This is a genomic window from Mycobacterium paraffinicum, from assembly GCF_001907675.1.
Lineage (GTDB): Bacteria > Actinomycetota > Actinomycetes > Mycobacteriales > Mycobacteriaceae > Mycobacterium > Mycobacterium paraffinicum_A.
This window is the reverse complement of the sequence record NZ_MPNT01000012.1, coordinates 1-115343: the sequence shown is the minus strand read 5'-3', so window position 1 is coordinate 115343 and position 115343 is coordinate 1. Positions and strand designations below refer to the sequence as shown.

Annotated in this window: 110 protein-coding genes and 1 pseudogene (1 of these 111 running past the window's edge); 62 read left to right on the top strand and 49 right to left on the bottom strand. The window is 64.8% G+C overall.

The genetic code is table 11. From position 1 onward, the window contains the following. On the bottom strand, window positions 1-700 hold the 5' portion of the coding sequence (locus BRW65_RS15030) for a TetR/AcrR family transcriptional regulator (RefSeq protein WP_084187827.1). 599 nt of this gene lie to the left of the window's left edge; the window shows 700 of its 1299 coding nt (coding positions 1-700); the start codon lies at window positions 698-700; its stop codon lies beyond the left edge, outside the window. A 29-nt stretch (window positions 701-729) separates the two neighbouring features. Beyond that, window positions 730-1044 (bottom strand): acyl-CoA synthetase, encoded by a 315-nt coding sequence (locus tag BRW65_RS15025; RefSeq protein WP_073875830.1) that lies wholly within the window; start codon window positions 1042-1044, stop codon window positions 730-732. A gap of 121 nt (window positions 1045-1165) precedes the next feature. On the opposite strand from BRW65_RS15025, the gene BRW65_RS15020 reads away from it, so the two are divergent. Further along, window positions 1166-2365: an amidohydrolase family protein gene (locus tag BRW65_RS15020; protein WP_073875827.1), complete on the top strand. Its 1200-nt coding sequence runs from the start codon at window positions 1166-1168 to the stop codon at window positions 2363-2365. On the opposite strand, the gene BRW65_RS15015 is transcribed toward BRW65_RS15020, so the two are convergent. Continuing rightward, on the bottom strand, window positions 2362-3516 hold the full coding sequence (locus tag BRW65_RS15015) for an acyl-CoA dehydrogenase family protein (protein WP_073875825.1): 1155 nt from the start codon (window positions 3514-3516) through the stop codon (window positions 2362-2364). The two genes, BRW65_RS15020 and BRW65_RS15015, sit on opposite strands and share 4 nt — an antisense overlap. 222 nt (window positions 3517-3738) lie before the next feature. Here BRW65_RS15015 and BRW65_RS15010 point away from each other — a divergent pair, with 222 nt between their 5' ends. The 3 genes from BRW65_RS15010 (at window position 3739) to BRW65_RS15000 (ending at window position 7509) form a co-directional block, all read left to right on the top strand. Further along, on the top strand, window positions 3739-3933 hold the full coding sequence (locus BRW65_RS15010) for a ferredoxin (RefSeq protein ID WP_073875823.1): 195 nt from the start codon (window positions 3739-3741) through the stop codon (window positions 3931-3933). A gap of 76 nt (window positions 3934-4009) precedes the next feature. Then, on the top strand, window positions 4010-6289 hold the full coding sequence (locus tag BRW65_RS15005) for an acyl-CoA dehydrogenase family protein (RefSeq protein ID WP_073875821.1): 2280 nt from the start codon (window positions 4010-4012) through the stop codon (window positions 6287-6289). A gap of 29 nt (window positions 6290-6318) precedes the next feature. After that, window positions 6319-7509: an acyl-CoA dehydrogenase family protein gene (locus tag BRW65_RS15000; RefSeq protein WP_073875819.1), complete on the top strand. Its 1191-nt coding sequence runs from the start codon at window positions 6319-6321 to the stop codon at window positions 7507-7509. Between the two features lie 3 nt (window positions 7510-7512). Here BRW65_RS15000 and BRW65_RS14995 read toward each other — a convergent pair whose 3' ends face one another. Further along, entirely contained in the window at window positions 7513-8520 is a 1008-nt protein-coding gene (locus BRW65_RS14995) for an acyl-CoA dehydrogenase (RefSeq protein ID WP_073875817.1), read from the bottom strand. Between the two features lie 92 nt (window positions 8521-8612). Between BRW65_RS14995 and BRW65_RS14990 the strand changes: the two genes are divergently transcribed. From BRW65_RS14990 to BRW65_RS14960, 7 genes are read left to right on the top strand one after another with little or no spacing between them, the layout of a single operon-like run. Continuing rightward, window positions 8613-10130 carry a class I adenylate-forming enzyme family protein gene (locus BRW65_RS14990; RefSeq protein WP_036473758.1) on the top strand — a complete coding sequence of 506 codons (1518 nt, stop codon included), beginning with the start codon at window positions 8613-8615 and terminating at the stop codon, window positions 10128-10130. A gap of 40 nt (window positions 10131-10170) precedes the next feature. After that, window positions 10171-10980, top strand: a complete 810-nt coding sequence (locus tag BRW65_RS14985; RefSeq protein WP_073875816.1) for an enoyl-CoA hydratase-related protein — start codon at window positions 10171-10173, stop codon at window positions 10978-10980. Window positions 10981-10994: 14 nt separating this feature from the next. Next, window positions 10995-11846, top strand: a complete 852-nt coding sequence (locus tag BRW65_RS14980; protein ID WP_073875928.1) for a mycofactocin-coupled SDR family oxidoreductase — start codon at window positions 10995-10997, stop codon at window positions 11844-11846. Between the two features lie 8 nt (window positions 11847-11854). Continuing rightward, a complete protein-coding gene (locus BRW65_RS14975) occupies window positions 11855-13180 on the top strand; it encodes an FAS1-like dehydratase domain-containing protein (protein WP_073875814.1) in 1326 nt (441 codons plus the stop codon). 9 nt (window positions 13181-13189) lie between these two features. Then, window positions 13190-14332: an acyl-CoA dehydrogenase family protein gene (locus tag BRW65_RS14970; RefSeq protein ID WP_036473762.1), complete on the top strand. Its 1143-nt coding sequence runs from the start codon at window positions 13190-13192 to the stop codon at window positions 14330-14332. Between the two features lie 10 nt (window positions 14333-14342). Continuing rightward, entirely contained in the window at window positions 14343-15098 is a 756-nt protein-coding gene (locus tag BRW65_RS14965) for an enoyl-CoA hydratase (protein ID WP_073875812.1), read from the top strand. Between the two features lie 46 nt (window positions 15099-15144). Then, the gene (locus BRW65_RS14960; RefSeq protein WP_023860665.1) at window positions 15145-15942 is read left to right on the top strand and encodes an alpha/beta fold hydrolase; all 798 of its coding nucleotides are present in this window, start codon (window positions 15145-15147) and stop codon (window positions 15940-15942) included. 27 nt (window positions 15943-15969) lie between these two features. On the opposite strand, the gene BRW65_RS14955 is transcribed toward BRW65_RS14960, so the two are convergent. Genes BRW65_RS14955 through BRW65_RS14945 form a run of 3 tightly spaced genes read right to left on the bottom strand, consistent with a single transcriptional unit; the run spans window position 15970 to window position 19074 of the window. Continuing rightward, window positions 15970-16599, bottom strand: a complete 630-nt coding sequence (locus BRW65_RS14955) for a TetR/AcrR family transcriptional regulator (protein WP_244168096.1) — start codon at window positions 16597-16599, stop codon at window positions 15970-15972. A gap of 52 nt (window positions 16600-16651) precedes the next feature. Beyond that, window positions 16652-17881 (bottom strand): CaiB/BaiF CoA transferase family protein, encoded by a 1230-nt coding sequence (locus BRW65_RS14950; protein WP_023860667.1) that lies wholly within the window; start codon window positions 17879-17881, stop codon window positions 16652-16654. Continuing rightward, window positions 17881-19074: a cytochrome P450 gene (locus tag BRW65_RS14945; protein ID WP_073875808.1), complete on the bottom strand. Its 1194-nt coding sequence runs from the start codon at window positions 19072-19074 to the stop codon at window positions 17881-17883. The genes BRW65_RS14950 and BRW65_RS14945 overlap by 1 nt, the downstream gene beginning before the upstream one ends. 450 nt (window positions 19075-19524) lie before the next feature. Between BRW65_RS14945 and BRW65_RS14940 the strand changes: the two genes are divergently transcribed. Further along, window positions 19525-19902, top strand: a complete 378-nt coding sequence (locus BRW65_RS14940; protein WP_073875806.1) for a hypothetical protein — start codon at window positions 19525-19527, stop codon at window positions 19900-19902. A gap of 254 nt (window positions 19903-20156) precedes the next feature. Here BRW65_RS14940 and BRW65_RS14935 read toward each other — a convergent pair whose 3' ends face one another. Continuing rightward, on the bottom strand, window positions 20157-20930 hold the full coding sequence (locus BRW65_RS14935) for an SDR family NAD(P)-dependent oxidoreductase (protein WP_330981754.1): 774 nt from the start codon (window positions 20928-20930) through the stop codon (window positions 20157-20159). A 174-nt stretch (window positions 20931-21104) separates the two neighbouring features. On the opposite strand from BRW65_RS14935, the gene BRW65_RS14930 reads away from it, so the two are divergent. Next, the gene (locus BRW65_RS14930; protein ID WP_073875804.1) at window positions 21105-21962 is read left to right on the top strand and encodes a hypothetical protein; all 858 of its coding nucleotides are present in this window, start codon (window positions 21105-21107) and stop codon (window positions 21960-21962) included. 25 nt (window positions 21963-21987) lie between these two features. On the opposite strand, the gene BRW65_RS14925 is transcribed toward BRW65_RS14930, so the two are convergent. The 5 genes from BRW65_RS14925 to BRW65_RS14905 form a co-directional block, all read right to left on the bottom strand. Next, the gene (locus BRW65_RS14925) at window positions 21988-23058 is read right to left on the bottom strand and encodes an alpha/beta fold hydrolase (protein ID WP_073875802.1); all 1071 of its coding nucleotides are present in this window, start codon (window positions 23056-23058) and stop codon (window positions 21988-21990) included. Between the two features lie 442 nt (window positions 23059-23500). Further along, on the bottom strand, window positions 23501-25057 hold the full coding sequence (locus tag BRW65_RS14920) for a wax ester/triacylglycerol synthase family O-acyltransferase (RefSeq protein WP_073875800.1): 1557 nt from the start codon (window positions 25055-25057) through the stop codon (window positions 23501-23503). A gap of 5 nt (window positions 25058-25062) precedes the next feature. Beyond that, on the bottom strand, window positions 25063-26295 hold the full coding sequence (locus BRW65_RS14915; protein WP_073875798.1) for an NAD-dependent epimerase/dehydratase family protein: 1233 nt from the start codon (window positions 26293-26295) through the stop codon (window positions 25063-25065). Continuing rightward, window positions 26292-27863, bottom strand: coding sequence for an acetyl-CoA acetyltransferase (locus BRW65_RS14910; protein ID WP_073875796.1), 1572 nt, complete (start codon window positions 27861-27863; stop codon window positions 26292-26294). The genes BRW65_RS14915 and BRW65_RS14910 overlap by 4 nt, the downstream gene beginning before the upstream one ends. Further along, window positions 27860-30304, bottom strand: a complete 2445-nt coding sequence (locus BRW65_RS14905; RefSeq protein ID WP_073875794.1) for a CaiB/BaiF CoA transferase family protein — start codon at window positions 30302-30304, stop codon at window positions 27860-27862. The genes BRW65_RS14910 and BRW65_RS14905 overlap by 4 nt, the downstream gene beginning before the upstream one ends. Window positions 30305-30454: 150 nt before the next feature. Between BRW65_RS14905 and BRW65_RS14900 the strand changes: the two genes are divergently transcribed. The 5 genes from BRW65_RS14900 to BRW65_RS14880 all read left to right on the top strand — a co-directional run bounded on the left by BRW65_RS14900 (window position 30455) and on the right by BRW65_RS14880 (window position 38013). Next, the gene (locus BRW65_RS14900; RefSeq protein ID WP_139273113.1) at window positions 30455-31276 is read left to right on the top strand and encodes an SDR family NAD(P)-dependent oxidoreductase; all 822 of its coding nucleotides are present in this window, start codon (window positions 30455-30457) and stop codon (window positions 31274-31276) included. 10 nt (window positions 31277-31286) lie between these two features. Next, window positions 31287-32849 carry a coniferyl aldehyde dehydrogenase gene (locus BRW65_RS14895; protein WP_073875790.1) on the top strand — a complete coding sequence of 521 codons (1563 nt, stop codon included), beginning with the start codon at window positions 31287-31289 and terminating at the stop codon, window positions 32847-32849. A gap of 145 nt (window positions 32850-32994) precedes the next feature. After that, complete coding sequence (locus BRW65_RS14890) at window positions 32995-34887, top strand: hypothetical protein (protein WP_073875788.1); 1893 nt, start codon at window positions 32995-32997, stop codon at window positions 34885-34887. A 322-nt stretch (window positions 34888-35209) separates the two neighbouring features. Further along, entirely contained in the window at window positions 35210-36652 is a 1443-nt protein-coding gene (locus tag BRW65_RS14885) for an AMP-binding protein (protein WP_244168095.1), read from the top strand. A 131-nt stretch (window positions 36653-36783) separates the two neighbouring features. After that, window positions 36784-38013 carry a CaiB/BaiF CoA transferase family protein gene (locus tag BRW65_RS14880; RefSeq protein WP_073875785.1) on the top strand — a complete coding sequence of 410 codons (1230 nt, stop codon included), beginning with the start codon at window positions 36784-36786 and terminating at the stop codon, window positions 38011-38013. Window positions 38014-38019: 6 nt separating this feature from the next. Here the strand turns inward: BRW65_RS14880 and BRW65_RS14875 are convergent, their stop codons facing one another. The 13 genes from BRW65_RS14875 to BRW65_RS14815 form a co-directional block, all read right to left on the bottom strand. Continuing rightward, window positions 38020-38733, bottom strand: coding sequence for a thioesterase family protein (locus BRW65_RS14875; protein WP_244168094.1), 714 nt, complete (start codon window positions 38731-38733; stop codon window positions 38020-38022). A gap of 142 nt (window positions 38734-38875) precedes the next feature. After that, window positions 38876-39628: an alpha/beta fold hydrolase gene (locus tag BRW65_RS14870; protein WP_073875780.1), complete on the bottom strand. Its 753-nt coding sequence runs from the start codon at window positions 39626-39628 to the stop codon at window positions 38876-38878. After that, on the bottom strand, window positions 39625-40521 hold the full coding sequence (locus BRW65_RS14865; protein ID WP_199778575.1) for an LLM class F420-dependent oxidoreductase: 897 nt from the start codon (window positions 40519-40521) through the stop codon (window positions 39625-39627). The genes BRW65_RS14870 and BRW65_RS14865 overlap by 4 nt, the downstream gene beginning before the upstream one ends. Window positions 40522-40565: 44 nt before the next feature. Beyond that, window positions 40566-41729 (bottom strand): acyl-CoA dehydrogenase family protein, encoded by a 1164-nt coding sequence (locus tag BRW65_RS14860; protein ID WP_044486525.1) that lies wholly within the window; start codon window positions 41727-41729, stop codon window positions 40566-40568. Continuing rightward, the gene (locus BRW65_RS14855; RefSeq protein ID WP_044486524.1) at window positions 41729-42319 is read right to left on the bottom strand and encodes a flavin reductase family protein; all 591 of its coding nucleotides are present in this window, start codon (window positions 42317-42319) and stop codon (window positions 41729-41731) included. Before BRW65_RS14855 ends, BRW65_RS14860 begins: the two co-directional genes overlap by 1 nt. Window positions 42320-42346: 27 nt before the next feature. Further along, window positions 42347-43837, bottom strand: a complete 1491-nt coding sequence (locus BRW65_RS14850) for an aldehyde dehydrogenase (protein WP_073875778.1) — start codon at window positions 43835-43837, stop codon at window positions 42347-42349. A gap of 10 nt (window positions 43838-43847) precedes the next feature. Beyond that, a complete protein-coding gene (locus BRW65_RS14845) occupies window positions 43848-44630 on the bottom strand; it encodes an enoyl-CoA hydratase/isomerase family protein (protein WP_073875776.1) in 783 nt (260 codons plus the stop codon). Beyond that, window positions 44627-46234: a class I adenylate-forming enzyme family protein gene (locus BRW65_RS14840; protein WP_199778574.1), complete on the bottom strand. Its 1608-nt coding sequence runs from the start codon at window positions 46232-46234 to the stop codon at window positions 44627-44629. Before BRW65_RS14840 ends, BRW65_RS14845 begins: the two co-directional genes overlap by 4 nt. 16 nt (window positions 46235-46250) lie before the next feature. Continuing rightward, entirely contained in the window at window positions 46251-46766 is a 516-nt protein-coding gene (locus tag BRW65_RS14835) for an aromatic-ring-hydroxylating dioxygenase subunit beta (RefSeq protein WP_044486517.1), read from the bottom strand. A 2-nt stretch (window positions 46767-46768) separates the two neighbouring features. After that, window positions 46769-48058, bottom strand: a complete 1290-nt coding sequence (locus BRW65_RS14830; protein ID WP_199778476.1) for an aromatic ring-hydroxylating oxygenase subunit alpha — start codon at window positions 48056-48058, stop codon at window positions 46769-46771. Then, window positions 48055-48495, bottom strand: a complete 441-nt coding sequence (locus BRW65_RS14825; RefSeq protein WP_073875774.1) for a Zn-ribbon domain-containing OB-fold protein — start codon at window positions 48493-48495, stop codon at window positions 48055-48057. Before BRW65_RS14825 ends, BRW65_RS14830 begins: the two co-directional genes overlap by 4 nt. Next, window positions 48492-49610, bottom strand: a complete 1119-nt coding sequence (locus BRW65_RS14820) for a thiolase family protein (protein ID WP_044488599.1) — start codon at window positions 49608-49610, stop codon at window positions 48492-48494. Before BRW65_RS14820 ends, BRW65_RS14825 begins: the two co-directional genes overlap by 4 nt. Window positions 49611-49642: 32 nt before the next feature. Next, on the bottom strand, window positions 49643-49888 hold the full coding sequence (locus BRW65_RS14815) for a hypothetical protein (protein ID WP_044486513.1): 246 nt from the start codon (window positions 49886-49888) through the stop codon (window positions 49643-49645). A gap of 197 nt (window positions 49889-50085) precedes the next feature. Between BRW65_RS14815 and BRW65_RS14810 the strand changes: the two genes are divergently transcribed. From BRW65_RS14810 to BRW65_RS14780, 7 genes are read left to right on the top strand one after another with little or no spacing between them, the layout of a single operon-like run. Next, entirely contained in the window at window positions 50086-51009 is a 924-nt protein-coding gene (locus BRW65_RS14810) for an alpha/beta fold hydrolase (protein WP_073875772.1), read from the top strand. After that, a complete protein-coding gene (hpaH, locus tag BRW65_RS14805) occupies window positions 51006-51827 on the top strand; it encodes a 2-oxo-hept-4-ene-1,7-dioate hydratase (protein WP_044486510.1) in 822 nt (273 codons plus the stop codon). The genes BRW65_RS14810 and hpaH overlap by 4 nt, the downstream gene beginning before the upstream one ends. Then, entirely contained in the window at window positions 51824-52588 is a 765-nt protein-coding gene (locus BRW65_RS14800) for an aldolase/citrate lyase family protein (RefSeq protein WP_279627681.1), read from the top strand. Before hpaH ends, BRW65_RS14800 begins: the two co-directional genes overlap by 4 nt. Window positions 52589-52633: 45 nt before the next feature. Further along, complete coding sequence (locus BRW65_RS14795) at window positions 52634-53806, top strand: acyl-CoA dehydrogenase family protein (protein ID WP_073875770.1); 1173 nt, start codon at window positions 52634-52636, stop codon at window positions 53804-53806. A gap of 19 nt (window positions 53807-53825) precedes the next feature. Beyond that, entirely contained in the window at window positions 53826-54848 is a 1023-nt protein-coding gene (locus BRW65_RS14790; RefSeq protein WP_073875924.1) for an acyl-CoA dehydrogenase family protein, read from the top strand. Continuing rightward, window positions 54845-55996, top strand: coding sequence for an acetyl-CoA acetyltransferase (locus BRW65_RS14785; RefSeq protein WP_073875768.1), 1152 nt, complete (start codon window positions 54845-54847; stop codon window positions 55994-55996). Before BRW65_RS14790 ends, BRW65_RS14785 begins: the two co-directional genes overlap by 4 nt. Further along, the gene (locus BRW65_RS14780; protein ID WP_208611810.1) at window positions 55997-57511 is read left to right on the top strand and encodes a class I adenylate-forming enzyme family protein; all 1515 of its coding nucleotides are present in this window, start codon (window positions 55997-55999) and stop codon (window positions 57509-57511) included. A gap of 1 nt (window position 57512) precedes the next feature. Here BRW65_RS14780 and BRW65_RS14775 read toward each other — a convergent pair whose 3' ends face one another. Further along, complete coding sequence (locus BRW65_RS14775; RefSeq protein ID WP_208611811.1) at window positions 57513-58049, bottom strand: hotdog domain-containing protein; 537 nt, start codon at window positions 58047-58049, stop codon at window positions 57513-57515. A gap of 212 nt (window positions 58050-58261) precedes the next feature. Between BRW65_RS14775 and BRW65_RS14770 the strand changes: the two genes are divergently transcribed. Further along, window positions 58262-60703 (top strand): CaiB/BaiF CoA-transferase family protein, encoded by a 2442-nt coding sequence (locus tag BRW65_RS14770; RefSeq protein ID WP_073875766.1) that lies wholly within the window; start codon window positions 58262-58264, stop codon window positions 60701-60703. A 4-nt stretch (window positions 60704-60707) separates the two neighbouring features. On the opposite strand, the gene BRW65_RS14765 is transcribed toward BRW65_RS14770, so the two are convergent. Next, window positions 60708-61382, bottom strand: coding sequence for a TetR/AcrR family transcriptional regulator (locus tag BRW65_RS14765; RefSeq protein ID WP_044486504.1), 675 nt, complete (start codon window positions 61380-61382; stop codon window positions 60708-60710). Between the two features lie 139 nt (window positions 61383-61521). Between BRW65_RS14765 and BRW65_RS14760 the strand changes: the two genes are divergently transcribed. From BRW65_RS14760 to BRW65_RS14720, 9 genes are all read left to right on the top strand, one after another. Beyond that, window positions 61522-62658: an amidohydrolase family protein gene (locus BRW65_RS14760; RefSeq protein WP_044486501.1), complete on the top strand. Its 1137-nt coding sequence runs from the start codon at window positions 61522-61524 to the stop codon at window positions 62656-62658. Window positions 62659-62662: 4 nt separating this feature from the next. After that, on the top strand, window positions 62663-63862 hold the full coding sequence (locus tag BRW65_RS14755) for a thiolase C-terminal domain-containing protein (protein ID WP_044486500.1): 1200 nt from the start codon (window positions 62663-62665) through the stop codon (window positions 63860-63862). A 55-nt stretch (window positions 63863-63917) separates the two neighbouring features. After that, complete coding sequence (locus tag BRW65_RS14750) at window positions 63918-64367, top strand: Zn-ribbon domain-containing OB-fold protein (protein ID WP_044486498.1); 450 nt, start codon at window positions 63918-63920, stop codon at window positions 64365-64367. 4 nt (window positions 64368-64371) lie between these two features. Next, on the top strand, window positions 64372-64581 hold the full coding sequence (locus BRW65_RS14745; RefSeq protein WP_044486496.1) for a hypothetical protein: 210 nt from the start codon (window positions 64372-64374) through the stop codon (window positions 64579-64581). A gap of 19 nt (window positions 64582-64600) precedes the next feature. Beyond that, complete coding sequence (locus BRW65_RS14740) at window positions 64601-65416, top strand: mycofactocin-coupled SDR family oxidoreductase (RefSeq protein WP_044486495.1); 816 nt, start codon at window positions 64601-64603, stop codon at window positions 65414-65416. Between the two features lie 208 nt (window positions 65417-65624). Further along, window positions 65625-66797, top strand: coding sequence for a cytochrome P450 (locus BRW65_RS14735; RefSeq protein WP_044488592.1), 1173 nt, complete (start codon window positions 65625-65627; stop codon window positions 66795-66797). 65 nt (window positions 66798-66862) lie between these two features. Beyond that, window positions 66863-67846, top strand: coding sequence for an alpha/beta hydrolase (locus BRW65_RS14730; protein WP_073875764.1), 984 nt, complete (start codon window positions 66863-66865; stop codon window positions 67844-67846). A 7-nt stretch (window positions 67847-67853) separates the two neighbouring features. Beyond that, on the top strand, window positions 67854-68684 hold the full coding sequence (locus BRW65_RS14725; protein ID WP_073875762.1) for an NAD(P)-dependent oxidoreductase: 831 nt from the start codon (window positions 67854-67856) through the stop codon (window positions 68682-68684). Further along, entirely contained in the window at window positions 68684-69505 is an 822-nt protein-coding gene (locus BRW65_RS14720) for a mycofactocin-coupled SDR family oxidoreductase (RefSeq protein ID WP_044486490.1), read from the top strand. The genes BRW65_RS14725 and BRW65_RS14720 overlap by 1 nt, the downstream gene beginning before the upstream one ends. Before the next feature lie 4 nt (window positions 69506-69509). Here BRW65_RS14720 and BRW65_RS14715 read toward each other — a convergent pair whose 3' ends face one another. Beyond that, a complete protein-coding gene (locus tag BRW65_RS14715; protein ID WP_073875760.1) occupies window positions 69510-69857 on the bottom strand; it encodes a nuclear transport factor 2 family protein in 348 nt (115 codons plus the stop codon). Continuing rightward, window positions 69854-70414 (bottom strand): TetR/AcrR family transcriptional regulator, encoded by a 561-nt coding sequence (locus tag BRW65_RS14710; RefSeq protein WP_234009919.1) that lies wholly within the window; start codon window positions 70412-70414, stop codon window positions 69854-69856. The genes BRW65_RS14715 and BRW65_RS14710 overlap by 4 nt, the downstream gene beginning before the upstream one ends. A gap of 115 nt (window positions 70415-70529) precedes the next feature. Between BRW65_RS14710 and BRW65_RS14705 the strand changes: the two genes are divergently transcribed. Continuing rightward, window positions 70530-71762 (top strand): FAD-dependent oxidoreductase, encoded by a 1233-nt coding sequence (locus BRW65_RS14705; RefSeq protein ID WP_073875758.1) that lies wholly within the window; start codon window positions 70530-70532, stop codon window positions 71760-71762. A gap of 8 nt (window positions 71763-71770) precedes the next feature. Here BRW65_RS14705 and BRW65_RS14700 read toward each other — a convergent pair whose 3' ends face one another. After that, window positions 71771-72856: a phosphotransferase family protein gene (locus BRW65_RS14700; RefSeq protein WP_073875757.1), complete on the bottom strand. Its 1086-nt coding sequence runs from the start codon at window positions 72854-72856 to the stop codon at window positions 71771-71773. Window positions 72857-72900: 44 nt separating this feature from the next. Here BRW65_RS14700 and BRW65_RS14695 point away from each other — a divergent pair, with 44 nt between their 5' ends. From BRW65_RS14695 to BRW65_RS32670, 6 genes are all read left to right on the top strand, one after another. Then, window positions 72901-73932: a TIGR03857 family LLM class F420-dependent oxidoreductase gene (locus BRW65_RS14695; protein ID WP_073875756.1), complete on the top strand. Its 1032-nt coding sequence runs from the start codon at window positions 72901-72903 to the stop codon at window positions 73930-73932. Window positions 73933-73989: 57 nt separating this feature from the next. Continuing rightward, window positions 73990-74709 (top strand): hypothetical protein, encoded by a 720-nt coding sequence (locus BRW65_RS14690; protein ID WP_084187826.1) that lies wholly within the window; start codon window positions 73990-73992, stop codon window positions 74707-74709. After that, window positions 74706-75296, top strand: a complete 591-nt coding sequence (locus BRW65_RS14685) for a cytochrome c oxidase subunit 3 (RefSeq protein ID WP_073875755.1) — start codon at window positions 74706-74708, stop codon at window positions 75294-75296. Before BRW65_RS14690 ends, BRW65_RS14685 begins: the two co-directional genes overlap by 4 nt. After that, window positions 75296-75574, top strand: coding sequence for a cytochrome C oxidase subunit IV family protein (locus BRW65_RS14680; RefSeq protein WP_073875753.1), 279 nt, complete (start codon window positions 75296-75298; stop codon window positions 75572-75574). Before BRW65_RS14685 ends, BRW65_RS14680 begins: the two co-directional genes overlap by 1 nt. A 68-nt stretch (window positions 75575-75642) precedes the next feature. Then, window positions 75643-76590, top strand: coding sequence for an AMP-binding protein (locus BRW65_RS14675; protein WP_279627679.1), 948 nt, complete (start codon window positions 75643-75645; stop codon window positions 76588-76590). Beyond that, complete coding sequence (locus tag BRW65_RS32670) at window positions 76472-77173, top strand: class I adenylate-forming enzyme family protein (protein WP_279627678.1); 702 nt, start codon at window positions 76472-76474, stop codon at window positions 77171-77173. Before BRW65_RS14675 ends, BRW65_RS32670 begins: the two co-directional genes overlap by 119 nt. Window positions 77174-77194: 21 nt before the next feature. Here the strand turns inward: BRW65_RS32670 and BRW65_RS14670 are convergent, their stop codons facing one another. The 5 genes from BRW65_RS14670 to BRW65_RS14650 are packed head-to-tail and all read right to left on the bottom strand — an operon-like array spanning window position 77195 to window position 81195. Beyond that, window positions 77195-77776, bottom strand: coding sequence for a nuclear transport factor 2 family protein (locus BRW65_RS14670; RefSeq protein ID WP_073875751.1), 582 nt, complete (start codon window positions 77774-77776; stop codon window positions 77195-77197). Next, window positions 77773-78696: an SDR family NAD(P)-dependent oxidoreductase gene (locus tag BRW65_RS14665; protein WP_073875749.1), complete on the bottom strand. Its 924-nt coding sequence runs from the start codon at window positions 78694-78696 to the stop codon at window positions 77773-77775. The genes BRW65_RS14670 and BRW65_RS14665 overlap by 4 nt, the downstream gene beginning before the upstream one ends. Beyond that, window positions 78693-79127, bottom strand: coding sequence for a Zn-ribbon domain-containing OB-fold protein (locus BRW65_RS14660; RefSeq protein ID WP_044486472.1), 435 nt, complete (start codon window positions 79125-79127; stop codon window positions 78693-78695). The genes BRW65_RS14665 and BRW65_RS14660 overlap by 4 nt, the downstream gene beginning before the upstream one ends. Further along, a complete protein-coding gene (locus BRW65_RS14655) occupies window positions 79121-79924 on the bottom strand; it encodes an enoyl-CoA hydratase/isomerase family protein (RefSeq protein WP_073875747.1) in 804 nt (267 codons plus the stop codon). Before BRW65_RS14655 ends, BRW65_RS14660 begins: the two co-directional genes overlap by 7 nt. Further along, window positions 79921-81195, bottom strand: a complete 1275-nt coding sequence (locus BRW65_RS14650) for a cytochrome P450 (protein WP_044486470.1) — start codon at window positions 81193-81195, stop codon at window positions 79921-79923. Before BRW65_RS14650 ends, BRW65_RS14655 begins: the two co-directional genes overlap by 4 nt. 144 nt (window positions 81196-81339) lie before the next feature. On the opposite strand from BRW65_RS14650, the gene BRW65_RS14645 reads away from it, so the two are divergent. Both BRW65_RS14645 and BRW65_RS14640 read left to right on the top strand, forming a co-directional pair. Next, the gene (locus BRW65_RS14645; protein WP_044486468.1) at window positions 81340-82422 is read left to right on the top strand and encodes a Gfo/Idh/MocA family protein; all 1083 of its coding nucleotides are present in this window, start codon (window positions 81340-81342) and stop codon (window positions 82420-82422) included. After that, window positions 82370-82963: a hypothetical protein gene (locus BRW65_RS14640; protein WP_234009918.1), complete on the top strand. Its 594-nt coding sequence runs from the start codon at window positions 82370-82372 to the stop codon at window positions 82961-82963. Before BRW65_RS14645 ends, BRW65_RS14640 begins: the two co-directional genes overlap by 53 nt. Window positions 82964-82993: 30 nt before the next feature. Here BRW65_RS14640 and BRW65_RS14635 read toward each other — a convergent pair whose 3' ends face one another. The 3 genes from BRW65_RS14635 to BRW65_RS14625 are packed head-to-tail and all read right to left on the bottom strand — an operon-like array spanning window position 82994 to window position 86433. Further along, on the bottom strand, window positions 82994-83797 hold the full coding sequence (locus BRW65_RS14635) for an SDR family oxidoreductase (RefSeq protein WP_073875916.1): 804 nt from the start codon (window positions 83795-83797) through the stop codon (window positions 82994-82996). Between the two features lie 28 nt (window positions 83798-83825). Then, the gene (locus BRW65_RS14630; protein WP_073875745.1) at window positions 83826-84974 is read right to left on the bottom strand and encodes a Zn-dependent alcohol dehydrogenase; all 1149 of its coding nucleotides are present in this window, start codon (window positions 84972-84974) and stop codon (window positions 83826-83828) included. 16 nt (window positions 84975-84990) lie between these two features. Continuing rightward, window positions 84991-86433, bottom strand: a complete 1443-nt coding sequence (locus BRW65_RS14625; RefSeq protein WP_044486463.1) for an aldehyde dehydrogenase — start codon at window positions 86431-86433, stop codon at window positions 84991-84993. 105 nt (window positions 86434-86538) lie between these two features. On the opposite strand from BRW65_RS14625, the gene BRW65_RS14620 reads away from it, so the two are divergent. Genes BRW65_RS14620 through BRW65_RS14610 form a run of 3 tightly spaced genes read left to right on the top strand, consistent with a single transcriptional unit; the run spans window position 86539 to window position 88784 of the window. Continuing rightward, window positions 86539-86976 (top strand): FAS1-like dehydratase domain-containing protein, encoded by a 438-nt coding sequence (locus BRW65_RS14620; RefSeq protein ID WP_199778473.1) that lies wholly within the window; start codon window positions 86539-86541, stop codon window positions 86974-86976. Beyond that, the gene (locus BRW65_RS14615) at window positions 86973-87431 is read left to right on the top strand and encodes a MaoC/PaaZ C-terminal domain-containing protein (protein ID WP_044486462.1); all 459 of its coding nucleotides are present in this window, start codon (window positions 86973-86975) and stop codon (window positions 87429-87431) included. Before BRW65_RS14620 ends, BRW65_RS14615 begins: the two co-directional genes overlap by 4 nt. A 12-nt stretch (window positions 87432-87443) precedes the next feature. Further along, complete coding sequence (locus BRW65_RS14610; RefSeq protein WP_073875744.1) at window positions 87444-88784, top strand: TetR/AcrR family transcriptional regulator; 1341 nt, start codon at window positions 87444-87446, stop codon at window positions 88782-88784. 10 nt (window positions 88785-88794) lie between these two features. Here BRW65_RS14610 and BRW65_RS14605 read toward each other — a convergent pair whose 3' ends face one another. The 4 genes from BRW65_RS14605 to BRW65_RS14595 form a co-directional block, all read right to left on the bottom strand. Next, complete coding sequence (locus tag BRW65_RS14605; RefSeq protein ID WP_044486460.1) at window positions 88795-89985, bottom strand: CaiB/BaiF CoA transferase family protein; 1191 nt, start codon at window positions 89983-89985, stop codon at window positions 88795-88797. A 108-nt stretch (window positions 89986-90093) separates the two neighbouring features. Continuing rightward, entirely contained in the window at window positions 90094-90978 is an 885-nt protein-coding gene (locus BRW65_RS14600; RefSeq protein WP_084187825.1) for a 3-carboxyethylcatechol 2,3-dioxygenase, read from the bottom strand. Between the two features lie 56 nt (window positions 90979-91034). After that, window positions 91035-91187 carry a DUF7156 family protein gene (locus tag BRW65_RS31735; protein ID WP_432206427.1) on the bottom strand — a complete coding sequence of 51 codons (153 nt, stop codon included), beginning with the start codon at window positions 91185-91187 and terminating at the stop codon, window positions 91035-91037. Between the two features lie 31 nt (window positions 91188-91218). After that, window positions 91219-92133 (bottom strand): spirocyclase AveC family protein, encoded by a 915-nt coding sequence (locus BRW65_RS14595; RefSeq protein ID WP_158672663.1) that lies wholly within the window; start codon window positions 92131-92133, stop codon window positions 91219-91221. Between the two features lie 101 nt (window positions 92134-92234). Here BRW65_RS14595 and BRW65_RS14590 point away from each other — a divergent pair, with 101 nt between their 5' ends. Next, on the top strand, window positions 92235-93416 hold the full coding sequence (locus tag BRW65_RS14590) for a phosphotransferase (protein WP_073875742.1): 1182 nt from the start codon (window positions 92235-92237) through the stop codon (window positions 93414-93416). Window positions 93417-93559: 143 nt separating this feature from the next. Further along, a pseudogene (locus tag BRW65_RS14585) lies at window positions 93560-94402 on the top strand (spirocyclase AveC family protein); the annotation flags it as partial. A gap of 145 nt (window positions 94403-94547) precedes the next feature. Here BRW65_RS14585 and BRW65_RS14580 read toward each other — a convergent pair. Beyond that, a complete protein-coding gene (locus tag BRW65_RS14580; RefSeq protein WP_036473862.1) occupies window positions 94548-95138 on the bottom strand; it encodes a TetR family transcriptional regulator in 591 nt (196 codons plus the stop codon). 166 nt (window positions 95139-95304) lie between these two features. Here BRW65_RS14580 and BRW65_RS14575 point away from each other — a divergent pair, with 166 nt between their 5' ends. Beyond that, the gene (locus BRW65_RS14575) at window positions 95305-96498 is read left to right on the top strand and encodes a cytochrome P450 (protein WP_073875740.1); all 1194 of its coding nucleotides are present in this window, start codon (window positions 95305-95307) and stop codon (window positions 96496-96498) included. Window positions 96499-96521: 23 nt separating this feature from the next. Here the strand turns inward: BRW65_RS14575 and BRW65_RS14570 are convergent, their stop codons facing one another. Continuing rightward, the gene (locus tag BRW65_RS14570) at window positions 96522-97442 is read right to left on the bottom strand and encodes a TIGR03619 family F420-dependent LLM class oxidoreductase (RefSeq protein ID WP_044488584.1); all 921 of its coding nucleotides are present in this window, start codon (window positions 97440-97442) and stop codon (window positions 96522-96524) included. 221 nt (window positions 97443-97663) lie between these two features. Here BRW65_RS14570 and BRW65_RS14565 point away from each other — a divergent pair, with 221 nt between their 5' ends. Genes BRW65_RS14565 through BRW65_RS14530 form a run of 8 tightly spaced genes read left to right on the top strand, consistent with a single transcriptional unit; the run spans window position 97664 to window position 106073 of the window. Beyond that, window positions 97664-99286 (top strand): PEP-utilizing enzyme, encoded by a 1623-nt coding sequence (locus BRW65_RS14565; RefSeq protein ID WP_073875738.1) that lies wholly within the window; start codon window positions 97664-97666, stop codon window positions 99284-99286. Beyond that, window positions 99283-100287: a 6-phosphofructokinase gene (locus tag BRW65_RS14560; protein WP_073875736.1), complete on the top strand. Its 1005-nt coding sequence runs from the start codon at window positions 99283-99285 to the stop codon at window positions 100285-100287. Before BRW65_RS14565 ends, BRW65_RS14560 begins: the two co-directional genes overlap by 4 nt. Window positions 100288-100346: 59 nt before the next feature. Continuing rightward, a complete protein-coding gene (locus BRW65_RS14555) occupies window positions 100347-100712 on the top strand; it encodes a DUF4286 family protein (protein WP_044488583.1) in 366 nt (121 codons plus the stop codon). Continuing rightward, window positions 100712-101320, top strand: coding sequence for a nitroreductase family protein (locus BRW65_RS14550; RefSeq protein WP_073875734.1), 609 nt, complete (start codon window positions 100712-100714; stop codon window positions 101318-101320). The genes BRW65_RS14555 and BRW65_RS14550 overlap by 1 nt, the downstream gene beginning before the upstream one ends. A gap of 19 nt (window positions 101321-101339) precedes the next feature. Then, window positions 101340-103490, top strand: coding sequence for an acyl-CoA dehydrogenase (locus tag BRW65_RS14545; RefSeq protein ID WP_073875732.1), 2151 nt, complete (start codon window positions 101340-101342; stop codon window positions 103488-103490). Window positions 103491-103503: 13 nt separating this feature from the next. Further along, window positions 103504-104640 (top strand): thiolase C-terminal domain-containing protein, encoded by a 1137-nt coding sequence (locus BRW65_RS14540; protein ID WP_073875730.1) that lies wholly within the window; start codon window positions 103504-103506, stop codon window positions 104638-104640. Beyond that, window positions 104637-105047: a Zn-ribbon domain-containing OB-fold protein gene (locus tag BRW65_RS14535; RefSeq protein ID WP_073875728.1), complete on the top strand. Its 411-nt coding sequence runs from the start codon at window positions 104637-104639 to the stop codon at window positions 105045-105047. The genes BRW65_RS14540 and BRW65_RS14535 overlap by 4 nt, the downstream gene beginning before the upstream one ends. Window positions 105048-105056: 9 nt before the next feature. Further along, window positions 105057-106073 (top strand): PEP/pyruvate-binding domain-containing protein, encoded by a 1017-nt coding sequence (locus BRW65_RS14530; RefSeq protein ID WP_084187824.1) that lies wholly within the window; start codon window positions 105057-105059, stop codon window positions 106071-106073. Window positions 106074-106167: 94 nt separating this feature from the next. Here the strand turns inward: BRW65_RS14530 and BRW65_RS14525 are convergent, their stop codons facing one another. From BRW65_RS14525 to BRW65_RS14510, 4 genes are all read right to left on the bottom strand, one after another. After that, on the bottom strand, window positions 106168-107286 hold the full coding sequence (locus BRW65_RS14525; RefSeq protein ID WP_073875726.1) for a phosphotransferase: 1119 nt from the start codon (window positions 107284-107286) through the stop codon (window positions 106168-106170). Between the two features lie 66 nt (window positions 107287-107352). After that, window positions 107353-107796, bottom strand: a complete 444-nt coding sequence (locus tag BRW65_RS14520) for a Zn-ribbon domain-containing OB-fold protein (protein ID WP_073875724.1) — start codon at window positions 107794-107796, stop codon at window positions 107353-107355. Next, window positions 107793-108935 carry an acyl-CoA dehydrogenase family protein gene (locus BRW65_RS14515; RefSeq protein WP_044486445.1) on the bottom strand — a complete coding sequence of 381 codons (1143 nt, stop codon included), beginning with the start codon at window positions 108933-108935 and terminating at the stop codon, window positions 107793-107795. Before BRW65_RS14515 ends, BRW65_RS14520 begins: the two co-directional genes overlap by 4 nt. After that, window positions 108932-109753: an SDR family NAD(P)-dependent oxidoreductase gene (locus BRW65_RS14510; RefSeq protein WP_073875722.1), complete on the bottom strand. Its 822-nt coding sequence runs from the start codon at window positions 109751-109753 to the stop codon at window positions 108932-108934. Before BRW65_RS14510 ends, BRW65_RS14515 begins: the two co-directional genes overlap by 4 nt. 127 nt (window positions 109754-109880) lie before the next feature. Here BRW65_RS14510 and BRW65_RS14505 point away from each other — a divergent pair, with 127 nt between their 5' ends. From BRW65_RS14505 to BRW65_RS14490, 4 genes are all read left to right on the top strand, one after another. Beyond that, window positions 109881-111326, top strand: coding sequence for a class I adenylate-forming enzyme family protein (locus tag BRW65_RS14505; RefSeq protein WP_073875720.1), 1446 nt, complete (start codon window positions 109881-109883; stop codon window positions 111324-111326). 191 nt (window positions 111327-111517) lie between these two features. Then, window positions 111518-112015, top strand: a complete 498-nt coding sequence (locus BRW65_RS14500; RefSeq protein ID WP_244168091.1) for a DUF732 domain-containing protein — start codon at window positions 111518-111520, stop codon at window positions 112013-112015. A 486-nt stretch (window positions 112016-112501) separates the two neighbouring features. After that, window positions 112502-113185 carry a TetR/AcrR family transcriptional regulator gene (locus BRW65_RS14495; protein WP_073875718.1) on the top strand — a complete coding sequence of 228 codons (684 nt, stop codon included), beginning with the start codon at window positions 112502-112504 and terminating at the stop codon, window positions 113183-113185. Window positions 113186-113588: 403 nt separating this feature from the next. Then, complete coding sequence (locus BRW65_RS14490; RefSeq protein ID WP_084187823.1) at window positions 113589-114806, top strand: dsDNA nuclease domain-containing protein; 1218 nt, start codon at window positions 113589-113591, stop codon at window positions 114804-114806. Window positions 114807-115343: the final 537 nt, after the last annotated feature.

Sequence of the window (115343 nt, the reverse complement as noted above, 5' to 3'; positions counted from 1 at the left end):
GGGGCGTGGTTCGTGCGCATCCGTCTCTTGCCGGTGCTAGCACCTGCAACGTGTCGGCTGGGGTCTCGGGGAACAGCATCAGCTGCAATGCACCGGTCAACGACCACGTCACGGTCGCGCGAGCGGGCAAAGGGAACATGTTTCGGTACCTGTAGAGGTGAACCATGTGGGGGATCCGCCCGAGTGCTGCGGCCGCGTCGTCGGCTTCCAGATCCCGCAGGCGTGTCCGCCGCAGCCGATCGGTGACGGTCTGATGGAACTGGGCGGCGGCCGAACTGGCGTCGACGACGGCCAACCCGGTGGCCGTGCCGATGCCCGGAAACTCGGCGAACACCGCAGCGTGGGCGTCGTAGATATCCGCCCATTCGACGAGCCAGCGGTGCAGCGCGTTAATCCCGTCGGCCGTCGGGCCGAGTCCACCGAGGTGTTCGCCGTGTGCCAGCACATCACGCCCGGCCAGCGCGCTCAGTTCACCGAAGATCTCCTCCTTGCCGGCGAAGTATTGATAAACGGTGGCGCGGGAGGCGCGGGCCGCCTTGGCGATGGCGTCAAGCGAGGTGGCATGAAATCCATTGGCCAGGAAGACCTTCGCGGCGCACCCGAGTATCCGGTCGCGGGTGTGCAGACCACGGCGCCCCACGCCGGCATTGGTGGCGGGGGCGTAGCCGGGGCGCCGTAGCTTGTCGGGAGTGCGGGCCATGGGAGAAGTATTCCGCGCCGGCGCGGTCGTCATGGTGCCGACGGCGCTCCGGGCAGGTTGCGCTTGGCTTTGCCGGGATAGCCGAAGAACTTCTCGAAGTTGGCGTCGTTGATGGGCTGCACGCTGTTGCGAGCAGCAGCAGACCGCAGCGCATCCAGGCGGGCCTGAGCCTTCTCGAGTGCTTCGACCGGGCCGGATTGTTGTAGGTCCTGGACGTTTCGCGCCGCCGCGGCGATCTCGATGCGCAGCCGTTCGCCCGCTTCGCCGAAGGTCAACAGGTCGTGGTCGTCTTCATCGACCTTGTCCCGGCCTGCGTCTTCGGCGGGTCGGTCCGTGGTTTCCATGTCGGGCCTCTCAACTGCTGGACGAATGTGGCGTGTGTCATATAGTCTGTGAGACGAACCGTCAGAAAACAAGACGATATGTCAGAAAAATATGGCCGATCGTCAGATGCGAAGGAGCATCATGCCGCTTCAGGATGACCACCAGATCGTGTCCGTTGATGACCACTTGGTCGAGCACCCACGCGTGTGGCAGGACCGGTTGCCGCAGAAATACCTCGACCAGGGCCCGCGCATCGTCGAGGACAACGGCATGCATCTGTGGCACTACGACGGGCAGGTCTTCCCGACCATCGGCCTGAACGCTGTGGCCGGTAAACCGCCCGAGGAGTGGGGCATGGACCCCGTCCGCTACGAGGACATGATTCCGGGCTGCTATGACCCGGTCGCCCGGGTCGCCGACATGGATCTCGACGGTGTGCAGTCAGCGTTGTGCTTCCCGTCGTTCCCCGGATTCGGCGGCGGCACGTTCCAGCGCGCGGACGACAAAGAGCTAGCCCTGCTGTGCGTCAAGGCGTGGAACGACTTCTACATCGACGAGTGGTGTGCGACCGCACCTGATCGCTACATCCCGCTTGCGATTCTGCCGACCTGGGACATCGATGCCTGCATCGCGGAGGCCGAGCGGGTGGCCGCCAAGGGCGCCAGGACCATTTCGTTCCCCGATAGTCCTGTGCCCCTTGGTCTCCCGTCGTTCCACTCAGACCACTGGGACGGACTGTGGCGGGTCTGCTCCGAGGCCAAGATGCCGGTCTCGCTGCACTTCGGCTCCGGCTCCTACGTGCCGGGCTTCTCGTTCTCGTCGGTCAAGCCGATCGCAGGTCAGATCACCGTGCCGGACGCCCCCTTTGCCGTGGCGACGGCGCTGTTCTCGACCAACCTGATGTGGAGCACCGTCGATCTGCTGTTCTCTGGCAAGCTCCAACAATTCCCCGAGCTGCAGATCTCGCTGGCCGAAGGCGGCATCGGTTGGGTGCCCTACATCCTGGAGCGCACCGACTATGTGTGGGAGCGGCACCGCTACTACCAGAAGATCGACTTCGACACCCGTCCGTCGGAGTTGTTCCGCAAGCACTTCTGGGGCTGCTTCATCGACGACGAGCACGGCCTGAAGAACCGGCACAGCATCGGCATCGACCGCATCATGCTCGAGATCGACTTCCCGCACAGCGACTCCAACTGGCCGAACTCGCGCAAGCGGGCCGCCGAGGTGCTCGCGGAGGTGCCCGACGACGAGTGCAAGCTGATCGTCGAGGAGAACGCCCGCCGGATGCTCAACTTCCCGCGGGTGAAAGCGGACGATCGGCAACTCGCCGGCGTCTAAAGTTTGCCTCGCGAGACCAGCTGTGCGGCAATGACATTGCGCTGGATCTCATTGGTGCCTTCGCCGACGATCATCAAAGGTGCGTCGCGGAAGTAGCGCTCGACGTCGTATTCGGTGGAATAGCCGTAGCCACCGTGGATTCGGACGGCGTTGAGCGCGATTTCCATGGCAGCCTCCGACGCGAAGAGCTTGGCCATCCCGGCCTCCATGTCGCAGCGTTCGCCGCTGTCGTAGCGTTCGGCGGCGTAGCGGGTGAGTTGGCGGGCGGCGGTCAGTTTGGTGGCCATGTCGGCCAGGTGGTTTCCGACTGATTGGTGCTTCCAGATCGGTTGGCCAAAGCTCTCCCGCTCCTGTGCGTATTTCAGCGCGTCCTCGAGTGCTGCGCTTGCCACCCCCAGTGCCCGCGAGGCCACCTGAATACGGCCTGTTTCAAGGCCTTTCATCATCTGGGCGAATCCTTTGCCCGGCTCGTCGCCGAGGACTGCCGAGGCCGGTACCCGGCAATCGTCGAACGACAGCTCGCAACTCTCCACGCCCTTGTAGCCCATCTTGGGCAGGTCGCGTGAGACGGTCAGACCCTGACCGTGTTCGACCAGGACTATCGAGATGCCCCTATGGCGTGGCTCGGCTTGTGGATCGGTCTTGCACAACAGTGCGATGAGGCCGGACCTACGCGCGTTACTGATCCAGGTCTTCGCGCCGTTGATCACCAGCTCGTTGCCCTCGGCTCGTGCGGTGGTCGTCATCGCCTGCAGGTCGGAGCCGCCACCGGGTTCGGTGAGCGCCATCGTGGCACGCATCTCCCCGCTCGCCATGCGTGGCAGGTATTTCTGTTTCTGCTGCTCGGTGCCGTACAACGAGATCAGCTTCGCGACCACGGTGTGTCCGCCCATCGCGCCGGCCAGGCTCATCCAGCCGCGGGCCAGTTCCTCGGTCACTTGCACATAGCAGGGCATCGACACCGGCGAACCGCCGTATTCCTCTGGCACCGCAAGCCCGAAAATCCCGATGCGTTTCATCTGCTCGATCCACGCTTCCGGGTACTCGTTGGCGTGCTCGACTGCGCGGACCGTGGGCTTGACGTCTCGGTCGACGAAGGCCCGCACGGTTTCGACCAGCATGGTCTCTTCATCGCTGAGCGCGACTGTCATTGCAGCTCCTATCGAACATAGATGTCAGAACTAAGTGGAACATAGTCGGGTTGATCGCCACAAATATGCGCTGAATCTGCGATGTAACTCAGGAATATGTATCGACACAAGTGTCAGAATAAGTGTGGCCTAGAGGTGTGTCGAAATAGCTAAAGCTTTAGTCTTATGCTGAAAACTTGGATGAGACCGTCCGGCTGGGAACGGTCGAGCGAAGGAGGTCGTATGAAGATTCGGCTCGAGCAGTCGAAGTGCGTGGGCCACGCCCAGTGCTACGCCGTCGACCCGGATTTGTTCCCGATCGACGACTCCGGCTACTCCATCCTGGGGGAGCGTGAGGTGCGACCGGAAGACGAGCAGCTGACCCGCGACGGGGTAGCGGCATGCCCCGAGCTTGCCCTCATTCTCGAAGACGGCTGACGGGCGCGCTTGCCAAGCGGCTGCATTAACCGGCACACTGCAGACATAGTTAACCAAGTTGACTTTGTGGAGTGCCATGCATACAGCTGATTGGCGGCCGCGTCTCGAGTTGCTTCTCGCCGAGTTTCGTCGTCGTCGGGCGGACGCCGCGCAGTCAGGTACCAAGCCTGACCGCATCGAGGTGGCCCGGGCCTGGCACGCCGAACTCGTCGATCACGGGCTGGCCGCCCCGGGGTGGCCCCGCGAGGTCGGTGGGCTGGACCTGCCGCTGGCCGATCAGCTGGATTACTACCGGATGACCACGGAAGCGGGTGCACCGCCGCATCCGTGTCCGCTGTCATTCATCCTGGCCCCGACGCTGATCGCGCACGGCACGCAGCAGCAAAAGGATCGATTCCTGACGCCGTTGCTTCGCGCGGATGAGTTCTGGTGCCAAGGGTTTTCCGAGCCCGGAGCCGGCAGTGACCTGTCGTCACTGTCCACCCGCGCGGTCCGCGACGGCGATGTGTATCGGGTGACTGGCCAGAAGGTCTGGACCACGATGGCCGACCGCGCCGACTGGATGTTCGCCCTGGTGCGGACGGGTTCGGGCGACAAGCCCTCCGACGGCATCACCTATCTGCTGATCCCGATGAACAGCCCGGGGATTACGGTGCGTCCGCTGCGCGACATCAGCGGCGCCGCGCACTTCGCCGAGGTCTTCTTCGACGACGTGGCGGTGCCGGTCGAGAACGTCGTCGGCGAGGAGGGTGCCGGCTGGTCGATCATGCGAACGTCGCTGGGCCACGAGCGGGCGACTGCGTTTCTGGCCGACGAGTTCAAGTACCGCCGCACGGTCGACCGGGTGATCGATCTCGTTGTCTCCCAAGGGCTCGACACCAACCCAATGGTTCGCCAGGACGTCGCGCGGCTGGAATCTGGGGTTCGCACCATCGCCGCCAACAGCGCCCGCGCATTGGCCGCGGTGCTGCGCGGCGAGGATCCGGGCGGTGTGGCTTCGGTGAACCGGTTGGTGAAATCGGAGTTCGAGCAGCATATGCACGCGCTCGCCCTGCGCGCAGCGGGTCCTTATGCAGCGCTGGGCAGCCGGGCATCCGACGCCGTCGATAACGGGCGCTGGACGTTCGGCTACCTGATGAGCCGGGCGACCACGATCGGCGCGGGTACCGCCGAGATTCAGCGCAATACCATCGCCGAGGGTGTGCTCGGGCTGCCGTCGCACCGAGGCGAGGGCAGCCGCGCAGCCGCCATTGCGCCTGGCGCACCACTGGCCACGCCCGAGGAGGATGAACGCGAGCTTCGCGAGGTGTTGGCGGCCGCACTGCAGGCCACGGTGGACGAAGCGGCATTGCTCGACCGCAAGCGTCCCATCGATACAGCAGAGCCCGAAGTGTGGTCGGCGCTCACCGAATTCGGTCTACCAGGTCTCTCAGTCGAGGAATCCCTTGGCGGAGCGGGCGCCCGACCACGTCTGCTGTACGCCGCCATCGAGGAGGCCGCGAGGGCGTTGGCACCTGCGCCGCTCGTTCCGACGGTCATCGCACTCGGCGTCGCGTTGCATTGTGGCGCAAAGGCTTTGGTGCAGCGAATCACCGCCGGCGCGGCGGCGGCATTCGCCGTGCCCGTCGACGACAGTGGCTGGGTGACCAGCGGTCCCGTTTTACCCGAGTGGGATGGGTCGGGTCTTTCCGGTGTGATCCCGATCGTGGCAGGGGCGCCGAACGTCGAGGTTCTGGTGGTGCTGGCTCGCGTCGCCGACGGCGTCGGTGAGCTTCTCGTGGCGGTCGACGCCACGGCAGAAGGCGTCGACGTGACGGCTCAGCAACCGCTCGATATGACCGCGACCATCGGCTCGGTGACCTTCACCGCGGCCGCGGGTGAGGTGGTCGCCGACGGAAACGACGTGGCTCGAGTGCTGAGCACGGCTCGCCGTCAGGCGGTGTTAGCCGTGGCGGCGGATTCCATTGGTGTTGCTTCGCGCGCGCTAGCGATGGCCGTTCAGTGGGCAGGCGAACGGCAACAGTTCGGCCGCGCCATCGGCAGCTTTCAGGCGGTGTCGCACCGATGCGCGGACATGTTGGTCGCCCTCGAAGGCGCCCGCAGCCAAGTGCTCGCGGCCGCCGAAGTTGACCTCGAGAAGTCGGGGTACATCGCGGATTTGGCCGCCGCGGCCGCGCTCGACGCCGGGGTGATGGCCACCGAGGGTGCGTTGCAGATCCACGGCGGCATCGGGTTCACCTGGGAGCATCCCAGTCATCTGCTGCTACGCCGCGCCAAGGCTAACGCCGTGTTGGTCGGCCGTGCCGACGCGCTGCGAGACCACGCCGCCGGCGAACTGCTGGCGCTGAGCCGCTAATACGTCACATCGAACAGGAAGACGGCAACGTGGAATACGGAATGGGTGCCGAAATGGAGGCCTTCCGCGCCGAAGTACGGGCGTTCATTGCCGAGCATGCACCGCCCATCCCACCACGAGCGGGCGTGCGGAGCGCCGAGAATAAAGCCGAACTCAAGGCACTTCAAGACTGGACGGCGCGCCTGTTCCAAGCCGGTTACGTCGGCGCGGACTGGCCGGTCGAGTTCGGTGGTCGCGACGATCGCTCCGCTGAACACGCCATCGTGGTGAGCGAGGAATTGGCCCGGGCCGCGGTGCCGGGCGTGCCGAGCGGCAACGCGCTGGCATCGCATGCGCTGATCCACTACGGCACCGATGAGCAGCGGCGCAGGCACTTGCCCGAGATTCGCGCGGGTCGACAGCTGTGGTGTCAGTTGTTCAGCGAACCGGGCGCGGGAAGCGACCTGGCGTCGTTGCGCACCCGGGCGGTGCTCGACGGTGATACCTACACCGTCAACGGGCAGAAGGTGTGGACCACCGACGGGCACTGGGCCGATTACGGATATCTGTTGGCGCGCACCGATTCCGACGCCCCCAAGCACAAAGGCATCAGTGCGTTCATCCTCGACATGTCGAGCCCCGGCGTCACGGTTCGGCCATTGCGCGAGTTGACCGGCACTTCTGACTTCAACGAAGTCTTCTTCGATTCCGTCGAGGTACCTGCCGAGGCGATGATCGGAGAACCAGGACAGGGCTGGGCCATCGCGAACGCCACGTTGGGGCACGAACGCACCAGCGTCGGCGCCGCGGTCGTCAAATTGAGGTTGGCGATCGACAGACTTGTCACACTCGCCTCGCAGGTCAACCTCGACGGTCGTCCAGCGATCGATAGCGATCGGGTACGTGATCGCATCGGCGAGTTCAGCGCTGAGGTGGAGGCGCTGTCGGCGCTGACGTACGCCAACCTCACGCGGTGGCTGCGTGGCACCGAACGCATGCACGACGGCGCGATGGCCAAGTTGATGTTCAGCGAGCTGAATCTCGAGATGGCCAGCTTCGCAGTCGAACTCGGCGGTGAGGCAGGCATGTTGGTGGAGGGCGACCCGGGCGCGCTCGACGGCGGCCGTTGGCAGGACGAGTGGCTGTACGCCCGGGCTTACACGATCGCAGGCGGCAGTTCGGAGATCATGCGCAACCTGATCGCCGAGCGGGGCTTGGCACTGCCGCGGGATCGGCGCTGAATGTCAGGCGCCGAGCAGTGCCGCGCGGTGTTCTGCGACGCTCCCGTTGAAGGCCTCGTCGACCTTGATCCGGCGCAGGAAAAGATGCAGATCGTGTTCCCAGGTGAATCCGATGCCGCCATGCACTTGCAGCGCCGTTCCGGCCACCTTCGCGGCAGCGGACTTGGTGTATGCCGCCGCCGCGGACGCGGCCCGGGACCGCGCAGCGACGGGTGCGGTGTCCAGCGCGAGAGCCCCGGCCCACAACGTGGCCCGGCCGGCCTCCACCGCGACGGCCATGTCGGCGCAGTGATGCTTGACGGCCTGGAACGAGCCGATCGGCGCGCCGAACTGTTCCCGCTGGCCGGCGTAAGACACCGTCATATCGAGCAGCCGGGCTGCCGCGCCCAACGCGTCGAACGCCCGGTGCACCGCCAGAGCGTCGCGCAACAAGGCCAGCGTGCCGGGTGGCAGCGGCTTCCATTCCGCGATCGTCGCGTCGAGGTCCAGCCGCGCCCACGAACGGCTCAGGTCGAGGGTCGACATCACCGACAACGTCGGGGCACTGAGGACCGTCACGTATTCGCCATCGCCCACCTGCCCTGCCACCGCGATGGAGTCCATGTCGGCGGCCATCGGCACCGGACGGGTGACGCCTGTCAGCCGCAGCGCATCGCCATCGAGAGCGGCGTCAGGACCGAGCGCCACTCCTGTCAGCTCGCAGTCTTCGGTGGGGCAGTCGACGCAGTCGAGCAGCCACGCCGCAATGTTCAGATCCGCGACCGGCAGCGAGCTCCCCGCGTATCCATGCTGCTCCGTCACGACGGCGAGATCTACATGCGTGCCACCTATTTCGCGAGTGAGCAGCTCCAGAAGACCCGATTCTGCCGCGTGCGCGACGACCGCGGAATCTACCGTGACCGCAGCCGAGTCCAGCGTTTCGCGGACCCTGGCGATGGGGTCGTGCTTGGTAAGCCAGGCGCGCTCCGCCGCGGCGAGTTGGTCCTGTTCGTCGGTCAAGCCGAAGTCCATCGATGGCCCTTCTACTAAGTTGACCTAGTAAACCATGTCCTCTAGGTTCAGATGACGGGCTTTCGCCGCGAGGGCCGATTTGGAAAGTGACGATGACGAGCATCGACAACGCGCTGGGACGGCTTTGGGACGCCAACGACCACGACCGCATGCTGGAGTGCGACGGACGCTGGACGTCGTGGGGTTCCGTTAGGTCGCTCACCGAGCGGATCGACCAGGAACTGACTGCCGCGGGGTGTCAAGCCGGCGGGCGGGTAGCCGTCGTGCTCTCCAATCGGATGGAGTCCGTCGCGGCGCTCATCGCGATCTTCCGCGGGAGACGCACGCTGGTGACCATCAGTCCGCTGCAGCCGCCGGACCGGCTGAGTGACGATCTTGCGGCGTCCGGCGTCGCGTATGTCCTTGCGCCGGCCGCATTATGGTCCGAAGACGTCTTCAGCCGTGCCGTCACCGATCTGGGGGCGACCGGTTGGCGTCTCGACGACGGCGAACTGGCTCTCCAGGTAAAGGGCACGACGCAGGCCGTCAGCGGCGACGCGGCGATCGCAATCGAGATGCTGACCTCGGGCACGACGGGCGCTCCCAAGCGCATCCCCCTGACCCGTGCGCAACTGGAGGCCTCGATCGCGTCGGCGCTGCAGCACAACGACCGCGCCGATGCCAAGCCCAAACCTCCGCTGTCGGGCACCGTGGGCCTAGTGACGTTGCCCATCGTGCACATCGGCGGGCTGTGGTCGTTGTTGCAGTCGCTGGTCGCGGCACGCCCGATCGCGATGCTCGATCGATTCACGGTGCCGGGCTGGCACGCCGTGGTGAAGCAGTATCGGCCCGCGGTGGCAGGACTGCCCCCGGCGGCCATGCGATCGGTGCTCGACTCCGACATCCCCCGCCAAGATTTGGCGAGCATCCGCGCCATCAATGCGGGGACAGCCGCCGTCGACCCGGCATTGGTTGATGCGTTTTTCGAGCGGTACGGCATCCCGATCCTCGTCGTCTACGGCGCGACGGAGTTCTCCGGCGCGGTGGCCGGGTGGACCGTCAAGGACTTCCACGCGCGATGGGCCGACAAAAAAGGCAGCGTCGGGCGTGCCTTTCCCGGCGTGCGGTTGCGAGTCGTAGACGAGGACGGCGCCGTCCTTGGCGCCAACGAGGGCGGCAGGCTGCAGGTCGCCACGCCGCAGGCCGGTCAAGCCGGTGACTGGGTCACCACCAGTGACCTGGCGCATCTCGACGAAGACGGTTTCCTCTACATCGACGGTCGCGCGGACGACGTGATCGTGCGGGGCGGTTTCAAGGTGTCACCCGAGACCGTGGTCCGGGCGCTGCGTGCGCACCCGGCCGTCGCAGATGCCGCCATCGCGCCCGTGCCCGATCAGCGGTTGGGCCAGATTCCGGTTGCCGCAGTCGAATTGCGTCCCGGGGCGGCCATCGAAGGCGAGGAGCTGCGCGAGCACTGCCGGGCGACGCTGACGCCCTATGAGGTGCCCGCTCGCGTCTTCGTAGTCGACGAGTTGCCGCGCGGAGCGGCGCTCAAGGTCGACCGGCGCAGGCTGCTCACGATGTTCGACGAGCTCGGCGCGAGCACTGTCCAACCAGCCGGTGCAGGCTAAAACGCCTATCAGGCAACCATCGACTTGGAGAGGAACCGTAGTGACCGAAACTGCGACCGACGTGGCGAGCTTGGCGGCCAGCGTGGAGCTGCGTGGCAACGTCTCGTTGATCACCATCAATCGGCCTGACGCGCGCAACGCCGTTAACGGGGCGGTGAGCACGGCCGTGGGTGACGCGCTCGAGGAGGCGCAGCGCGATCCCGAGGTGCGGGCGGTCGTCATCACCGGTGCCGGCGAGAAGTCATTCTGTGCCGGAGCCGATCTCAAGGCCGTCTCGCGCGGCGAGAATCTCTACCACGCGGAGCACCCTGAATGGGGCTTCGCCGGCTACGTGCATCACTTCATCGACAAACCCACAATCGCCGCAGTGAACGGCACCGCGCTCGGCGGCGGCTCAGAGCTCGCCCTGGCCAGCGATCTGGTGATCGCCTGCCAGAGCGCAACTTTCGGGCTGCCCGAGGTGAAACGCGGCCTGATCGCCGGGGCGGGCGGCGTGTTCCGGATCGTCGAACAGCTGCCACGCAAGGTCGCGTTGGAGCTGGTGTTGACAGGTGAGCCCATGTCCGCGGCCGACGCGCTGCGGTGGGGCCTGATCAATGAGGTCGTGCCGGACGGTACCGTCGTGGAAGCCGCCCTGGCACTCGCCGCGCGGATCACCTGCAACGCGCCGTTGTCGGTACAAACCAGCAAACGAGTCGCCTACGGTGCAGACAACGGGATCATCGGCGCGGAGGAACCCAAGTGGGAGCGCACGACTCGCGAATTCACCGAGTTGTTGAAATCCGAAGACGCCAAGGAGGGCCCACGGGCCTTCGCTGAAAAGCGTCTCCCTGAATGGAAGGCACGTTGAGCATGGCGGAGAGCGTGGGACGCGTAGCAGGAAAAGTCGTTCTGATCACCGGGGGCGCCCGCGGCCAGGGCCGCAGCCACGCCGTCAAGCTGGCAGAGGAGGGCGCGGACGCCATCCTCTTCGACATCTGTCACGACATCGACACCAACGAGTACCCGCTGGCGACATCGCGCGATCTCGAGGAAGCCGGTCTGGAGGTGGAGAAGACCGGTCGCAAGGCGTACACCGCCGAAGTCGACGTCCGCGACCGGGCGGCCGTGAGCCGCGAACTAGCCAACGCGGTGGCCGAATTCGGCAAACTCGACGTAGTCATCGCCAACGCGGGCATCTGTCCGCTGGGTGCTCATCTGCCGGTTCAGGCCTTCGCCGATGCCTTCGACGTGGACTTCGTCGGCGTCGTCAACACGGTCCACGCCGCGCTCCCGTATCTGAAGTCGGGAGCGTCGATCATCACCACCGGATCGGTCGCCGGCCTCATCGCGGCCGCACAGCCCCCCGGGGCGGGCGGCCCGCAGGGCCCCGGCGGCGCAGGCTACAGCTACGCCAAGCAGCTGGTGGATTCCTACACTCTGCAGCTCGCCGCGCAACTGGCGCCCCAATCCATCCGCGCCAACGTCGTTCATCCCACAAACGTGAACACGTCGATGCTCAACAGTGCGCCGATGTACCGGCAGTTCCGGCCGGACCTCGAGGCGCCGAGCCGCGACGACGCCCTGCTGGCGTTCCCCGCCATGCAGGCGATGCCCACCCCGTACGTCGAAGCCTCGGACATCTCGAACGCGGTGTGCTTCCTGGCCTCTGACGAGTCCCGGTATGTGACGGGCCTGCAGTTCAAGGTCGACGCCGGCGCCATGCTGAAGTTCTAGGAGGACCGATGACCACCACCCAAAAGCCCGGTGCTGACGCGGGGGCGAGCGAAGCGACCGGGGATGATCTGGCCGCCGAAGAGGGCCGCATCACCGACGAGGACATCGAACGCGCCAAAGGGCAGATCGGAATTCCCGTTCACCAGCGCGACGAAGCGTGGCACAAGCTGCCGTCAGCCGATGCCATCACGCACTTCGCGTTCGGCTGCGGTGACGACAACCCGCTGTTCTACGATCCGGCCTACGGACCGACCACGCGCTGGCACGGACAGATCGCATCGCCGACCTTCCCGATAGCGACGGGCCTGGACCAAACCCCGAAATTCACCGACCCGGAGCGAAAGAAGCTGTTTCGCGGTCTGTTTCGCGGGACCGGGAAGTACTACTCGGGGGTGAAGTGGACGTGGTACCGCCCGATCTACGCGGGTCGGCCGGTGCTCGCGGAGAACTACACGCTCGACGTTCAGGTGAAGGACAGCGAATTCTCCGGTGGGCGTTCGGTCAAGGAGACTTACCGCTACCTCTACGTCGACATCGATGGCAACCCGATCGCGACCCGCGACGAGTCCTACATCAACGCCGAGCGTCACGGTTCGAAGAAGTCCGGCAAGCTCAAAGACATACAACGCAAGCACTGGACTCCCGAGGAATTCGCCCAAGTCGAGGAAGAGTACGAGGCAGAACGACGGCGAGGCGCCGATCCGCAATGGTGGGAGGACATCTCGGTCGGCGACGAACTTCCCGGAATCATCAAGGGGCCGTTGACCGTCGTCGACATCATCTCGATGCACATGGGGTGGGGCTGGGGCGGTTACGGCGTGGGGCCATTGAAGTTTGCCCACCAACTGCGCAAGCGGATGCCCGCCTTCTACCAGCCCGATGAATATGGCGTCCCCGATGTCGTGCAACGACTGCACTGGGATGCCGCACGCGCTCAGGCCCTGGGTATTCCGGCGCCCTACGACTACGGACAGATGCGCGCAGCATGGGTGAGCCATTTGATCACCAACTGGATCGGCGACGACGGTTGGCTGGCCGAAATGGACCTGCAGCTGCGTGGCTTCAACTACCACGGCGACGTGCACCGGTGCACCGGCACGGTCACCGCGAAGGGTGACGGGCCCGATGACTTAGTGTCATTGGACGTCTTCGCCACCAGCCAGCGGAACGAAACCACCACACGGGGCACCGCCAAGGTGTTGCTGCCGTCGAAGACTTCCGGTGCGGTGGTGCTGCCGATCCCGGACGCCGACCTGCGAAGGCGGGGCGCGCAGGTCGTGTCGCGAGTGTCTGGCAAAGTCGGTGAAGAGATGCGACGACTGTATGGAGAGTGAGACCACCACATGAAAAGACTCGTTCTGGAGCCCGAGCACGAGGCGTTCCGCGAGACGGTCCGGCAGTTCATCGAACGTGAGCTGGTGCCCAACGCCGAGAAGTGGGAGAGTGACCGCATCGTCGACCGCTCGGCGTTCGTCGCCGCCGGCAAGTACGGCCTGATCGGTTTCAACATGCCCGAGCAATACGGCGGCGGGGGAGTCGACGACTTCCGGTTCAACGCCGTGATCGACGAGGAGATCGCCCGCTACGGGGGGCCGTCGCCGTCGCTGAGCTTGCAGAACGACGTTGTCGGCCCGTACTTCTCGTCACTGGCCAACGACGAACAGAAGGAGCGCTGGCTGCCGGGCATCATCAGCGGCGAATTGATTGTCGCTGTCGCGATGACCGAGCCTGGCGCTGGCAGCGACCTGGCCGGTATCCGCACCTCGGCCGTCCGCGATGGCGACGACTGGATCATCAACGGCGCCAAAACATTCATCTCCTCGGGTATCAACGCCGACCTGGTGGTGGTGGTGTGTCGTACCGACCCCGACGCCGGCCACAAGGGCTTCACGCTGCTGGTGGTCGAGGCGGGCATGGAGGGTTTCAGCCGCGGACGCAAGCTCGAGAAGATGGGATTGCACTACCAGGACACCGCCGAGCTGGCCTTCGAAAACGTGCGGGTGCCGTCGGCGAACCTGCTGGGCAAGGAGGGACGCGGCTTTTATCATCTGATGCACAACCTCCCGTCGGAGCGGCTGTCCATCGCCATCTCAGCGATCGCCGGTGCGCGCGAGACCTGGCGGCAGACATTGCAATACGCCAAGGACCGCAAAGCCTTCGGCCAGCCGATCGGCAGTTTCCAGCACAACCGGTTCCTGTTGGCCGAGATGGACACCGAGCTCGAAATCGGCGAGCAGTACATCGACCGTTGCCTGCAGGCTGTGGTCGACGGTGAACTGACGGCGGTCGAGGCGTCGAAAGCCAAGTGGTGGTGCACCGAGACCGCGAAGAAGGTCATCGATGGCTGCGTGCAGCTGCACGGCGGATACGGCTATATGACGGAATACCGGGTTGCACGCGACTACCTGGACAACCGCATCATGACGATCTTCGGCGGCACCACCGAGATCATGAAAGACATCATCGGCCGCGACTTGGGCTTGTGAACCCGTTGTCGTGAATGGCATCTCGGTCGATCGCGACGACACTGTGCTGCGGATCCGGCTGGACCGGCCGGAGAAGCTCAACGCCGTCGACACACCGATGCTCGACGAGTTGTCGGCGCACATCCGCGGCGCCGGGTCGGATGACTCAGTCCGCGCGGTGCTGCTCACCGGCGCCGGCCGAGCGTTCTGTTCCGGTGGCGACCTCACCGGTGGTGATACCGCAGGCGCCGCCGAAGCCGCGAACCGGGTCGTGCGGGCGATCGTCGGGCTGCCCAAGCCCGTGGTTGCCGGCGTCAACGGCGCTGCAGTGGGCTTCGGATGCCCTCTCGCGCTGGCCTGTGATCTGGTGGTGGCCGCACCCTCGGCATACTTTCAGTTGGCCTTCACCCGGGTCGGGCTGATGCCGGACGGCGGTGCGTCCGCGCTGCTGCCAGGACTGATCGGGCGAGCACGCACGGCGCGCATGGCGATGACGGCTGAGAAAGTTTCCGCGGCAACGGCATTCGAGTGGGGAATGATCTCCTATTTGACTGGCGAAGACGACTACCAGTCTGTGCTGGCCGACGTTCTGCGGTCGGTCTCCGGCGGTCCGACGTTGGCGTTTGGCTGGACCAAGCGCGCGTTGGCCGCAGCGACGCTCGGCGCACTCGAGCCGGTGCAAGCGATCGAAGCCGAGGGGCAGTTGGCGTTAATCGAATCTGCTGACTTCAAAGAAGGTGCGCGCGCCTTTCGGGAACGACGGCACCCCGAGTTTGGCGGACATTGATGCAAGGAGAACCGACGTGACGACCAAGAAGGTACGAGTCGACGGCTTGGACATCGAATACACCGACGGCGGAACGGGTCCGACGATCCTGTTCGTGCACGGCGTCTACGTTACCGGCGCAGTGTGGAACGACGTCGTGGCTGAACTGGGGGACGGCTTCCGCTGCATCACCCCCACTTGGCCGCTGGGAGCCCACCGCACGGCCACCGACGGTGCCGACCTCGGCGCTGAGGCGGCCGCCCGTCGCATCGTCCACTTCATGGAAGTCCTCGATCTGACCGACGTCACTGTGGTGGCCAACGACACCGGCGGCGGCCTGGTGCTGGCGTCGCTAGGTGATCCAACGCTGGACACATCCCGGATCGCCCGCTTGGTGCTCACCAATTGCGACAGCTACGAACACTTTCCGCCTGGCTCGTTCGCGCAGATCGTCAAGCTGTGCCGTTTCAGCACCGCGCTGGGTGGTGCCGTTGTACGCATGCTGGCCAGCGGACCAGGGCAGGCATTCTTCCTCAAGGCGGTGTGCAAGCACCCCCCCGCTCCTGAGCGGCAGCGGGAGATCTTCGGAGCCTTTGGCACCAGCGCGGCGGCCCGCCGCGACGCCGTCACGGTGACCGCCTCATTGGACCCGGTTCTCACACTGCGCGCCGCGCCGGCGATCGAAGCTTTCGACCGACCCGTCACCTTGGCGTGGGGCACCGAGGATCAGCTGTTTCCCCTGGGTCACGCTCGACGACTACGCGACGCGTTCCCGCATGCCACGTTGATCGAGATCCCCGACTGCTCAGCCTTTGTCATGATTGATGCGCCCCGGAAACTTGCAGCAGCGATCCGCAACGGATGACCGCCTGCAATGAACGTGCCGCCACGCTCACTCGGAGCGACGCAAGAGGTCGGCGAAATCGGTCAGTGCCTCAATCGCCGTCGTCACCGCGCCCCGGACCTCCATGGTCCGCGAAATGTGTGCACCGCCCAAGCCTTTCGGCGCGGCCAGCCCAGGGACGATGAAATGGCGAAAGCGACGCCGAACCTCGTCGACGGACCTATCGATCTCCTCGGCGGCGAGGTACGTCTGCTCCACCAGAAAGTCGACCATTTCGTCGGTGTCGATGTCGGTGCGTATCTGGCCGCTACGTTGGCCGTCGTCCAGCACCGGACCCATCACATCCATGGCAACCTGGTGCACCCGAGGGTCGTGCACGCTGGCTGCACCCCGGGCGATCAGAGCGGAAATCGACGGATCTGACGGTAATTCCTGAGCCGTATACACAAGAGCGGCTTCCAGTTTGGCGAAGACACCGGTCTTCGGAGCCATCAGCGCCTCTACCGCCGCTACGTGTCGGCGCGCTCGCAGCAGCGCGACCTGCACCAGCATCTCCGAGACGCTGCCGAGTTGGCGGAATGCGGTGGCTCGGGAGACGCCCGCATTCTTGGCGACCACGTCCATCTGCACGGCATTGATGCCGCAGGCGGTGATCTCTGCGTCCGCGGCGCGGATCAACCGATCCTTGACGCTGCCCTTTTCGTCGAGGGTCGTCACCAAAGGGGCGGCCTTAGGTGATGGCACCGGCGATCTTCAATTCGATGAGGCGCTCGTCGTCCACCCCGAGTTCGCGGAGGACGTCGTCGGTGTGTTCGGCGAACTGGGGGGCGCGTTGCAGTTCGGCAGGGTCGTCGTCGAACCGCACCGGATTTGCCACCAAGTGTTGCGGATTTCCCTCGACGTCAACGATGTGGGCGATCCGACCGTTGGCGGTCAGTCCTTCGTCGTGGGCCAATTCCCAGGCGTCCTGGACCGGTGCCCACTGTCCGGTGCCCCGGCTCAGTACCTCCTTGCACTCGGCGAAAGTCAGCTTTGCGATGGCGTCGTGGACGATGCCGTAGGCGAGATCAGCGTGCTCGGCCATCGCCTGCAGTGATTCGAACCGCGGGTCCTCGATGTATTGGTCCAGGCCCATCAGCCGGCAGAACTCCGGCCAGTACCGGGTGGGCTGCAGCATCGACAGCTGGACGAACCTCCCGTCTGAGGTGCGGTAGGCGCCGGTCAGAGGATTGCCCGGAGCTTGGGTGCGGCGCTCGATCTTCGGTAGCGGTCCGCCCATCAACATCGCCATGTTGACGCTGAACTGGGTAGCCCAAGCGCCGACCGCGAGCAGGGAGACGTCGAGCACCGAGGCCTCACCGGTGACGTGCCGGCCGTACAGTGCCGCTGCCACACCCCCGGCGATGGTGATGCCGCCGATGTTGTCGCCGTAGGCGCCTGCGGGCATGAACGCCGACTGATCGGCATCTGGTGGATTGAGTCCGTCGGCGCTGCCGCCGCGGGCCCAGAACGCTGTCGCGTCATAGGCGCCCGCGTCGCGGTCGGGTCCGTTCATGCCGAATCCGCTGCCCGCCACGTAGATGATGTCGGGGTTGACCTTTCGGACGTCGGCGACGTCGATGTGCAGCTTCGTCCGTGCTGAAGGGAGGTAGTTGGTGAGGAAGACGTCACTGCGGCGGATCAACTCGTCGAACTCTGGGCGCACGTCGGCGTTGTCCAGTGCCATTCCGACGCTGCGTTTTCCGCGATTGGGCGCTTCCATGATCGGCGCGAAGGTCGATCCTGGTTTGGTGGCCGCCGCGCCGAGCACCTTGACCAACCCCCGTTGGGCATCGCCGGTCACGGGATGCTCGATCTTGATAACCTCGGCACCCCAGTCGGCGAGTACGGCTCCGGCGGAGGGGACGTAGGTGAACTGCGCGACCTCAAGCACGCGAACTCCGTCGAGCGGCTTGCGCATCAGATGTCCCAGACCAGCGGAAGGCTTTCCAGTCCCAGCTGGCTGCCGCTTTCGAGCATCTGTGCGTCCGGAGCCACCCGGTAGTTAGGGATCCGCTTGTGCCATTCCTCCAGGGCAATTCTGAGTTCCTGACGGGCCAGGTGTGAGCCGAGGCATCGGTGCGGGCCAGCGCCGAACCCGATGTGGTTGTTCGGTTTACGGGTGATGTCCACCGACGTCGCGTCGGTGAAGGCGGCATCGTCGCGGGTCGCCGCGGCCAGCGGGATGTTCACCATGTCACCGGCCTTCATCGGGCAGCCCTGAATGTCGATGTCCCGCATAACCTTGCGGGCGGGGATCACGATCGCGTAGGCACGGACGAACTCCTCGACCGCGGTGGGGATGACGGCCGGCTCGTTCACGATCCTGTGCCGGTCGTCGTCGTTGCGGGCCAGATGAAGAAACATCCAGCCAAGAGTGACCGAGACGGTGTCCAAGCCCGCCATGAACATCAGCAGGCAGAAGGACAACAGATCCTGGTCGGTGACCGGCTCGCCGTCGATCTCGTAGGTCAGGGCCTTGCTGACGATGTCGTCGCGCGGTTCTTCGCGACGCTCGGCAATGACCGTTGTGAACCGGCCCATCACCGACATCATCGCGGTCATTTGCGTGCGCAGCTTCTCCTCGTCGCTACCGCCGGCGTGCAAGATGTCGTGTTCCCATGCAAGGAACTCGTCGAGTTCCTCGACAGGCAGTCCCATCATTTCCAGAAAGATCGTGGTCGGGAAGCGGGCGGCGAAGTCGGCCATGAAGTCGCAGGAGCCGCGACTGGCGAGGCCGTCGATGAGGTCGATCGCGCGCTGGCGCACCGTGGACTCGAGCTTCTCGACTGCGCCAGGGGAGAACAGCGGACCTAGCTGGCGCCGCCACTGCCTGTGCTCCTCCCCGTCCAGCATCTCCGGTATCCACTTGATCGGTGGATTCGGATCCAGCGCGGTAACCACGCTGTTGGAGAAGGCCTCCGGGTTCTGCATGATCTGCAGGATTCCCTCGTAGTTGCAGACCGTCCAGAAGCCAGGCCCAAATTCGTTTCGGTACCAAGGAAACTGAGCGCGCAGCTCATCGTATTTAGCGAACCACGTTCCCTCGGGCTCAGTGGTGGTGTAGTCGAAGGTGACGACCGGCACCGTCGCCGCCTGCTCGCTCGTTGTCACGTTTCCTCCGAGGTCCTGCGATTATCGTTGATTGATGGCGCATTCCTGCGACTGGACGAGTCGAGAGTATCAGGCGCAGTGGTGCTGGGCGAGACCCAGGTCACAGCTGGCTCGACGTTGGGTCGGCCATCGGATCGGCACAGTCCAGAACGTTGCTGAGCCCGGTGCTGGATGTGTTTTCGTTGCGAACGTGTCCCACAGGGCCAATTCGGCCGCCAATCATCCTCGGTCAGTCCTGTTTTGGCCTCACTGGAGTGGCGAGCTCGCCGCCCAGTGAGGGCCGACGCCAACGGTACATGGTTTACTTAGTAAGATACGTTGCTGCAAAACGACAGCAGTGCCGCTGGCGACGTGCGATGCCACAAGCGGTCGAGCTGCGACGGTCGCAATTGATCGGATGGCGACAGGGCGAGCCCGTCACCGGGTGGAGGAATCACAGTGGATTGGCCGATGAAAGACGTGCCGGAGGATGACTCGATCGATCCGGATGCGCCCTTCGCGAACCAGCCGAGTGAACGACCTGCTCTCGGGCCGGAAATGATGGACCGTCGCTACCGGTGCGACGCGGCGGCCTTCTCGGTCGGTTCTCGCGATGGCACTATCGGCCGGGTCGATTCCGTCCGCAGCAGCTGGGAAAAGTTGAAGAGACGGCAACCCCGCGAGTTGGCAATCCTCATCGACAGGGCCGCCGCTGTGCGGCTGTGGCTCGACAGAAACGGGTCGGAGCCGCGTGTCATCCTCGAAGATCTCGAAACGGGCGATTACGTGTCGCTGAACGCCGTCGAGTTGTCCGACCTGATCATTGACCGCCAAGAGCACGAGGAGTAGCGCACCCATTCGAACCGGCTCGGCGATCGAGCGTAATGAGGCCGAGCCGGTCGCGGACGCTGCATTCCCAAATGCGCAGTAGCGTAAGCGCATTGACGTACATGTCGTGCGTGCCGGTGGCGCGAGCCCAGTCGGCGCTGTGGTCCGGTCAACAGCTCGCGTTCGTCAGTCCAGATCCAACACCACCCGACAGCCAGCCAGAAAAGTCATCGTCGCCTCCTACCTGCGGACGGCTGGCGCCGACCTCGGTACCATCAATGCGCCGTCCACCCGCCGTCCACGGTCAGCACCTGCCCGGTCATGTATGTCGAGGCCCGCGACGCCAGATACAGGAGGGCTCCGTCGAGCTCGTCGGGTTCACCCATTCGTCCCATCGGGCACCCCGTGCGCAGATAGCGCCGGCTTGCTTCGTCCTCCATCATCGGAGCCGAGCTTTCGCTGGGGAAGAAGCCCGGCGCCAGAGCGTTGACCCGTATTCCATGTCGTGCCCATTGGCATGCGAGGTCACGGGTGAGGCTGACCAGGGCTCCCTTCGAGGAGCTGTACGAGGCGTCCGGGATCGGCCAGGCGGCGACGAGACCGAGGATCGAGGAGACGTTGATGATCGAGCCACTTCCCGTGGCGATCATCGGCACGGCGGCCAGCCTGGCCAGATGGAAGGCGCCGACCAGATTGACCTCCAAGGTGCGCCGGAAGGCATCGATAGGTTCCTCAACCGCTGGTTGGGGGGAGCCGAAGCCGGCATTGTTCACAACGATGTCGAGCCGGCCGTAGCGCTGCATCGTCTGCGGGACGATCTCCTCGACTGCGGAGTCGTCGGCTAGATCGGCGGTGACCGGGAGCACGCGATCGAGTTCGGCCGCGAGCGCGGCGAGTCGATCCGAGCGCCGGGCCACGGCGACGACCGAGGCACCCGCGGCGTGCAGCACACGGACGAACCGGTCGCCGAGCCCGCTGGACGCTCCGGTCACGACGGCAACCTGGCCGCTCAGATCGAAGAGCTCGCCGGGAGTCTGCAGAGACGTCACGCGGACCTCCATGTCGGGCATTGCCACCACTGCGACGCGTCCGGCAGCCGGACTCGGTGCCAGACGGGATTGATCTCGACGGATCGCACTTATCAAACCTAGTTGACCATATACTCAGCCACGTGGATGGCCTGTCGGGGAAAGAGGCGTTGGTTGTCTGGCGGGGGTCAGCGCATGACTGACCGGCGCGGCGCTCCGCCGGCGCGTACCTGGATCATCGCAGCGGCAGAGCTCGTCGGCGCACTCGTGCTGGCCCGCATCTTGGTCTGGACCGACCGCCCTGCCGGGCACCGCCATGAGCAGGGCATGGCACCGACGCACGGTATGGCGCCGATGTCAGACGTGCCGAAACCGTCTGCGCCACATCTGCATTGGACGTGGCCGGTGCTCACCGTCGGTGTGCTGGCCGTAGCCGCGTTCATCTGGTGGGTGTTGCGCCGACAAATCATCGTCACCGTGGTGGGCGCCGCCGCCGCCATTATTTGCATGGCGTCTCACCCAGTTCGTGTGCTTGCTGCGCAGTCGCATTTGGTCGGCATGATTGTTCTCGAGGTGCAGTTGGTTGCGGTCCCGCTCTGGATACTCACGGTCCTGCCGTCCGCCGCAGATACGGGGCGCACCGGTTGCCGCCGTGCTGGTTGGATCTTGTTGAGCGGGGGATCGGCGCTGGCTTACGCGGCACTGCTCATCGCGATCCACCTTCCGGGAGGACATCACCACGGAGGGGCAAGGAATGTCGTGCCGTTGTGGCTCGCCATTGGCGCATCGATGATCGGCATAGCGTATTGGTTTGGCGTGCTTCGGACAGCCGCAGTCCTTCCGTTGAAGATTCGTCGCATCTCGTTACTCGCAGCGCAAGAAATCGCCGCGCTCGTCGGGCTGCTGTCCGTATTCGGTGCGTGGGGCGGCCCGGGCGCCGCTGGCCCGCTGAAGATTTCGGTCGCCTGGGATCAAGCGCTCGGCGGGCTCGTCATGCTGGTGACGTGTGCAGCGGTGGCCATTCCGATCTCCCGGGCTCTGCACACCGAATAGGTCAGAAGACAGGCGCCGTCTCGGCTTAATTCGCTTCAAAGTCTGCTATCTCCTGGGGATCCCAGATTCGATACCGGTGGTACATGCGGCGCCGTTGCGGATAGGCACTGCCAAGGACGCTGATCTGGGGGGTCAGGTCGTGGACCAGCGCACCGGGGCGATACATACCTTCGCTGTCAGGTCCGACGCCCCACCTCGGTGGTGACGTTGCCGATCGCAGGTCCATGCGGAGCTGGTTATCGGCGATCAGCCGGCTGAGGATCTCAGTAAAGGTCCACGGAGTGTTGAGCACCCATGAGTGGTAGGCCTCGGGCAGCGTCACCAACAACGCTCCACTACGGCTTGCGGCATCGACTGCGGACGCGAGAGGGACGATCTTGTCCTGCTCGCCGTGGAAGATGACGGTCCGAGTGTTGGCGCTATGCAGTGCCTTCAGCGCGGTCGCGCTGTCGTCAGCCCGGGCGATTGCTCTCGCCGCGGATGCGAACGTCGCCGGATGGGCGGCCGTGTTGAAGAACAGCTTGCTCAGCATGCGCATGTAGCGGACCTGATCGCGACGGCGTAAACCCACCCGGTCGACGATTGTGTCGCCGACCGCCGCGGCCAGCGCAGCGCCGGTCCGCATCGGTGATGCGATGCGCACCCGCGACGCGTCAAAGGCCGCGCCGATCGCGGGATCGATGAGGACCACCGCGAGCGCGCGTTCCGGGTGCCGCGCTGCCAGTTCTGCGGCGGTGCGACCGCCCATGCTGTGACCGACGAGAACGGCCCGCTTGATACCGAGCCGTTCCATAATCTGTTCCGTGACTGCAATTCGGTGAGCGAACGTGTGCTCACCAACCCTGGGCGCGAACGTCTCCCCGTGCCCCGGCGCATCGATGGCCACTACCAGAAATCCCAGCTGGGGAAGCCGGCTGAGCAGCTTCATGTACACGCGCCGGTTCATCCCGATCCCATGGAAGAACATCAAGGGGACACCGTGGCCACCGACCGAAACTCCAACGCGCCGGCCGTCACCGAGTTCAAGGAGGTGATGTGCGAACCTGATTCGGGAGCCCGGAGGCACCGGCGTCCATCCTGTGGCCGCCATCACCATTCGGACATCTCAATTTGGGACATCACTTTCACTGTCGGTGCAGCCAGCGTTGTATTAGTCTGGGCCGAAGGCCGCCGATACAGTCGGCGCATCTGCGTGTTACCTGAGATCCCGCGCAAGGCAACCCTTCTCGGTGGTTGTCGAAGCGAAGGCGCGACTCGCCTCAGAACCGTGGCGCGACAGGACAGAAAGGAGACACCGGTGGTCAATGCGTTCCGCGACGCGCTGATTCGTCGACTCGTCACCAACGCGGCGACAATCGCAGGCGGGTTTCCCTGGGGTCTGGTGCTCATGCCATGGCGGCAATTGCTGGACGGCCCAGATTTCGTCGGCTGCGCACCCGTAGAGTCGGCCGCTAACGGTAATTCAGCTTTAGATGGCGCTTGGCGTGTTGCCAATACCGCGGCTCCTTTGTGGGTGTGGTGGACGGACTCGCCGAGCACTAACTCTTGACCTTATTGCGTTGTGCGACAGTAGCTTTCGTCTCGCGGCGGGCGGCGAGACCGGTGAGTTGGTCCGAACCTTGGGCTGGAGCGTCCAGCAGCTCCGCCAGATGCCGATGCACGCCCTCGACGATTGTTTCCGGGTCCGGAATGAGGTCGGCCAGCGCAGTGAACCCGAAATCGAGGCTGTCGCCGTAGCTGAGGCAGTGGATGAATAGACCGATGCCTGCTCCCACCATGGTCCGTCCGTACATGTGAGTGATCTCGGCCCCTGCGATATAGAGCTTGTCCCTCGGCCCGGGAATGTTGGACACCACGAAGTTCGCGATGGGCGGGACGGCTTCGATGGCCGGAGAATTCACCAGCTGACCCAATGCCAGCCATGCCCCGGTTGGCAGCGCGTCGATCAGCCTCATCACCTGGCTGACGGTGCCGGTGGGTTTGCGACTGGTGCGCGTCGCGCTGGCCCTGGAGCTGGCGCGTGCCGGCTTACGTTTGGCTGTCAAAGCGGAAACCGTGCGGAGGCGTTCTACCGGGTCGGCGATATCGGGTATCGGCACCATCATGAACGCGAAGTGGTTGCCGCTGGCGGATTCGGCGGCCTCATCGCGAATGTTCACCGGCCCAGCGATGCGCAACGGCTCGCCGGGCAACTCGTCAAGGTCCCGAAGATAGTCTGCAACGGCGGCGCTCGTGATCGACAGCACGACGTCGTTGAGCGTCACCCCGAACCGATCCTTGGCCCGCTTCACTTCCGACATCGACAGGGACGCGACGGCAAGCGAACGTTTGGAGCTAGAGGTCAACCGGTTCAGCAAGTTTCGGGAACCGGCGGGGGAAGGCCCGGTGGGCGCCCGCTTCTCCCGAGGCGATGGTTCGTCCACCTCGGGCTTGGCCGCGGGTCGGCCCGCCGAAGAGGCGCGGGACACCAGGCCCTTCAACAGCGGGACGGCGATCGGAACCGAGCGCTGAACAAGCTTGACGGGTGTGATCATCTGATCCGGAACGGAACGGAGCAGCATCTCCACTTGAGACGGCACCCGCTCCCCGTTGACTTTGTAGGCTGCGAGGTCAGGATCCATCGCCAGTGGTGCCGTATCGAATAGCTCACTCAGCATCTCGGTGCCGCCGACGCCGTCGATCGCGGCGTGATGCAAGCGGAGCAGGATCGCCGCTGACCCGTCGGCAAGCCCATCGACGTAGTACATCTGCCAGAGCGGACGGCTTCGGTCCAGTGGTTCATCGGCGAGGGATACGGCCAGCTCGCACAACGCCGACAGATCGTACGGGGCGGGGGCGCCGAGGTGCTTGAGGTGGCGGTCGATGGTGAATTTCGGATCGACGATCCAGTGTTCATGGCCGGCGCCGAAGGGTGCAGAAACCGTACGACGGGTGAACACCGGGATCTTGGGTAGTCGCGCAGCCATCTCGGCGCGGAACCTGGCAAAATCGTGCCCGTCGGGTGCGGTGGACGGGTCCAGCATCAGGATGCCAAACATGTCCATCGGCAACCTCGCTGTCTCGACATTGATGAACATCCGGTCGAGCCCATTCATCTGCTTCACGATGTAATCCCTTCCTTTGCAGCCGCGCTGGCCTGGGTCGCCCGTGCCACCAGATGCGCGGGCATTCGCGCTTGGTCACCGATGCGGGCCAGTAGCGTGCTGTGTTCAGCCATATCCAAAATCAGCTGCCGGCGGGCATCCGCTGTTGGTCCTTCTTCCGGTCTGCCTTCCGAGACCAGTCGCTCGATATCGCGGACGACGCGGTCTACTTCGTCTGCGTAGGTGCGCCGCAACAGGATTGCGCGCAGTGGACCCACATGTTCGGTTGAACCGGGAGATACCCGCCAGGGCAACGTGACAGTCCTTTTGCCCAAGGAGACCACGCCGTGGGCGGCGCGAGCCATGTCCTCGAGGGCGGCCCTGCTCGACCACGCGCAGGTGAACCCCCACTCGTCGTGGAGTCGGGTGGTGTCGACGATCGGCATGTACAGCAGGCCACCGATCTCGCCGGGCGCCAGCTCGCTGACTCCGAGCTTCCAGGCCGCGCTGATTGCCGTTCGAAGGGCCCGCTCAGGGACCCGGATGAGCGGCCGGTCGATGATGTGTGCGATCTCGCGCATGGTGAGAGTGCCTGTGCCGGTGATGTTGACCGCACCGGTATGGGTGTGCGACACCGCCTCTGCGGTGAAACGCGCAACGTCGTCGGTGTGCACGAACTGTTGGTGACGGTCTGGGTCGGGAACCGGCAATGCCGGACTGGAGAAAAACCGGAAGATGGTGTTGTCGACGTCGCGTCCGGCGATGATGCCCGCACGCACTATCACCGCGTCTACCCCGCTGCGGTCAATCAGGTCCTCGGCCCGCTTTTTGTGCGCTGCGTACAAGTGCTCGCGAGGCGGTCGCCGCTCGTCGGTCTCGGTCAGCATCGGTGGATGACCGGGCACGGCTCCGTACGCGAGCACTGACGATGAGAACACCAGCCGTTGACAGCCCGTTGCGGCCATCGCGTCCAACACATTCCGGGTCCCGCCGAGATTGATCTCCTCGGTAGCGGCCTCGGTCTTGAGTGGAGCGACGACCCACGCCAAATGCGCGACCGCGTCACATCCAGACACCGCGTCGGTCACCGCACGGGCGTCACGGACGTCGCCGGCCGTGAAGGCGACACCGTCGACAAGAGTCTGCGGCCGGTTGCGAGCCATGGCGGTGACGTCATGGCCTGCGGTGACCAGGCGCCGACACACGGCACGGCCGAAGGGTCCCGTCGCCCCGGTCACCAGAACTTTCATCTAACGCACTCTCCGATTCCGGCAGTGCTCAGCGCCGCCTTGTTGCCGGTCGGGTCCGGCCGCACCACGATCGGGGCGCCGATCGGTTCACCGTCGATGAGCAGGTCGAGAAGGTCATGGTCGCCCTCAGCGGGGTTGGCCAGAAATCGGCGGTCGTCCGCATCGAGGCGGCCGACGACAATGCCGACGGGACCCGATTTGGTGTAGCGAACCGTGTAGGTCTCGATGCGAGCGTCTCCCTCCGGGACCTGTGCCACCTCTGCGACGGGCCGCGCTTGCAGCTCCGACTGGAGGGCGGCACTTCGGTCGGCTCGCCAAGGACGGGGCGTCGTCGAGTAGATGCCAACCGAATACTTTGACAGGGTGCCACCATTGGCGCCGACCAGCCCGTGCGAACCCGGGCGTTCGCGCATCGCGCGGACCGTCTCGGCGATGGCGTGCATCGAATAGTTGTTGCCTGCGCCGCCGAAGTAGGGCAGCCCACCAGTCAGCGTCAACCCCCGAGCATCATCAGCCGAAAGATCGAGTCCTTCAAGCACATTGGATACGGCGATCGGAAAGCAGCTGTACAGGTCGAACGTAGTTATCCCGTCCACGTCGACGTCGGCGACACGCAGCGCTTCCAGCGTTGCCGACACGGCCGATGGTGCCCGACTCAAATCGGGACGCTCCAGCAGATTTCGTTCGCGTAGGTCCGCGTGTCCATGCAGAAACACCCAACGATCCTCAGGCACACCGAGTTCGGAGGCGGCACTCACCGTCATGACGAGTACTGCGGCACCCTGGTTCACCTGATCGCGCGCCACCATCAACCGCGGGTACGGGTCGGCGATCATGCGGTTGGACGGGGTGATTGTGGCCAACTCGGTGACATTGCGTTCGACCGGCGACGCCGCGAACGGGTTCGTGGCGGCGACGGTGCTGAGTGGTGCGAACAGCTGAGCCATCTGTTGGCGGTACTGCTCGTGAGTCAACCCCAGCCGCGCCCGGCGGGCATTCTCCAGCAGGGCGTACTGCGACGCCGCGTCGACCAGCCCGTGGGCGACGAATTCCGGGCCGCTCATGCCTTCCAATCCGTATCCGCGGTCGTTCAGTTGTCCGTCGACGACTTCGGAGAGATCGGGCTTGTCGTCAGCGGACGCGAGATGACGGACAGTGGAGATGGCTTCAGACCCCAACAGCAGAACGACGTTGCGCTCGCCGGCGGCGATGGCTGCCGACATTTCGTTGACGAGGTGTTGGGGGCTCTGGCCGCCCACAACCTCCAGGATGGCGTCGGCGGGGCTTGCCCCGATGCGTCGCGCGACGGACCGCGGGTAGTTCGTGGACTTTCCCAACGGCGCCGTCGCCCACGGGGTGGAGATTTCGAACTGGCGGACTCCGGCGATTGTGTCGATCCGGCGAGCGGCAGCGGTCGCGTCGGCACCGCAGTCACGGAGTGCGGCACGCGCGGCCTCGGTGGCCAGCTCGACCGCCGACAATCCCCGGTAGTCGGGATCATCGATCCGCTCGCTGAATTGACCGACACCGACGATCACCGGTGTGTGGGGATCGATGGAAGCGCTCATCCCGTTGGCTCGTCGGACAATTCGAGGACGCCCTCCCGAGCAAGCTGATCTATCTCGGTGTCACTGAGTTTCAGCACGGCATGGCAAACCGATCGGGTGTCTTGTGCCATGGTTGGTGCCGGGTTCAATGGCGGTGGCGCGATGGCATCGAAGAGGGCGATGCCGGTCTCGACAGTGAGCGGCTCGTCCCAACCAGGTTGCCGCAGTTGACCGAGCGCGTGTCGATGCGCCAGCTGGGGATCGTCGAGCAGGTCCTTGACATGTGCAGCCGCGCCGGCCGCGACGCCAGCCGCCTGAAGTTGTGCCGCAGCGTCCTGCGGATCGAGCGGCAACGCCCACTGCTCGACGGCTCGGTCGAGCTCCTCGCGGTGAGCCAGCCTGCCGTCGGCAGTGCTCAGGTCCGCGCGCTGCGCGAGATCGTCTCTACCGATCGCTGCGGCCAGATTGAGCCAATCGGTATCGCCGTCGACCGTCACGGCGCAGTAGGCGTCCTCGCCGTGGCAGCGATATACGCCGGAGGGCGCGTCGAACTCACCGACGTTGCCCCGGGCGGTCATCGTGCCGGGCTGCAGCGATTGGCGCAGATAGTCGGTGCACAACTGGACGAAAACCGTCTCCATCTGTGCCACAGTGATTTTGGTGCCCCTGCCGCTGCGTCGGCGGGCCACCAGGGCGGCGATGATGGCTGCAACGGCGACCCGTGCCGCGGCGTGATCGGGGTAGACGGTCATGTCGTCACCGAACCCTTCGGGTGCGTCCGGGTGCCGCCATAGGGTGGTCAGCCCGACTGCCGCCCGCACCAGCGGGCCGTAACCCATGCGCTTGCTCCACGGTCCGCTGCTGCCGAACGCACTGCTTTCAACCACGACGATGGCGGGATTCAGCTCGCCCAGGGTGTTGTCGTCAAATCCGAGAGACTCCATCGTGCCGGGTTTGAAGTTTGTCAACAGGACGTCCGACTTGGCGATCAGGCCGCGCATCAGTTCGGCGCCGCGCGGATCCCGCAGATTCAGGCCCAAGCTCAGCTTGTTTCGGTTACCTACTGAGAAGGCGTGGCTGACCCGTTCCGGGGTGTCGGCTTGGCGTGCCCCATCCATGAACGCGCGGTTCTCCACCTTGATGACCTCGGCCCCCTGGTCGGCGAGCAAGCGTCCGGTTTCGGCGCCCACCACGATTACCCCGAGATCCAGAACGCGAAGCCCTTCCAGCGGGCGCAGGCTGGGCACAGGCGAAGGTGAACTCACAGATCCAGCCGGCACACCACCACCGACACCGCCGAGCACTTCGTCGGTGTGCTCACCCAAAGTGGGCGCGCGGAAGCGGAATCCTGCACGTTTGCCGCCCAATTCCAAATAACCGTTGGCCATTCGGCCGATGAGTCCGGGTGCGACTTCGGCGTCGACGAACGACTTGCGGCCCGTCGCGTGGTCGCTTGTCGCTGCCTCGGCCGGGGTGTTCACACTAGCGATGGGGATGCCGAGTTCGATGCCCTGTTTGACGATGTGGTCGCGAGGCTTGTCGGCAAACAGCTCGGCGATCACTTTGCGCAGTTTGTCCCAGGACATGAACCGGGTGATGAGTTGTTCGAACGAAGGGTCCGCGAATTCGTCGGGCTCGCCGAGCCATCTGAACATCGCCCGCCAATGCTTTGGTGCGAGCATGCACAGTCGGATGTGACCGTCCGCGCACGGAAAGATCGGGTAAAGCAATCGGGCGTCGGGTCGCCCTGGAGGAAGCTCAGAGATCGGGCGGCCCATGGTGGCGGTGCCGGCCATTCCATAGCCGGGGTCCAGCCCTTGCACGGCCATGTCGTGCAGGGCGCAGTCGACATAATCGCCTTGTCCTGTGTTGAGTGCGCGGTAGTAGGCGATCAGCGCGGCGTACGCCGCCTGGACGGCACCGGCCTCGGTGGCGAAATTGCCCGGGGGTAGCAGGGGCTCTCGATCCGGAGCGCCGGATCGGGTCAAGACCGACGACATAGCCATCTGCACTGCCTCGGTACCTCGCCAGTCGCGGTAGGGGCCGGTCTGCCCGAAGGCGGTGATCGACACCACGACGAGTGCCGGGTTGCGCTCTCGCAGGACACTGGGCCCCGCGCCCAGGCCGTCCAGCGTTCCGGGAGGCAAGGATTCGACGACTATGTCGGCGCCGTCCACGAGCGACAGCAGGTCGGCGCGACCCTGGTCGGTGCTCAAGTCGAGGACGACGCCCCGTTTGTTGGCATGTGCGGTGAGAAAAGGGAGTCCGAGACGGTCGTGTCGCGGGTGTGCACGTCGTGACGCGAGTCCCTCGGGCGGCTCGACGAGCACCACGTCAGCACCCAGTTCGGCCAGCAGCCGTGTCGACGAGGCGGCGGCGCCGTCTGTCAGGTCGATGACACGCGTTCCGGACAGCGGCAGTGCGACCTGATGCTGTAGATCATCACCCAATGGTGTTGACATCGTTGTCCGCCTTCACCCGCGTTGTTCCGTCCGATTTGGGGGGCCCTCGTTCGGTGCTCTGGTATCGCCGCGGTCGCTCGTCGGTTTGCTCATTTGCTTCTGTGCCGAACCCCCTCATAAAGTAAACTAAGTTATCTATGTTGCGCTAGTGTGCGACGTAGCGGGGCCTGCGCCGACGATGGGGGAACGATGGTGTTCAACGGGCGAGTTGCCTTGGTGACCGGCGGTGGCAGCGGTATGGGGCGGATCGCCGCAGTGCGGCTCGCCAATCAGGGAGCCGCTGTGGCGGTCGTCGACGTCGACGAGCCCGGGATGAAGGAAACGCAACGGCTCGGGGGGGACCGGGTCGTCCCCTACCGATGCGATGTCACCGATGCAGACGCCGTCAGCGACACGGTAGAAAGGGTCGAGGCCACCCACGGTCCCATCGATCGGCTGGTACACGCGGCGGGAATAATGCCGGCGGGTCGCATCCTCGACACGCCAGTCGAGCGGTTGTTGGCACCGATGAAAATCAACTACTTCGGCACGGTCCACGTAACCAAAGCCGTCCTGCCGGGGATGGTGTCACGCAACCGCGGCGATGTCGTGCTGTTCGGGTCGATCACCGGCTACTCGTCGTCGACCAACTTCTCCGCCTACTGCGCGAGCAAATCCGCGGTGAACGCGTACAGCGAGATTCTGATTCACGAACTTCGTCGCACCAGACTGCGGATGATCCTTGCCGCTCCGTCCGCGGTCAAGACACCGCTACTCGATCAAGCCGTCGCCGGTGGGCCCAAAGCTTTGGTGGACGCCGTCACCTCGGGTCGAGCAGCCGATCCCGACGACATCCTCGATCGCATCGAGAAGGGATTGGAGCGCGGTACCAAGGTGTTGGTCCCCGGAGTCGAGGCCCGCGGCACCTGGCTGCTCCGCCGACTGTCCCCAAGCCTTATGTGGCGCCTCGTGCACCTGATGAACAAGGACTGAAGGTAGCGCCATGGCGTCGAAGGCTCAGACCATCCACCCAAACGGTCACGTACAGGACAGCAGCGACATGCGCTCGGTGCTGGACGCGCAGCGCCGCGCCTTCCTCGATGCTGGGCCGCCCTCGGCAGCCACCCGGATAGACCGCATCGACCGCATCGTCGACCTGATCGTGACCAACGCTGACGCACTGGTCGATGCCCTGGTCAGCGACTACGGTCATCGATCCCGGGCGCAATCGATGATGTCCGACGTGGTCGGTCCGTTGCCCGGCATCAAGCACACGCGCAAGCACCTGCGCAATTGGATGAAGCCGACCCGCTACGGAACTGGAGCGATGCGGCTGGTTGGCGCGCGAGCATGGGTGGACTGGCAGCCGCTGGGCGTCATCGGCGTGATCAGTCCGTGGAACTTCCCGGTGGGTCTCACTTTCGACCCTGTGACGCAGGCCTTTGCGGCGGGCAACGCGGTGATGGTGAAGCTCTCAGAGTATGTTCCGAACACCTCGGAGTTGATGCGCGCCGAGATCGTCAAACGCTTCGACGCCACCGAGTTGCGGGCCTTCACCGGCGGCGCCGACGTCGGGGCAGAGTTCTGCGCGCTTCCGTTTGACCACATCTTGCTGACCGGGTCGCCGGCAACGGGCCGACATGTGCAGCGGGCGGCGGCCGACAACCTCGTTCCGGTAACTCTCGAACTGGGCGGCAAGTCTCCGGTGGTGATCTCCCCGGACGCTGATCTGAAGGTGGTCGCTGACCGAGTCATGGTCGGCAAGACGATGAACGCCGGCCAGCTCTGTCTGTCGCCGGACTACGTGTTGATCCCCGGCGGCAAGGAACGCGCGTTCGTCGAGAGCGTCAGCGCCAGCGTCACCCGAATGTTCCCACGGATCCTCGACAACGACGACTACACCTCCATCGTCAACGAGCGCCATTTCGACCGCATCCACGGGCTGATCGACGATGCTCACGCCAAGGGCGCGCAGATCATCACGATCAACCCTGCAGCAGAGGACTTCTCGACTCAGGCCGCACACAAGATCGCGCCGACACTCGTGCTCGGAGCAACCAAGGACATGCGCGTCATGCAAGAGGAAATATTCGGTCCGGTGCTGCCGATCGCGACCTACCAGCGCATCGATGACGCGATCGATCACATCAACTCCGGCCCGAAACCCCTCGCGGCCTACTACTTCGGGCCCGATGATGCTGCGCGCCAACGCTTCCTGGCCCGCACGTACTCGGGTGGGGTGACGATCAACGACGTCACGCTGCACTACACCGTGGCGGGGATGCCGTTCGGTGGCGTCGGCGAAAGTGGCATGGGCTACTACCACGGACGCTCGGGATTCGCAGCCTTCAGCCATGGCCGCGGCGTAATGGACGCCCCAACGCGTTTCTCGATATCGGCCGCGCTCGCGGCACCCTACACCGGGCTCAAACAGCGCGGGCTTCAGGCCATGACCGCCCTCGAGCGGCAGTCGATACGTCGGCGATTGCGCAAGACCGATCGTCTGAACCAAGGTGAAAGCTTGGAGTTCAGCGTAGTTCCTACGCACACCGCGGCACGGGACTAGCAGCCGATGGCCTGCTGCGTCCTAGTGGCTCATCTGTTATCGCGGCTACTTCGCGTGTTCCGGCGCGATGCCGAATCGCAAGCTGACCCTGAGGTGCTGCGGTCCGTGACAGCCGCACGGAACCGTTGAACGAAAGGGACCGACAGTGTCCATTGATCTCTCACACATCGGCGGCCCCGCTGGAGGCGTCGAATTGACCTCAGCGCACGGGCCGGTAACCACATCCCGGCTGCGACGCACCTTGCTGACCTATGCAGCGTTCGTCGTCATCGGCGTGGTGCTGACGTGGACCAGATCGCCGTTCTGGGCCAGTGTCGGTGTGGGCCTGTGGTTCCCAGGGTCCGGATTTCTGGCCTCCGGCGGATGGTGGCTGGCGCTGACACCCGTCGTGCTGGTGCTGTTCGTGCTGTCTCTGGTGGCGTGGTTCGCGGCGGGATTCACCACGCTGCCCCCCGTTGTGTGGCTCGGTTCCGCGGTGCTGGCCGGTTGGGCTACCACCGAGCGGTCGGTGTGGACACCCGGAGTGGTCATCGCGGCATCCCTGGTCGTCGTCGGCTTCGTTGTGGCGAAACTGGTTTCGCGCCGTACCCGGAAATCGGTCCTTCAGCGACGTACTGAGCGGCTGGAGTACTTGCCTACAGCGATTGCCTCCGCGCGGCGCCGGGCAGTCGCCCCGCCGGCGCCGGAGCAGCGTGAACTCGACCCTGAAACGCTGGCCGGTTTGCGCTACGTGATCGACCGCGGACTTCAGGCGCCGGGTGACTTCACCGGCTACGACAAGATCGATCAGTTTCAGACCGCGGCCCTTCGGTATCAAATCAACTACCTGGGCTATGCCCTCGCCGTCTGTCAAGCTCACTACACACCGAACTTCCGCGGCTACCTTGCTCGCGCGCAACGTGGACTGATTGACACCTACCGCGACCGTCAGGTGTGGGGTTATTGGGCCTGGGAAAACGCCTGGGGAAATCTACGGTTGAATCCTGACCCGGTCGGGCGCGACAACATCATGCTCACCGGGTTCTTTGGGCTGCAGGTGGGGCTATACGCGGCACTGACCGGTGATGACCGCTACTTACAGGACGGCGGTCTCAGCTTCGGTAAGCACCAGCATTCGCTGCACGATGTCGCCGAGTCGCTCGTGACGAACTTCCGTAAGGCGCCCTTTGGACTGTTCCCCTGCGAACCGAACTGGACCTACACCGCGTGCAACTTTCGCGGTATGGGCGCGTTGCAGGTGTACGACCGTGTCACCGGGTCGCACTACTTCGACGAGATTGCCGAAAACTTCAGGCACCGTCTGGAAACCGAGTTCGTGCACCCCGACTTCGGCATGGTCTCGCTGAAGTCGAAACACACCGGCATCGATCTTCCGTTCCCGCTGCCCGACGCCATTCCCGCGGTGTATCTAAACTCAATGTTCCCAGACATCGCTATGCGCTATTGGGGAATTCTGCGCACGGAAGCTTTCGCTGAGGACGCCGGACAACTGAAGCCGGTGCTGCCCAAGGGGGCGGTCGACATGGGCAATTACAAGCCGGGTTACGGCCTCGCGATTGAATCGCTCTTCGGGGCTGCGCGCGAGTTCGGGGACGCCGACGCTGCCGCTGCCGCCAAGCTCGCACTCGACTCTTTGTGCGCCCCCATTACCGAAGACGGGGTATTCCGCTACCAGAAAATGTCGAACTCGGTGAATGCGTGTGTCACCCTCGATCGCCAACTGCATCAAAACTTCTGGCGCAAAACCGTCATCGATCCGACTCCGGAATCCGCCCGCTCAGGTCCTATCCTCGATGAGGTCGCCTATCCCGCTGTCCTGGTTGCCCGCGCCACCAGCGGTGGCGACGACCTGCACCTGGTCCTTCGTCCGGGACGAGAGGGTTCAACTGAGGTGTTGCATCTCGCGCGTTTGCAACCTGATCGCCGTTACCGGGTCACCGGAGCCACCGCAGACTCGCTCATCGCCGACGCCGAGGGTCGCGCCCAGGTGAGCATCGTTCTGAATGATCGCAGCGAAGTCCGCATCCAGCCCGAGTAGGCATTTCATAGCCGTACGCCCGCCGTCAGACGGTTCACACTCATCTAGCAGCGAAAGGAACGGAACACCATTCGCATACCCAGGTCCGCATGATCGCCCCGCTTCCGGATCTTTGATGAGCGCACATGGCCGGCGGTAACCTCGACCAATGCCGTTCAACAACCGCGCCAGGTGGTATCGCGAAGGTTGGTATTCGGACCGCACCTGCTTAGACGCTTTCGAAGCCGGAGCGGCCGAAACTGGCAGTGTGTCAGTGACGTTCGTTGCCGGAGACGCGGTGTGCAATCGGACAGTCCACGATATCCACGACCGAGCCATTGCTGTGGCTGCGTCGCTGCAGCGGCTTGGGGTACGCGACGGCGATGCCGTCGCGGTACAGCTGACGAACCGTGTCGAGTGCGCGGTCGCCTATCAGGCGGTGTTGCTGTGCGGGGCGGTGTTGGTGCCGATCGTCCACATCTACGGCGTGCGCGAGGTCGCGTTCATTCTCGAGCAGTCGTCCGCGAAAGTGCTGATCATGCCTGGGCGCCATGGATCGATCGTGTACAGCGAACGGCTGCACGAGCTTTCGCGCATCGATTCCTTGAAACACGTGGTCGTGCTGGACGCCAAGCCCGGCGACGGCTACCTCGCGTGGTCCCAACTCGATGCAAACGCCGCGCTGTACCGGCGACCCGCCGTGGACGCCGACGATATATGCCTACTGCTGTACACCTCAGGCACCACTTCTGCGCCCAAAGGTGTGCAGCATAGCCACAATACGGTTCTCGCCGAGCAGAAGACCATGCCGGCGTTGCTGGCAAGTAAGCCCGACGATGTGTCGCTGGTTTCCTTTCCGCCCGGCCACATCGCCGGAGTGGGGTCGATGCTGCGACCGTTGATCAATGGCAACCGGACCGTCTTCATTGACGGCTGGGACCCAGCAGTCGCGGTCGAGGTGGTGCATCGTTTCGGGGTGACCTGCACCGCAGGCACGCCGTTTCACTTGTCGGGCATCCTGGATCTGGGTGACACGGGGAACAAGCTGGCAAGTCTGCGGGAGTTTCTGGTGGGCGCGGCACCGGTCGCCGTTGAGATCGGCCGTCGCGCTGCGCAAGCCGGAATCAGCACTTTCCGCAGTTACGGCGCCACCGAACATCCTACTGTCACTGGCGAACACGAGGGCGAGCCGGAGTGGGCCCGGCTGAGCACCGATGGAAAACCCCTGCCAGGTTCGGAGATCCGCATCCTCGGGACCGACGGCGCAGACTGCCCGCCGGGCGTGGACGGCGAGGTCGTCGTGCGCGGTCCCGATCAATTCATCGGTTACCAGGATCCTTCGCTGAACGCTGAGGCGTTCACTGACGACGGTTGGTTCCGTACCGGTGATCTCGGGCAGCTCGATGCCCAAGGCAGATTGACCATCACCGACCGGATCAAGGACGTCGTCATCCGTGGCGGCGAGACCATCTCCTCGGGTCAGGTCGAAGAGGTCCTCAACGCGCACCCCGCGGTCGCCGACGGCGTTGCCGTCGCGGCGCCGGATTCGCGTTACGGCGAGGTGGTCGCCGCGATAGTGATTCTCAAGCCGGGGTGCGTGCTCGACCTCGAGGACCTGCGGGCCCACTTCGCCGCATCCGGGTTGGCGAGGCAGAAGACCCCAGAACGTCTCGCCATCGTCGACGAGTTACCGCGCACGTCGCTGGGCAAGGTACGCAAAGCGCAACTGCGCAGCGACCATTTCGGTGTCGTGGGCCGATCTGTCCGGCCGCGCCGAAGACGTTGACATCCCTGTAGGTGCCTTCGTCGGGCAAATCTCCAGCTGGAGACAACCCGTTGAGAGATGACCTCGACATTGCTTACCTAGTAACCTATGTTGGCACTAAGCAGCGTCGCCAGCAGGACAGAGGTGAGCGGATGCAAAAACCGATGACCGGTGTGCGTGTCCTCGAGGTCGCGCAATTCACCTTCGTGCCTTCGGCTGGCGCGGTCCTCGCCGACTGGGGCGCCGATGTCATCAAGATCGAGAACCCAGTGACGGGGGACGCACAGAGGGGACTCGTCACTGTCGCCGGTCGGTCCGCGACCGCACCGGGAGTTTCGTTTTCGCCTACGGTCGAAGCCCCCAACCGGGGCAAGCGCAGTGTCGGGATGTCTCTGGCGTTGAGGCAGACTCGGCCGGTGTTCGAGGAGCTCGTCCGGCGCAGTGATGTCTTCCTGACAAACCTGTTGCCGCAGGCGAGAGCGAAATTACGGATCGACCTGGATGAGGTACGGCGTATCAATCCGTCGATCGTCTATGTCGCGGGCAGCGGCTTCGGTAGCGAGGGGCCCGATCGTGAGACGGGCGCGCACGACGCAACGGCGTTTTGGGCGCGGGCCGGCAACGCCGACGGGGTCACGTCGACCGAATCCGAGGTACCCGCGGGAATGCCGGCGGGCGCATTCGGGGACAACATCGGCGGCATCACCATCGCCGGCGCGGTTGCCGCCGCGCTCTACGGCCGACAAATGACGGGACAAACGTCCGTCATCGATGTGTCTTTGTTGGCGGTCGGGGCGTGGGCCAATCAGTCCAACGTCAACCTCGCGATGCTCTACGGCTGCCCGCTGCCCAAGATCGACCAGCGGACCCAAACCCCGGGCAACCCGCTCACCGGTGCCTACCGGTGCTCGGACGGTCGCTTCATTCAGCTCTCGATGCTTCAGCCCACGCGTTACTGGACCCCCGTTTGCCGACTCTTCGGACTCGACGCGGCCGCTGTGGACGAGCGATTCGCCTCGCTCGAGTCGTTGGCAGCCAACGCCGATGAAGCCACCGCGTTGCTCGCCGACGCGATCGGATCGCGAACCTTCGATGACTGTACGCGGCTGCTCAGCCTTCTCCACGGCCAGTGGTCTGCGGTCCAGGATGCCTGGGAGGTCGCTCAGGACGAGTCGTTGATCGCCAACGGCCGCATCGCCGACGTCAAAGACGCCCAGGGCAATCAGCAACGGCTGGTGGCCAACCCGGTGAAGTTCGACGAAGCCGCCGCCCACCTCACCCGTGCACCGCTGTTCGCCGAACATACCGACGAGGTGCTGCGGGAACTCGGCATGGACGACCACGACCTGATCGAGCTGAAAATTGAAGGCGCCATCACCTGAGCGCTGTCAGGTCACGACTATCGACGGTGGCGGCGTGAATCCCGGGTTCGCCAACGCCGTTGCCATGCCGCTGCCAATAGGTCCGGTTTCGTCGAAAAGGGTTGCCACGCCGGTGGCGACCCCGGCGTGGCTGTAGTGCGTGAGCGAAGCCAATCCGATGTAGACACCTTGCGGCAAGCGGCTGAGCGTCACCGTGTAGTCGGCGTTGATGAACTGCAATCCTTCAGTGCCCCAATGGGTTAACGAGCTGGTGACGTCAGCAGCCATGACGGCGCGAGTGAAAGGCGACAGTGGCTCGTCGTCGACAAGGAACTTCGTCTCGCGCATCCACGCGAATTTCTGCCCATGGTGTCGCCACTCTTTGACCCCGACACCCGGACTGCCCGCGACCGGGTCCCGGCCGAAGGAGTGAAACACCATGGGAACGTCGCCGGCCAGCACGGCGGGCTCCGCCGGCACTGCGGGCATTGTGACGGGTGACGTCCACACCGTGTCGGCGGCATGCTCGCTGCGGCGGAGGAACAGTGCGCTGGCCCGGGCCACCATCACGTCGTCCTGAGTCATGGTCGCGTCGACCAGTCGGAGGCGGCGGCCGTCACGCACCACCGAAGCGTGCATCTGTAAGGGCTGCAGCGCCACTGGCCTGAGCAGATCCACCGTCAGCCGCGCAGGCTGCAGGCCGGCGTCGTCGACTTCCCGCTCCACCGCTCGCCCCAGCATCCCGCCGATGTAGTTACCACTGATCGACGGACCCCACGGCCCTCGTGCCAAAAGGGTTGGGAGGTAGCCTTTCCCGTCGGTGATGAAGAAGCACGTCGGTGCTGGGTCGGATTGATTCGTCGATGAGTCTGTGACCTGATCTCTAGCCCCTTAACCGGCATCGCTCGATGAGTATCTCGGCCAATCGTGCCGGATGGCTGAACATCACCTCGTGGCAGGCGTCGACGGGTATGACGGTTTCCACGCCGCCGAGCGCGGCGATGCTCGCGTGCTGAGAGGCTACCGATAAGGCGCGGTCACGGGTGGTCAATATCCAGGTGCGTGGCACGTCGGTCGGTAGTCCGCTGCGGTCGACCGGCTCCGCGGGTATCCGCGCCGACTCAGCGTGCAGCTTCGACATCGTCAGCCGGCGCTGCGCCGGGGTCATCCCGTTGCAGAATGCCCACCGCGCCGCCGGTGCCGGAATCTTCATGGGTCTGCCGATCCGGGCGGCGCGCCGGGCGAAGATCGCCAGCGGGCCGCCGAGGGTGTCCGCGATGGCCGAACCCTGAGGCGGTACAAATGCCGTCGCGAGGATCATCTCTCGGACCCGCGATGAACCGAGCTTGCTGACGACGCCGGGCACCGTCACGCCCGCCATCGAGTGGCCGACGATCACGATGTCACCGAGACCAGCGTTTTCGATGTCGGCGACGACAGAGTCGACCCAGTCAGCGATCGTGACGGTGGCCAGGTCGCCGGCCTTGTTCCCGTGACCAGGCAGATCCACTGCAAGAGTCCGCAGGCCCGGCTCGCGGCAACATATTTCGTTGATGACGAGATGCCAGCAGTCACCGGCGTGTTCGCCGCCGTGGACGAGCACGAGGTCGGGCAGCGACCTGTCGCGGCCGGTCATCGGTGAATCAGCTGAGAGCTCAGCATGTCGATGTCGGTACGAAAGTCGGTGAAGCTCCTGCTGGCCGGCTCGATGGTGATCCACGTAACGCCGGCCTCAGCGTAGGCCTCGAGCCGTGGTTGCACTGCAGCGCAGAAGGTCTCGCAGTCGCCGCTCGCAAGCAGGCCTGCTTCGAACGGGACGAAGGCGACGTCGGCAGCGCTGCGACCCGCCTCGGCCCGTCGCTTGTTCACTCTTGCGACCCACTCGCCGAGCGTGTCGATGTCCTCGAGTGGGCGGGAACGGGTGATCGCGGCCATCTCGCCCGATGCCGCCATCGGCATCCAGCCGTCGGCGATCTCGACGGCGCGCCGCTGTGCAGCTGCGCCGTTGCCACCGATCCAGATCGGCGGACCGCCCGTGGTCAGCGGCGGCGGTAACGCGACGTGACCGCTCACTCCGAAGGCCGGTCCGTCGTGCTCGACGCCGGTCCAGGTCGCCTTCCACGCCGCGATCGCCTCGTCGAGCAGCACGCCGCGCCGGTCGAAATCAGCGCCCAAGGCCTCGAATTCGGTCTTGAGGTAGCCCGCGCCAGTGCCGAGTGTGAACCGACCCCCGGAGAGCAGATCGAAGCTCGCTGCGGCCTTCGCCGTCAGAAAGGGGCTGCGATAACCCGACACCAGGATGTAGGTCATCAGTCGGATGCGGGTGGTGGCGGCAGCCGCGAAGCTCAGCGACACGAACGGGTCGAAAGCGTGGTGCCCGCCGCGAGCCAGCCAGTCCCGGTCGGGATAGGGGTGTTCGGACATCGAAAAGCCGTCGAAGCCGGCATCTTCCACTAACCGCGCGACATCACCGATGCCGGCGCCCTCACACCAGCGGCTCCAGTGTTTGACGGCCCGCATCGGGAACATCAGGTTGTAGCGCACTTCGTCCCTCCGACTCCTTGTTCGGCCCGCTACCGCACCAGCGATCGGGCGACGATCTCACGCTGCACCTCGGTGGCGCCTTCGCCGAGCCGCTTGACCCGCAGGTCGCGAAACCATCGTTCCAGCGGCAGTTCGGTGGAGATTCCCAGTGCACCGTGAATCTGGATGCAGCGGTCCAGAACTCGGTAGGCGGCCTCGGTGGCGAACAACTTGGCCGCCGAGGCGTCTACCCGGACGTCGCGTCCGAGGTCGGCGTTCCACGCAGCTTGGTAGATCAGCAGCCGGGCGGCCCGCAGGTCTACCTCACTGTCCGCAAGCATCCACTTGACGCCCTGCTTGTCAGCGAGTCTGCCGCCGAAAACATCCCGGTCCTTGGCCCACTGGCAGGTCATGTCCAGTGCGCTCTGCGCGATGCCGATCGGCCCGGCCCCGTACACGATACGGCCGTGCACCAGGAACTCGGTGGCCAACGAAAAGCCCTGTCCCTCAACACCGATCAGTTGCTCGGCCGGGACCCTAACATTGTCGAAGTGCAGCTCGTAGGGGGCGAAGGACGCCATCACAGGGATGCGGTTGAACGAGACACCAGGAGTGTCCTTTTCGACAATGAATGCCGAGATCCCCTGTCGCCCCTCGCCGGTGCGGGCGTACACCACCCCCCAGTCGGCATGCGGGGCATGCGAAATCCACATCTTGGCGCCGTTGAGCACATAGCCGCCGTTGTCGCGCGTCGCTCTGAGCTTGATCGCCCGCGCCGGGTCAGATCCCCCGGAGGCCTCGGTGATTGCGGTGTACGCCTTGGACATGACGCCGTCGATGACAGGTTTGGCGTACTTCTCGAACTGCTCGGGCGATGCCTTGAACATGATGTTGGGTGGGTTGCCACCGAACGCACCGAGGGCCGGAAAGAACGCTCCCATATGGCATTTCGCGGCTTCTTCGGCGACCACGACTTGGCCGAGCACGCTGAGCCCGGCGCCGCCGTACTCGGCCGGCGTCTGCAGCGCCCACAGTCCGAGCTCCCTCGCTTTCGCCTGCAACTGCACGAGTTGTTCGCGAGGTAATCCGACCGCGTCATGGTCCAGCTTCTCTTCGAGCGGATGCACCTGGGTAGCCATGAACCGCCGCACGGTGTCGCGCAACATCACCAGCTCTTCGGGCAGCTGCCATGCGCCAGAAGGCTCTTCGGCCATCAGACCCGCGCCGCTGCTGCCGCCCGCAGGTCGCGTGCACTCTGCAGCTGGGGCTCGTGGTTCGCCTCGTACTGGTCTATCCACTCGTGTGGCAGCTTGCCCCACGCTTCACCGATCCGCAGCCGTTGCGCGGTGCTGAACACCTCCGCAGCCACGACGTCTCCGACGAAGATGGTGTTCTCATCGTTGTCCAACGACCCGGTGATGCGGCACTCGACGTAGCTGTGTGCGTCGAGCAGGATCGGCGCACCCGTGACGCCCGGTTTGGTTCGCAAGTTCGACATCTTGTCGCCGTCGCGGCCCGAACTGCCGCCGAGGGTCATCAGGATCTCCATCGACTTGTCGATCTCGTCCGGTCCGGCCGAGAGCATGTGCATCACGAAGACGCTGGAGTTGACCAGCATGTCGTGCGATTTGTTGTATTTGGTCAGGCTGACAGTGGCGCGTGGCAGTTCCGGCACGATGCTGGCCGAGCCCGCAGACAGCGAGATCAACCCATTGGCGAAGCCGTCGTCAATCGTGGTGACCGCCACCGGAAACGGCCGCAGTCCGGCCAGCACCTTGTCGGCGGCCCCCAGGTCGAGTGTCATGTCTGTTCTCCTTGTCGAGTGGATTGGTCAGCCGAGTGTGAATGGGTCGCGGGTGGCGCCCGACAGTTCTACCCATATCGCCTTGGTCTCGGTGAAGTCCTTGACGGCGTCGATGCCGTTCTCCCGCCCGATGCCGCTGTAGCCGGTGCCGCCGAACGGAACATGCGGCGCGACAACGCGGTAGGCGTTGACCCACACCGTGCCGGCGCGCAGCTTGGCCGCTACCCGGTGCGCCCGGTGGACGTCCTTGGTCCACACCGCCGCGGCCAATCCGAACTCGGTGCTATTGGCAGCGGCGACGGCCTCGTCCTCGTCGGCGAAGGTCATCACCGCCAGCACCGGTCCGAAGATCTCCTCGGCGACGGCCCGCATCGACGGGTGGACACCGGTCAGCACCGTCGGCTTGACGAAGAAACCGCCCAGGTCGGTGGCCGGCTCACCGCCGTAGGCGACGGTCGCTCCCTGCTCACGGGCAGAAGCGAAGTGCGACAGCACCTTCTCGTACTGTGGCTGATTGGACACCGGACCCATCTCTGTCGCCGGATCCTTCGGGTCACCCAGTTTGATGGTCGCCGCCCTGGCGACGATCTTGTCCACCAGAGCATCGGCGACGCTCTCAGCGACCAGCAGCCGTGAGCCCGCCAGACACGTCTGGCCGGTGGCGGCGAACACGCCGGCAATCACCCCGTTGGCCGCGGCGTCGAGGTCGGCATCGTCGAACACCACCTGCGCCGACTTGCCGCCGAGTTCGAGGGAAAACCGCGTCATGTTCTCGATCGCGGCCTTGCCCACCTGAATGCCGGTAGCCGTCGATCCAGTGAACGCGATCTTGTCGACACCCGGGTGCGACGCGAGCGCGGCACCGGTCTCCGGGCCCCAGCCGGTGACGACGTTGATGACGCCCGGCGGAAATCCTGCTTCGGCGAACAATTTTGCGAACGCGAGCGTCGATGTCGGGGTGTGGTCGCTGGGCTTGACGACGAAGGTGCAACCCGCGGCCAGACCGGCGGCCAATTTCCAGGTCAGTAGCAGCAGCGGCGAATTCCAGGGTGTGATCGCGCCGACCACGCCGACGGGTTCGTGGCGGGTGTATACGAAGTAGTTGGGCTTGTCGACCGGTATGACGTCGCCCTGCAGCTTGTCGGCCAGCCCGCCGTAGTAGGAGTAGTAGTCCGGCAGCGACCGCATCTGGCCGACCATTTCGCGAACCAGCTTGCCGCCGTCGCGCACCTCGAGTTCGGCGAGCTGCTCGGCCTCGCGCGCGATGATTTCGCCGAGACGAAGGAGCAGCTTGCCGCGGGCGGTGGCGGTGAGCGCACCCCACGGTCCGTTCAGCGCAGCCCGGGCCGCGGCGACCGCGCGGTCCACGTCGGCGGCCCCACCGTCGGGTACCCGCGCCCAGGGTCTGCCCGTGAAGGGGTCGACGCTGTCGTAGGTCGCTCCCGTTGCGGCGGAGGATGATTCGCCCCCGATGAGCAGGTCGAAATGGACCAGCTGCTCGATCGCTATGTCGGTCATCGGCCCTTCCTCACCGGGTTCGGGGTTTCTTCTTGTTGTTCAACGAGTCCGGGGTGGCGCCGGCGTTGCCGAGGTCGGTGTAGAACTTGCCATGTCGGGCAGCCACACTCGGGGTCAGATCGCGGGCTTCCCACATCGCACGCACGGTGCCCTGGACACCATTAGGTCTGCGCGCAGCGATTTCAGCGGCCAGTTCGAAAGCGCGGGCGCGTAGTCGATCGTCGGGGACCACCTCGGTGACCAGCCCGATGCGCAGGGCGGTCTGCGCGGACATGCGCTCCTCACTGCCCAGTAAGGCCCACCGCATCACCTCGCCGTAGGGCACGCCGAGGGCCAGCATGCCCATTGGCTCCAACGCCGAGACAATGCCGGCGTTGGCATGGGGGTCGAAGAACGTGGCCGTCTCGCTGCAGATCGAGAAGTCGCACTCATTGACGAAGTACATGGCTCCGCCGGCCACGATGCCGTGCAGTGCCGCGATCACCGGCTTCCAGACCTTGTGCGCCTTGGGTCCCAGTAATTCGCCGGGGTCTTCCTGGTTGAAGATCGGTCGGTGTTTCCACCAGGTGCCTTCGGTCACGTCGATGCCGGTGCAGAAGGCGCGTTCGCCGTTCGCGCACAGCACCGCGACCCGGATGTCCTCGTCGTCGCGGACTCGGGCCCAGACTCTGGCGAGTTCGGCGGCCATTTGTTCGGTGAAGCTGTTCAGTCGCTCCGGCCGGTTGAGCGCCACGGTGGCGACGTGGTCGCTTACCTGGAACTCGATGGCGGCGAAGTCGGTCTGCTCGATCACGGGCGCTCCTCGGTCGATCCGGTCGGTACCGGCATCTTCGCACCCGAGTCGCCGACATGACTAACCTGGTTAGCGATCTCGCGTTTGAGGATCTTGCCCGCGGGGCCCAAGGGGAATTCGCGCCAGAACACGAAGCGGCGCGGCTGCTTGTAGCCGGCCAATTCGGCGCGGCACAACGCAGCCAGTTCGGCGGTCAGCGCATCGTGATCGCTGACGTGGGCTTTGGCGATCACCGCGGCGACCGGCGTCTCACCCCACTCGGGGTCAGGGACCCCAACGACCGCCACCATGTCGACGCCGTCGTGCTGAGCGAGTACCCGTTCGATCTCTGCCGGGTAGACGTTGAACCCGCCGGAGATGATCAGATCGGTTTTGCGGCCCGTGATATGCAGGTAACCCTCGCGGTCGAGGTAGCCAAGGTCGCCGCTGCGCAAACCGTCGGGCCGGAACGTCTCCGTGGTCTGTTCGGGCCTGTTCCAGTAGCCGACGGCGTTGGCGGGGCTGGTGATCACGATTTCACCGACGTCCCCGGGTGCGGCGTCGTTGCCGTCAACGTCGATGACGCGGATCACGCACATCGGAGTCTCCCGGCCGCACGAGGTAGCGATCGACGTTTTGCCGGCAACGATGTCGCGATGATCTTGCGGGGTGAGAATCGTTGCCTGTCCGCCGCATTCGGTCAACCCGTAGCGTTGCTGCAGGTCGCAGCCGAGCAGGTCCATCGCTTTGCGTGCCAGCCCGGGCGGCACGGGGGCCGACCCGTAGGAGATGCGCCGCAGGCTCGACATGTCGCGCGGCGGACCCTCTTCCAGGATCGCCAGGGTCCGGTGCAGCATCGTCGGGATGAACGTCGTGAAGGTGATGGCGCTGCGCTCGATCTCGTCGATCACCGCCTGCGGATCGAATTTCTGATGGATCACCATGGTCTGGCCGAGATACAGCCAAGACACTGTGCGGACCATGCCGCCGGCGGTGAAGAACGGAGTGGTGGCCAGCATGACATCCGAGCGATTGGCCTCGGTCACGAGATTCGTGTCCGCCGCCTGGTAGAGCAAGGCGCGGTGAGTGTGCATCACACCCTTGGCTCGACCGGTAGTGCCGCTGGTGTACAGGATGACCGCGACGTCGTCCGCGGTGACGTCGCGACGCGGAACGCTGGGCTGTGCTTGTGTCAGCGCCGTGTCGTAGTCGGTGACTAGTTCGCTTGTGCCGAGTGCTGAGCTGGCGCCCACCCCCACGATCAGTGCCAACTCGGTTAATTCGCCGAGGAACTTCTCGAGGTGATCGGCGTGAATGATCACCGCTCGTGCGCCGGAGTCGTCGCGTACGTGGGCGACCTCGTCGGGCGCCAGCCGGATGTTGACCGGTACCGCGATCAGCCCGGCCTTCGCCAGACCGAACGAGATCTCCGGCCATTCAATGCAATTGCGGGCGAGCACCATTACCCGGTCGCCCGGGGTGAGCCCCCGGTTGATCAGGAAGGCGGCGAGCCGACGGGACCGCTCGTCGACCTCAAGCCAGGTCAGCGTCCGGTCGCCGTCGACGAGCGCACACTTGTCGGGGTAGCGGCGCGCGTTGTTGGTTGCGATGTCACCGATGAGCAGCAAAGGAAACGGCCCTTCAAATCAGGAAAGCGAGTGTCTCGACCGGTCCGCTCGCGTCGATCAGGTGCACGATTTTGCGGATCAGCCGCGGGCCGTCCGGTGAGCGGCGGATCGTGTGAAGGACGTGACCGGCCCAGAAGCGTTGACGTAGACGGTATTCGAACAACGCAAAGTTGGATTGCACTGTGACGGTGTCGGCGCCGGTGTCCACCACTTCGCTGTTGGAGATGACGCGACGCATCACCGACGGTGGTGTCTGGGAGTGCCGGTTGCCGGTGTTGAGCTGGGCTACCCGGCTTTTGATCCGTCGCCGGTTGTCGTTGATGTAGGCCAGCGTGGTGCGCGGGTCGTCGCCGGGGTGCATCGGGACGCGGTATTCGACCGCGTCGTCGTCGTCGGCCCACAATTCCTCCCACTCCGAGTAGCGGCCCTCGTCGGCCAGCCGCGCCTCTAGATACAGAAACGACAGGATCTCGGCGTCGGGCAGCGGGCGCAGGGCGGGACGTGTCTGGGTTTGGGAGTCGGCGGTCATGCTCAGGCCATTCCGCCGACGACCGCGGCCCAGTGCGAGTAGAAACCGCGCTGGGGAGTCTCGGCGCTTTTGTCGCGGTTGATGATTCCGCTTTCGTCGGTCACATCGCCGTCGACGCCGCGGGCCAGCACCAGCCACTCGGGCAACTCGGCGGCGAGCCCGGCCTGGTTGCGCATGCCGATCTCTCCGTCGTCCGCGATCAAGAAGCCGGCCGGGCCCATCGCCCCCTCGGAGCGGCGCAGCGTGCGTTCGTTCAACGCGTCCTGGCCGGGTATGAGGACCGCGGTGGTGTAGGCGATGGTGCGGTCGGGGGCCTGCGGTTCGACGAACATGACGTTCATCTCGGCCAGGAAGAGGTTGGGCCAGATCAATGTGTGTGGTGGGCCGACAACCAGTGCATTGTGCGCCTGCTCGGGACCGTACGCACCTTCGAGTGCCTGGACGTAGTCGGCGAGCTTGGTCCGTGGGATGCGCCCGTACCAGACGAATTCCTCGTCGAGCTTGCGGTATTCGTCGCTGTAGTCGATCTCGGAATGACCGTTGCCGAGGTCGCGGACCAGCACATCGACCTTGGTCGGGACATGCGACACTTTGGCGGGCTTGATCGCGTCGTACACCGAGGCATGGGTGAACAATGCGTGGTAGCCGTCGACGTTGTTCTCCACCACCATCTTCCAGTTGGCATGGTGCAGGTGCTTCATCCAGTTGGCCCGCAAGTCGATCGTGCGGGTGGGGGACAGGTTCAGCAGCCGGTCGATGGCGCGTGTCGCGTTGCCGAGATGCTCGGTCAGCGAAACGCCTTCCGAAGCGAGCGACGCGAAGATGAATCCGCCGTAGCTGTCCACGCGAGGCGCTTGGGCGAGGCCCAGTTCGGAGCGGACCTGGTTGAAAGCCTCGCCGTAACCTTCGCGCATCGGAACACCCTGCAACGCACCGGTATTGCTGAAGGTCCAGCCGTGATATGGGCACCGGAACGAGTTCGCGTTGCCCTTCTCGGCGTTGCAGAGCTTGTTGGCCCGGTGGGTGCAGCGGTTGAGGACCACCCGGATGACGCCGTCCTTGCCGCGCGCCACGACGACGGGGTCGTGTCCGATCATCCGGGTGAGGTAGTCACCCGGCTCGCTGACCTCGCTCTCATGCGCGACGTAGACCCACCCGGTCTTGAAGATGCTGTCCATTTCGCGGCGGAAGATGTCGGCGGACGTGTACACACTTCCGTGCACCCGGTCGCTGCGTACGACGGTCCCGACGTCGAAACTGTCTGTCGCAGGCGCGGATTCAAGTGTGGTCACTGGTCCTCCAAAATGTCGATGGCCGGGATGGCGACGCCGCCGAGGTGTCGGAAACCGATGCGCACCGCCGCGCCGATAGGCGATGCGGTCTCCGCGGACTGCACGCTGGTCATCACCATCCGGTGTCCGCTCGACAGTTCGACGTCGACAATGGGGTAGGGCACCACTCCGTGCACGAGGCCTGGCTCGCGCCGGTGCATCAGCGTCGCGGCATGTACGGTCCCGCGCGGTTCGACTGTTCGCCAATCCCGTTCGCTGTGCCCGCAACCGTCGCAGACCTCCTGGTCGAGCTCCAACGCCAGCGCGCACGCCGCGCAGAACGGCACCGCAAGCTCGTTGCGAGCGGCCGCCCGGTACAACGGCGCCAGCAGATCGTCATCGGCGGCGGGGGCCAACGCAGTGTCCAGCAGCCAGTCCTCGACCGCGGTGGCGGTCATGCGGCGCGCTCCAATACCAACGCAGCATGGTGGTCCATCCGGCCGCCGATGCCGCCGACCAGCGCCACCGTGGCCCCCGGAACCTGACGCTGCCCGCCGGTGCCGCGCAGCTGAATCATCGCCTCCGCCAAGGGCGTCATTCCCTGCAGGTAAAAACCGGAAAGCTGGCCACCGCCGGTATTGGTCGGCAGCGTCCCACCAGGCCCAGTGTGGCCGTCACGTACGAACGCACCCGCGGGCACGTCGCCGGTGAGCCGGTATTCGTCAAGCAGCGCCAGAGTGACGACCGAGAACGGGTCGTACAGCTCGGCGACGTGCAGATCTGAGCGGACCATGCCGGCCTGGTCGAGTGCGTCCTGCACCGCGCGGCCACCGCCGCCGAACCATGATTCGGCTCCACCGCGACGACGCCGCACCGGATGCTCGCGCCCGGCGCCGCGAACCCGTAATCGGCTGCCGCCGACCGCGGGCCGCCCGGTCAGCACGACGGCGACCGCCCCATTCACCGGCCGCGCGCAGTCCAACAATCGCAGCGGCTCGGCGATCATCGGGGAAGCGGTGTAGTCGGCGTCGTCGAGCGGCTCTCGGTTGACCGCGTCGGGATTGCCGCGTGCCCAATTCCTCGCCGTGGTGACCACCGAACGCAGCGCGTCGGCGCTGGTCCCGGTGACATGCAACCAGCGCTGGGCCAGCAGCGCATACGTTGGCACCGAGCCCAGCAGCCCCGAAGCCCGCTCCAGCCCGCGCACCCCGACGTTGCCGCCGCTGTGGGCATAGGTCGACCCTGCGCCGCGGCCGGCCACCAAGGGTGCGTCGGCGAAGACGCACAGCACGGTCGCGGCCTCACCGGTGACGATCGCGTGACGAGCGCGCTGGATCATGGCGATGGTCGTGGCGCCTTTGATCTCCACGTGCTCCAGCAGGCGCAGGTCGGTAAAGCCGGCGGTCGCGGCGAAGCCGACGCCCAGCCGGTCTGGCCGGACGCCCTGCGACGAGGCGACCAGGATCCCATCGACATCAGCACGATCGATCCCGGCGTCGGAGAGGGCAGCTGCGCTCGCTTGCACGGCCAGCGCGAGCGGGGTCGCGCCTGGCCGCAGCGACATGGCGGTCATGCCCAGGCCGACGAGATCGGCATCGGCGGCGCTCACGGTTGCTCCGTTGGCCGTCGCTCACCGCGGTAGTTACCTACCCGCACCCACTCTTCGCGGTCTTCGGGGGTGGCCAAGGTGAAACTGGCCAACTCCAACGGACACAAGAAAATGTGCTCGCCGCCCTCGAGGTCCTCCACGAGCAGACGGGGGCCGTTGCCGTTGACGTCCAACGACAACCGCACGGCCGCGAACTCGTTGACCAGGTCGGCAAGCACGCGGCATCCGGCCGGAGTGTTCACCTGCCCAGTATTACCGCATACAAGTGTCAGAATCAATGGAGGCCTCTCCAATGCGCGCCCGCGGATCGCGTACAGGTGGAGCGACGTTAGTCGTTCTTCACATGGGAACATGGGGCCTGTGCGACGATGGGAAACAGACGGGGCAACGTCTGCACTAGATGACAGATGTGTCAGATACTCCACAGTGAGAAGGTGAGATGAGCCAACTACAAGCACCGGACGCCGCGGTCGACGTGAGCCGAGTCGACACCGAGAACTACCGCAGCATCTGGATGTATCTCAAGGAGCTCGAGTTCCGGCAGGGGTTCGTCGACGTCGAAGTCAACGGAGTGCCCGTCCGAACGCGTTACGCCGAGGCGGGCGACCCGGACCAGACGCACGCCATCCTGCTGCACGGCACCGGCGGGCATTGGGAGACATTCGCGCCCAACCTGGCCGCACTCTCCCAGCAGTTCCACTGCGTGGCGATCGACATGGTCGGCAACGGGTTTTCCGGCAAGCCGGACTACGACTACGAGATCGCGGTCTACGTCGAGCACGTGCTAGGGGTGATGGACCACTTCGGCATGGCGTCGGCCAATGTCATCGCCATGTCGCTCGGCGCGTTCGTGGCGTCCGCGCTGGCCGTTGGCCACGCCGACCGGGTAGACAAGGTGATCCTGATGTCGCCGGCGGGACGGGAGGCCTCGGCGTCGAATATGGCGCGCATCCGGGCGGAACGAACCAAGGCGGTCAACGAGCCGACGTGGGAATCGCTGCACGCCGTATTCGCCCACCTGATCGCCGACGAGTCCAATCGACTGCCTGATCTCATCGGTCTACGCCAGGCGGTCTACCGGCGTGAGGACACCCGCAACACCATCGACCGGCTGCTGATCCTGCAGGACGAGAAAGTGCGGCAGCGCAACCTGATTCCCGACGAGAAGTGGCGCGCCATCGAGGCCCCGGTGATGATCGTGGCCTCGGGTAAGGACCACGGGGTGTACCAGGATACCGCGCGCACCATTGCCGACCTGATCCCGAACTCAGAAGTGCTCGAGATGCCCTCGGTGCGGCACTGGCCGCATTTCGAGGACCCTGAGGCGTTCAACGCTGCGGCGATCGAGTTCCTCGCCCGATGAGCAGACCCGCCGAGGACGACCTCTCCGACATCGCCCGGCGGCTGTATGAGGCCGAGCAGACCCGCACGCCAATTCGGCAACTGTCACTCGACTATCCCGACATGACCATCGAGGACGCCTACGCGGTGCAGCGGGCACTCGTCGCGCTGAAGGTCGCCGACGGGCGCGAAGTCAAGGGCCGCAAGATCGGTCTGACGTCGAAGGTGATGCAGCGGGCGGTGTCGATCGACGAACCGGATTACGGCGCGCTGTTCGACGACATGTTCATCGAGGATGGCGGCCGCATTCCGGTGGGCCGCTACATCCGGCCACGGGTCGAGGTCGAGCTGGCCTTCGTGTTGGGCGAAACGCTGCGCGGACCTGGCGTCACATTGTTCGACGTGTTGCGGGCCGCCGAGTTCGTCACTCCTGCGCTCGAGATTCTCGACGCCAGGGTGCAGATGTCGGACCCGGACACCGGCCACCTGCGCACCATCGTCGACACCATCGCCGACAACGCCGCGGACGCGGGTCTGGTCCTGGGCGGGCGGGTATTCCGCCCCTTGGACGTCGACCTGCGCTGGGTCGCGGCGCTACTACTGCGCAACGGCACGATTGAGGAGTCCGGGGTGGCCGCCGCGGTGCTCAACCATCCTGGTAACGGTGTCGCCTGGCTGGCCAATCGGCTTGCTCCGCACGGGGTTTCACTGGAGCGCGGTGAGGTCATCCTGTCCGGATCGTTCACCAAGCCGGTGTTCGCCGAGCCGGGGGACAGCTTCGTGGCCGACTACGGTCCCCTGGGCACGGTCTCGGTGACGTTCGACGCGGAGGCGTCGTGACAAATCGGTGGACCCAGCGCATCGATGACGGCGACCCGCGGATCGGCATGTGGGTGGCCTCGGGTAGCGGCTACATCACCGAGATTTGCGCGGGGTCCGGCATCGACTGGCTCCTGCTGGATCAGGAGCACGCGCCCAATGATCTGCGCACTACTCTCGGACAGCTACAGGTGCTGGCGGGCTACCCGGACGTCGACGTATTGGTGCGCCCGCCGTCGGCCGACCCCGTAGTCATCAAGCAACTGCTCGACGTCGGTGCGCAGAACATCATCGTCCCGATGATCGACGGGCCTGACGACGCGGCCGCGGCCGTCGCCGCCACCCGCTACCCACCGCAGGGAATCCGCGGCGTGGGCAGCGCGTTGGCCCGGGCATCGCGTTGGAACCGCATTTCTGACTATCTTGTCACCGCCGATGCGACGGTGTCGTTGACCGTTCAGGTCGAGAGTGTGGCCGGCCTGACTCAGCTCGGCGAGATCGCCGACGTCGACGGGGTGGACGCCGTATTCATCGGCCCGGCCGACCTGGCAGCCTCGCTGGGCAAACTCGGGCAACCGGAGCACCCGGAGATCGTGAGCACCATAGAGGCTGCGTTAGCGACCATCGTGAACCACCGTAAGCGCGCCGGTGTGAATGCGTTCAGCGAACCGTTGGCACGCCGCTACATGACGGCCGGCGCGAGTTTCGTGCTCGTGGGAGCGGACGTGGCATTGCTGGCCCGCGGTGCTGAAGAACTGGCCGCGAGGTATCGAGGTCGATGACTGACGCATTGTTTCTGACTATAGTGTCACCTAGAATTCCGGACCATGGACCTCGACTTCACGCCTGACCAGCTCGAGTTCCGCGACCAGGTCCGCACGTGGCTCGACGAGAACAAGCCGCCCGAGACACGGCCGCGCGACGATGCCGGGATCCGCGAATACGACCTCGCGTGGCAGCGCACACAATGGGAAGGCGGCTGGGCCGGCATCGCTTGGCCGACGGAGTACGGCGGTAAAGGGCTGACGCTGCTCCAGCAGTTGATCTGGTACGAGGAATACGCCGCGCGGGGGTTCCCTGGGATCGATGCGTGCTTCGTCGGTAACTCACACGCCGGGCCGACCCTGATCACCCGGGCAACCGATGAGCAGAAGTCTTTCCACCTACCGAAAATCCTTGGCGGTGACGTGGTCTGGTGTCAGGGTTTCTCCGAGCCTGATGCCGGGTCGGACCTGGCGGCGTTGCGGACCAAGGCGGTCATCGACGGCGAACACCTCGTGGTGTCGGGGCAGAAGGTGTGGACCAGCTTCGCCACCATCGCCGACTACCAGGAACTGCTGGTGCGCACCGACAACACCGGCGGCAAGCACAAGGGCATCACCTGGGTGATCTGCGACATGAGCACGCCGGGCATCGACGTCCGCCCGATCGAAACCATCGAGGGCGGTTCGGAATTCTGCGAAGTGTTCTACGACGATGTCCGCATCCCGCTGGGCAACGTTGTCGGTGATGTGGGTGACGGCTGGTCGGTCGCGATGGCGACACTGTCCTTCGAGCGCGGCACTGCGTTCACCGCCAACCAGGTCCGGCTGGCGAAGATCATTGAGGATCTCATTGACTATGCCCGCGACCACGTCGGACCGGACGGCCGCCGACCCGCCATTGCCGACGACGAGATCGCCCGGCGGCTGGCCCGGGCCCGCGCCGCGGTGGCAGCGCTGCGGGCGCTCACCTACACCAATATCTGCGAGGCAATGAAGACCGAGACGCCCGGCCCTCGTGGTTCGATCGTGAAGCTGATGTACGCCGAATTAGCCAAGGAAATCGGCAAATTGGCGATGGATGTCGTCGGTCCGGCCTCGGTCCGTTATTCGTCGCGCTGGGACGTCGACGGCTGGGTCGGTTACTACTATTACAGCTTCGCCCAAGCCATCGGCGGCGGAACGTCGGAGATTCAGCGCAACATCGTCGGTGAACGCGTGCTGGGGCTGCCCCGATGACCACTTTGAGGAGACGGCCATGAACCTGCTGCCCGGAGCTGAGCAGCTTGAAATCATCACGGCAGCAGTGGAATTCCTAGCCGAACGGATGCCGGTCGAACGGATCCGCGCCAATCGCCATGCCGAGGCGCCGATTCCCGATTCGCTGTGGCGAGAATGCGCCGAATTGGGCCTGCTCACTCTCGGACTCGACGAGGAGTCCGGCGGGTCCGGGCGGCCCCTCGACGACGAGGCACTGGTGTTCGTTGAACTCGGCAAGCGCCTCGCGCCAGGGCCGTTCCTGGCCTGCACGTTGGGCGCCCGGGTGGCCGCGCGGTGCGGGGACGGGGCGCTGGCGCAGCGGATCGGCTCGGGGGCGTCCTTGGTGGCGCTAGCGGTATTGCGTGGCGACGGCGACGTCCGTCCCGTGAAGGGCACTTTCGATCTGTTCGAACCGGCGGGTGCTTCGTATGCTCTGCTGGTGGCCCGCAGCGGTGCCGCCCTGGTCGACGTCGACTCTTTCGGTGCGCTCGCACCCGTGACCGCCGCCGACCCGGGTACCCGGATATCCACGGCCACCGTCGAATCCGCGGAACCGCTGCACTGGCTGCCTGCCGACGACGAATGGATCTGGGGCCGCGCCATGGTGTTGACCGCGGCGTACCTCACCGGGTTGGCCGCGGCCGCCGCGGCGTCAGCCACCGAACACGCCAAGACTCGTGAGCAGTTCGGCAAACCCATCGGCGTGCACCAGGCGATCAAGCACGCCTGCGTCAACATGAAGATCGCCGCCGAGGCGGCCCAGGCGCAGACATTCTTCGCCGCGATCGCGGTGGCGGATGGACGCACAGACGCACTGCTGCAGGTGCTCTCGGCCGTCACAGTGGCCGGCTCGGCGGCGGTCGACAATGCCGCCGCGGGCATTCAGGTATTCGGCGGGATGGGCTACACGTTCGAGAACGACATGCACCTGTATCTCAAGCGCGCGCACGTGTTTCGGCATTTGTTCGGAGAGCCGACCGACGTGCTGGCCGAGCTGTTGGCCCAGGACCGCGCACAGTGAGCGGCACCGTCGCCATTGCCGGCGTCGCCCTGTCCGACGTGGGGCGGGTCGATGACAAGGGACCCTACGAGCTGATCGCGCAGGCCAGCCGGCGCGCCCTGGCTGATGCCGGTCTGACACCCAACGATGTCGACGGGTTGGCCTCCACCAGTCAAGGCACACTGCCCCCGGTCGATGTCGGGGAGTATCTCGGGCTGCGGCCACGCTGGATCGATTCCACCGCGGTCGGGGGAGCGTCGTGGGAGGTGATGGCCGCCCACGCGGCCGACGCCATCGCCACCGGGCACGCCGACGTGGTGCTGCTGACCTACGGCTCAACCGCCCGCTCGGATCTCCGAAAAGGGTTGCGGGGCGCCAACATCAACTGGGGTGCGCGCGGACCACTGCAGTGGGAGGCACCGTACGGGCATACCCTGATCTCCAAGTACGCTATGGCCGCGCGCCGGCACATGTTCAGCTACGGCACCACGATCGAGCAGCTCGCCGAGGTCGCGGTGTCGGCGCGGTTCAACGCGGCCGACAACCCCGACGCCTACTACCGAGACCCGATCACCATCGACGATGTGCTTGGCGGACCGATGATCGCCGATCCATTCACCAAGCTGCACTGCTGCATTCGCAGTGACGGGGGCGCCGCCGCCGTGCTCGTCAGCGCCGAACGCGCGAAGGATCTGCGTAGTAAGCCGGTATGGGTGCTGGGCTCGGGCGAGACCACGTCGCACATGCTGACGTCCCAGTGGGACGACCTCACTGTCGGCCCTGCCGCGGTCAGCGGTCCGCTGGCCTTCGCTCGCGCCGGTGTCTCTCCGTCTGACGTCGACGTCGCCGAAATCTACGACGCGTTCACCTACATGTTGCTGCTCACCCTTGAAGACCTCGGCTTCTGCCCGAAGGGCGAGGGCGGCGCATTCATCGAGCAAGGCTCGTTGCGGTTGGGCGGTGAACTTCCCACCAACACCGACGGCGGCGGGTTGTCGGCGTGCCACCCGGGTCAGCGGGGCTTGTTCCTGCTGGTCGAGGCGGCCCGTCAGCTACGCGGTGAATGCGGACCGCGGCAGGTGCCTGACGCTCGGATCGCCTGCGTCAGCGGCACCGGCGGCTGGTTCTGTTCCAGCGGCACAATGATTCTCGGCGCCGAGGAACCGTAGGTGGCCAGCGCACCGCTGAGTTCTGATGTGGCCGACACCCGGATGATGTTGGAAATGGCCGCCACCGTCCACGGCGACATCGAGGCCTACGTCGAGCCCGGAGGGCGCATCACCTTCGCGGACTGGATCGGCCGGGCCCGTGGTGTGGCATCGCAGTTCGCCGACCTCGGCATCGGCAAGGGTGACGTCGTCACGCTGTGGCTGCCGTCGGGCATCGACTATGCGACGTGTTATGCCGCCGCGGCGATGCTCGGCGCCATCACCGCGGGTCTGAACCCCCGGCTCGGTCCTCGAGAGATCGAATCCATTCTGCAGCAAGCTGATCCAGCGTTGATCGTCGCCGACGAGCAGCTCGGCGCGCTACCCGATACCGGGCACCGGCTGCTGTCGCGGGATGCTCTGTGCAGCGACACGTCGTCATCGGCACCACCTGCCGCGGAGCTCAACCGTCGCGACCTGGTTGCGTTGATCTTCACCAGCGGCACCACGGGAACGCCCAAGGGCGCGGCCTTCGATGCCGACCGACTGGCCGCGGGCGCGGCAGCATCAGGCGTGATGAGCGCGCCCTATGATAGGCGCCTCACCTCGACGCCGTTCGCTCACGCTGGCTACATGTTCAAGCTCTGGGATCAGTTGGTGTGGGGCAGCACATTGGTGGTGCCCCCGACACCGTGGTCGGCCCAGGGCATGTTCGACATCCTTCGCGACGAGCGAGTCACCGTGGCGGGCGCGGTGCCGACCCAGTGGGCCAAGCTGCTCGATGTCGATGGAGTGACCTCGAATGCATTGCCGCACTTGCGGATCGGAGTGGTGGCCACAGCGCCGGCGCCCCCCGAACTGGTACGGCGGGTCGCCGAGCGCATCGGGGTCCCGCTGGTCGTGCGGTACGCGATGACCGAGTGCCCGACCATCAGCGGCACCGAACCAGACGACGCCCCCGAGGTTCAATTCCGCACCGTGGGGCGCGCCACTGCGGGAATGGACGTGCGCATCGGATCCGACGGCGTGGTCGAGGTGAGCGGCCCCTGCGTGATGCGCGCCTACTGGCGCAACCCGCAACTCACCGCAGAGGTGTTGTGCGACGGGTGGCTGCGCACCGGCGACGTCGGCGTGCTCGGTGACGACGGCAATATCACCCTGGTTGGTCGCCGCGGTGACATGTACATCCGGGGCGGCTATAACGTCCACCCCGGCGAGGTTGAGCGGGCGCTCACCGGACACCCCGGCGTGAAACACGCTGCCGTAGTGGGGCGCTCGGCCCCGGTGATCGGAGAGATCGGCGTCGCGTGCGTGGTGCCGGCAGACGCCGCCGCGCCGCCGACGCTGGCCGAGTTGCGAAATCACGTGGCGGCCGAACTGGCCGATTACAAGGCTCCCGACGAATTGCTGATCGTCGATGAGTTACCGTTGACGGCGATGCTCAAGCCCGACCGGCTCGCCCTGCGCGAACTGATCACCCTGCATGACAAAGATATTCAACGCCGGCAACCGACAAGGTCAGAAGTCGAGCGTTGACTCATGGCTGATCCGGACGCAGCTCGATGAACAGGCCCTCAGCTTCGGCGCACAGCGTGTTGCTGTGGGTGAGTTGAGCGCGCAGAACTCGTTTGCGCCCCTGCTCGCTGACGAACCACGCCCGTACCGCCAGTTCCTCGCCGACGGGTGTAATAGACCGGAAGTCGGTGTGCAAATACGCGGTCCGCGCAGGAGCACGGTCGCCGCTGCTGGCGAGCCGCCCGAGCACTTCATCGAATAGCAGTGGGATGGCGCCGCCGTGGACGGCCCCTCCGCCGCCGAGGAAGTATCGGCCGAACGTTACCGACCCCTCGACTTTTTCATGGTCGCCCGCGGTCGGAATGAAGTTGGGGGACATGGTTTGTCCGCGTCCCGGCAGATCGAGCCGGCGGGCGAAGATCTGCCGTTGCTCGGGGGCTGCGGATTGGGCCAAGCGGTCGGCCCATCCCCGCAAGTCCTCTTTTAGCGCGACTATGGTCGACGTATCCGGCGCCGCCGCGGCCACGTGGTCAAGGAAATCGCGCAGCGCCGCGATCATGTCGCCGTATTCGGCGCCGCCGCCCGGGCTCCGTACCGCCGGCTCCTGCCAGGTACGCATCGGCGGGAACCCGCCCCGTGACTCCGCTTCATGGGTCTCCGTCATCTCACGAGACTAATACATTGACATTAATATTGATCGCTGCGATGCTGTCGTGGCGTGCGTCACTTCACGTCTTCATGAGATCCGCCCGCAGGCGCTAGGGAGCGAATATGCTGGAAGTCGCGTCGGACGGGCCGCTGGCCGGCCTGGTAGTGGTCGACCTGTCGACGACGTTGCCTGGCGCGCAGGCGACACAGTTCCTCGCTGACTGCGGCGCCGAAGTGATCATGGTTGAGCCGCCCGAGGGTAGTCCGTTGCGCGAGCTCGCGGGCTGGCCCGCCCTGCTCCGCGGCAAGCGCAGCGTGACATTGGACCTGCACGACGACGCCGATCTGGAGCGGCTGCGTAACTTGTTGCGCCGCGCCGACGTCATGGTGAACACAATGCGGCCGACCACGGCCGTGCGCATCGGATTGACGCAGGACGCGTTGTCGAACGCCTACCCCCGACTCGTCGTGGCGACGATCACGGGCTGGGGGTCGACGGGGCCGTTCCGCGACTACAAGGGCTGGGAAGCCCTGGTCATGGCGAAGACCGGGGTCATGCATGAAAAGCGCGGACTGACGACAAGGCCGGGACCGGCTTACACCACGTTCTCCTATGCGTCGTGGGGAGCTGCCCACGCCGCTGTGCAAGGTGTGCTGGCCGCGCTCCTCGAGCGAGACAGCAGCGGGCTGGGCCAGAGGGTCGAAACCAATCTGGTCACCGGCATGGGTTCGATGGATCCGTACAACTGGTTCTACGAGATGGTGCTCGAGCGGTATCCCGGCGCCTACGCACCGATGGATGCTGCCTACGACGACCAGGGCAGGCCCCAGGCCTACCTCATTTATGCACTGCTGGTGTGTCCGACGAAGGATGGCCGCTGGCTGCAATTCGCGCAGGTCTCACCGAAGTTGATCGGCGCCTGGCTCACCGAACTCGACTTGCTGAAGGAACTCGGCGACCCGAAGTGGCAAGGGTTTCCGATGCTGCCGACGGCCGAACTTCGCACCGAGTGGTGGGACATGATGATCGAGCGGGTGGGGGCCCGCACCCTCGCCGAGTGGCAGCAGGCCATGACCGAAAACCTCGACCTGAGCGGCGAACTGTTCCGGAGTCCCGCGGAGTCACTGGACCATCCCCAGACCGTCCACGAAGGCCGCGCCGCTACCGTCGTCGACCCCGATCTCGGGCCGGTCCGTCAACCGTCGACCCTCATACATGCCGATCGCAAACCGCTGACCCAGCTTCGGCGGGCACCGCGAATCGGCGAGCACAACGACGTCGTGTCATTCACGCCCGCCGACGCCGACAAGGCCGGCGTGAGCTCCGACGACCCGCCGCTGAACGGTGTGACGGTGCTGGAGTTCGGCAGCATGTTCGCCGGACCGTACGGCGCGACCCTGCTGGCCGACCTGGGCGCCCGGGTGATCAAGGTCGAGCCGCTGGAGGGCGACAACATCCGTAACTTGGTCGCCTTTCCCGAAGCCGGCGGCGCAAAGGTGTTGCAGGGCAAGGAAAGCGTCGCGATCGATTTCACCAAGCCCGAAGGCCTTGAGCTGGTGTACGAACTGGCCAAGCGGTCCGACATCGTGCTGCAGTGCTTCCGTGGCAAAGCCGCCGAGCGGGCGAAGATCGACGAGGCGTCGCTGCGGGCGGTCAACCCGGACTTGGCGTTCGTGACGACCTCAGGTTACGGAATCGACGGACCCTTCGCTCACCGCGCCGCCTACGCGCCGTCGGTCGGCGCGGCATCCGGGCTGGCGCTGGTCGACAGCCACGACACCGGAGAGCCGGCCGCCGACTTGGACGATCTGCACCGCCGAGCAGTCAAACTGCACGCAGGCGGGGCCGTCCCCGCAGTGCAATCTGACGGCATCGCCGCGCACGGTGTCGGTTCTGCGCTGCTGGTCGCGCTGTATGCCAAGCGTCGCGGCAAGACGCTGACGAACGTGGTGACGACCATGCTCGGGACCGTTCAGCAGGCGATGATCGCCTACAACGCAAGCTATGCGTCCCGTCCCGCCGAGGCGGCCGCCGACGAGCAATTCTTCGGCATGAATGCGCTGTACCGGATGTACCGTGCTGCAGACGGTTACGTCTTTCTCGCCGCGCCGTTGCCGCGCGAATGGCCGGCGCTGACGAAGGCGATGGCGCCCTACGTCGACTTGCACGCCGACGAGCGCTTCACCGATGCCGAATCTCGCGCGGCGCACGACGACGAGCTGATCGCCGCACTGACGACCGTTTTCGCCAGCAAGACCAAGCTGGAGTGGGAGCACGAACTGTCCGCCCAGGACGTCGGTTGCGTCGAGGTGGTGGAGGCCAATTCCGAGTTGGTGCTGCAGACCGATCCGTACTACGCGGCGGGCTATGCCGTGGACGCCTACAGCCCGATCTTCGAAGAGCACCGCCGGCTCGCCCCGCTGTGCCGGTTCTCCCGCTCACGCACCCGGGCCGACGCGGGATGCACCATCGGGCAGCACACCGATGCGGTGCTGCGCGAGATCGGTCTGGACGACGCCACGATCGCCGACTTGAGGGCAAAAGAGATCGTGGGCGGTAGCTGACGGATCAGTCGTCGTCGGCGATCAGCGCGCGCGTCTCGTACGACACCGGGGCGGTCAGCATGCCGACCCAAGTGTCGACGTAATTGTGCAGCTGTGCCTCGCTGAGTCCGTGGCCCGAACGCGCCGCCGCAGCAAGGGTATTGATCAGGCTGACATACAGCTGAAAGGTTCGGCCGCGCCGAATGCGCCCAGGCAGGTCCTGCAGCGCGGCGTCGACCAGTTCCTCCAGCCTCTCCTGCGTCCAATCGTCATCGACGTGATCCGGCCAGTACTCGCTGCGGGCTCGTGGATCCTCCACCAGCCGCGCCAGGAACGGCGCGAACATCTCGCCCGCGGCGATGCTGTTTGCCAGCGGGCGCGCCAACAGCCACACCACCGCGCGCGGATCCGCCTCCTTGCCTTGCTCACGCATGCTCGCGAGCATTTCCCGGCGATCGGCTCCCAGTGACGCTTGGCGGTAGGAGATCAGCGCCCGGATCAGGCCGTCGCGGGAGCCGAAGTGGTAGCGAATCACCGAGGTGTTGGACTGCCCGGCGGCCTGCTGAATCTCCCGCAGCGTGACGGCCTCGATACCCCGGGTGGCGAACAGCCGTTCGGCAACTTCCATCAACATCACGCGGGTCGATTCGCCCGAGGCATTTCGTCGCCGTGACCCCGCAGCCGATTCAGTGCTCGTCATGGATCTCCTCACGGTTCCGCCTCAGTTGTACCGGCGCGGCAGCATTAACAGAAATAATAATGTCATTGCATTAGAAAGTCTGGACTTCTGGCGGTTCGGCTGGCATCATTCGGGTGAGCAGACGGACCGCGGAGGGCCAATGAGCATGATCTGGACGAATTCGGGTGACTCGCACTTCCTGGAACCCGACGACCTATGGCAGTCCCGGTTGCCGAAGGCGCTCGCCGATCTGACGCCCCGCGCTGAAAAGGATCCCGACGGTGAGTACGAGACAGTCTCGGTCGACGGGCAGATCTTCCGGCGCAAGCTGCCGTCATCGGCGATGGAGGCCTTCATCGAGGAGAGCATGAAGCCGCAAGGCATTCGCGACGCCAAGGCGCGGTTGGGGGACTTGGACAAAGAGGGTGTCTGGGGTGAGGTCATCTTCCCGTCGCTGGGCATGTGGGCCTCGACGTTTCGCACCCCTGAACTACTCAAGGCATGCATGCGTGCCAGCAACGAGTGGGCGCTCGAGGAGATCTGCGCGGTGTCGCCGCGCTATGTGGTGACCGCCCAGGTGTCGACACTGATCGTCGAGGACGCCATCGAGGAATTGCATTGGGCCGCAAGCGAAGGCTTCAAGGCGGTGTTTCTGCCCACCACACCGCATCCGAGCGCCCCGGACTGGCATCGCAAGGAGTGGGAGCCGTTTTGGGCGGCGGCCGAGGAAGCCGGCGTGGTGATCGCGTTTCACATCGGCACCGATCCGGTCGACATGACCGTCGGCGGCGCATCGGGTGGAGCGGGCATGGTGTACCGCGGGCCCGGTGGAGCGGTGATGAATTATGCCGAGACCACGTTCTCCGGACAGCGAGCAGCGATGAAAATGGTCGCCTCCGGCGCACTGGACCGCCACCCCGATCTTCGGGTGCTGATCTCCGAAGGCGGCGCCACCTGGGTGCCGTTCCTCGGTGACCGGATGGTCGAGGGCTATCGCCAGCACCATATGGCGGTGCGGCCCAAGCTGACTCGTAGTCCCAAGGAAATCCTCTACACCCAGGTCTATGCCTCATTCCAGCACGATGAGACCGCGGTCGCCGCGTTCGAGCACATGGGCTACAAGAACGTGATGTTCGGCAGCGACTACCCGCACATGGAAGGCACCTTCGGCCACACCCAAGACACCCTGAAGGGGTTGTTCGACGGCGTCAGCGACGAGACCCGGCTGCGGATCACCCAGGGCACATTCTACGAACTGTTCCCCGATGTCCCGCCCATACCAGCCGAAACCGTCTGAGCGCGTGCCCAATACAACAGGACTACGCGACGTCGCCATTGTGGGCGTCGGCGCCACACCCTATTACAAACGTGGCGGGTCACTGCCGAAGTCGATCACCGAGTTGGCCGGCGAGGCCATCATGGCGGCGTGTGAGGATGCCGGCCTTCCCGTGACCGACGTCGACGGCTTCGCGTACTACTCAGGCGCCAGCGCGGGCTACACCGAGAAGATGGACACCGCCGACTTCATGGAAACACTGGGGATTCCGGAAGTCCGTTTCACCGCAGCACTGACCGCAGGCGGTGGCGGCTCGGCGGGCGCGATCGGGCTGGCGCGGGCAGCCATCGTCGCCGGTGATGCCTCCGTGGTCGTGACGGTGATGGCGCTGCAGCAATCCAAACAGCGCCTCGGCTCGGTCTTCTCGGCGATCGAACCCGACCCGATCAATTCGTTCCTGCAACCGTCCGGGCTGTTCGGTCCCGGTCAGCTGATGTCAGTCATGGCACGTCGGCACATGCACCTCTACGGCACCCGTCGCGAGGCATTCGCTGAGATCGCTCTCTCCACACGAGCCAACGCGGCGAATCGGCCGAAGGCGATGCACCCCGAACCGCTGACACTCGAGGACTATTTCAACGCTCGGATGATCGCAGAACCGTTGTGCCTCTACGACTTCTGCCAGGAGACCGACGGGGCAGTGGCCGTGATCACCACGAGCATGGATCGCGCCAAGGATCTGAAGCAGCCGCCGGTGCCGGTGGTCGCCGCCGCCCACGGCGGTGTGCGCGACTGGGGCCGGGCCTTCGCGTGGATGGGAATGCCCGACGAATACTTCGCCTCCGCGGGCAACGCACCCATCGCCAAGCGGCTTTACGAACAGGCCGGCATCAGCGCCGACGACATCGACGTCGCGCTGCTCTACGACCACTTCAGCCCGATGGTGTTGATGCAGCTCGAGGATTACGGCTTCTGCGGCAAGGGGGAGGGCGGCGCATTCGTTGAAAGCGGAGCGATTCGGTATGACGGCGGCTCGATCCCGGTCAACACGCACGGTGGTCAGCTCTCTGAGGCCTACATCATCGGCATGACCCACATCATGGAAGGGGTTGAGCAGATGCGTGGGACCGCCATCAACCAGGTGGCTGACGCCAAACTCGCTCTCGTCACCGGGGGGCCGGCGAGCTTGCCCGTGAGCGGGCTGATTCTGGGACACGCCGCATGAGCACCACCGCCGTCGACGAAGATCCCGGCATGGCCGGGATTGAGGAGCGGCGCGCATGACTTCCGCCGCCGTCGCCCTGGCGACCACCATCCCGGGTGAACACGTCCGGATCGCCGTCAACAAGGACACTGAACCGTTCTGGCAGGCCGCGAAGGAGCGGCGGCTGGTGGCGCCACAGTGTGGCGACTGTCAGATCTTCCGCCTGCCACCGACACCGTTCTGCCCTAACTGCCAATCCAAGAAAGTGAATTGGGTCGATCTCAGCGGCGACGCGGTGGTCTACAGCTTCGCAGTCGTTCACGGGTTCCCCGGCATGCCGGACCTGGTGTTGGTGCCGGCGGTACTTGACCTGCCCGACGCGCCCGGTGCGCGACTGGTCTCCAACATCATCGACGTCGCACCCGCCGACGTCACGATCGGAATGCCTGTCCGCGTTGACTTCTCACCCATTTCCGACGGCTGGCTGCTGCCTGTCTTCCGGGTCGGCGATCGGGGCGAGGAGTAACGCCATGTCCGACGACAGCGCCCTGCACGAGAAACCGCTGGAGTTTCTGACCGGCATCGCCAATACCGGCGGATCGTGTGACGGCCAGGCGATACTGCCCGTCAATGGTCACTTCCGTTGTACGTGCTCGTGCGGCGACTGGGAGATCGAGGTCGATGATCCGCAGGAAGGCCTGCGACAAGCAAGGATCCACACCGGCAGCGTTGCCGATTGACACAAGAGGAGCCGAACCCGTGGGAAATCTGAATGGCAAAGTCGCCTTCATCACCGGAGCAGCGCGAGGCCAGGGCCGGGCACACGCAGTCCGGCTCGCCGCCGATGGGGCGGACATCGTCGCACTCGACATCTGCCGCGACATTGACACCATCGACTATCCCAACGCCAGCGCCGAGGACCTCGACGAAACCGCCCGACTTGTCGAAAAGGAGGGCAGACGCATCGTCGCCCGCCAGGCTGACGTCCGCGACGCCGACGCCGTCGAGCAGGCGGTGGCCGACGGACTCGCCGAGTTCGGCCGCCTCGACATAGTGATCGCGAACGCCGGCGTCATTCGACTGGGTCCTGGCGGCGACCGGCGGCAGACTTTCCGCGACATCATCGACGTCAACCTCATCGGCGTGTGGAACACCGTCGAGGCCACCCAACGCGCACTGATCGACGGTGGCCGCGGCGGATCGATCGTGCTGACCTCGTCGAGTGCCGGCCTCAAAGGCACCGGCACGGATCGGGCTGGTGGACAGGCCTACACCGCGGCCAAGCGCGGCTTGGTGGGGCTGATGCAAGTGTGGGCGAACGAGTTCGCGCAGTACTCGATCCGCGTCAACACGATCCATCCAACTGGTGTGGCCACTGGAATGGTGATGAACGAGACCATGGGCAAGCTGCTCGAGGCCAACGACACCGCTGTCGCGGCGATGCAGAACGCGCTGCCCATCCAGATCCTGATGCCGGAGGACATTGCAAACGCGGTGGCGTTCCTGGTGTCCGACGAAGCGAAGTTCATCACCGGCATCGCGTGGCCGCTCGATGCGGGGTTCGCGGTCCGCTGACAGCTCGCCAGACCTCACGGACTATTGCGTTCGTCACACGACATAGTTAACCTAGTTCGATGAGTTTTCGTTGACCCGTCGTCTCAATCGGTCCAAGTTAACAGTGGACTGTCGTAGTATGCGAGCCGCGAGTGCTTCGAGTTCGTGCCCGTTCGAAGCTGTACGGAAGGACATCATGATCCAGAATCAGCCCACGGCAACGTGTCCCATGAAGCAGATCGACATGAACGCTCCGGACTCGCCTGCGCTGACTCACTTTCATTTGCTCGACGAGTGCCAGGACGAGGCCCGACCGGTCTTCCGGAACACCGAGGCCGGTATGGACTACTGGGTATTCACCGACAACCCGCTGATTCTGGACGGGCTTCAGCACCCGGAGCTTTGGTCCAGCAGCGTGATCGTGCCGACGGATCCGGAGCCGCCGTACAAGTGGATCCCAATCATGCTCGACCCGCCCGACCACACCAAGTGGCGTCATGTGCTGGCGGAGTACTTCTCGCCTGGCCGCGTCAAGGGCCTGCGCGACGCGCAGCAGAAACTGGCCGCGGGACTGATCGAAGAAGTGGCCGGCGAGGGTGGGTGCGATTTCGTGACGCGGATCTCGCGGGTGTTCCCGTCGACGGTCTTCCTGACGATCATGGGCATGCCCGTCGAGGATCTCGAGAAGTTCCTGGCCTGGGAGGACATGATCCTGCATCAGAGCGGGGCGGGGGAGGAAGTCAACGCGGCCCGGCTCGAAGGCATGACGCATGTGATGGGCTACTTCTCCGGCCTGATTGCGGAGCGGCGCGAGAATCGTGACCCGGATGCGGACGACATCGTCAGCAAGGCCATTGACTGGACGCTCGACGGCGAACCCATCAACGACCTGGAACTGCTCAACTGTCTCCTGCTGCTGTTCATGGCCGGGCTCGACACAGTCTCCAACCAGCTGTCGTACGCGATGCTGCACCTGGCCACCCATCCGGCCGACCGCGCACGGATCGTTGCCGAACCCGAGCTCATTCCGAAGGCAGTGGAGGAACTCCTACGGGTTTATCCGATCGTGCAGACGGCACGAAAGGCCACCCAGGACATGGATTTTCACGGATGTCCGGTCAAGGCGGGCGACATGGCTTCGTTCTCGCTCGCGTTCGCGGGCCGGGACGAATCGGTCTATGACGATGCCCGCACGGTCAACTTCGACCGCGGCGTCACACGTCACCTATCTTTCGGCGGCGGCCCGCACCGCTGCCTCGGTTCCCACCTCGCGCGGCAGGAGCTGGCGGTGGTGCTGGAGGAGTGGCACAAGCGCATTCCGGACTACGAGGTCTCCGGGCAACCTATCGAGCACGGTGGTCAGGTGTTCGGCGTCGATTCGCTCAAGCTGACCTGGAGCTGAGATGGGTGTGCCGCGTGGGCCCGGTCGCGCCACGATGTCGCGCAGCTGATCGGCCGGGGTGAGTCATGCCGCAACCGCTGACGTTCGACGTGACTGGCGCGGTCGAATCCGGTGAGCAGCTGAAACAGGCAGCGTGGCTGTTCATGCCCGCGCGGCTCGCCGACGCGAGCGGCGTAATGCTCTGTCTCGCCGGGGGCACTTACGACAAGCACTATTGGCACATCGAGGTCGACGGCTACCCCGGATACAGCTTCGGCGAGCATCTGGCCGACTCCGGGTTCGTCGTTATAGCAGTGGACCACCTCGCGATCGGTGAGAGCGCGGACCCCACCGCGTCGGGACCCGTCGGGTTGGAGTTGCTTGCAAGGGGGGACGCCGAAGTCGCACGCCAGGTCCGAGAACGATTGCGGCGCGGCCAATTACACAAGGACCTGCCCCCGATGAATGCGCCACTGATTGGCGTCGGCCATTCGATGGGCGCGTGCTTGACGACGATGGTGCAGGCGACTACGCACCCCTACGACGCTGTCGTGCTCCTGGGCTACGGCGTGCAGATCACCAACGTTTACCGTGACACTCCCGATGCTGCCGAACTGGAAGAGCGCATCCAACAGACTATTGAGGCGTCCTGCCAATTGAGTGGGGCCAAACCCACCGACGCCCACCTGTACGCGCCTCGCTCTTACCTTGCCGATCTCTTCTATGCGGGCGAAGAGCCGCAGGACGTCATCGACGCGGACACCGCTGTGGAGAGCCGGACTCCGTTGCGGGCGGCCGCCGAAGTCACCACACCGGGCATAGTCGAGCGGTACGCGCCTCAGGTGGACGTACCGATCTTCCTTGGGTTCGGCGCGGCGCTGGACGTTTCGCCGAACCCCTATGCAGAACCCGCCAACTACACCGGTTCTCGGGATGTGACACTGCACCTCGTTCCGGGCTCGGGACACTGTCACAACTTCGCGAGTCACCGCACCCAGCTGTGGGACCGAATTGCACGGTGGTCGTCCACGGTCATTCCGGTGCCGCTCGCCGTACCCGTGGACGCTTAGGAGCGCAGTGCCCAACACCGTCGGATTCCTTGGCGCCGGACAACTCGGCCAGCCGATGGTCGAGCGGTTGCTCGGCGCCCGCCACGACGTCCTGGTCTACGCCCGGCGCGAGGAGGTCCGCCTGCGACTGGAGTCGAAAGGCGCGGCAATGGCCGATTCGGTGGCTGACCTGGCGCGCCGTAGCGACATCCTCATCGCATGCCTGTTTTCGGATGCACAGTTGCGGGAAACCGGGCTGGGCGCAGACGGTTTCATCGCTAACGCTAAGCCGGGTGCAGTGTTGGTTTCTCACACGACCGGCACCCTGTCCACCCTCGAGGCGTTGCGGGATAGTTGTCTTTCGCCGCCGGTCATCCTCGATGCGCCAGTCAGCGGTACCGCGGACGACATCAACGCAGGCAGACTCACCGTGCTAATCGGTGGACCGAGTGACGCCGTCGCCGCAGTAACGCCCATCCTCAACGCCTATGCCGACCCGGTGGTGGCGACCGGTGCACTGGGCAGCGCGCTGGCGCTCAAGCTGATCAACAACCTGCTGTTCGCGGCCAACGCCCAACTCCTTGCCGCGGCGACGCAACTGGGAGATCGGTTGGGCGTCGCACCGGAAGTGTTGTTGTCCACGCTGCAGGTGTGCAGCGCCAGGAGTCACGCGGCGGAACAGGCGCACCGCGTCGGCGGGATGGCCCGGTTCGCGGAGTTGGCCGGGCCGTTTCTACGCAAGGACATCGCGGCGTGCCGCGAAGCCGCGACCGAGGCAGGTGTGGAGCTGGGGCTGCTGGACACCGCAGTACGCGAGGGGCCGCTGGCGTTGGACCACGCGAGCGCGGGGACACCCTGATGACGGGTCGACTCGCGGGAAAAGTCGTGTTCATCACCGGCGCCGCCAGGGGACAAGGCCGCGCACACGCCGTGCGAATGGCCGTCGAAGGGGCCGACATCATTGCCGTCGACCTCGCCGCCCCGCTGCCCGAATCAGTACGTTACCCATCGGCCACCCCCGACGACCTCGCCGAGACCGTGGAGATGGTGAAGGCCGCAGGTGGCCGAATAATCGCCACCGCAGCCGATATCCGCGATCTGGACGCGCTGCGTCGCGCCGTCGACGTGGGCGTCGAAGCCTACGGGCGGCTGGACGTCATCGTGGCCAACGCCGGGATCTGCATCCCGTCGCCGTGGAACGAGATCACCCCGGAGTCTTTTCGCGACATCATCGACGTCAACGTAACGGGTACCTGGAACACGGTGATGGCTGGCGCGCAACAGATCATCGACGGGGGCCGCGGCGGATCGATCATCCTGATCAGCTCCTACGCCGGTGTGAAGGTGCAGCCGTACATGGTGCACTACACAGCGAGCAAGCATGCCGTCACAGGCATGGCCCGGGCCTTCGCCGCGGAGCTGGGCAAGCACGACATCAGGGTCAACAGTGTGCATCCCGGGCCAGTGAATACGCCGATGGGCGGCGGTGACATGATCGCCGCGCTGTTCGCTGCGATCGAGACCAACCCCGCGCTGAACAACATGGGCACACCATTCCTGCCGCAGTGGGCCTGCGAGCCGGAAGACGTTGCGGCCGCGGTGTGTTGGTTGGCGTCCGATGAGTCGCGCTTCGTAACGGCGACCCGTTTGTCGGTCGACCAGGGCATGGCGCAGTTTTAGAACGTCACTGCTTCGTCGCTGAGGCGTCCCAGAAGTCACGGTTGGTCGCCACCTTGCCGTTGCGTACGGTGCCGATCGATGCGCCGCGCAGACCGGCCGGCTGCATCACCCACTCGACGGCGAATTGCTCGCCGTCGGCCAGCACGCTGAGCACCTCGTAGGACGCTCCTGGTGCCATCTTCAGTGCGCCACTGACGAAGGCGCGGGCCTCGTCGGCCCCGCGCGCCACGTGACCCGTCGGCACGTCCTCGAGCACAACATCCTTGTCGAGCCACGAGGTGATCGCCTCGAGGTCACCGGAATCCCAGTCCGCGTAGTACTGCCGCAGCCAGGTGGTGTCGTCGGTTGTCATCTGATGTCTCCTTCTGCAGCGGTTAACACGCGACGAATCGCCACGATGAGTGGTTGGTCGCCGTCATCGGCGAGCGCGCCGGCTCCCGCCGCAGCGAGCGCTGGGTGGATCCCATTGCCCTCGGCTAAGTTTCGGGTGGCAAGCCAGCCGACGAAGATCAAGTACGTCGTCGTAAAGGTCTGCACCGCAACGGCTTCGGGCAGCCCTGCATTGCGCAGGATTTGCATTGCATTCTCGGTGAGTCGGGTGGCACCGGGTGACGGACCGGTCGCGGTGAGTGCCCGTAACCCGGTTCCTGGGTAGGCGAGGAAAGCCCTGTCCATCGCGGAGATCAGCGTGAGGTACCGATCGACCCAGGGCGCCTTGGTGTCGGTTGCGACGTCGATCCGTGTCGCGACGGCCTCGACCACCCGATCGGCGAGTTCGTCGCCCCCGCGCAGGTGGTAGTGGATGGCGGGCGGCGTGACCCCGCACTCGTCGGCGACGGCGCGGACCGTCAGGCGGTCCAGCGACGAACGCGCCACGACACGCAGTGCCGCACCGACGACGTCGGTCATGGAGATGGGTTGCGGCTGCGTTCCACCGCGGCTTCGCGGCATCGGGATCCCGTCTGGCTGGTGTCAAGGCATCCCATTATGCCATAGTAAATGGGATCGTGGGAAGGAGGCCGTCGTGGACGCAGAAGTCATCATCGTCGGCGGCGGCATCGCCGGGTGCGCGTTGGCCGTCCGACTGGCCGCCGCCGGCATTGCGGTCGTCGTCCTCGAGCGCGAACGGGTGTATCGCGACATCGTGCGGGGAGAGGCGCTGGTGCCCTGGGGATTCCAGGAAGCGCGTCAACTCGGACTGGCAGATGTGATCCTCGAGACCGAAGGGGTCTCGGTGATGACCCGAATGGTGCCCTACGACGAGTCGCTGAGCTTCGAGCAGGCCCAGCGTCGAGCCCGTGACCTGTCCGACGTGGTCGACGGTGCTCCGGGTGTCGTTGGCGTCGGTCACCCCGAGCTACGTGAAGCGTTGGCCACTGCGGCCACCAAAGCCGGTGCCACTGTCGTCCGTGGTGTTCGGCGTTCGGTCGTACGTGGCGGCAGCAACCCAACGGTTACCTATGATGTCGACGGATGCACCCGCGTCGCGCAATGCCGGCTCGTGGTGGGTGCGGACGGCAAGAAGTCCGCGACGCGCACCGCACTCGGCCTGACGTTGTCGACGACCCACGCCAGGGTGCGGTTGACCGGGATGCTGGTCGACGACGGTGGCGCGTGGAACCGCGCCGAGACCGCGATCTCGGTTGACGGCCGCAACCTGTTCATCGTGATACCCCGAGCCGATCGGCGGCTGCGGTTGTACGTCGCCCGCCGCGACGACGACCCGGAGCCGATTCAGGGGCCGAGTGCGGTCGGGGAGTTCTTGAATTCGTTTCGCACACCGATCTTTCCAGACTCCAACGCGATGGTGGAGGCGACGCCGATCGGCCCCTGCGCGACCTTCCCGATGAATGACGCCTGGGTAGACGAGCCGGTGGTGCCGGGAGTGGCGTTGGTCGGCGACGCCGCGGGGTGGAGCAATCCCGTTACCGCCCAAGGATTGGCGATCAGCCTGCGGGATGCCCGGATACTGGCCGAAGCGCTCCTTGCCGGACCCGACTGGACACCCCAGGGACTGGCCGGCTACAGCGACGAACGCCGAACTCGGATGGCCCGGCTGCGATTCGCCAGCGCGATGACCGATCTGCTGACGGGTTTCGGCATGCCCGATCGCGCGGCCCGCCGGTCACGCATGCTCGGATTGCTGCGCCGACGCCCAGAACTGGGCGCGGCGCTCGACGCGGTGCACGCCGGGGCGTGGGCTGCGTCACCGGAGGCTTACACGCCCGACCTATTGACCACGCTCGCCCTGGCGTGACGCATGTGTCAGATCTGATCGAGATACCGTTCGATCAGTGTGACCGACGTCTGCGGATAGCTGCGTGCCGTGTCGGCGTCCAGTCCGTCGCGCACCAAAAGCCGGGCGAGTCGGTTGTTGATCAGCGAAAGTACGAACGCGGCCAGCAGTTGGAAGTAGGCGATGTCACCGGTCAGGGTCCCGCCGAATTGGACGTAGCGCCTGACGATTTCGTCATCGTCGGGTACACCGGGTAGGCGAGTGAATCCCAGTGCTTCGCAGAGGAAACGTTCGAACATCAGCCACCAACCGAGGTCGATGTCCGATGGACCAGTGCCTGCGGTCTCCCAATCGAACAATGCGACCACCGACAAGTCGTCGCCGAAGCACATGTTTCCGACGCGGGCGTCGCCCCACACCACCGTTTCGGCCTCGGTGTCGGGCGCGGATTCGAGGATCACGCGTAGCGCCCGAGCGAGCACATCGGCACCGACCACCAGATCGGCACGACACCACTCGTACCAGTCTCTGAGTCTGTCGAGATAGCGCTGCAACGCTGTGTCACTCGGGTCGGCGTCGCCACGCAGGAATCGCAGCGTGTCGGCGTCCTCGACGCGGTGCACATCGACCAGCGCGCGCAATCCGTTGTCGCACAACAGCCCCCGATCCGCAGCGGACAGTGCGACGGTCCAGCCTCGCTTGTGCCAACTCGGGACGTCCGACGGTGTCCGCCCCCGCGCCCGGCGCATCACATAGAACGGCGATCCCAGAATGGCAGGGTCGCGTTCGATGCCGACGACGTCCGGCACTCGAATACCTTGAGCGCCAAGTCGTTGCATCACTTCAGCCTGTCGCGGGGCGTCGGGCACAGCGAACAACTGATGATCATCAGCCTGCGCGCGCAACACCAGATCCTCGGCGTGGCGCACGCCGGCTTGGTCGACCCAGACAGCGGTGAAGAACGCTGTCTTGCCCGAGTAGCCGGCCGGCGGCGCACTGAATTCGGAGATCTCGAAAGCTATCGCCCCGGCCGAGGCCAGCCGGGGCGGCAGCCAAGAAACGAGCGCCTCGCCTACTCGGTCGCCGAGATCGCCGCGTGCGGATGTGTACGCCATCGGCATCCTTTCCAAAACTGAACACTACTGTCAGAATAGCGGTCATGGATGCGAGTATCCCGCTCGGGGCTTACGTGCTCCCCGGACGTGTCACTGATCCCGATGCGGTGGTCGGCCAGGCGCAAGCCGCAGAGCGCCTCGGTCTGCGCACGGTGTGGCTCAGCGAACGGTGGGGCGCCAAGGACCTCGGCGTGATCTCAGGTGCGATCAGCCAGGTCACGTCGAGGATCGGAATTGCTTCGGGCATAACCCATTTGCAGTCACGCCATCCCGCAATGTTGGCGTCGCTGGCCATGACCACGCAGGCGTTGTCGGGCGGTCGATTCATCCTCGGCGTCGGGCGCTCCGTGGACGCCATGTGGAAAGCTGTCGGACTGCCGAAGCCCACCAACGCCTCGATCGTCGACCATGTCGACATCTTCCGCCGCCTGTGCCGGGGGGAGAAGGTGCGCTACGACGGGCCCGCCGGCACCTATCCGTCGCTGCGGCTCAACGACTTACCTGATCAACCGGTGCCACCGCTGGTGTTCGCGGCGATCGGGTCCAAAGGCCTGGCGCTCGCCGGCCGGCACTTCGACGGCGTGCTGCTGCATCCATTCCTCACGCCTGGGGCCGTGCGCCGCTCGGTGGAGCTCGTGCGCGGCGTCGAACGCGCGGCGGCGCGGCCGGCGGGAAGCGTGCGGGTATACGCCACGGTCGTGGTGGCCTGCGAACTCCCGCCAGACGAGGAACTCGCGGTGGTGGGAGCGCGGGCGGTGACCTACTACCAGATCCCGGGCTTCGGTGAGCGACTGGCGGCTGCCAGCGGATGGGATCCGGAGCCGTTGACGCGGTTGCGATCCCATCCGCTGCTCAACGGGATCCGACGTTCGGCCGACTCGGTGCTCACTCGGGAACAACTCGTCGAGGTCGCATCGCTGTTGCCCGCAGAATGGACTGGCGATGCGGCGGCGATCGGATCGGCGTCCGCGTGCCACCAGGTATTCCAGCGCTATTGGGAGGCAGGGGCCGACGAGCTGGTCTTACACGGGAGCACGCCCGACCGGCTCGGCCCTCTCTTTACGCGGGCAGACTAAAACACGGTTACTCGCGAAACAGTTAAACATTGAGCTGATTAGTTCTACGATTTGGCCATGGATCTGAAACTCCAACGCATCGCCGCGTGGGGCGGAATCGTGATGCTCGCGCTGTTCTTCGTCTTCTTCATGCTGATCGGCAAGCTCATTCCGCCGCTGTCACCGACGGCGAGCGCGCGAGACATTGCCGACTTCCTGGTTGCGAACAAGCTGCGGGTACGGGTGGGCCTCGCGTTCAGCCTGCTCGCAGCCTGTATCGCGTTGCCGTTCCTGGCCACGATCTGTCTGCGGGTGCGACGGGTCGAGGGCAAGTGGGGCGTGCTATCGGTGACGCAGATCTTCGCCGGGGTCATCTTCGTGCCGGGCTTTCTCTTCCCGATGATGGTGCTGGCCGCTGCCGCGTTCCGTCCCGAACACCGCGATCCCGAAATCACCCAGGCGCTCAACGACGTCTTCTGGTTGATGTTCGTCGGGATCGTCGGGACTCTGGTCGTGCAGGCTCTGGTGCTCACGACGGCGTCGTTCGTCGACCGAACGGATCCGCCGACGTTCCCGCGGTGGTTCGGCTATCTCAACGCGTGGTACGCGTTGCTTGCGCTGCCCGGCGGCGCGGTGATGATCTTCAACGAAGGCCCGCTCGCGTGGAACGGCGTTTTCGCCTTCTGGATTCCGTTGGTCGCATTCAGTGTCTGGATGATCGCGGTGACCGCAGTGATGCTTTGCTCGATCGGCGCAGAGCAGGCGGTCGATCGACCGCTGGCGGCCGCTGCCACGTGACGGTCGGCGCACCGACGGCCGCGACGGCGACGACGCGTCGGGTTCCCGGCGAAAACGGCACCTGGGTCTTCCTGTTCGGCGACATGCTCGTCTTCGGCACGTTCTTCGCCACCTTCATGGTCGAGCGGGCCAAGGCGCCCGAGATCTTCGACGTCTCGCGAAAGACACTGCACATCGGCGTCGGGTTGACGAACACTTTGGTACTGCTGACCAGTTCGCTGTTCGTGGTCGTCGCCCTGGGCGCGCTCCGGTCAGGAGCCCGCCACATCGCGCGCTCGGCCGTATTGGCGGCAATGGTATGCGGCGCATTGTTCGTACTTCTGAAGGTGTTCGAGTATCACTCGCTGGCCGCGCACGGGCATGGCGTCGGGGCCAACCACTTCTACCTGTACTACTTCATCCTCACCGGCGTGCACCTGTTCCATGTCTGTGTCGGTATGGCGGTGCTGGCGTTCTTGCTCACCCAGACCCGTCGGCACGACATCGGTGAAACCCGGATGGCGGTGGTGGAGGGCGGCACCTGTTTCTGGCATCTCGTCGATCTGTTGTGGATAGTGCTGTTCCCGTTGCTCTACCTGGTGGCCTGATGTCTGGACCCTCGGCCTTTGGATTCGCGCGGGGCCGCGCCGGCGTGTCATGGCTGATGCTGATCGCCGCAACACTGCTGTCCTACGTCCTGGGGGCGGACCACGGTATCGGATCGGTGATGGCGATTGGGGTCTTCGGGATTGCCGCGTTCAAGATCAGGCTGGTCGGGCTTGACTTCATGGAACTTCGCACCGCGCCAGTACCTTTGCGGGTGGCGTTCGAAAGTTATTGCCTCGTGCTGTGGGCAGTGCTGTCCGGGCTGTATCTCTTCCGCTGATGTCGTCACACCACAAGCACCTACGCGACACGTGGCGTCGCAACGGTTGGCACTCGGACCGTATGTGTTTGGACGCGTTCGAAGCCGCCGCGGCCGAACACAGCAGCGCGACATTGACTTTCGTAACCGACGATTCAGTGCGCAGCCCGACGGTGGGTGAAATCCGTGATCAGGCCTTGGTCGTGGCGGCCTCGCTGCAGCGGCTCGGAGTGCGCGCGGGCGACGCGGTCGCAGTTCAGCTGACCAATCGCGTCGAGTGTGCGGTTGCGTATCAAGCAGTGTTGTTGTTCGGCGGGGTGCTGGTGCCGATCGTGCACATCTACGGTGTACGCGAGCTGACCTTCATCCTGAGTCAGTCCCGCGCTCGGGTCTTGATCATGCCCGAGCGGCACGGATCGACCGTCTATAGCGAACGGCTGCAAGAGCTTTCGCGTGTCGCTTCGTTACGGCATGTCGTCGTGCTGGACGCCCAGCCCGGCGAAGGCTATCGCGCGTGGTCGCAACTTGACACCTGCGTCGCGAAGTATCGGCGCCCCGCGGTGGGCGCCGACGATGTGTGCCTACTGCTTTACACGTCGGGGACCACGTCTGCGCCCAAAGGCGTGCAGCACACCCACAACACGGTTTTGGCTGAGCAGAAGACCATGCCGGCGCTGCTGGGCGGTAGACCCGACGACGTGTACCTGGTGACCTTTCCGCCCGGCCACATCGCAGGCGTCGGATCGATGCTGCGGCCGTTGCTGAGCGGTGCCCGGACTATCTTCACCGATGGCTGGGACCCGGCCCTGGCGGTCGAGATGGTGCACCGTTTCGGTGTGACCTGCACCGCCGGCACACCGTTTCACCTCGAGGGAATCTTGGACCTCGGTGATACCGGGGACAAGCTGGCATCTCTGCGTGAGTTTCTGGTCGGCGCCGCACCGGTCGCCGAGCAGATCGGCCGCCGCGCCGCGCAAGCCGGGCTCAGCACCTTCCGCAGTTTCGGCGCTACCGAACACCCCACTGTCACCCGGTGAACACGAGGGCGAGCCGGAGTGGGCCCGCCTGACCACCGACGGAAAACCGCAGCCGGGCTCTGCGGTCCGCATCCTCGGGACCGACGGCGCAGACTGCCCGCCGGGCGTGGACGGCGAGGTCATCGTGCGCGGTCCCGATCAAATCGGTTACCAGGATCCTTCGCTGAACGCTAAGGCGTTCACTGACGACGGTTGGTTCCGTACCGGTGATCTCGGGCAGCTCGATGCCCAAGGCAGATTGACCATCACCGACCGGATCAAAGACGTCGTCATCCGTGGCGGCGAGACCATCTCCTCGGGTCAGGTCGAAGAGGTCCTCAACGCACACCCCGCTCTCGCCGACGGCGTTGCCGTCGCAGCCCCGGATTCGCGTTACGGCGAAGTGGTCGCCGCGATAGTGATCCTCAAACCGGGGTGCGTGCTCGACCTCGACGACCTGCGGGCCCACTTCGCCGCATCGGGATTGGCCAAGCAGAAGACCCCAGAACGTCTCGCCATCGTCGACGAGCTACCCCGCACGTCGCTTGGCAAGGTGCGCAAAGTCCAATTGCGCACTGACCACTTCGGTGCCGACGGCGGTTGAAACATCTACCACGGCAACAGGTTAGTGAGAACGGATTCCGAAATCGATGTCTTGAAGGCCAGCGAACGGTGTGAAGCTGGGCTTGTTCAGCCATGACGGGGCTGCGTCGTGTCCGGGTTCCGGACGTGCCCAGTCCACCCAGGGCCCCCAGTCCTCGCGGCGGAGCTTCTGCTGCAGTGTTTGTGGGTGTGCGGCTTCGGCGGCGGCGTAGCGCTTCGCGAACTGCTTCATCTCGGGCAGCAGCCAAACGTCTTCCTCGGAACGCCATTTGCCATCGCCGGCGTACTCGATGAATTGATAGGACGGAAAGTCGATGGGTGCTCCGCCAGGTTGCGGATTGTCGGCGCGATTGAGCACCTTGTATGCCACCCGCGTGTCATCGACGACGTACCAGACCAGCGGGCTGTAGACCTGCGGTGCGGCGCCCATCGTTCCTTCGAGGAACTTGGTGATTTCCGCCGGGCCGGTGAACGTTCCGTAGAAGTGGTCGAAGTAGGTTGCGTCGTCGGTGAAGAGGCCGGCCCAGGCTTGCCAGTCCTCGAGCACCGGGCCGGTCATGAAGTAGCGCCGAAACTCCCGCTCGACTTCCGTCGCGGTGGTCATCCGCCGAGCCGCAGACCGGTGTTGCGGGTGCCGAACACGTCGGTAGCCATGATCGCACCGAGTTTCTCTGCGTCCCAACGCTTTTGGCCGTTGGAGACGGATGCGACCGGATGCCAGCCCTTGAGTAGCTGCAGATGCTCGCCCATGGCGCGGATCACCTGGCCGCTGACGTGACCGGCCTCCGGGCTAGCCAACCAGGCCACCACCGGCGAGCCCAGTGAGGGATCTTTGGGGTCGAACTGGTCCTCGGCGCGCTCATCGGGCTCGATCGGGGCCTGCGCGCCGGGCATTGACGCTGACATCCGAGTGCGCCCACCCGGGCTGATTGCATTCACGGTTGCGCCGATCGACGCCAACTCCAGGCTCAGGGTCTGGGTCAGGCCGACGATCGCCGCCTTCGCGGCGCTGTAATTGGTCTGCCCGAAGTGGCCGTGCAGACCGGCGCCGGAGGTGGTGTTGATGATGCGTCCGTAGACCTTTCCGCCGGATCCCTTGGATTCCGCGCGCCACTTGCGGGCGACCGCGCGGCTGGTTAGCCAGCTACCCCGGACGTGCACCCGCATCACCAAGTCGAAATCGTCGGCCGACATGTTCCAGATCGCCTTGTCCCGAACGATTCCAGCGTTGTTGACGACGATGTCCAGCCGGCCCAGCTGCGAGTATGCTCGCTCGACGGCGAGGTCGACCTGCTCCTCGTTACCGACATCGCTGAAGTCGGAAACAGCTGTGCCGCCCCGGCTTTCGATGATCGCCACCACTTCGTCGGCGACCTTGCCGGTGCCCTCGCCGGACAAGCTGGTGCCCAGGTCGTTGATGATCACGGTGGCGCCGTGCTTGGCCAGCTCGAGTGCGTGGCCGCGGCCGATGCCGTGCCCCGCCCCGGTCACCAGGGCGACTTTGCCGTCGAGCAGTCCGGTCATGGGCTCTCCTCGGTTGGTGCGAATACCGTCAGGAATGGGCTTTCGGGATCGGCGTCGTCAACCGGGCGAAAGACCGCGGTCACCGGCATGCCGACCCGAAGGTGGCCACCGTTGGCGCCTTCGATCGTTGTCATCAGCCGCGGGCCCTCGGCCAGTTCGACGATCGCGGCCACATACGGCAGTCGCTCCTTGAACGGTGCCAAATCATTGACGTAGACAGTCGAGTACGTATACAGCGTTCCGTTCCCGCTCGCCCTTATCGGCCGCACGTCCTCACTCCAGCAAGAGGGGCAGAACGGGCGCGGATAGTGATGGACCTTGCCACACGCCGCGCATTCGGCGATCAGCAACTGACCCTGCCGGGCGGCCTCCCAATAGGGAGCGCTGGCCGCGTCGATCGTTGGTATATCAGCGCGGGCCACCTTCACCACCCGGTGAATTCGGTCGGTCGTTTCTCCACGAACGCCTGAACACCTTCGGTGGAGTCGTGCGAATACGACTGGATCTCCTGCGCCATCGCCTCCGCGACGAATGCACCAGACCGGTCGGTGTCGGGGGAGTCGTTGAGCAGCCGTTTGGTGAACGCGATCGCCGAGGTCGGCGCGCCGGCCAGCCGCCCGGCGAAGTCGCCGACCGTGGCGTCGAAGTCGGCGGGGCTGACTACCCGATTCACCAATCCCAGGGTGAATGCTTCGGTAGCTGAAAGCTTTTCGCCGAAGAACGTCATCTCCTTGGCCTTCTGCATGCCGATGCGGCGGGGCAACAGGTAGCAGCCGCCGCCGTCGACGACCAGCCCGCGTTTGACGAACGACTCTGCGAAGTAGGCGTTTTCGGTGGCGATCACCAAGTCGGAGGCATACACGACATGGGCTCCCAGGCCCGTCGCCGCGCCGTGCACCGCGGCGATCACCGGTTTGTTGCAGTCCAGCACGCTGGCCACCAGCTTCTGGGCGCCGTTCATGATGCGCCGCGTCGGCTCCAGCACGCGTTTCTCGCCCTGCGCGCGCCGTTCGGCGAGGGAGCCCACGTCGGCGCCGGAGCAGAAGTGCTTGCCGTTGGCGCGCAGCACCACCACGCGCACCTTCTCGTCGGCGTCGGCGGTGGCCAGTAAAGCGATCAGCGCATCCCGGTCGTCGGGACGCACCGCGTTGGCGGCTTCGGGTCGGTTCAGGGTGATCGTCATGACGCCGTCCGCGACGTCGGACAGGATCGCTGCCTGCGTGTTCATGGTGTGTAGGTGGCCTTCAGGTGTTTGATGCCGTTGACGAAGTTCGACCTCAGCATGACTGGGTCGCCCGCGGCGGTGATGTCGGGGTATCGCGCGTAGAGCATCCTGAACGCCACGTTCAACTCCAGGCGGGCCAAGTGGGCGCCCAGGCAGTAGTGCGGGCCCGGACCGCCGAAAGCAACGTGGTTGTTGGGTTTTCGCGCGATATCGAAGCGCTCCGGCTCGTCGAACACCGCGGGGTCGCGGTTGGCCGCGGGATACCAGACCACGACCTTGTCGCCGGCGTTGAAGGTGTGGGTGACCTCGCCCAACGCGTCGGTCAGCGTCACACCGTCGCGGGTCACGGTACGGCGAAAGTGGATCACCGGGCTGGCGTACCGCAGGATCTCCTCGACCGCAGTGGGGGCCATGTCGTCGTAGTTCGCCAGCAGGCGGTCGCGCTGGTCGTGGTGCGCGCTGAGGATGAGCAGCCCGTGGGTCAGCGCATTGCGAGTGGTCTCGTTGCCCGCGCCGATCAGCAGGATGAAGAACTTCGCCAGCTCCTGAGGGGTCAGGTTCTCCTCGTCGGACGTGACCAGCTTGCTGATCACGTCGTCGCGGGGATGGGCGATGCGGTCCTCGGCGATGCCCTTGAGCAACTCGATGAGCCGCTCGCTGATCTCGGTGACCGCTGCTCCGATACCCGTGACGGTCTGGTCGGGTACGTATTCGGGGTCCGAGGCGCCGAGCACGATGTTGGTCGCCCGCACGATGAACTGTTCGTATTCGCGTGGAACGCCGAGCATGGTGTCGATGATGCGCAGTGGCAGCAGCGTGGCGAACGACGAAACGAAGTCGCATTCACCCGAACGCGGCATCTCCTCGAGGATCTCGGCAGTGGTCTCCTCGACCAGGCCACGCAACTCGGCGAGTATGCGGGGAGTGAAGCCCCGCGAGACGATCTTGCGCAGCCGCATGTGTTCGGGATCGTCCATGTCGATGATGGAGCCGCGGTATTCGCGCATCTCGGCGGTCTGGTCGAAGATCTGCGTGCCCTGCCCGGAACTGAAGTCGCCGGGCCGGCGGCTGATGTCGACGACGTCGCGGTGGGCTCCGACTGCCCAGAACCCGCGTGGCCGCGGTGAGTCGGGTCGGTTGGTGCGGACGAACACCGGGCGGCCGGCCTCGCGAAGGCGCCGGTAAAGCTCGTTGCGGTCAGCTGGACGCTCTTGCCACCACCGCAAGTCGATCAGCGGCGCGAACTGCTGCTCGTCGATGTCGATTGCGCTCACAGCACCCGATTCTGGCACCCATGTCACTTATAGGCAATGCCGGGGTGCTCGATAAAATCCGGTAATGGCTCGATATTCCTACGCAGTAGGCGCGACCTATCTAACATTGGTGTCACTTCAAACCTGAGTAGCGGAGGAGAGCACATGACCTTACGGGTCGGCATTATCGGCGTCGGTTGGGGCGCGCATGTGCAGGTGCCCGGTTTCCGGGCGGCGAAGGGCTTCGATCCCGTCGCGCTGTGTGCCCGTACACCTGATCGACTGGAACGGGTGGCGACCAAACTGGGCATCGAACAGACCTCTACGGATTGGCAGTCGTTCGTGACCCGCGACGATCTGGACGTCATTTCGGTCGCGACGCCCACTGTGCTGCACCATGAGATGACGATCGCCGCGCTGGCGGCGGGCAAGCCCGTGCTGTGTGAGAAACCGCTAGCAGGTGACCTCGAAGCGGCCCGCCACATGGTGCGCGCAGCGGCGGATGCCGAGCTGCCTACCGCATGTTGTTTCGAGAACCGTTGGAACCCCGACTGGTTGGCCGTCGCGGACCGGGTGCGCTCGGGCTTCCTCGGTTCGCAGTACTTTGCGCGGGTCAGTCGCAGCGCGTCCTACTGGCATCCGAGTCATCCGTTGCAGGCCCATTGGATGTACGACCGCGAGCAGGGCGGCGGCTATCTGGCCGGCATGCTCGTGCACGATCTGGACTTCTTGTGCAGCCTGCTCGGCCGCCCGGTATCGGTGTGCGCCGAAGTCCGCACCAGCGACCCGGTCCGCGAACTGCCCGACGGGGGGACTCTGGCGGTCACCGCCGACGATACTGCGGCGCTGCTGATGCGGATGGAGTCCGGGGTCACCGTCGTGTTGAGCCTCACGGTCATGGGCGCCCACGCCGACTACTACCGCCTGGAGTTGTTCGGTTCCGATGGCACCATCATCGGCGACGGCGAGTTGCGTTCTGCGGCGTACAGTCTCGGCACCGCCACCGATCCCGGACTGAGCCCTCTGACGGTTGATGAACGCGAGCCCGCGTACCCCGAGCGGTTGCCCGGCGGCCTGGCGGGCCACGCGAGTAGGGCGATGGCGCTGATGCTGCAGGACTGGCTGCCCGCGTTCGACGGGGGGCCCAGCGGCGCGGCCACCTTCGAGGACGGGCTGCTGTCGCTTGCGGTGATCGATGCTGCGCATCGCTCAGCTGAAGGCGGTGGTTGGGAGCCCGTGCAGGCGTGAGGCGCGGGTCGAGCAAGCAAAGGAAGGGAACTGCCCGATGAAAGGTGGACCGTCGATCAAGCATCTCGACGATGTACCGGCCGAGGAAATGCTGCGTTACGAGTTCGCCGATGGTCGCACGGCGTCGATCTGGGAGAAGTGGATCGAGCTTTCTCCCCGTTACTTCGCGTTCTGGAACAAGTGGGACCCGGGTGCCATCTCCTCGCAGCACGGTCACACCGGCGATCACAGCAACTTCATTCTGGCCGGCGAGATCCGTTGCGGTGACGTCGTCGCCCGCGCCGGTACGCACATCATGCTCGAGTGGGGGGACGTGTTCGGACCTTGGGAGGCCGGCCCTGAGGGATGCGAACTTTACGGGTTCATCGCCGGTGAGGGACAACCGTTCAGCGGTGATACCACCGCCTACGAAGCGTTGCTCGAGGCGCGTGGTGCCCGATCGGTACCCTTACCGATGCCAAAACGCTTGCCGCCGTGGATACTTGCCAAACTAGGTGTGCCATTCACCTCATCGACCACCAACTGGACGGTGTCGACCTGAGCCGCTCCGGTGTCGTGCTCGTCGTCGAAGCTAGTTGAGGGACGAGCCGGCGTCGACCGTGACGTGTCGGCCGGTTATCGTTCGCGATTCGTCCGCTGCCAAGAACGCCACTGCAGCGGATGCGTCAGTGTCCGCCCAGGTCGCAGCCGGCCATAACATCGTCGAAAGCGACGCCGCACCAGCCTGATTGCCTCTGCTATCCACGTCGAGCATGACGGGCCGATGCAGCCGTCCGGCACGCCGCACATCGCCGGCATCCTCCGCGCCGCTGACGGTGTTTACCCGGATGCCTTGTGGTGCTAATTGTTTGGCCAGCGTCTTCACGTACTGCGAGACCATCGACTGAGCGAGCTCATATGCTGCCCCACCGAGTCCCTGCGGTCGATCGAGAAAAGGTCCTTGCGGGGAGCATGTGGGACCAGAAGCGATGAGCGACGAGCCTTCGACCAACCTGGGCACCGCGGCGCTGAAAGTGTTGACCACGCCGATGAAGTCGACGTCGAAGGTGTCTATGAAGGCCGCGATTGGGGCGTCCGGCTGAGTCGGGACAATGGCAGCGTTGGCCACGACGATATCGAGTGCGCCAAGTTGACGCACCGCGGTGTCGACGGCGATCTCCATTTCTAGTCGATCGCAGACATCGCACCGATACACCAGTGCTTTTCGGTCGAGCTTCTCGATCATCGTAGCGGTGCGGTCGAGGTCTTCGCTCGTCGCGAGTGGATAGTCGCACGACGGGATGTTGTCGCACAGATCCACCAACACGATATCTGCGCCTTCCCAGGCCAAACGCAGCGCGTGGCTTCGACCGCGACCCCTTGCTGCGCCGGTCACGAGCGCCACCTTGCCCGCGAGACGTCTATTAGTCACGACCTTCTCCGGCGAGAAGTCCCTCGGCGGGCGGATAGATCAGTACGCCCCGGATATTGGCGCCGGCGTGCATGTCGGCGTAACCGTCGTTGACCTTCTCCAGCGGGTAGGTGCGGGTCACCATGGATTCGAGGTCGACCTGCCCGGCGCTGTACAGCTCGAGGATCTTCGGGATGTCGGCTCGCGGATTGCCCGAGCCATAAAGGGTTCCGATGATCTGCTTTTCGGTCAGGGTGAGGTCCATCAGATTGGCACGGATTTCGCGTTCCAGCATCGGGTGGACGTTGGTGACCACCAACCGGCCCCGCTTGGCCGTCATGGCCAGCGCCCTGCCGACCAGTTGACCGTCGCCGACTCCCATGGCGCAGATGAACTTGTCCACGCCGCGGTTCCAGGTAGCCTCGGCGATAGCATCTTTGGCCTCGTCCCAGTCCGCTGCGGTATGCGTGGCGCCCATCTTCACCGCTTCGGCCCGCTTGTACTCCGAAGGGTCGATGACCGTGATCGTGCGGGCACCCGCGAGCCGGGCACCCTGTACCGCCGCGGCGCCGATGCCTCCGACGCCGGCGATGGCGACGGTGTCGCCCGGCCGGACCTCGGCGGCGTAAACCGATGATCCCCAACCCGTAATGAAGCCGCAGCCGAGAAGGCAGGCCAGGTCGAGGCGGTAGTGCTCCGGGATCTTCACGCAACTCGCTTCATGCACGACGGTGTGGTGCGCGAACGAGCCGACGCCGCAGGCCAGCGCGAGGTCTTCGCCACCGAGATGGTGGCGGGCGGTTCCGTCGTGAATCTGCATGCCCGAGTAGATCTTTGCGCCGAGGTCGCACAGGCTCTGATGGCCGGTCGAGCACGACGGGCACCGGCCGCACGACGGGATGAAGCTGAACACCACGTGATCGCCCGGGGACAACCACGACACGTGCTCACCGACGGACTTGACCACGCCCGCACCCTCGTGCCCGCCGATGCACGGCAACCGGATCGGCATATCCCCGGTGACAAGGTGGTCGTCGGAGTGACACATGCCCGAAGCGTGTAGTTCGATCAGTACCTCAGGCGCCTTCGGCGTATCGAGTTCGATGGTTTCGACGGACCATGGTGTGTTGCGTTCGAATAGGACCGCTGCTTGGGTGTGCACTGGAATCCCTTCCGGGTCAACGAATGATGGCTTGATGTTCGACAAACCCGGTGATGCCCTCGGGGCCGCCTTCGCGGCCGATGCCGGATTGCTTGAATCCACCGAACGGGCTGGCGAAATCGAGCACTGCAGTCGAGTTGACGGCCACCGAACCCACCTGCAGCCGGGCCGCCACTGCCGCCGCCCGTTCGTCGTCGGCGGACCACACCGCCCCGACCAGCCCGTAACGGGAGTCGTTGGCGATGGCCACCGCCTCGGCGGCATCGGCGTCGTCGGAGCCGCTGTCGTCGTAGGCGATCACGACCGCGACCGGGCCGAAGACCTCCTCACGGGCGATCTCCATGTCGTTGGTGGCCTCGACCAGCGCGGGGGAGACGTACCACCCTGGGCGGTCGGGACGTTTGCCGCCGACCAGCACGGTGGCGCCGTCGTGCCGCGCGCGATGCAGGAACCCCTCGACCCTGTCGCGCGCGGCCTCGTTGATCAGCGGACCGATGTCGGTGGCCCGATCGGCGGGGTCCCCGACTCTCAGCCCGGAGACGGCGGCGCTCAGCGCGTCCACGAATTCGTCGTACCGACTCCGCGGCAACAAAATTCGCGTCAGCGCGGCGCACAGCTGACCATTGTTGCCCATCACACCGGCGACCAAACCCGGCACCGTCGTTTCGAGCGGCGCGTCGGCCAGCACGATCGCCGCCGACTTGCCGCCCAGTTCGGTGCTGCACCGGCGGATTCGGGAGCCGCACGACGCCGCGACCCTGGCGCCGACGGCCGTCGAACCGGTAAAGCTGACCTTGTCGACCCCTGGATGTTCCGTCAGCGACTCACCGGTTACAGCGCCGCCGTTGACGACATTGACGACTCCGTCGGGCAGCCCGGCTTCCTCGATCGCCTCCATTAGCACACCGAATTCGAGCGGGGCGTCGGGCGCCGGCTTGAGCACCACCGTGCAGCCTGCCGCCAGGGCCGGAGCGAGTTTCAACGCGGCGATAAACAATGGCGTGTTCCAGGGCACGATCGCGCCCACCACTCCGACAGGGAGCTGACGCACCTCGACGGTGCCGCCTGTCATCGAGGGACGGGTGGCGGAGAAGGGATAGTCAGGCGTGATCGACGCGTAGGCGCGCAGCACACCGACCGCGGTGATGACCTGACCGAACGTGCTCCAGGATCGCGGCGAGCCGATCTCCGCGGTGGTCAGGTCAGCCAGTTCGCTCTTGCGGGCGTTCAGCGCGTCGGCGAGTCGGCCCAGCGCCGCGCCGCGATCGGCGGCGGGCACCCGCCCCCAGGCCGGCAGGGCACCGCGGGCGGCCGCGACCGCGGAATCCACTTCCGCCCGGCCGGCGAGACCCACTGTGCCCAGCAGCTCGCCGGTGCTCGGCGACACCACATCCAACGTCGCGGCGTGCGCTTCCGACACCCATTTGCCTGCGACATAGCTCGCCGCCAACTCGACCATGGCCACCGATTCTGGCAGCTATGTCATCTTTGGACAAGCGGTTCATTGGCCGTGAAGCGAGGATTTTGTTCCAGTGCTGTATTTTTTCTGACACTATTGGTCACTATGAACGCTTCGCCTGACAGTGTCGCTGACGACAGCGCCGGACGGCCATGGGAGCTGGTCGTGGAACGCGGCAAGATCGCAGAGTTCGCCGAAGCCATGATGTGTGACGATCCGGCGTATCGCGGTCCGGACGCAATCATCCCGCCGACGTTCCTGACCAGCGGCGGACGCTGGGCGCCGGCCGGCGCCAGGGTGGACGTGGGGTTCGAGCGCAAGCGCTTGCTGCACGGGGAGCAGGAATACACCTTCCACGCCGCTCCGCCCGCCGCCGGCGACGTGCTGACCGCGCAGGAGCGGATCGTCGATCGCTACTCGAAACCCGGCAGGCGCGGGGGCACCATGCGTTTCGCCACTGTGGTCACCGAATACCGCAACGCGCAGGGAGCACTCGTCGCCGAGGCCAAAGCCACCTTCATCGAGACGGCGGCGAAGCAATGACGGTGACCACCACTGCTGTGAGTGTCGGCGCACGTGCGCCGGCCCGTGACTTTGGGCCGCTGACCCGGCAGATGTTTGTCCGCTATGCGGGCGCGTCGGGCGATCTCAACCCCATGCATTACGACGATCAGCTCGCACAGTCCGCAGGCTATCCCTCGGTGTTCGCGCAGGGCATGTTCTCTGCGGCACTGCTGGCCGGGTTCGCCACCGACTGGCTGGGCGCTCGCTGCGTGCGCCGTTTCGGTGTCCGCTTCCGCGAGCAGGTCTGGCCCGGCGACGTGCTGACCTGTTCCGGCACGGTGACCGCGGTGTCGGCAGAAGCCGACGCCGACCGGGTGAGCGTGGAGTTGACGGCCGCACGACAGACGGGCGGGATCGCAATTGCGGGCTCCGCTGAGTTCCTCGTCCCGAGAAACGCCGCTGGGCGCGACGCGGGCCGCCCAGATGGGCCATAGGCTTAACACGCCATGTCCGAAGCCTCGATCGTCCGCAGGGCCAGTTACGGCCCGTCCAGCCCCGCTGTGGGCGCTCGCGGTGCCAGCACCCGAGGCCGGATCGCCGAGGTCTCGCTGGAGCTGTTCGGTCGGCTGGGGTACTTCGACACGTCGGTCGACGCGATCGCCAAGGCAGCGGGGGTGTCCCGGGCCACCTTGTACCAGTACTTCAAGGGCAAGGACGAGATTTTTCTGGAGCTGCTCAATGAATGCGGCGGCGCGTTGTTCCGGGTGGCGCGCCGCATCGGCGCGCTCGGGCCGGACGAGGTGGGTTTCGACAATCTGAACTGGTGGCTGGGCGAATGGAGCTGGGTGTTCGACAAGTACTCCACCATGTTCGTGCAGTGGACGGCGATCGCCTCGTCGGACACCAAGGTGCGCCCCGAAATCACCCGCTTCGTGCGCAGCTACAACCATCGCATCGCCGAGCGGCTCGCCGCCTCCGGCCTGACGGGGCTGGACCCGGAGGTCGCGGCCATGACGATGACCGCGCTGGTGCACCGCCTCAATCTGTTCGTGCACACCGACCGGGCTTACGGTCGCAGCGCCAAGGACGCGGTTGACACGCTGTCGGTATTCCTGCAGCTGATGTTGTTCCCCGATACTCCGCGGTCGGTGTTGACGTCGTTAGGTCTGCATGCCAGCACAGACCCGGGGGCTGACGTGGACGCGCTCGAAGTGCCCCCGGCGCCAGACGTTTCGGGGCTGTCGGTCAGCGAGCGCACCGCCAGCCTCAGTAAGCGTGCCGTCATCACGGTGAATGCTCTGGCCGATGCCGGCGCCGCTCAATTCCGTGCGCGCGGCTACCGCAGCACCAGTGTCGACGACATCGTCGAGTCGGCCAGCGTGGCGCGAGGTACGTTCTACAAGTACTTCAAAGACAAGCAAGATCTGCTCGCTGCCGTGGCCGCCGAAATCTACAGCGCCGGAATGGCGTTCGCCGACCGGATCGCCGAGGTGGATCCTGTGGGCAAAACGTCTACGCTGCCGCACTGGCTGGGCACCTACGTCGAGTTCTACGACAAGTATTCGGGCTGCATCGAAGCCTGGGCCGAGGGCGCCACCGACGATCCCACGATCGTCAGCATCGGCGAGAACGGACAAGTGCAGATGGACATCGGGGCGGCCAGGATGCTGATCCGCGGATCGGATCGGTACCCGTTCGATCCGGTGGTCTCGGCACTGATCTTACGGGCGCTGGTCACCCGCGTGCCGCAGGCGGCCCTCGATCTGCCCGAGCCGATCGACGACGACGAACTCATCGATGTGTTGATCACCTGCATCCGCCGCGGGTTCTTCGGACGCAAGAAGTAAACGGGCTCCGCTATGCGGTCGTAACACCTTGGGCGACAAGCTCATCGATCGCCTTCATCGAATATCCTAAATCGCACAATATTTTTCGGCTGTGCTCACCCAGCGCGGGCACGTCACCGATCAACGGATCGACGCCGGCCAAGGCAGCGGGCGGCGGCAGCGCGGCCGCCGGACCGCCCGGTGTCTGAATCTCCTGCCACCGGTCCCGGCCGACGAGCACCGGATGCAGCCACAATTGGTCCACATCATTCATCCGGGCATGTGCCACGCCGGCCGTCTGTAGGCGCTTCTCGAGCTCTTCAGCGCTCAGCCGCGCGGCCGCCGCAGCGATGATCGCCTCCAACTCGTCGCGGTTCGCCACCCTATCGGGATTCGTGGCGAATCGCGGGTCGGCGACGAGATCCGCTCTGTCCAAGACGGTCTCGCAGAGCCGTTGCCATTCGGCTGGGTTCTGTACGGCGAGCAACACGGTTCCGCCGTCGCCCGCTGTGAACGGGCCGTACGGAGCGATCGTTGGATGTCGCGCACCCGTACGTTTCGGCGCCGTTCCACCGTATCGACCGTAGTAGAGCGGTTGGGACATCCATTCGACCAACGCGTCGAACAACGACACTGACACCGGCCGGACAACGCCGGTCGTGGCGCGGGCGTAGAGCGCGGTGAGGATTCCGGAGAAGGTGAACATGCCCGCGGCGATATCGGCGATCGACACTCCGGTGCGCGCCACTTCGTCCGGCGAGCCGGTCACCGACAACAGCCCCGCCTCGGCCTGCACCAGCAGGTCGTAGGCCTTGCGGTTGCGCCAAGGGCCGTCCTGCCCGTACCCGCTGATCGTGGCCGTAACGGTCTGCGGGTGAGTGCGGGAAACCGATTCGGCATCTAATCCCAGCCGGGCCGCTGCGCCCGGTGCAAGATTTTGCACCAGCACGTCGGCGCCCTCCAGCAGACGGTCAAAGATGCGTCTGCCTCCGGGTTGCTTGATGTCTACGGTCAACGACTCTTTGCCGCGATTGAGCCAGACGAAATAGCTCGACTCGCCGTGCACCGCGCGGTCGTAGCCACGGGCGAAGTCGCCGCCCTGTGGTCGCTCGACCTTGATCACCCGCGCGCCGAGATCGGCGAGTTGGCGGGTCGCATATGGCGCCGCGACTGCCTGTTCGAGGCTCACCACAGTGATGCCCGCCAACGGGGCATTCGTCATGCGGTGCCTCCGAGGATGATGTGACGAAGATGTCAGAAGAACGATATCAGTTTGTGGTCTTCAATTTCGAATTGCACATGACGTACCGAAATCTGTGAGTACGCAGTGTCAGACGACGGCTGGACTGGTCAGGTGGGAGGCCGCGACGGCCATTCCGGTGATCCATTCCGGCACCGGCTCGTAGACCAGCGGCGTGACCGGCCGGCCGCCACCTGCCGCGCCGGCGGCAAGCCAGGTCCGGACCTCGTTGGCGCCCGCACCGGCGCGGGCGTGGGCGGTGTCCACGAGTTGAACCAACGCAGCGACATCCCAAATCGACATGGCATCCAACACTTCGCCGTCCCAATCGGGACGGATCTTGGTACGCGCGTCCGCCATACCCTCGGCGATGATGCGCGCCCGGTCTTCGTCGCTGAGGTCGTAGGTGTCGACCTCTAGACTCGGCGGTGAATGTGACAACCCTCCGGTGCCGATCACCAGCACCCGCTCGGCGATCCCGTCGAAGAACCGGCCGACTTCCGCGCCGAATTCAGCGACCCGACGACCGTTGGGCAGCGGAGCCGTGGCACAGTTCACCGGCACCGGGATCACCGGCTTGATCGCCAACTCCCCGAGTAAGTCCCGAACAGGTTGCGCGAACGCGTGATCCAGCCCGATGTCGCGACATGCGGCGACATCGAACCCGGCCGACAGCAGGTGTTCACACAGCTCGCGTGCCAACTCCGACGGGACATCCAGGTCGCCGGCCGGGTGGCCGCCCTCGGCCAGAATCGACGCGGACAGCGCCACCCCGAAGGCGGGCACCACGTGGCGAAATGCCCGACGATGGTCGCCGCCGAACACAACGACGACGTCGGGATCGAACTTCTGCGCTTGCTCGGCCGCTGATGTCAGTGCCGAGCGGAACCGGCGACCGAAGGCGTGTTCGACATCGCGTTCCTTGCCCGGGCTGTGGCTCGCGCAGACCACCAACCGCTCCGACGTCACGCTCATCACCTCTTCGCTTGAAGTGACACCAATGTTAGATCAGTCGCCGTCCGGCCACGGCATCACACCGTGACGACGATGCCTTGCGTCAGCGCCACGACGGCGCCGAGGATCACGATGAACGCCGCGCATGCCGCAACAAGGCGGACGGTCTCTCGGCGCAGCGCTGCATTGGTCTGCGGAGGCAGGAAGAATTCGGGGGCCAGATCTTTCATGCGGTCGCTTGCCACCGCGGCTCCTTTCGGATCACGGAACGTAGGGGCTGTCGGCGCCGGTCACGGTGCGCAACACCACCAGCGGAATGATCAGGAAGACGAAGAAGGTGACCTGGAAGACGATGAACCAAGCGCCGAGCCGCATGAGTTCGAAGCGCCACCGCGGAATCACCACGTCGTAGTTGAGGTAACCGTCGAATTCTTGCTGTTTGGTCAAGACCGCTTGCCTGGCAGCCAAGGCGGTTCCGCCCCGACTTTCGGTGTGGCCGGTCGGATGCGGCCCGGTCCGCGGGACGGTGAAACGATCCAAGCGGCAGAATCGCTCGAAATGGTTGAGGCCGCGAATCGGCGGTTTACCGGCCCAGTAGGCGATCAGGTTGGGCCACACACACATGATGCCGATGGTCCAGAGCAGCGTGATGCGACCCCCGTTGCCCCACTGGAGAACGGGTCCGATGCCGGGATCGTATGTCCACCAACCCATTGCCGTAGCGGTGCCCTCGACCACGAAGTCCCAGACGTAGTTGACCGGAATCGCAAGCACCAGCATGGATTTGAGCATGCTCCAGCCGAACCGCGTGGATACCCATTGACTCAGCCACAGCACCAGGATCGCATGCACTCCCCAATACACCGCGTACGCGAATGGCATGAACAACGGATCGTGGGGCGTCTTGATCGGCAGCCACTCGAGCAGATGGTGTTGCGCGAAAGCCGGACTGTAGAACAGCATCTGGCCCCAGTCACCGATCGTCTCCATCCAGTACACCGCGAGGCTGTTGAACAGGAACAGAAACCCCCACGTCAGGCGCCGCCGCCGGATGACATCGGCGATCGCCAGAACGATGAATATGCTGCCGGCGATCGGTATCACCCAGTTGAAGAACCAGACACCGGATGGATGGAGGGTCGCCGGTGGCGCTAGCTGTGACGTGGCGAAAAGCATCGTTGCCTCTCAGCGAGCGCGGTTCATTCGGTTGGCTACCTGTGTAACCTAGTTTACTATATTCCGTTTGTCGCCAGAACCGGGCTGGAGGTTGGCGCTGTATGACGGCTCGAACGCTGCGGCACCGCGCCGGCTCGGCGGTCGCGAACCTCACCGCGGCGGGCGAGTTTGTCGCCGCAGTCTTGCCGGCGCTTCCCGGATCCGGCCCGTCGTCAGCGGCGGATGTCACGACCGACTGGTTGACGAGACACCTGGCGAGTACGACGCCGGGTGCTGTCGCGCAGCGCATTTCGGTCCTGGACGGCACCACGGGTACGACAGACCGTCGGCGCCTGGCCGTCAAATGGAATGGCCCGGGTCGCGCGGCGGGACTGCCCGACCATCTGTTCCTCAAGAGCACCCCGCTGTCCGCAAAGAACCGCACGATGGTGGCGGCGTTGGGGATGGCAGTCAACGAAGCACGCTTCTACAACAAGGCCGCCGACGAGCTCGGCGGTGTCGCCCCGCGCTCCTGGTACGCGCATGCCGGGGTCGGAGCGCGATTCCTGATCGTTCTCGACGACATCGTCGCCGCCGGCGGCCGGCCGTATGCATTGGCCGACACATGCGACATCGTCCACGCGCAGGGATTGATCGACGCCTTTGCGACACTGCATGCCCGGTTCTGGCAGAGCCCGCGGTTGGTCGGGGATCTGTCCTGGGTCCGAACCTGGAGCACCCGGCCAGGGTACGGCGTGTTGACGACTTTCTACTCTCGCGGCCGCCGCGGTGCGCTTCGCCGGGAACGCCCCGAGGTGACATCCGCGGTGCGCGCTGTCGCGGCGGCTCTCGACACGCATGCAGCTAAGTATTACCGGGAGTTCGAGTCCGGGCCGTTGACTCTGTTGCACGGCGACTCGCACCTGGGCAACACCTTCGCGTGCGCCGATGGGCGTTCCGGACTACTTGACTGGCAAGTGGTTTGGCGAGGGCCAGGATTGCGGGAGGTGTCCTACTTCATGACCACCGGCCTGGAACCGGAGATGCGCCGCTCTGCGGAGCGCGATCTCATCGAGCAGTACCTGGAAGGTCTGCGCGCCGGTGGAGCAGAAGACGTACCAAACTTCGATGTCGCGTTCCAGCGGTATCGCCTTTTTGCCGCCGAGGCCTGGGATGCGACGGCGATGACGATCAATTGGCCGGGCTTGCAGGCACAGCAGAATGCCGACGCCGCCTTTCGCCGGGCATGCGCGGCCGTGCAGGATCTTGACACCGCCGCGCTGATGAACCGGCTGTACCGATAGCCGCGTTCGTTATCCGATCCCGCACATTGACACTATGGCAGTGAACTGTCATCTTTGATTAGTCGTGCCAAAGGAGTTGCGCAGTGACGGATTTGAAGTCGCCTCGAAAGGCAGAGTCGTCGGCCATCGAGCCCGCGCGGATCATGACCATTCGGCCGGTGCTGTTCTGGTCGAGCGTCGGTGCGGTTTTCGTCGTCATCGCCGCCTACGTCTACATCTCTTGGATAGTGTCCGGCAATGCGACACCGGTGAATCCGGGGCCGGACCCGATCCCCGGAGCCACTCGTTTGGCGATGACCGCCTTCCAGATCGGCTGTCCGATACTGGCATTGATCGCGATCGTCTACGTAGTCCGCAAGAGCATCCGCGAGCGTCAACTCTGCGTCGAGGCCGCCGTCGTGATCGGCTCGGCCATCGCCTGGTGGCACGACCCGTTGATCAACTGGTTTCAGCCGGCACTGTTCTACAACGCCGGGCTGGTCAACTTCGGCAACTGGACGCAGAACATCCCCGGCTGGCTCAGCCCCGATGGTCGACTGATGGCCGAACCTGTGCTGATGATCGGAATGATCTACGTCTGGATGCCGCTGGCCATGGGCTCGCTCGCCCGCTGGGGCATGGGTCGCGCCCGGAACAGGTGGCCGGCTTTAGGACCCGTCCGCACCTTCTGTGCCGGTTGGCTCACGGTGTACGTGATCGAGTTCCCGCTCGAGATCTTTGCCGTGCGCCACGGTCTGCTCGGCTACCCGGCGTCGATTCCCGGCGTCACGTTGTGGCCGGGTCAGACCGCGCAGATTCCGTTGTACGGCCCCATCCTGTGGTCGCTGGTGCTGAGTTCGAGTGGCGCACTGATGTTTTTCCGCAACCGTGACGGCAGAATCCGGGTCGAGGCGGGCGTGGAGACGTTGCGGTGGGCCGGGCCAGGGATCGCAGGACTGCTCAGGGTGCTGGCGGTGACCGGATTTTTGCACGTGGTGGCGATCGGTGTGTACGACGTGCCGGTGAACCTCGCCGGCTTCTACGCCGGTCCGACTCAAACCTATCCAAGCTATCTGCGTACCCAGTACTGCGGACCGGGAACGCCCCGGCATTGCCCCGATGGCACCCGGATGGCCGATCGTTAGGTTACGGCTATTTGAGGACCGCGGGCAGCGCGGCGAATTCCTGGCGGATCAGATCATCAAGCGAGCGACCCGGTGTTGACAGCCACTGGTTGAGGGCGCGCTCGACCAATAGCATCCCGACAGCCGCCAAGAGCCGGCATTCGCTGTCGGGTGCCGGCAATCGGCGTCGTTCGGCGATCACCTTGGCGACGGTCTCGGCGTTGGCCTCATGGTTTTTACGCTCGCGGCCCAGCAGCACCAGCGACGATGCAACCGCGTCGTGGTACTGCGCGATCCTTTTGCGAATGCGCTTGAGGCCCGGCGCCAGCAGGGCGAACGAATTGGCCAATGCCTCGAAATCGGATGCCTTCTCCGGTTGAGCCAGGTAGACGCCGCTGACCGCGTCGATGAAGTCGTACTCACCGAAGAAGAGCACCGACTCTTTGGTGGGGAAGTAGCGGAAGAAGGTTCTCGGTGAGACGCCGACGCTCTCCGCGATCTGGTCCGTGGTGGTCTCGTCGTACCCGTTCGTGCTGAACAGGTTCAGGGCGGCGTTGAGCAGAGCATTGCGGACCCGGTCCGCGTGCGCGTCGCGCGGTGATCGGTCGCCCCGGGCCATTGCCCAACCTCCTCCTGCGTACGACTGTCCTGACAGTACAACGATCACGGGTGAGGGCACATCGTTGACACCTGCCGTTGCACCAACGATACTTCCAATTTATGACAGTTGACTGTCAAACGACCCAAGCGCCGGCCGGCGCGGGGTAGAGAGGATCTCCGTCTCGATGACCGAGCTCGGCACAACCGGAACGTTCAACATCAACGATCTGCCCTTCGCGGAAGACCGCACGCGCGCGTGGCGCGAGCTGCGGGAGGCCGGTGAGGCGGTGAGCTCTGGCGAGGAGATTGTGCTCACCAGCGCCGAGGCTGTCGAGTTCGCGGCGAAGAAGCCTGAAATCTTCTCTTCGGCAAGGGCTTTTGACCGGCTGGGAAGTCCGGTTCCGTTGGTACCGATCGCGATCGATCCACCAGATCACACCCGCTTCCGGCGCATGCTCGACCCCTTCTTCAGTCCGAAGAAGATGGCCGAGCGTGAACCCGAGTTACGCCGGCAGGCCGGCGAATTGATCGATGCCATTGTTGCCCGCGGCGAGTGCGACGTGGTTCCCGATCTCGCGACACCGTTTCCTTCGCAGGTTTTTCTGACACTGTTCGGTCTGCCCATGGCCGACCGCGACCGGCTGGTGCAGTGGAAGGACGCGATTCTGCAGTTCACCGATCCGAGCAGCACCGAGGCGACCCCGGAGGTGATGGCTCATGCGCTGGAACTATTCAGCTATCTGACCGAGCACATCGCCGAGCGGCGCGCCGATGCGACCGGTGACGACATGCTCACCCAGCTGATCCAGGACACCGACGAAGGAGGAATGTCCGACAACGAAATCCTGGGTCTGTGCTTCATGTTCGTGCTGGCCGGCCTCGACACCGTTACCTCTGCCGTCGGGTTCTCCCTGGCCAGGCTGGCGGCCGACGACGACATGCGCCGGCGTATCGCGCACGACTTCACACTCATACCGGCATTCGTCGAAGAGATTCTGCGTGTCGACGGCCCGGTACCGTTCGCGCCACGTGTCACCACCGAGGAGGTGGAAGTGGCAGGCAGATTCGTGCCTAAAGACACCACGGTGATGCTCAGTTATGGCAGCGCCGACCGCGATCCGCGCCGATACGAGGATGCCGACGAGATTCACCTCGACAGCAAGGCCGTGCATTTCGCTTTCGGGCGTGGACCGCACCGCTGTCTCGGCTCACACCTGGCGCGTCTCGAGCTCCGCCTCATCCTCGAAGAGTGGCACTCACGCATCCCCGAATACACTCTTGCGCTGGGCAAGCCGCCACAGATGCCGTGGCCGACCGGGACGATGTCCCTGCAATCGGTACCGCTGTGCATCACGCCGCCGTCGGCGCGGCGCCAGTAATCTGGCACCTGCCGCGCAACGGCTCAGCCGACCTTCGGGATTATTTCCTCCGCTACCCATTGCATATGGTCGAGGTAGGCGTTAAGACCTTTCAGCTCCGGCGGATTCACCCAGGTATCCGTGACGCCGCGCTCGGCCAGCATGTTGCAGTTGTCGATCACCTGCTGGGCATTTTGGCCAAACTGCGCGTTGGGATCGTCGATGATGGCGTGCTCTTCACCAATGGACAGCACCGCCAGGCTGTAGAACAGGGAGAACGGCCGATCATCGAATTCCGGTTGTGAGCGCAGGTAATCCATCTTTGCCGGCAGTTCGTCGGGCTTGGTCAGCCACGGTGCCCAGCCGTCACCGAATTTGGCCGCTCGGCGCAACACCGCGTCGGCGTCTCCGCCCATCCACACCGTGGGGTGGGGCTTGGAGATGGGCTTGGGTCCGAACGCGACGTCGTCGAACTTGACGAACTCACCATCGAAGGTCGGCGAATCACTGTCCCACAACTCGAACATCGCGGCCAGACATTCGTCGGCGATGCGACCGCGCTTGTTGAAAGGAACGCCGATCGCGTCGTATTCGTCCTTGAGCCAGCCGACGCCGACGGTGGCCTGGGCCCGACCGCCGCTGAGCCAGTCGAGCGTCGCGATCGCCTTGGCCATGACGACAGGGTTGTGCAACGGCAGGATCGTCACCATCGAGCCGATGGTGATCGTCGAAGTGGCGCCCGCAATAAAGGCCTGAGCGGTGGTCGCGTCGAAATAGTGGTTACCGGAAAACTCGAGATGGCTAGTCGAGGTGAGGAAATGCTCGGGCAGGAACACCATCGAGTAACCCAACTGCTCCGCATGTTGAGCGACTCGGGCGATGTCGGCGCCGGTGAGGTGGTGTTCCCACGGCTGCGTGATCGCCGCGACGTGCATGCAGTTCGGCAGATTGACGGCGAATCTCATGTTGCGCCCTCCGATTCCATGGGCCGGTGGCGGACCGCCGACCGAATGATCCGACGGCACGTAGAGCGTGACCTCGATCATTATGACAGTCGGCTGCCAATCGTCAAGATCCAAGTGGCCAGCGTTCGAAGATCAAGATTGGTATACGCAGTGGCTCGTCCAGTGCGACAATCGACTAAAGCTTTGACAGTGAACTGTCAGTCGATACGATTAGGAGAACCATGCACACCGGCCCTGCGGTGCCATTGACCGATCCGATCCGAGGCAGCAGCGAGCCCAGCCGGCTCTGGACCCTGACGAACGTTGGCGAAGCGACGCCGGACATCCTCTCTCCGCTGTGCTGGTCACTCTGGGGGACCGGTGTCGAGTTCGCTTCCCGCGGCGGCCTCTACGACTTCGGAGTGCTGGGGTCATCGGCACTTCGGGTACCCGACGACCCGAATCAGTGGAGCACAGCCTGCTTCTTCGGCAGACAGGCTATGAACGTCGATCGCGCCCGCGAACTCGCCGGGTTGCTGCCCGGAATGACCGGGGATGACTTCGAACGCGACTTGTTGGGCGCAGTGCGGCCTGATGCGGCTCCGACCCGTAGCGACCCCCGCCGGTTACCGGCAGTCATCGTCAAGGCGCCGTTGGTGCTGGCACGAGCGCGGTCTGCTCCGCGCCGCCTACACCAGCGCCAGATGGACTGGTGGCGGGCAACCCTACTAACTGGACGATGGCCTGACCCGCGCAATCTGCTCACTGATTCCTCCTACCGGTTCAGTGCGGCGATGCGGGTGCATGTTCGTACTCGTCTCATCCTCAATGTGTTTCGCGCACAGGTCGAATCGATTGCCGTCAAGGCGGGTCGTGGTGATCTGGTGCCGGCGCTGTTGGCCGGGTATGGCGGCGTGATCGAAACCGAATTGGCCGATGACGTGTGGTCGTTGGGGCACGGCCGGATCACGTTAGACGAGTTTGTTTCTCGGCACGGTTTCCATGGTCCCAACGAGGGCAATGTGATCGGTCATTCGTGGCGGGAGGACCCAGACGCGGTCCTGCGTGCGGCCGCCGCGCACAGCGGCAGGCCCGAGTCCGACCGCCCGGCGGTGCGTGCAGAACGTGCAGCCGCGACGCGCCGGAAAGCCGAGGCCGGCTTGCTCTCAACGCTTCCCGCGGCGCGACGCCTGTTAGTGTGTCGCCTGCTGGCATCGACGGGGGCTCAGGTGCGAGCCGTAGAACTGACCAAGGCCGCGTTCTTGACCGCCGTTGACGGATGCCGCGCGGCAGCCGGCGGGTTCGGTGCTGAGCTGGTCGACGCCGGGACGCTGGATCGGGTTGACGACGCCTGTTACCTGACCGTGGACGAACTGCTGGCTCCGCTGCCCGCGAACGTGCGCGAATTGGTGGAGTTTCGCCGAACCCGGCGCGAGGAGTACCGGCGCCTTGAGGTTCCGTCGGTTTTCACCGGGATGCCGGAGGCCATCGAGCGGTCGAATGAGCCGCCTTCAGAGGATGCCGTCATTCACGGAACACCCGCAGGCCCAGGGATCTTCGAAGGCATCGTAAGAGTGGTGGTCGACCCGGAATCCCAAGACACCCTCGACGACGGCGAGGTACTGGTCTGCAAGTTCGTCGACCCTGGCTGGACCGCCTTGGTCTCGCTGGCGGGTGCCCTGGTAACCGACATCGGCAGTCCCGCCAGTCACGGGGCAATCGTCGCGCGCGAGCTCGGTATCACGTGCGTGGTCGGAACAGGCAACGGCACCACGGCATTACGCAGCGGCGACCTCGTGCGGGTGGACGGGACCACCGGTGAGATCGCGGTGCTGACCCGGTCCCGGTCCGCGGTGCAGAAGTGAGCGCGCTCTCTTCGGGTCTGCCCGCGGCCAAAGAGCAAGTCGTGACCAGTTGCCCGCCGGTGCCGGGCTGGACCGAGAATCTGCTATTCACGCCCTACGACCCTGGGCACGATATCGGCATGTGGCTGCATCTGGGCACAGTTGCCGACATGTGGGAGATGTGGGAGGACCGCGTCCTCATCGCGCTGCCCGCGGATCAGGGAGTGTTGTCCATGTGGGCGTATCACCGCACTGTGCCCGAGCGCCGGCCCGCGGGAGCCAATCTGGCTTTCCGGTGTGAAAAGCCGTTCTTGAAATGGCACATTACTTTTGACGGATTCTGTCTGCGGTCTCCCTATGACGCGATGCGCTCCGCACCATTGCCCGACGGGCCGAAGACCCACGTTCGCCTGGATCTGGAGGTGCACGGTGTGACTCCGGTGTGGGACGCCGAGGCCGGTCCGCCGACCGACTCGGGCGCCGGCATGGCCGAACAGAGCTGGGCCAGAGAACACTACGAGCAACTCACCCGTGTCGTCGGCGAGGTGACCGTAGGATCGGAGACCTTCCGGTTCGATGGTGGTGGCTGGCGCGATCATTCGCGTGGGCCACGCGGGGCCGACACTCTCAGCGACTGGGGCGGCCACGTCATCGCCGGGGGAGTCATGCCCAGCGGCCGCGCATTCGGGTTCTGCAGGTATTGGGCCCGCGACGGGCGTACCACGCTGCAGGGTGCTTACGCGGTCACCGACGGTTCACTGCGACACGTGACACTGGAGGAGATTCCGCCGCCGGCGGTGTTGCAGCGCGACGGTGAGCAATTTGGCTGCAAGCTCGACGGTCAACCTATCGAGGCCACCGTCTGCTCATCACTGTGGCTGTCGATGGCCGACGGCCTGCCCTATGGGCTGGTGAATCCGGCACAGGCCTACACCGTCAGCTGGGCCGAGGTGACGTGGGGCGGGGAGACCGGCTACGCCTACCTCGAGAGGTCGAGTCTCACCGACCCGCCGCCGCGTTGACTATGACAGTTGACTGTCATAGTGTGACGTAATCCCGGCCGTTGCGAAAGGTATCCGACGTGGCTCCGAATCTGTTCATAGCGCTCACCAACCCGATCGAGGGTCAAGATGACACCTTCAACAAGTGGTACGACGCTCAGCACTTGCCGGAGGTTCTCGACGTCCCGGGAGTTGTTGCCGCCCAGCGTTACGACATCGTCGAACTGAAAGTCCCGGACGACCAAGAGTTGCCCGCTCAGTTGCCGCCGCCGACACACCGCTACATGGTGATTTACGAGCTGGACAACGAACCCGACGTCGTGATGGCGGAATTCTTGAAACGGGTCATGGCCGGAACGCTGTCACTAGGGGAGTGGCTCGATCTGACCACCATCTCTCTCACCGGATGGGCGCCACGCGGCAAACGCGTTCTGGCGGACAGCTAGTGGGCGACTTACTTGCTGTCATCCACGCTCAACGCGCGTGTCGTCGTTTTGATCCGGACGGCAAGGTACCCGATTCCGACGTCGAGCAGATGCTCGCCGCCGCGGTGCACGCGCCGAGCGCGGAAAACACCCAGCCTTGGACGTTCATCGTAGTCCGCGACGACCGCAACCGCGCTCTCCTCGCGGCGTGGTGGACAGAAACATGGAACGCGGGCGGAGGTGACTTCGTCAAGCAGAGCGTCGAAGACAAGGCATTGGTTGCTGACCTCGAGTTCGGTTGCAGTCAAGGAGGTTTCGCCGCGGCGCCAGTGGTCATCGTGGTATGCGCTGACACGGACCGGGTGCCGGAGATCTATGCGCCGCCGTCGATCTACCCGGCTGTGCAGAATATGCTTCTGGCTGCCGCCGACCTTGGCTACGGTTCGTGTTTGACCACCGGCTTGACCACTTTTGGTGTCGACCAGGTGCGAGAGCTGTTGGAACTGCCGCAGAATCTGATCCCGATGGCCGCAGTCTATGTCGGTCTGCCCGCACGCAAGCTCGCACCGCCTCGCCGCCGCCCGGCCACATCGCTGACATGCCGCGAGCGGTTCGGTACACCCTGGTGAGCAGATTGGAGAGCCGCTGATGCCATTGGCGATCACCGAAGATCATCGCGCCCTCGCCAAAGTAGCGGCCGCAATGGTCGCCGGGCGTGCCGGCACCGCGGGCGCCCGCCGGATCCTGCTCGACCGTGACAAGAGCGACCGCTGGTGGTCCACCGACGGACTCTGGAAAGAGATGGTCTCCACCGGCTGGCTCGGCCTGCATATCGACGAACGATTCGACGGCCAGGGTTACGGTCTGCCTGAACTGACGATCGTGTTGGAGCAACTGGGCCGCGCGGCGATGGCCGGACCCTTCCTGCCCACGGTCGCAGTGTCTGCGGTGATCGCTGAAGCCGGGACGGACGGGCAGCGGCAACGGTGGTTGCCGCGGCTGGTGTCCGGTGACGTGATCACAGGGATCGGCACCGACGGCGGTGCTGTCGTTCGCGATTCGGCGGTCACTGCCGCAGCGGTACCGGCACTGGCCGAGTCAGGTGCGGACCTGTTTCTGCTTCCCGCCGGTGACGACCTGGTGCTGCTGGCAGCCGGTGAGGGCGTCAGCGTTCGGACTATCGAATCGGTAGATCGGCTGCTGGCCCCGGTGGTGGTACTCGGCCTGAACTCGGCACCGGTACTCGAGATCCTCCCGGGCGCGGCTGGGACGGCGACGCGGATCCTTCGACTGCTGGCCGCGGCCGAGGCAGTTGGCGGGTTGAGCGCGTGCACCGAGATGGCGACGGCTTACGCCGCCGGCCGCGAGCAGTTCGGCAGACCTATCGGCTCGTTTCAAGCAGTCAAACATCATTGCGCGAACATGCTGGTCGACACCGAACTCGCAGTCGCCGCTACCTGGGACGCGGCTCGTGCCGATGGTGCGGAGGCCGAGCTGGCCGCGACCATGGCGGCCGGACATGCGTTGACCGCTTATCAGCGGGTGGCCTTGCAGAACGTGCAGGTGCATGGCGGCATCGGGTACACCTGGGAGCACCACGCTCACCTCTACATCAGACGGGCTACCGTCCTGCAAACCTTCGCCGGCGACCAGGATGCGTTGCGGGACAAAGTCATCGCGCTGCAACGCGACGGCGTTCGCCGACGCCAATCGGTAGACCTGCCCGAGGGCGCCGAACAGTATCGCCAGGCCGCACTGGATTTCCGGTCAGAACTGGAGGCGGCCGACGCCGACGATCACCAAAGGCTCTGGGCGCGCAGCGGTTACCTTCAACCACATTGGCCCACTCCGTACGGCCGGGCCGCCGACAGCGTAGAGCAGCTCATCATCGAGGACACCCTGGACGGTTTGGATAAACCCAGTCTCGGCCTCGGTGAATGGGTGGTCCCAACGCTGCTGCAACACGGTAGCCCTGAACAAGTCGAGCGACTGATCTGGCCGAGCCTGGAGGGCGACCTGCGGTGGTGCCAGCTGTTCAGCGAGCCTGGCGCCGGCTCGGACGCCGCGGCGGTTGCTACCAAGGCCAGGCGGGTCGACGGTGGCTGGGTGGTCAACGGTCAGAAGGTGTGGACCAGTGATGCGGTGAACTGCCAACGCGGTCTGGCCACCGTGCGCACCGATCCGAACGTGCGCAAGCACAAAGGCATCACGGCGATGATCATCGACCTCGCCGACCCGGCCGTGCGCATTCGCCCGCTCACCGAGATCACCGGCGAGACGCTATTCAACGAAGTCTTCTTCGACGACGTTTTCGTGCCCGCTCGTGATGTGGTCGGCGGTGTCAACGACGGGTGGAGTGTAGCGATGGCTGCCTTCGGCAACGAACGCGTGTCGATCGGCGGCGGCTCGGTCACCATGACCGCCGGCGCTTTGATCGATCTGCTGGCCCGCCACCGGCCCGGCGACACTGGCATCGCCCGCGAGGTCGGTGCGTTGCTGATCGAGTCCTACACCTTGGCCACCCTGAATCTGCGACAGGCCGCCCGAGCCGTCTTCGACGCCGGACCCGGAGTCGAAGGCAACATAGCCAAATTGTTCGGAGCCGAGCACGCTCAGCGGGTGGCAGAGTTGGCGCTGCGAATTGCCGACCGGGCCATCCTGGTCGGAGAGGAACCCGACGTCGTACACGACTATCTGTTCAGCCGGTGCCTGACGATCGCGGGCGGCACGTCGGAAATTGTGAGAAACCTGGTCGCCGAACGCATTCTGGGCCTGCCGCGCGACCCGGCACCTAAGTAGATCGGAGAGACATATGGTTTGTGCCGTTGTCGGGATCGGCCGTACCGAGTATTCCCGCAACTCCGGCCGCACGACCCGCGGCATGGCCGTGGCTGCCTGCCGCGACGCCATCGCCGATGCCGGACTCACGACGGCCGATGTCGACGGTATCTGCACTTTCATGGCCAACGACTCCGAACAGCCGATCTACGTCGGCTGGGCGCTGGGCATCGACGAATTAGCTTGGGCCAACGCAATGTATGGCGGCGGCAATCTCGTGGCTGACCAAATCGCCACTGCTGCCGCGGTCATCGAGGCCGGTATGTGCAAGGCCGTGTTGGTGTATCGGTCGCTAAACGGACGCTCCGGCTATCGGTTCGGTCACATCGAGGGACCCATGCGGGTCCAGCACCACGACCAGTTCGACACAGCCTCCGGTTTCATGGTGCCGCCGCAATGGTTCGCCATGTGGGCTCGTCGGCACCAGCACGAGTTCGGCTCAACCAGTGAGGATCTCGGTCAGATCGCGATCACTCAACGACGCCACGCAGGGCCCAACGAGCACGCCCTGCGACGCGAACCGCTGACCATGGATGACTATCTGGCCGCCCGCTGGATCAACGAGCCGTTCCGGGTACTGGATTGCACATCCGAGGTTGACGGTGCGGTGGCGGTGCTGATTGTCGGGGAGGACATCGCCCGCAACACCAAGCAGCCCCCGATGTGGCTGGTCGGATCGTCGAATTCGCAGGGCGGCGCCGGTTGGAGCGAGTGGGACGACCCCACCGAGATGTACTCCCGCTCAGCGGGTCCCAAGGTCTGGGAAAAGACAGGCCTGAGTCCGTCGGACATGGATGTGGCCTGCATGTACGACTGCTTCACGTACACGGTGATGGCCACCATGGAGGGCTTCGGCTTTTGCGAGAAAGGCGAAGTCGGCAAGTTCTTCTCGACCGGGCGCGCCACCTACGGCGGAGACGTAGTGGTCAACCCGCACGGGGGGCTGCTGTCCGAGGGCTACATTCACGGCCTCAACCACCATTACGAGGCTGCACTGCAACTCCGCCACGCCGCCGGCGTGCGTCAGGTCGACGATGCCCAGCTCGCGCTGGTCACTGCCGGTGGAGGGCCATTCGGCGGCGCCAACGTCTACAGCAGGGAGAAGCCATGACGAGTCCAGCTCTGGTGGCACCGATTCCGGTGCCTGACCCCGATTCGGCGCCCTACTGGGAGGGTCTGAAGAACGGTTCGTTGATGTTGTGCCGCTGCGACGACACTGGGAAATGGATCCATCCGCCGTTGGAGCGCAGCCGGTACACCGGTGGCCCCGTGCACTTCGAGGAAGTCAGCGGGGACGGCACAATTTTCAGCTACATCGTCGTGCGCCAGGCCCTCGTTCCCGGTCGGGTGCCCCCGTATGTCGTCGGGCTCGTCGAACTGGTGGAGCAGCCGGGCTTGCGGATCAACGCGGTCATCGACGCGGATCCAGCCGACGTGCGAATCGGGCAGCGGGTGCAGATGCGTATCGTCGACCTCGGTGACACCGGTTATCGCATACCGGAATTCGTGATCAAGTAGGCGCCCGCGATGACAACTGATCAAAAGCCCGTCGGCGCGGTTGACCGCCGGGGTTCGGCAGAAGGTGCGCACCGGCCGGAACACATGGCGACGCATGTTCTTCCGCTGCATCGGTGCAGTCCGGAGCTGAGTCACGAGGTCGGTGGCAAGGCTACCGGCCTCGGGGCGCTGACCAAGCAAGGTTTGTCGGTTCCGCCAGGGTTTGTCGTCACTGTGAGCGCCTACCGCGAGGCAGTTGCCGCCGCAGGAGTCGCGCCACGCATCGCGGAATCACTGGCGACAACGGGCACCGACCGGGACCGGTCGGCGGCAACCATGACGCTGTTCGACCAAGTCACCCTGCCGGAGAGCCTCGCTGTCCAAGTTGTGGAGGCTTACGCCCAGATGGGTGGCGGGCCGGTAGCGGTGCGGTCCAGCGCGATTGCCGAAGACACGGCCGAGGCGTCGTTTGCCGGTCAGCAAGATACCTATCTGTGGATCGAGGGTGCGCCCGCGCTGCTCGAGGCCGTTGTGCGTTGTTGGGCGAGTCTTTACACACCGCGGGCGATCGCGTATCGCCGGCGGTTCAACGTGGCTTCCGTTGACGTGGCGATGGCGGTCGTTGTTCAGCGAATGGTGCCGGCAGTCGCAGCGGGCGTGACGATGACGTTGGAGCCGGTGACGGGAGACCGTGGCCAGATCTTTGTCGCGTCGGCCCTAGGCCTGGGTGAAGGCGTGGTCAATGGCGACGTGGAATCCGATAGCGCCTGGGTCGACAAGGCCCGCATGTGCGTGCGCAAGCGAAAGATTGCGCGCCAGACTCGCGCTCATCGGTACGAAAACGGGGCGGTCAGAATTGTCCATCTCGCCCCCGGCGAGGGTGATGCACCCAGCATCGATGACGACACGCTGCTCAAGGTCGCACGCCTCGCCCTACAAATCGAGCAGAACGCCGGGTACGCCGTGGATGTTGAGTGGGCCGTGGACGCCGACGGCGAGGTTCACCTGCTGCAGGCCAGGCCGGAGACCGTCTGGAACAACCGATAGGGCCGAACTTCGAGGATTGCGCGCCAAATGTCTTGCGCCACTGCACCGGTGACCGGCCGACGTGGCCGACGACCAAGGAAGTTGGTGCTGTTCCTCAGCTCAACAACTTGCCGGTGCCGAGATCCGAATAGGCCTCGGCGAAGCGGCCAAGCACAGCACGCACGATCTCGACGGAATACATCTGATCGGGCGTAATGGCCCACATGCAAAACCCCCACGCCGGACTCTGCCGATAGGCGGTCCACATCTGCTCGCGATCCGGCACGGACGAGACGCCGGCATCGAGCAGTCGCCCGCGGTAGTTGTCGAGCAGTTCACGCTCGTGCTCGCGACGCGAAGCAGGCGGCAGCGCGCCGATCAATGCGTATCCGACGTCGTGGGACCACGAGCCCCGCCGCACCAACTGCCAGTCCAGTAGCCCCACTCGGCCGTCGGGGAGAACATATGTGTTGCGCGGGTGCGGGTCCCCGTGCAACAGCGTGATCGGATCGTGAGCCACGCGATCCTGCAGGGTCCAGAACGCTGCCTCCATACTGTCCATGTCGGCGCCGGTTGCGTTGAGAAGCTCCCGCTTATAGGGAATGTCGATGAACGCACGGATAATCGCGAATCCATTGGTGCGCAGGAATTCTGCGAACCCTCCGGTGACGGGATGCTGCAGCCACGCCAGGTCGCCGCGCCCATCGAGCCTCGGATTCGCCCAGAACGCGGCGTGCACACGGCTCAACGTCGCCAGCAGCTCGTCGACCTGCTCGACGGGCAGACCGGCCTCCGCGTCGGGCACCCGCGCTCCGCGCATCGTGATGTCTTCGCCGATCACCAAGAACTGTGACGGTCCGTCGAGATGTTCAGCGAAGTAGGTCGTCATGGTCTCGACGTCGAGATCGTCACGAAGATTGCGATAGAACTTCGTCTCGTCATCCAACATAACCGTCCCGCCGCCGCCCTCCGATAGCGACTCGTCGACCGCGGCGGGAAGATCGTGCACCGTGCCAAGTTGTGTCTTGACGAAAAGCTTTGAAGGTAAGCCGGTGTCGTCATCGGCGTAGTCCACGTCGAGGTGGATGTGTGAGGTGGTCCCTTGCCAGGCGGTCCGGACCCGCACGTCGGTGACCGTCACCGCGGGCCGGTGGCGACGCAGCAGCGAGGTCAGAACGGCTGGTGTCAGGTCCGCGGGCGAGCGCAGCGTGACGGGCAAGGCTTGGCTGGTCATCTCACGTCCTCATCGACGGTTTGACAGTTGACTGTCACATTAGCAGCATCTGGCCCAGGGACGTGATCAGTTTTTGACCGGCCGAAACAACGGCAACCACACCCGGCTTTCTTCCTCGCCCGACAACGCGGTCCAGTCTTCGAAAAAAACTTCGACGGCCATCCCGACGCTGATCTCGTCTGGGGCAACGTCGACCACGTTCGAAATCAGCCGTGTATCGGGCTCCTCCGCAAGCTCGACCATCGCCACGATGTATGGCGGTTCGTAACCGGGAATCCAATTCTGGCGGTTGACTGTATACGCCGCCACGGTGACTCGCCCCGAAACGCGTTCCGGCGCAACGTGAGTGCTTCTGCAGCGCCAGCAGGACGGCCCGGGCGGATGGAAGAAGTGGCCGCAATCGTGGCACCGGCTGATCAGCAGCTCGCCGTTACGCCCGCCCGTCCAGAACGGCCGCGACTCGGCGGTCGGACTAGGTGCCAAACGCAACTGGGGGCGTTGATAGGTCACGATCCGACCAACGATCGACCGATGACCAGCCGCTGAATCTGGTTCGTGCCCTCGAAGATCTGGGTGATCTTGGCTTCGCGCATGTAGCGCTCGACACGGTAATCCCTGGTGTATCCGTAGCCGCCGAAGACTTGGACGGCGTCGGTGGTGACCTTCATCGCGGCGTCGGTGGCGATCAGTTTCGCCACGGAGGCGTTGCGGGAGTATGGCAGTCCCGCGTCTCGGCGCCGCGCAGCATCCAGGTACGTGGCGCGAGCGGAGTCGACCGCGGCGGCCATGTCGGCCAATTGGAACGCCAAGCCTTGATGATCGATAATCTTGCGGCCGAACGTTGTTCGCTGCTGGGCGTAAGAAGCCGCTTCGTCGAGCGCGGCCTGCGCCAGCCCGACGGCTACCGCGGCGATGCCCAGACGGCCCGAATCCAATGCACTGAAGGCGATCTGGAGACCTTGCCCCTCGGCACCGATCCGACGTTGCTCGGGGACGAACGCATCGTCGTAGTGTGCCGTAGTAGTCGGGATGGCGTGCAGACCCATCTTCTCCTCGGGTTTGCCGAACGTAAGGCCGTCGGTGCCCTTATCGACCAGAAAGCACGAAATACCCCGTCCGCCTTCGCCTGTGCGAGCGAATAGGTTGTAGAAATCAGCTATGCCGCCGTGGGTGATCCAGGCCTTGGCGCCATTGACGCGGTAACCGCCGTCGGTCGCAGTGGCCTTGCAGTTCAGAGCGGCTGCATCGGAACCGGCTTGCGGCTCGGACAAGCTGTAGGCGCCGATCGTGTTACCACCCAGCATGGTCGGCAGCCACTGCTGTTGTTGCTCGTCGGTGCCGAACGCAATCAACGGATGGCAGGACAGCACATGGACACTGACAGCCACAGCGACTGCGGCCCATCGAGCTGCCAGTTCCTCGAGAACCTGAAGGTACACCTCGTAGGGTTGTCCGCCGCCACCCCATTCCTCCGGATGCGGCAATGTCAATAGCCCCGTCTCACCCAGCGTCGCGAAGACGCCGTCGGGATAGGTCTCGTTCTTTTCGTGCTCGTCGACGATCGGATCGAGTACCTTGTCCGCGACATCACCAGCTAGCTGGACTAATTCGCGTGCCTCGGGCGTCGGCAGCAGGCGCTCGACAGTCATGGACGGCCGTCCTGCCACTCGCAGCCGGTTAATTCCGCAGAGAGATTCCAGAGCCGTCGTGCGCTGTCTGCGTCGCGGGCCTTCTCTCTGAGCTTGGTGGGCTTCGGCTTTCCCCACTGATGCATCAAGCCGCGCGGCGCGATGTAGGTGCCGTTGGGCAGCGTCGTGGTAATCGCCTGAATAGTCGAGCGGGCGCCGTCGGATGGGCTCTGCGCGATATGTGGCGAGAGCACCCGGCCCGCCCACTGCAACACGCCTGAACCGTTGCGGGTGATCCCGGTGTCGGTCATGCCGGGATCGGAGGCGTAGGCGGTCGTACCGCGGGCCACCAATTCGCGCACGAACAACAGGTTCGCCAGCTTGGACTCCCCGTACGCCGACCACGGGTTGTAGCGGCGACGGTGGTAGTTGAGGTCATCGAAGTGCATGCGGGCGGTGCTGTAATTGGTGCTTGCTACCGCCACCACCCGATCGCGGATCCGGCCGCCAAGCAGGCATGTCAACGCGAAATGGCCTAAGTGATTGATGCCCATATGAGCCTCGAAGCCGTCGGCCGTGCGGGTCAGCGGCAAGCCCAACACACCGGCATTGTTCACCAACACATCGACGTAGTCGACGGTGTCGGCGAACTTGCGCACGCTGGTGAGGTCGGCCAGATCCAGCTCGCACACCGCGACGTCGCCGGGCATCGACGCCGCGGCTTGGTGCGCCTTCGTCAAGGAGCGGCAGGCGATGACCACGTCGTGGCCGGCAGCGGCCATTGCGTGCGCGGTCGCCTTCCCGACGCCACTGTTTCCGCCGGTGACAATGATCCGCACGCAGCCGGCCCTCCTTTGAGCCTTGAGACATTTCACGTAAACAGTAAACTATTTTTCGTTTTGGTGAAATGGCTAGGAGAGACGACGCGATGGCCTTCCGCCCGACGAGTCCGGTTCCCCCGCTCGGATGAAGTGGCTGGACCGAATCTGCGCTGTCCACGAGCGCAATGAACGTCCCGTTGTCATCGGTACAGCGGGTTCCGTCACTGGCCGCGAACTGATCGGCATGAGCGTCACAGCTGCGGACCTGCTCGTCGATCTCGACGTGCAGCCAGGTCAGCCCATCCCTGGGTTGCTCACCACCAACGCCGATGCGCTGCCATTGCTGTTCGGCGGTGCCGCCGCCAACCGACCACTCGCTCCGCTCGGACCGAGGCAGACCGCTGCGGAGTTGGCCGAAACGGTGCGCCGGAGCCGCTCGCCCGTCCTTCTCGCCGACGCGGCGTTCGCCGAGACGGCTCGGCAGGTCGCCGACGCGGTTGGGATACGGGTGGTGTCAATATCTTCCCTGCCAGTGTCCAGGCGTCCGTTGCATCCGGAACCAGCTCCCACGGCAATCTACCTGCACACCGCGGGAACAACCGGAGTTCCCAAAATGGTCCCGCTCACCGAGCGAGTGCTCGGCGCCCGCGCCAAGCTGCTACGCCGCTTGATCGGAATCGGCCCCGACGATCGCTATGCCACCGGCTCACCGTTGCAGCACATCGGGGGACTGGGCAACGTCCTGGTAGCGCTCACGGCCGGGGCAGCGGTTATCCCCACCAACAGATTCTCCTTCGACTGGTGGCGCAACCTCAAGCAACTCCAGGCCACCCACTGCCTGCTCGTGCCGACCATGATCGAGATGTTGCTCAGCGAGCGGCTTCTCGACGCAGTTCCGCTTAAGACATTGATCTATGGGACTTCGCCGATCACCGTCGAGACGTTGCGACGGGTCCTTGACGTGCTGCCAGACGTCGACATGGTCAGTCTCTACGGCCAAACCGAGGGCAGCCCGATCACCAGCCTGAGCCCAGACGATCATCGAATGGCCGCGGTCAAAAATCCCGAGATCCTGTACAGCGTCGGTCGGCCGGTGAGCGGGCTCCGTCTGCGAATCGACGAGCCGGACCGAGCAGGAATTGGCGAAGTGTTCGCCGCCGCGGCGCACCTTTCCGCCCAGGCCGCCGATGGATGGTTGCACACCGGTGATCTGGGTGCGATGGATGCCGACGGTTATCTCCGTCTTTGCGGTCGTCGACACGACATGGTGGTTCGCGGTGGGGAAAACATCTATCCGCTCGAAGTCGAGAATGTGCTCAGCGCTCACCCCGCGGTTGCCGCGGTCGGCGTTGTGGGCGTGCCAGACCCGCGACTCGGAGAAACCTTGGCCGCGTTCATAGTTCCGACAGACTTGGCTCATCCCCCACGGCCCCAGGAGCTAGGGTCCTTCGCCCGGGTCAAGCTCGCCGACTTCAAGATTCCGCAGTATTGGTATTCGGTCGCCGAGCTGCCGCTCAGTAGTGCCGGCAAGGTCGTTCGCGCCACACTTCGGGCGGCACATCTTGCGCGTCAGCACGATGCATCAACGTGAGTTACACGCTGGACCAGGAGGAGGGGGCGTCGCATTCCCGAGGATTTGGCGAAGACGCAACCGTCGGAGCTCTACCCGTTGGCATTTCGCCGAAGGCAATCCCGACCAGCCCCAGCTAGTGGCTGGTCTGGCTCGACTTCTATCGTGAGATCCCTGGACCTTATCCGTTATATAGTTTAACGTCTTGATCTATGCCCATCGCCGTGCGAAACTGGTCGGCTCAACAGGTGGACCGAGGGGCACATCTCATGGGCCTGATTGTGGCGACGCTGGCCATTTGGTTCGAGCCGCCAGCCATGAAGAGTCGGAAATCGCTAGTCGCTTTGATCGTCGGCGCAGTTTCCGTCGGCGGGTTTCTGTTAACGCCACCGCCGCGGGTACATGCCGCTCCCGCACCCGAGGTCGAGTACGTCTACGACGTGGTGGTGCGGCGGCATTACGGATTTCCTGACAACGACGCGCTCAGCTACGGCCACGGAATTTGCGATAAGGTCGGCCGGGGGGAGGGCTACGGGCAAGTCATGGGTGACGTCAAGAGTGATGTCACCCCCAACGACGAGTTCGCGGCTAATTATCTGGTCTCGTACGCGGTCAACTTGCTTTGTCCTGAGCTGATATGGCAGCTGCGGAACTCGGCGGCTGGCTACCAACCGCCGGACGGCGCAGCCGCGGCCGGTACCTATTACTGAGTCCGTCTTCTCGTACTGAGTCAGAGGGTTGACTGTCCCGGCGCTCGACGTGACGTCGGGTGGTCGACACCTTGATCGTAAGGTCCTTCGTGACTATTCGATCGCCGCCGTCCGGGGGTACTAATTCCGGTGACCGATCAACACCTTCCGCATCAAGCGCGACGCACCCGCATCCGAACCAGTGACGTCGCCGCAACGATCCGCTAGGTGCGCAATTCGCTTCAAAGGTGGTTCCGCCATATCCCTCCAAGGATCGGCGTAATTTCGCCGCGCGCACACGAAACAATATCCTGTGTTAGCAGCCAGTTAAACTGCTGCGCACCATCGGCTTTCGGTTACTACAGGCCGGGACGCGATCGAGGTGACGACAATCAGAGTTGTCGGGTGAGGTCTCGGACAGAAGTAGTGCGATTTGAGCGCTTCAAAAGGTCAACGTACAGCGTCAAATTCGCTTTGCCGCACGAAGACTGGTGGCACACTCTAGAAATGCAAGAACGACGGAAGCGAGGGCCAGGACGCCCGCTCGCCGTGAATGCCGATGAGACGCGGCTGCGGATCATGGAAGCCGCCTTTACAGTCTTCAGCGAACGCGGTTACGACGGCGCAACGTTCCAGGCCATCGCTGAACGCGCTGACTTGACCAGACCGGCCATCAATCACTACTTCTCGAGCAAGCGGGTGCTTTATCGCGAGGTGCTGAGGGCCGCCAACAAATCTATCCTCGAGGCCGTTATTAGTCGGGCAGAATGCGAGAACACGTTTGTGGCACGCCTGACCGCGTTAATCGACGCGGCGGGCAGAGCGAATTCCACGAATGCCGCCGGATCGGCATTCCTAATCACAGCCATACTTGAATCGCAACGTCATCCGGAATGGAAGAGCGTTGAGAACGCTTCCGTACGGATCACTCGGGAATTTCTTATGCGCGGTGTCAATGACGCGATCGAGCGCCACGAGGTCGCAGCGGATATCGATGCGCCGGCCTTGGTCGAGACGCTGATGGTCGTGCTTTGTGGGGTGGGCCTATATGCGGGTTATGTCCGTAGCCACCAGGTGACGTCGACCGTCATCGACATGGTCCAGCAACTTCTGGAAGGCGGGCTCTGGCGATCAACCGAGAAGACGACCGTCGTGCAGCCGCCCGACACTCCGGTGCCAAGCAATGCGTGAAGGACCAATGACCCTCACCGCACTCGCCGCTAATGCCTGCCACAGATCGCCGCGCTGACTTCGTGTGAGCCGACGGGTCATGTCCCATTGCTTGCGGTGGCTGAGTATCTGCCTTGAGCTCATTTGTCTGAATTCTGCGCCACGGCGCACGGCGAACTTATCGGCGCAGCACTGCGCGAGGGAATGCTGGCACGGATCGTTGATGCTCGGGGACCCGCCCTTCGCCTGCCGAAGAAGAGAGGCGCATGCCGCACCGGTCCCGCTCACATGGACCTGACCGACGGCCATCGTCGCCTACTACTTCGACATGAACATTAAATTCCGGGCTTGGCGCCGGTTTAGGGCGGTTTGCTGTATAGAGGAATGGTCGGTGATAAGGGAGGGGAGCCATGGCGGGTAGGGCATGACATCCGGCGAATCGGCTGCACCAAGTGTCGACTCCCCGGTGGGGGATGATGAGATCGCCGCCTTCGCCGGCATACAGGCAGACGACACAGGGACCGCTACCTTTCAGCGATTCGAATGGCAAGCCAAGCTCGCCGTGCGAGCTTGGCTGCTACTACTCACAGATGCTGCGATGCTTGCAGTTGTCTGCGAACACCTCGAAGACCTCGCCATTGTTGAGACGACCGGCTTCCGGTTTGCCCAATTGAAGACCCGCGACAAAGGGTCATGGAGTACGGCCAAGATTTGCGCGAAACACCATGCCGTAGACCGCCTGGCAACTTCGTACCTGGCCGCGGAAGCGGCCGGAATCGTGCACCTTTCTCGCTTCGAGGTCTGGCTCGAAGGCCCGCCATCAGAGGAAAGGGAAACTACTGCGTTCTTTGCCGACCCGACTTCAGCCACGGCAGCGATAAAGAGGAAGATTCGAGAATTTGGGCTAAACGGCGCGAAACTCAGCGATTTCCTCGAGCGCTTATCGATTCATTGCCACCAGCCACATCGTCAGACTATCGACGCGGTGGTGATACGGACGATTGGCGCGCTCTGGCCCGCGCTCACAATGGGTGAGGTCGAGCATCTCTACGAGGACCTCCTGTCGGTGGCCGAGTCGGCGCAGCGTGCCGAGCTACCTCCGCTGAACATGATGGAAGCACTTCGCGCGGCTCAATCGGAACCGGTGAAGAGTTCGGTCTGGGATCCGGTAGCACTGAAGCTGTTGTTGCCGGCACAACTAAGGGCGGTCTGCCCGCCGCTCTCCGCTGACGGCATAGGGGATCTCCTCACCCGTGCGGCCGCCGGCGAGGCGTCGGTGCTAGAACTGAAACTTGCTCGAGCAGGCGCAACGACTAGCACTATTCAGTCCGCGCTGCTGGCACGTGCTGATGCGGATGTAGTCGCGACCAAAGGTCGCGCTTCAGGCGTGATTACAGATGTCGCGGAGGACGCCCTCGATAAAAGACTGCTAACGATGGCGGGATCGGTTGCTGCGGTCGCGGCGTCAACCGCCGGCACGATCCAGCGGCCCGCTGAATTCATTTATCACTCCCTGATAAGTAACGCAGCCAACACGGCGGCGCTCGACGTCGACAACCTTTACAGAAGGGATCACCGTCTGATAGTCGGTCATCTGTGCGGTGTCTCTGATCAGTGTCGCTATGGCTGGGGCATGACGTGACCGAGCCAGGGAGCGTATATCCTGGCCAGAGAGCCGATCTCGGCAAGAACAGATACCGCGCAACGCGAGAAGCCGAAGCGCGAGTACTTCTGCTGATAGACGAGTTCAGTCGTAAGACGACCGGTACGCGCACTCTTGAGGGTCGCGTCAAGCTCGCCAAGTTGGACTTCCTCTTGAGGTATCCCGCGCACTTAGCGACACTGTTGGTCAGACGGGGCATTAGTGAATCAGTGCGGAAAGGCCTAGACCTGCAGGACAGCCCGCTGGAATCGAGAATGATGCGGTATCGCTACGGCCCTTGGGACCCGAGCTATTTCGCCGTACTCGGATCTCTGGTAGGTCGGGGGCTTGTCGAGGTCGTACCAGCGCAAGGTACAAGCGCACTTGGCTACCGGACCACCGACAGCGGTGCTGCGCTTGTGGTTGTTCTCAAGGATGATGGCGCGTTCGATGACCTAATTGGGCGAATCAAGTTGCTACGTAGGCACCTTGACCTTACTGGAGAAACACTAAAAAGGTTGCTCTACGACCTACCTG

Bases quoted from the DNA above. Each gene is read 5' to 3' on its own strand.
- BRW65_RS31735 (WP_432206427.1), bottom strand. From the start codon at position 91,187: ATGAAAGATCTGGCCCCCGAATTCTTCCTGCCTCCGCAGACCAATGCA.
- BRW65_RS14855 (WP_044486524.1), bottom strand. From the start codon at position 42,319: ATGACACTCGACCTGGGGGCCGCCGACAAGGTGCTGGCCGGACTGCGG.
- BRW65_RS14605 (WP_044486460.1), bottom strand. From the start codon at position 89,985: ATGACGAATGCCCCGTTGGCGGGCATCACTGTGGTGAGCCTCGAACAG.
- BRW65_RS14745 (WP_044486496.1), top strand. From the start codon at position 64,372: ATGTCCGACGACAGCGCCCTGCACGAGAAACCGCTGGAGTTTCTGACC.
- BRW65_RS14950 (WP_023860667.1), bottom strand. From the start codon at position 17,881: ATGCGCAAGCCGCTCGACGGAGTTCGCGTGCTTGAGGTCGCGCAGTTC.
- BRW65_RS14825 (WP_073875774.1), bottom strand. From the start codon at position 48,495: ATGACCGCCACCGCGGTCGAGGACTGGCTGCTGGACACTGCGTTGGCC.
- BRW65_RS14545 (WP_073875732.1), top strand. From the start codon at position 101,340: ATGCCATTGGCGATCACCGAAGATCATCGCGCCCTCGCCAAAGTAGCG.
- BRW65_RS14570 (WP_044488584.1), bottom strand. From the start codon at position 97,442: ATGAGATTCGCCGTCAATCTGCCGAACTGCATGCACGTCGCGGCGATC.
- BRW65_RS15025 (WP_073875830.1), bottom strand. From the start codon at position 1,044: ATGGAAACCACGGACCGACCCGCCGAAGACGCAGGCCGGGACAAGGTC.
- BRW65_RS14525 (WP_073875726.1), bottom strand. From the start codon at position 107,286: ATGACCAGCCAAGCCTTGCCCGTCACGCTGCGCTCGCCCGCGGACCTG.
- BRW65_RS14505 (WP_073875720.1), top strand. From the start codon at position 109,881: ATGAAGTGGCTGGACCGAATCTGCGCTGTCCACGAGCGCAATGAACGT.
- BRW65_RS14915 (WP_073875798.1), bottom strand. From the start codon at position 26,295: ATGAAAGTTCTGGTGACCGGGGCGACGGGACCCTTCGGCCGTGCCGTG.
- BRW65_RS14940 (WP_073875806.1), top strand. From the start codon at position 19,525: ATGAAAGACGTGCCGGAGGATGACTCGATCGATCCGGATGCGCCCTTC.
- BRW65_RS14835 (WP_044486517.1), bottom strand. From the start codon at position 46,766: ATGACCGCCGACTCCCAAACCCAGACACGTCCCGCCCTGCGCCCGCTG.
- BRW65_RS14710 (WP_234009919.1), bottom strand. From the start codon at position 70,414: ATGACCGACGTCGTCGGTGCGGCACTGCGTGTCGTGGCGCGTTCGTCG.
- BRW65_RS14715 (WP_073875760.1), bottom strand. From the start codon at position 69,857: ATGACAACCGACGACACCACCTGGCTGCGGCAGTACTACGCGGACTGG.
- BRW65_RS14565 (WP_073875738.1), top strand. From the start codon at position 97,664: ATGCACACCGGCCCTGCGGTGCCATTGACCGATCCGATCCGAGGCAGC.
- BRW65_RS14730 (WP_073875764.1), top strand. From the start codon at position 66,863: ATGCCGCAACCGCTGACGTTCGACGTGACTGGCGCGGTCGAATCCGGT.
- BRW65_RS15020 (WP_073875827.1), top strand. From the start codon at position 1,166: ATGCCGCTTCAGGATGACCACCAGATCGTGTCCGTTGATGACCACTTG.
- BRW65_RS14600 (WP_084187825.1), bottom strand. From the start codon at position 90,978: ATGAGCGTGACGTCGGAGCGGTTGGTGGTCTGCGCGAGCCACAGCCCG.
- BRW65_RS14490 (WP_084187823.1), top strand. From the start codon at position 113,589: ATGACATCCGGCGAATCGGCTGCACCAAGTGTCGACTCCCCGGTGGGG.
- BRW65_RS14870 (WP_073875780.1), bottom strand. From the start codon at position 39,628: ATGACCGGCCGCGACAGGTCGCTGCCCGACCTCGTGCTCGTCCACGGC.
- BRW65_RS14670 (WP_073875751.1), bottom strand. From the start codon at position 77,776: ATGACCACCGCGACGGAAGTCGAGCGGGAGTTTCGGCGCTACTTCATG.
- BRW65_RS14975 (WP_073875814.1), top strand. From the start codon at position 11,855: ATGACCACCACCCAAAAGCCCGGTGCTGACGCGGGGGCGAGCGAAGCG.
- BRW65_RS14540 (WP_073875730.1), top strand. From the start codon at position 103,504: ATGGTTTGTGCCGTTGTCGGGATCGGCCGTACCGAGTATTCCCGCAAC.
- BRW65_RS14495 (WP_073875718.1), top strand. From the start codon at position 112,502: ATGCAAGAACGACGGAAGCGAGGGCCAGGACGCCCGCTCGCCGTGAAT.
- BRW65_RS14695 (WP_073875756.1), top strand. From the start codon at position 72,901: ATGGATGCGAGTATCCCGCTCGGGGCTTACGTGCTCCCCGGACGTGTC.
- BRW65_RS14580 (WP_036473862.1), bottom strand. From the start codon at position 95,138: ATGGCCCGGGGCGACCGATCACCGCGCGACGCGCACGCGGACCGGGTC.
- BRW65_RS14920 (WP_073875800.1), bottom strand. From the start codon at position 25,057: ATGAATGGGCTCGACCGGATGTTCATCAATGTCGAGACAGCGAGGTTG.
- BRW65_RS14850 (WP_073875778.1), bottom strand. From the start codon at position 43,837: ATGACCGACATAGCGATCGAGCAGCTGGTCCATTTCGACCTGCTCATC.
- BRW65_RS14820 (WP_044488599.1), bottom strand. From the start codon at position 49,610: ATGACCGCCATGTCGCTGCGGCCAGGCGCGACCCCGCTCGCGCTGGCC.
- BRW65_RS14765 (WP_044486504.1), bottom strand. From the start codon at position 61,382: ATGACGAGCACTGAATCGGCTGCGGGGTCACGGCGACGAAATGCCTCG.
- BRW65_RS14910 (WP_073875796.1), bottom strand. From the start codon at position 27,863: ATGAGCGCTTCCATCGATCCCCACACACCGGTGATCGTCGGTGTCGGT.
- BRW65_RS14880 (WP_073875785.1), top strand. From the start codon at position 36,784: ATGCAAAAACCGATGACCGGTGTGCGTGTCCTCGAGGTCGCGCAATTC.
- BRW65_RS14860 (WP_044486525.1), bottom strand. From the start codon at position 41,729: ATGGCCGAAGAGCCTTCTGGCGCATGGCAGCTGCCCGAAGAGCTGGTG.
- BRW65_RS14875 (WP_244168094.1), bottom strand. From the start codon at position 38,733: ATGCTGGGGCGAGCGGTGGAGCGGGAAGTCGACGACGCCGGCCTGCAG.
- BRW65_RS14995 (WP_073875817.1), bottom strand. From the start codon at position 8,520: ATGGACTTCGGCTTGACCGACGAACAGGACCAACTCGCCGCGGCGGAG.
- BRW65_RS14700 (WP_073875757.1), bottom strand. From the start codon at position 72,856: ATGGCGTACACATCCGCACGCGGCGATCTCGGCGACCGAGTAGGCGAG.
- BRW65_RS14515 (WP_044486445.1), bottom strand. From the start codon at position 108,935: ATGACTGTCGAGCGCCTGCTGCCGACGCCCGAGGCACGCGAATTAGTC.
- BRW65_RS14575 (WP_073875740.1), top strand. From the start codon at position 95,305: ATGACCGAGCTCGGCACAACCGGAACGTTCAACATCAACGATCTGCCC.
- BRW65_RS14530 (WP_084187824.1), top strand. From the start codon at position 105,057: ATGACAACTGATCAAAAGCCCGTCGGCGCGGTTGACCGCCGGGGTTCG.
- BRW65_RS14905 (WP_073875794.1), bottom strand. From the start codon at position 30,304: ATGTCAACACCATTGGGTGATGATCTACAGCATCAGGTCGCACTGCCG.
- BRW65_RS14760 (WP_044486501.1), top strand. From the start codon at position 61,522: ATGAGCATGATCTGGACGAATTCGGGTGACTCGCACTTCCTGGAACCC.
- BRW65_RS14625 (WP_044486463.1), bottom strand. From the start codon at position 86,433: ATGGTCGAGTTGGCGGCGAGCTATGTCGCAGGCAAATGGGTGTCGGAA.
- BRW65_RS14655 (WP_073875747.1), bottom strand. From the start codon at position 79,924: ATGAACACGCAGGCAGCGATCCTGTCCGACGTCGCGGACGGCGTCATG.
- BRW65_RS14810 (WP_073875772.1), top strand. From the start codon at position 50,086: ATGAGCCAACTACAAGCACCGGACGCCGCGGTCGACGTGAGCCGAGTC.
- BRW65_RS14590 (WP_073875742.1), top strand. From the start codon at position 92,235: ATGACGGCTCGAACGCTGCGGCACCGCGCCGGCTCGGCGGTCGCGAAC.
- BRW65_RS14690 (WP_084187826.1), top strand. From the start codon at position 73,990: ATGGATCTGAAACTCCAACGCATCGCCGCGTGGGGCGGAATCGTGATG.
- BRW65_RS14925 (WP_073875802.1), bottom strand. From the start codon at position 23,058: ATGGTGATGGCGGCCACAGGATGGACGCCGGTGCCTCCGGGCTCCCGA.
- BRW65_RS14610 (WP_073875744.1), top strand. From the start codon at position 87,444: ATGTCCGAAGCCTCGATCGTCCGCAGGGCCAGTTACGGCCCGTCCAGC.
- BRW65_RS14970 (WP_036473762.1), top strand. From the start codon at position 13,190: ATGAAAAGACTCGTTCTGGAGCCCGAGCACGAGGCGTTCCGCGAGACG.
- BRW65_RS14720 (WP_044486490.1), top strand. From the start codon at position 68,684: ATGACGGGTCGACTCGCGGGAAAAGTCGTGTTCATCACCGGCGCCGCC.
- BRW65_RS14645 (WP_044486468.1), top strand. From the start codon at position 81,340: ATGACCTTACGGGTCGGCATTATCGGCGTCGGTTGGGGCGCGCATGTG.
- BRW65_RS14535 (WP_073875728.1), top strand. From the start codon at position 104,637: ATGACGAGTCCAGCTCTGGTGGCACCGATTCCGGTGCCTGACCCCGAT.
- BRW65_RS14750 (WP_044486498.1), top strand. From the start codon at position 63,918: ATGACTTCCGCCGCCGTCGCCCTGGCGACCACCATCCCGGGTGAACAC.
- BRW65_RS14775 (WP_208611811.1), bottom strand. From the start codon at position 58,049: ATGATCGCGGCGCTGCGCGATTTCCTTGACCACGTGGCCGCGGCGGCG.
- BRW65_RS14990 (WP_036473758.1), top strand. From the start codon at position 8,613: ATGACGAGCATCGACAACGCGCTGGGACGGCTTTGGGACGCCAACGAC.
- BRW65_RS14865 (WP_199778575.1), bottom strand. From the start codon at position 40,521: ATGTTCCCGATGCGGGCCGTCAAACACTGGAGCCGCTGGTGTGAGGGC.
- BRW65_RS15015 (WP_073875825.1), bottom strand. From the start codon at position 3,516: ATGACAGTCGCGCTCAGCGATGAAGAGACCATGCTGGTCGAAACCGTG.
- BRW65_RS14735 (WP_044488592.1), top strand. From the start codon at position 65,625: ATGAAGCAGATCGACATGAACGCTCCGGACTCGCCTGCGCTGACTCAC.
- BRW65_RS14640 (WP_234009918.1), top strand. From the start codon at position 82,370: ATGCTGCGCATCGCTCAGCTGAAGGCGGTGGTTGGGAGCCCGTGCAGG.
- BRW65_RS14615 (WP_044486462.1), top strand. From the start codon at position 86,973: ATGACGGTGACCACCACTGCTGTGAGTGTCGGCGCACGTGCGCCGGCC.
- BRW65_RS15010 (WP_073875823.1), top strand. From the start codon at position 3,739: ATGAAGATTCGGCTCGAGCAGTCGAAGTGCGTGGGCCACGCCCAGTGC.
- BRW65_RS14895 (WP_073875790.1), top strand. From the start codon at position 31,287: ATGGCGTCGAAGGCTCAGACCATCCACCCAAACGGTCACGTACAGGAC.
- BRW65_RS15005 (WP_073875821.1), top strand. From the start codon at position 4,010: ATGCATACAGCTGATTGGCGGCCGCGTCTCGAGTTGCTTCTCGCCGAG.
- BRW65_RS14665 (WP_073875749.1), bottom strand. From the start codon at position 78,696: ATGACCGGACTGCTCGACGGCAAAGTCGCCCTGGTGACCGGGGCGGGG.
- BRW65_RS14930 (WP_073875804.1), top strand. From the start codon at position 21,105: ATGACTGACCGGCGCGGCGCTCCGCCGGCGCGTACCTGGATCATCGCA.
- BRW65_RS14770 (WP_073875766.1), top strand. From the start codon at position 58,262: ATGCTGGAAGTCGCGTCGGACGGGCCGCTGGCCGGCCTGGTAGTGGTC.
- BRW65_RS14500 (WP_244168091.1), top strand. From the start codon at position 111,518: ATGCCCATCGCCGTGCGAAACTGGTCGGCTCAACAGGTGGACCGAGGG.
- BRW65_RS14620 (WP_199778473.1), top strand. From the start codon at position 86,539: ATGAACGCTTCGCCTGACAGTGTCGCTGACGACAGCGCCGGACGGCCA.
- BRW65_RS14595 (WP_158672663.1), bottom strand. From the start codon at position 92,133: ATGCTTTTCGCCACGTCACAGCTAGCGCCACCGGCGACCCTCCATCCA.
- BRW65_RS14795 (WP_073875770.1), top strand. From the start codon at position 52,634: ATGGACCTCGACTTCACGCCTGACCAGCTCGAGTTCCGCGACCAGGTC.
- hpaH (WP_044486510.1), top strand. From the start codon at position 51,006: ATGAGCAGACCCGCCGAGGACGACCTCTCCGACATCGCCCGGCGGCTG.
- BRW65_RS14680 (WP_073875753.1), top strand. From the start codon at position 75,296: ATGTCTGGACCCTCGGCCTTTGGATTCGCGCGGGGCCGCGCCGGCGTG.
- BRW65_RS14790 (WP_073875924.1), top strand. From the start codon at position 53,826: ATGAACCTGCTGCCCGGAGCTGAGCAGCTTGAAATCATCACGGCAGCA.